The organism is Pseudolabrys sp. FHR47, from assembly GCF_005153485.1.
Classification (GTDB): Bacteria; Pseudomonadota; Alphaproteobacteria; order Rhizobiales; family Xanthobacteraceae; genus Pseudolabrys.
The window spans coordinates 2,061,438-2,170,537 of sequence record NZ_CP039740.1 but is presented as its reverse complement, the minus strand read 5'-3'; the positions used below and the strand labels follow the sequence as shown (position 1 = coordinate 2,170,537).

Below are 109,100 nucleotides of genomic sequence, written 5' to 3'. Positions count from 1 at the left end.
CGCACCATCGTGCTCGGCGCGATCAGTCACGACCTGCGCACCTACGTGACGCGGCTGCGGCTGCGCCTCGAACTGCTTCCGGACAGCGAGCAGCGCCGCAAGGCCGAGACCGATCTCGATGACATGCAGGCACTGATGGACGATGCCCTTGCTTTTGCGCGCGCGTCCTTCGCCGGCGCCCCGCCCGAGCCGGTCGACCTTGCCGCCATTGTCCGGCGCGAATGCGACACGCTGCGCGCGCAAGGACGGCCCGTGAGCCTTAGCGATGACACCGGACCAATCCAGGTGCGCGGCAGCGCCGCCGGATTGGCCCGCGTCGTCGCCAATCTGGTCAACAATGCCGTGGCCTATGGCGGCGGCGCCGAGGTGTCGTTAGAGGCAGGGCCGCAGGACGTCGCTTTGTGGGTCGAGGATCGCGGTCCGGGCATTCCCGCGGCGGAACGCGAGCGCGTGTTCGAGCCGTTCTACCGGCTGGAAGCCTCGCGCAACCGCGACAAGGGCGGTGCGGGCCTTGGCCTCACCATCGTCAAGCAGATCGTGGAAAGCCTTGGCGGCACTGCCGCGATCGAGGATCGTCCCGGCGGCGGCACCCGTGTCACCGTCACCCTGCCGCGCGTCGACAAGTGAACGTGCGGTGACGGATAGCGTTTGATTGCAAACGAATTTGTCCGGCGTCGCAACGGCTGACGTTTTGTGCAAAGGTCCGCCGCCTCGTAACCGACAGCCACTCTCACGCGTGAAATCTTGATGACAATCACTTCGCTTCCGACACAAGCGGTCAGCGCCCTGACCACCGACCTTTACGAACTCAATATGGTCCAGGCCTACCTGGACAAAAGCGAGACCGGCGAAGCCGTGTTCGAGTTCTTCGTGCGGCGGCTGCCGGCGCGGCGCGGCTTTCTGCTCGCGGCCGGGCTTGAGGACGCGCTCGACTACATCGAAACTTTGCGTTTCACGCCGCAGGACATCGACTGGCTCAAGGGCACCGGACGTTTCCGCGACAACTTCCTCGATTATCTGAAGGTCTTCCGCTTCACCGGCGACGTCCATGCCATCCCGGAAGGATCGGTGTGTTTCCCGAATGAGCCGCTAATCCGCATCACCGCGCCGCTGCCGCAGGCGCAGATCGTGGAATCGCGGCTCATCAACATCCTGCATTTCCAGACTTTGATCGCCTCCAAGGCGGCGCGCATGGTGCTGGCCGCACCGGGCAAGATGCTGTCCGACTTCGGCCTGCGCACCGCGCATGGCGCCGAGGCGGGCCTGTATTCGGCACGCGCCAGTTATATCGCCGGCTTTGCCGGCGCCGCCAACGTGGTGGCGGGTCAGCGCTACGGCCTCCCGGTGATGGGCACCATGGCGCATTCCTATATCCAGGTGCATGACGACGAACTGTCGGCGTTCGAGACCTTCGCACGGGCGCGGCCGAACGACGTCATCTTCCTCATCGACACCTACGACACCGAGGCCGGCGCGCGTAAAGTCGTCGAACTGGCGCCACGGCTCAAGGCCGATGGCACTGTCATTCGGGGCGTGCGTATCGATTCCGGCGATCTCATCGCCTCGGCGCGCAAGGTGCGCGGCATTCTCGATGAAGGCGGGTTGAAGGATGTCATCATCTTGGTCAGCGGCGGCATCAATGAGGATGTTCTGCAGGGCATGATGAAGGAGCGCGCGCCGATCGACGGCTTCGGCATTGGCGTCAATCTCGATGCCTCGATCGACGCGCCGTCGCTCGACTGCGCCTACAAGCTGCAGGAATATAAGGGCACGCCGAAGCGCAAATTGTCCGAAGGCAAGCAGACTTGGCCCGGCCGCAAGCAGGTGTGGCGCTCTTACGGCGCCGACGGCCGCATGAACGGCGACGTGCTGTCGGTCGAGACCGATACGCAAGCAGGCGAGCCGCTGATCGAACAGGTCATGCGCGGCGGCAAACGTCTTGGGTCCGCCCCGACGCTGGCGCAAATCCGCGAGCGCGCCGCGCGCGATCTTGCCCGCCTGCCCGAACCGCTGCGGCAATTGCAGCCGGGTGCGGATTATCCCGTGAAGGTATCGGACAGACTCGTCGCGCTGGCGAAGGAAGCGGATGAGAGGACGAAGAGCTCGTCATAAACTCCGTTCGCTCCCGCGCAAGCGGGAGCCCAGTTCATGCCTGAAGATGGGTCCCCGCCTTCGCGGGGACGAACGGTTTGGCGAGGTTGTCGCTAAGCCGCCGCCCTGCCCCACAATTCCTGCGTTGCCAGCCTTGCACCCACCACCAGCGCTTCGAGCTTTGCCCACATCACGCTCGGGTGGACGCGGCGGTAGAACGGGCCCTGGGCGAAGCCGCAATCGGTGCCGCCGATGACATTCTCCCGCCCGACGAGATGCGCCAGCCGCACGATGCGCTCGGCCACCAGTTCGGGATGCTCGACCACATTGGTGGCGTGGCTGATGACGCCGGGAATGAGCACGCGGCCGTCGAGCTTGGCGTTCTTCCAGACCTTCCATTCGTGCTCGTGGCGCGGGTTGGCGCCCTCGATGACAAAGGCACCGACCTTGGCCTTGAGGATGATGTCGACGATGTCCTTCAGCGGCACGTCCGACACATGCGGGCCCGGCCACGAGCCCCAGCAGACGTGATAGCGGATCTGCTCCTGCGGCAGGCCCTTGACCGCCTCATTCATGATCTCGATCTGCTTTTCCAGCCAGCGCTTGTAATCGTCGAAAGTGCCAGGGGGCACCATGCGATCATAGGTAACGGCGGAGCGCGCATCGTCGAGCTGGACGACGAGGCCGGCGTCGATGATCGCCTTGTATTCGGTGCGCATGGCAGCGGCGATCGCGGCCTGCAATTCCTCGTCGGTCTTGTAGAACTCGTTCTTGCGATCCGGGATGACGCTGGCCGGCGCAGCGACCGGCAGAAAGCCTTCCGCGACGTTCACCTTGCCAAGCGCAGCCTTGAAGTTGGCAATGTCGCGCTGCAGCTCGCCAAGGCCGCTATAGGAGATCGGGCCGGTGCAGATGGCCTCGGTCGTCGTCGACACCGCCTCCTTGGCGTCGAGCTCGGCGTAGAACTCGGCGAAGCGCGTGCGGTCGGCGCCGCGCTTGAACGGATTGGCCTTGTCTTCCTTGATCGGACGCCGCTCGAAGCCCGACAGGCGAGTCAGCGCGTATTGCGCCCAGGAGATCGACTTGCCGAATTCGCCGTCGCTCGGCACGTCGATGCCGGTGTCGGCCTGCTGCTTCACGACCGCGGCGACGCTGTCGGTGAGGCACTTTTGGTAAGCCGTCTCGTCATAGGACTTGCCGCCCTGCACCGCGCGCAGGAACTCCTGCAGATCGGGCGGCCTGATCAGACTGCCGACATGGGTGGTGAGAATGCGGTCGGTGCTGCGCTTCATGGAACGTTGCCTGCCCTTATGACTCATCATTGAGGACAAGGCTATGCGGCGTCGCGCGACGAATTGCAACGGTGGGCAGAGGCGTCTGCCCATCGATCGCGCGCAATGCCGCTATGAACGTGGCGCCTAGGCGGCGCTGGCCTGAATCTGATCCGGCCCGGCCAGCGGCCCCATGGCGTCGTCGTTGCGCTTGAGCATCATTTCGAGCGAAGCGACTTCGACGCGGTTGCGGCCATTCTCCTTGGCGAAATACAGCGCGTGATCGGCTTGCGACAACAGCTCGGCAATATCCAACACGTCGCCATCGCAGTGCACAACGCCAATGCTCACGGTGGCGTTGACCGGCCGGCCGTCCACCGACTGCGCGACATGGGCGAAGGTTTCGCGCATGCGCTCAGCGACCGCCACCGCCTCGACGGACTTGATGTCGTACAGCACCGCGGCGAATTCCTCGCCGCCGATACGGCCGATCAGGTCGCTCGGACGAATGGTTTTCGTAGCCGTGGCGGTGAACACCTCCAGGACGCGGTCGCCAATGGCGTGGCCAAAACGATCGTTGATCGTTTTGAAGTGGTCGAGATCGACGAGCATGACCGCCGCGGGACGAGGATTGGCGATATGACGCTTGGCCATCTCGGCGGCGTCGTGCAGGAAGGCGCGGCGGTTGGCGATGCCGGTCAGTGGATCGACCATCGCCGCGGTACGGTGGCGCAGTTCGGTGCGCTCTTTGGCCATCGCCAGCAGGATGAAGGCGATGGAGATTGTGAACAGTAACGCCTCGAAACTCAAAACGGTCAACCAGACGCTGCCGAACATCTTGTCGGCGGTCATGGAGAACGGCAGCATCGCCACCATCGGCGTGCGCAACAGGAATAGCGCACCATGCGCGAACAGCATGAAAATAGCGGGCCAACGCGAAACCAGTTGCTCCTTGCGGCCGCGCCAGAACTCCCATGCCGTCAACCACGTGTATGTCGTGATGATGCCGGATGCGATCAGAGAGCGCGCCTCGATGGCATCGGTGAGCGCCGGCAGGCGGCTGACGAGCAGCCACAGCACCGCGCCGGTGACGAGATACACCGGTTCGACCGGCCGGCCATCGAATACCCGTGCGCCGGTCCAGGTGATGGCGAATGCAGTGAACAGAAGCGAGTTGGCCAGATCGATGGTGATGAAGTCCGGGGCCGATCCGTACATGCCGAACAGGACGATGGAGGCCGCGCGGATCAGATGGGCGAAGCCCCACCAGGCGACAGCGCGGATCGCCATGTTCTGGGCCCACGCGAACAGCAGCAGCAATCCGAGGATTGCTTCCACATAGATCGTGACCAGAAACAGCGTATTGACGTCGAGGTTCATCGGTGGTGGCGCCCCGTACTCAGGCGGGACCGTCAGCTCTGTTCAGGCCCCCTCCCACAAGTACCGCTTTGCCAGGAAAAAACTGGTGAACGCCGGTTGAAATGTGTGGCGAAGCGCAAACATGGTTTCGAACCCCTTGCCAGGAAGTTTCGATTTTTCGCCTCAACATGGCACCGCAGGCAATTCACACCAAAAGACCTCGCGAAATGGCAAAAATCCCCTCCCGGTACCGCCCAACTTGCCGCTCCGGGAGGCCTCCACTAGGCTCACCGCCGCTCCGCCAACCCTTGGAATGAGAATGCAAATTCGCAACGGCATCATCGACGCCATCGGCCATACCCCCCTGATCCGTCTCCGGCGCGCTTCTGAGGCCACCGGCTGTGAAATCCTTGGTAAAGCCGAGTTCATGAATCCGGGGGGCTCGGTGAAGGATCGCGCCGGCCGGCAGATGATCCTGGAGGCGGAAAAGCGCGGCGATCTGCGCCCCGGCGGCCTGGTGGTTGAATCGACTGCCGGCAACACCGGCATTGGCCTCGCCGTGGTCGCCGCTGCGCTCGGCTACCGAACTCTCATTGTCATCCCCGAGACGCAGAGCCAGGAAAAGAAAGACATGCTGCGGCTCGCCGGCGCCGAGCTCATCGAAGTGCCAGCCCTGCCCTTTGCCAATCCCAACAACTATCAGCATGTTGGCCGGCGCCTCGCCGAGGAATTGAGGAAGACGGAGAAGAACGGCGTCATCTTCGCCGACCAGTGGAACAACCTTGACAACAGCAAGGCGCATTACGTCTCGACCGGCCCGGAAATCTGGGAGGATACGGCCGGCAAGGTCGATGGTTTTATCTGCTCGGTCGGCTCGGGCGGCACGCTTGCCGGCGTGTCGATGTATCTGAAAGAGAAGAAGCCGGGCGTGACCATCGGCGTCGCCGATCCGCGCGGCGCCGCGATGTATCACTATTTCAAGGACGGCAAGCCGACCGTGACCGAAGGCGGCTCGATCACCGAAGGCATCGGGCTGGCGCGCGTCACCGCCATCGTCGAGCAGATGAAAGTAGATAAGGCCTATCTCATTCCCGATGACGAAGCGATCCCGGCCGTGTTCGACCTGCTCGAGCACGAAGGCCTGTGCGTCGGCGGCTCGACCGGCGTGAACATCGCCGGCGCCATCAGGCTGGCGAAGGATATGGGGCCCGGACACACCATCGTCACCGTATTGTGCGACGGCGGCGGGCGCTATCAGTCCAAGCTGTTCAATCCGGATTTCCTGCGCGCCAAAAACCTGCCGGTGCCGGAATGGCTGACGCGCAAGACCGACATCAAGCCGCCTTTTGTTTGAGAATTTGCGTTTGAGAATTTGCGTGTGAGGGCGCGATGCCGACGGACTGCCTGTTTCGTGAAGACTCCTACCTGAAGGATTGCGAGGCAACCGTCATCGCAATCACCGAACAAGGCGGCATCGTGCTGGACCGCACCGTCTTCTACGCCACTTCGGGCGGCCAGCCCGGCGACACCGGCACGCTGATTTTGGGTGACGGCACGCGGCTGCCGATCAGCACAGCCGTCTATATCGACGCGCAGAAGACCGAGATCGCACATGTCCCGGCGGACAGCGCGGCCTTGCCCATCCGCATCGGCGACGCCTTGCGTGCCGAAGTCGACTGGGAGCCGCGCTACGGCCGCATGAAAATTCATACGGCCCTTCATCTACTGTCAGTGGTACTGCCTTATCCGATCACCGGCGCGTCGGTCGGCAATACCGACGGCAGAGCGGACTTCAACATCCCCGACGCCGGCCACGACAAGGAAGCCATCGCCGCGAAGATTGCCGAGATGATCGCCACAGATGCCGCGGTCTCCAGCCGCTGGATCAGCGATGCCGAACTCGAAGCCAATCCGGGTCTCGTCAAATCGATGTCAGTCCGGCCGCCGATGGGCACCGGGCGGGTACGGTTGATCGAGATCGAGGGCCTCGACCTGCAGCCATGCGGCGGCACGCATGTGCGGCGCGTCGGCGAGATCGGCACGGTTGCCGTTACCGGTATCGAGAAAAAGGGCAAGCAGAACCGCCGCGTGCGTATTGCGTTAGTCTGATTCAGGAACGAACTGCGCATAACGCGCATTGACGACGATACTGAGGAAACGAACATGGCCGGAACACCCAGCAGCAAATGGCTCAAATCAACCGAATGGCTCGCGGGTGAATTGGGCAAGCCGAATGTCGCGATCGTGGACGGCTCCTATTTCCTCACGACCATGAAGCGCGACGGCAAGGCCGAGTATCTGCAGGGCCACATTCCCGGCGCGGTGTTCTTCGACATCAATGAAATCGCCGACGATTCAACCGATCTGCCGCATATGCTGGCCGGACCTGCGCGGTTCGCCGAGACTGTCGGCAAGCTCGGCATCTCCGAGACCGATACTATCGTCGTCTACGACGGTGTCGGCCTGTTCTCGGCGCCTCGCGTGTGGTGGAACTTCCGCATCATGGGCGCAAAGAACGTCTTCATCCTCGACGGCGGATTGCCGGCGTGGAAGACCGAGAACCGGCCGCTCGAAAGCGGCGAAGCCAAGCCCTCACCCAAGTCCTTCAAGGCCGACATGGCAACGGGCGCCGTCGCCATGACCGACGATGTGTCGATGGCGCTGAACGGCAAGGACATCCAGGTGGTCGACGCCCGGCCGGCCGGACGCTTCGCCGGGCGCGATCCGGAGCCGCGGCCCGGCCTGCGCCCCGGTCACATGCCGGGCGCGTTCAATGTGCCGTCGAGCGAGTTGATCGATAACGGCCGCCTCGCCACGCCGGACAAGATCAAGGCGGCGTTCGACAAGGCCGGCGTCGATACCGACAAGCCGATCATCACCACCTGCGGCTCCGGCGTCTCCGCGGTCATCCTGGCGCTGGGCTTAGAGGCCATCGGCAAGAAGCTGCCGCCGGTCTATGACGGCTCGTGGTCGGAATGGGGCGGCCGGCCGGATCTGCCGGTGGCGAAGGACTGACTCTTCGGACCGTAGCCCGGATGAGCGCAGCGAAATCCGGGACACCTTCCCCGCATTGCGCTTCGCTTCATGCGGGCTACGACCCCGATGCCGTCACTTCAGTGCAAAATCTGGCTGAGGAACAGCTTGGTGCGTTCGTGCTGCGGGTTCGAGAAGAACTCGTTCGGCGTGTTCATCTCCACGATCTGCCCGGCATCCATAAAGATCACGCGGTCGGCGACCTGACGGGCAAAGCCCATTTCGTGGGTCACGCACAGCATGGTCATGCCTTCCTCGGCCAGCGTCACCATGGTGTCGAGCACTTCCTTGACCATTTCCGGGTCGAGCGCCGACGTCGGCTCGTCGAACAGCATGATCTTCGGATTCATGCAGAGCGCGCGAGCGATGGCGACGCGCTGCTGCTGACCGCCGGACAACTGGCCCGGATACTTAAGAGCCTGTTCGGGGATCTTCACGCGCTTGAGATAGTGCATGGCGATCTCCTCGGCCTCACGCTTGGGCATTTTGCGCACCCAGATCGGCGCCAGCGTGCAGTTCTCGAGAATGGTCAGATGCGGGAACAGATTGAAGTGCTGGAACACCATGCCGACTTCGCGTCGCACCTCGTCGATCTTCTTGAGATCCTGAGTGAGTTCGACGCCGTCGACGATGATCTGTCCCTTCTGGTGTTCTTCCAGGTGATTGATGCAGCGGATCATGGTTGACTTACCCGAGCCGGACGGCCCGCAGATCACTATGCGCTCGCCGCCTTTGACCCGCAGGTTGATATCGCGCAGCACATGAAAATCGCCATACCACTTGTTCATGCCGATGATCTCGACCGCAATCGGATTGGACAATTGCGTCGGCTTGATCTTGAGCGTGGTCTCCGCCATCACGGCACCTCTTTGACAGTACAGTTCGTCGTTTCCGCTTCGCCGCGAAGGCTCAAGACCCTCGCGCCGTCAGTTCGTCAGCGCCGGTCCGCTTTTCGCAACCGCTTTTCGGTCGCCTGCGCATAGCGCGACATGCCGTAGCAGCAGATCAGATAGAAGATCGCCGCCACCACGTAGCCGGTCGGCGACGTGGACGGCGCCGCCCATTTGGGGTCGATGCGCGACACCTCGATGGTGCGCAACAGATCGAAGATGCCGACGATGAACACCAGGGTCGTATCCTTGAACAGACCGATATAGGTGTTCACGATATTCGGGATGGTGATCTTGAGCGCCTGCGGCAGCACGATCAGCCGCATCATCTGCCAATAGCCGAGGCCGACGGCCTGCGCCCCCTCGTACTGGCCTTTCGGGATCGCGGCGAGACCCGCGCGCACCACCTCGGCCATGTAGGCGGAGGCGAACATGGCGATACCGATCAGCGCGCGCAGCAGTTTGTCCGGCGAGATGTTCTCCGGCACGAACAGCGGCAACATCACGCTCGCCATGAACAGCACGGTGACGAGCGGCACGCCGCGCACGAACTCGATGAACATCACCGAGAACAGCTTGATAGCGGGCATTTTCGACTGGCGGCCAAGCGCAAGCAGGATGCCGATCGGCAGGGAGAACACGATGCCGACGGCGGACACAACGATCGTGACCAGAACGCCACCCCACAACACGGTGTCGATCTTGGGCAGCCCGATCAGCGGCCAGCCGCTCAGCAGGATGTAGGAGGCAATCGGTGTGACGATGAAGGAATAGACGACGCCCAGATCGCGGCGCGGCGCGTTGAGCCACAGCAGCCAGACGATCGCCACCGCCAGGATCACGAAGAAGACATCGACGCGCCAGCGCTCGGATATCGGATAGGAGCCGTAGATGAAATACGGCAGGCGCTCGAAGGCGAAGGGCCAGCAGGCACCCACGACCGGGCGCTGGGCCGTGATCAGACAGGCTTCGCGGTCGACGCCCGACCAGACGGCGTCGAACACCAGGAACCGCAGCATGTCGGGGATGATCCACGCCAGGAACAGTGCGATGAGAATCGTCAGCGCGATGTTGAACGGCGTCGAGAACAGGTTCTCGCGCAGCCATCCCACCGCACCCGTCATCGACGCCGGCGGCGGCTGCGGCTCGAGCGTGGTTTTTCGTACGAAATTGATCTGGGCAACGGCGAGATCGCCTTCGGACATCGTCATGACGCGGCCCTCACCGTTCCACCAGCTTCATGCGGCTGTTGTAGATGTTCATCAGGAACGACGTCGTGAGACTGATGGTGAGGTAGACCGCCATGGTGATGGCAACCACTTCCACCGCCTGCCCGGTCTGATTGAGCACGGTCCCGGTGAACACCTGCACCAGGTCGGGATAGCCGATCGCCACGGCCAGCGAGGAGTTCTTGGTCAGGTTGAGATACTGGCTGGTCAGCGGCGGAATGATCACGCGCATCGCCTGCGGTACGACGATGAGACGCAAAGTCGGCCCCGGCTTCATTCCCAGCGAATAGGCCGCCTCGGTCTGGCCGTGCGACACCGCGAGGATGCCGGCGCGCACCACCTCGGCGATGAAGGCCGCGGTGTAGATCGACAGGCCGAACAGCAAAGCGGCGAACTCGGGCACCACTTCGAGGCCGCCGGCGATGTTGAAACGTCCGGCCTGCGGAAAGTTGAATGACAGCGGCATGCCGGCGATCAAGTACACGATCAGCGGCAAGCCGATGATGAGGCCGAGCGAGGTGAGAAACACCGGCGCCTGCTGGCCGGTCTTCTCCTGACGCTTGCGGGCCCAGATGTGAAAGACGATCGAGCCGACGATACCGAGGAAGAAGACGATTTCGACGAAGCCGAATCCGGCCTGCGTCACCGGCGCCGGCAGGAACAGGCCGCGGTTGTTGAGGAAGATGCCGCCGGGAATTTTCACGCTCTCGCGCAGGTCCGGCAGTGCCTTGAGCACGGCGTTGTACCAGAACAGCAATTGCAGCAGCAGCGGCAGGTTGCGGATGATCTCGACATAGGCGGTGGCCGCCTTGTTGACGAGCCAGTTCTTCGACAACCGCGCAATGCCGACGATGAAGCCGAGGATGGTCGCGAAAATAATGCCGAGGCCGGCGACCAGCAGCGTATTGAGCAGGCCGACCCAGAAGGCACGGCCATAGGTCGACGTGTTGGAATAGGAGATCAGCGTTTGGCTGATATCGAAGCCGGCGATGTTGTCCCAGAAGCCGAAGCCGGACGCGATGCGGGCGCGCTGCAGATTCTCGACCGCATTCGAGGCGGCGCCGTAAACAAGCCCGGCGACAATCAGGCACAGAGCAACCTGATAGACAATGCTCCGTACCTTCGGGTCGTTGTAAAAAGGCACGCTTGCGGGGGGTGACCCCGCTTTCAACTCAATCGACATCTACCCCTCATCCGGGCTTTTCACGCAGCCCGTTTATTCGCCCGTGTCCTCGGCTCCTTTCGCAACGGTCTTCCCTCAAAGACTGCCGCGACCGAAACACTGGCTCACTCTGTCTGAGCCGCCGCGGAGACCCGGTCCGCGGCGGTTCAGTATCAGGCCCCTCTCGCGTCTTGCACGATCGGGTTAGCGGACCGGCGGCGCGTACTGCAGGCCGCCCTTGGTCCACAGCTTGTTGAGGCCGCGATCGATCTTGAGCGGCGAGCCGGCGCCGACGTTACGGTCGAACACCTCGCCGTAATTGCCGACCAGCTTGACGATCTTGTAGGCCCAGTCCTTCGACAGGCCGAGCTGTTCGCCGAAATTGCCTTCGGCGCCGAGCAGACGCTTGATGTCGGGGCTGTTCGACTTCAGCATTTCGTCGACGTTCTTCGAGGTGATGCCGAGTTCTTCGGCGTTCAGCATCGCGAAGTAGGTCCACTTGACGACGTCGAACCACTGGTCGTCGCCGTGACGCACGGCCGGGCCGAGCGGCTCCTTGGAGATGATTTCCGGCAGAACGATGTGGTCGGCCGAGTTGGCCAGACGCAGACGCTCGGCGTAGAGGCCCGAGGCATCGGTCGTGAAGGCATCGCAACGGCCGGAATCATAGGCCTTGATGGCCTCGTCCGACGACGCGAAGGTCACCGTCTTGAGCTTCATGTTGTTGGCGCGGAAGTAGTCGGCCAGGTTGAGTTCGGTGGTCGTGCCCTGCTGGACGCAGACCGACGCTTCGTTGAGCTCGAGCGCCGAATTCACCTTGAGCGCCTTGCGGACCATAAAGCCCTGGCCGTCGTAATAATTGACGCCGGCGAAGTTCAGGCCGAGCTGGGTGTCGCGCGACGAGGTCCAGGTCGTATTGCGGGCGAGCATGTCGACTTCGCCGGACTGCAGAGCCGTGAAGCGGTCCTTCGCCGACAGCGGAACGAACTTGACCTTGCTGGCGTCGCCGAGCACGGCAGCGGCAACGGCACGGCAGGTGTCGACGTCGAGGCCGGTCCATTTACCCTGCGCATCCGGCAGGCCGAAACCGGCGAGACCCGTGTTCGAACCGCAGTTGAGAATGCCGCGGTCCTTGACCTGCTTCAGCGTCTGAGCCGAAGCGCTCTGAACGGCGAATACAGCGGCCGTCAGGGCAACAATACTGAGAACTCGTTTCATCGTGCAGCCTCACTCATGCGTGTTGAATCGTTTTGAATCGATGGGATACATCGAGGGCTGGCTCGCATTTCCCCTCATCAAGTCGTCAAGGACACCGTGGCGCGCAATTAGCCATGGCTGTCCCGAAGCCATCCCCCCAAGCTGTGCTCCTGGCGGCATCACAGAACGATTGCGGCGCAAGGTCAAGGGTTTAAACACATTCGCGCTGCACAAAGCGGACCCGGCCTGCCTGTTAATGAGCAGGGAGTTGCATCATTTTTTCTCAAACCCGCGCGTGCAGAAGCAACCGACTGCGACAAATTCGCTATCCGGGGAATGCCATTATTCTTTCGTCGGAAGGCCGTGCGGCACGCCTCTCAGGCCGCCGCACCCTCGCCGCGGCCGCGCATGACGAATTGCAGGTTGCGAATATAGACAAAGACGCCGAAGGCCTGGCCAATGATGAAGACTGGATCTTTTCGATACAGCGCATAACCGAGCAGCATCAGACCGCCGCCGATCGAGAATACCCAGAACGCGGTCGGCACCACGCTCCTGCCGGCGCGCTCGGAGGCAATCCATTGCACGACGAAGCGCATGGCGAACAGAATCTGCGCGACATAGCCGATGATGACACCCCAGTCGGCGTTGCCGACGAAAACGTCATGCAGATAGCCGCCGACGGCGCTCGCGATATCGATCAACATGGATTGCTTCCCTCTTTCACAGGGCCGAATGCGAAGTCGTCATGACAACTTCGCGACACCCGCATCAGTCTTCGATGATGTCCGGAATTTTCTTACGGCGACGGATCAGCCACCAGACGCCGGCGAGATCGAGAATGCCAACCCACAGCCGGTCCCACATTCCGTAATTCGACACACCCGCGCCGCGCGGCCGGTCGATCACATCGACATAACCGATGCTCAACCCTTCGCGTTTGATGAGCGCGGGCATGAAGCGATGCAGGGCATCGAAATACGGCAGACGCAGATAGACGTCGCGGCGAAATGCCTTGAGGCCGCATCCGGTGTCGCGCGTGCCATCGCGCAGCACGGCGCCGCGTACCGCATTGGCGATACGCGATTGAAAGCGCTTGAAGCCGCCCTTGCGGCTCAGCCTTTGGCCGGCGACCAAACCAATGGTCGGCGCGCCATCGCGCAGCACCTTGAGCAGCGCCGGGATGAAGGCCGGATCGTTCTGCCCGTCGCCGTCGATGGTGACCACGACCGGCGCCCGCGCGGCGAAAACACCGCTGCGCACCGCGGCCGACTGGCCGCAGGACTGGCGGTGATGAACGCGGCGGAGGAATGGATGAAGCGCCATCAGGCGCTGGAGTTCGGCATCGGTACCGTCGGTCGAGCCGTCATTGACATAGACGATCTCGAACGGCTCCTTGCCGTCCAGCGCGGCGGCAATCTCGGCGACCAGCGGCGCGATATTGCCAGCCTCATTGCGGACCGGGACCACGACGGTAACGGCCGGCTCACTGCTGTTCATCTCTGCCGCTCACAACGCATTGATTTATCTGTCTATTTTTGAGAGCTCCGGTCCGCCCCGGCGTCAAACCCGCCTGCTGACCGAAGCCCGGCGCTGCTCTTTATTAAGCCAGCAGGTCGCGGGCAACTGCTTTGATCCGGCGCACCGACGGGCCGGGATACTGGACGATGTGCCCGTCCGGACCGATGGAGAAGCCTAGATGCAACGCCGCGAACCAGCGACGAACCAGTATCACCCCGACAATGCCGAAGGCAGCCCCGGCCATGACGTCGCTGACATAGTGGGCCCGGATGGCAACGCGGCTCATGGCGATGATGATGCCATAGACGAGCAAAGCGGTCCGAGCGCGGGGAAACAGCGTGCCGAACGCCGCCAGCGCGGCAAACGCCGTCGTTCCATGCCCTGACGGCAGGCTCGCGAAGGCCGGCGCCCAATGGAACGGATCGAAGAGAAATGGATTGATGGAGCCGCCCACGCCGGGCCGAGCCCGCCCGATCATGTTCTTGATCAGGCTCGCGACCAGCCCCGGCAATCCGATCGCCGCGAACAGGAATCCGGCGCGCACCATCACCGCGGCGAGAACAGCTTGTGACATCCGCGTCGTCGGGCGCGGCAGCACGGCGAGCGCCAGATAGAACAGCCCCAGCGGCCACAGCACCCAGGCACCCTTGCCGAAGTCGGTGACGAAATTGAACAGGTCGAGCAGCCAGACCGGTAGACGCTGTGCCACGCGGGCGGCGCCGGCGTCGATCAGGCCCATCACCGCAAGTGCGACCGCGAGCGCGACAGCGGCGCCGATCAGAACAGGCTTCGGCTCCTCGATCCACGGAAATGCCTTACGCCAGTCGATAGGCCGCGCGAGGCGACGGAAGGACGCGACAATATTGGTCGCAACACGCTGCACTACCTGCAAGGTGGTGCCTGTGGCAGTCATCGACGCACTCATGGCGCCGCCGAGTAAAAGACGGCCATCGAGAAACGTTTGCCGTTGCTGATGTTGAAGCCGTCGATCCGGTTACCGAGCGTGAAGCTCACATTAAGCGCATTGGCGCGCTGCACGAAGGCGCGTTCGCTGCGTGAGTCGATCAGCGCAAAGCGGCACGGTCCCTGATGAAGGAACTCGGCCGCCCCCGGACCGTCGGTGAATTTGGTTTCGGTACCGAGCAGGAAGACCAGGCTGGGCTCCTGGTAATTATAGGTCGAGGCCAGTTGCGGATGGACGCAGCCTTTGGCGCGTACCTCGCGCGCCACTAATTGGCTCGGGAACAGTGATGGCAGCATCGGGAACGTCACGGCGAAAACCGTAATCGCGATGAAAATCGACGACACCATGCCGCGCAGCAAGGCGCGCTCGGGGCCATCGACGGCGAACAGCCACCACGCGAATAGGCCGAAGATCGCCGCAGCAGCGGCAAACGGCCAGGCAATCAAGCCGAGGTCCTTGCTCATCATGACGAAGACGATCGGCACCGCGATTGCGATCGCGCTCGGCAAAAGGAACCAGCCGATGGTACCGTGCTCGATCCATTTGTTGCGCCATAGCACGTTCTTCTCGACGATCCCAGCGATCAAGATGGCGATGGCCGGATAAAGCGGCAGCACATAGTGCGGCAGCTTTGTCATCACCACCTCGAACACGATCCAAGACGGGATCACCCAGGCGAGCAGGAAACGCGCGCCTGGCTCGGCCCGCGCCTTCCAGATGGTCGGCGCCGCAAGACCGGCAAGTACTGATCCCGGCCAGAAGGTGATCCAGAACAGCAGGAAGTAGTAGCCGGGCGGCGCACCGTGCGCCTCCTGCCCGCTGGTCACCTTGGAGAGCATGTCGTCGCCGACCGACTTCATGAAGAAGTCGTCGCCTGATCTCATGACGATGGCGATGAACCATGGCGCCACCAGCAGCAGCATCCATAGGAAGCCGGTAAGCGGTCGCACCTCGCGCATCCAGCGCACCGAGCGATCCGCGATACCGAGCGCCAGCATCGTCAGCACGACGAACATCAGAACCAGCGGCCCCTTGATCAGGACACCGCCCGCGATCGCGGTCCACAGCAGCGCCGGCATTCGCCACGTGATCCTGTAGGACGCGTTTCGCCGCGTCGTGAGATAGATACGGGCGAGCGCGCCCATCGCCGCGACGCTCATGAAGAGCAGCATGGCGTCGGTCTTGGCGAGCCGCGCCTCGACACCCAGCAGGATCGACGTCGCCATCATCAGCGCCGCGAGCAGCGCGGTGCGCCGCGCGACGAAGGCTAGCGCGGCCCAGTAAGTCACGAGCACGGCGCCGATGGCGCCGAGCAATGAGGGAATCCGATACAGCCAGATGGTGGTCTGCGCGTCGCGAACGCCGAGCGCCTCGCCGGCCTTCACCGACGCGACCTGCAGCCAGTAGATGCCGACGGGCTTCTTGTAGCGGACCTCGTCCTGGAAGCGGATATCGACATACTCGCCGCGTTCGAGCATCTGCTTGGAGGCCTGCGCGAAGCGCGCCTCGTCGCGGTCAACCGGCGGAATCTGAAAAAATCCCGGAAGAAAGGCGAGCAACGACACCACCAGCAGCAGCGCAATCGCGCGCGCATGCGTCGCCGTCGCGGCATCGAGCACCGCGGACAGGCCGCGCGCCGGCGCGGGCGATGACGGCGCGTCGTCGGTGGTCGTACTCATGGGCCTTGATGCGGGACCGGGTTTTCGAGCGTGGACAATTCCACACTTGCGCCGCACCATAATGGGCGGAAAGCGCGCTGTCATGGCACGGAACGGCGCGATTGGTCGCGCGATTACCGGTTTCTGCGCACTATTGCAATCGGACCACAACGCTGTCGGCCGCACCGCGGGCGTCCATGACGGTCAGGCGGACGAATCCGGGGCCGTCAGGCCTCACGAAAAGGGTGCGGCGGTGCCCTGGGGCGCCGACCGGGACGCCATTGACCATGACCGTGAGCGGACCCGCCCCGCCGGCGATCTTCAGTGCCAGCGGATCGGGTTCGCCGCCGGAAGCCAGTTCGAGGCGGGCTCCGTGCGGCGGGAACATGATCCGCGGTGGCTCCGCTGCGGCGCCGTAAACCGAGCCGCTGAAACGCTGCAACGGGGGCGGCAACTTGGCGGAAGCGGCGAAAACCGCGCCCTTGGGCGCAGCCGCCAGTGGCACCGGCGTGGCACCGGAACGGGCAAAAGCATCGAACAGGATAGGCGCCGCGGCCGAGCGCCCGACCAGCCCCGGCACGGGCGCGCCATCCGGCCGCCCAACCCACACACCCATGGTCATCTGGCCGTCGAAACCGACCGCCCAGGCGTCGCGATAGCCGTAAGAGGTGCCGGTCTTGAAGGCGAGCCGGTTATGCGGCGCATTTTCCGGCGGCGGCGCGCCGACGAGGACATTGCCGACATACCAGGCCGCGACCGGATCCAGCAGCCGCCGCGCACTGCCGCCCGCCTGCCCGGCGCGCTCGATCAAAGGCGCGGCTTCGCCGCCGCGCGCCAGCCCGGCATAGAGCATGGTCAGATCGTTCAGCGTCACGCCGACACCGCCGAGCCCCATGGCGAGGCCCGGCGCTTCGCCCGACGGCAGCACCAGCGCCGCGCCGGCCTGCGTCAGGCGCGCGCTCAGCCGGTTGACGCCGACCTTGTCGAGCACGGCAATGGCCGGCACGTTGAGCGACAATTGCAGCGCGCGGCGCACGGTGACCGTGCCCTGGAACGTCAAATCGAAATTCTCCGGCGTGTAACCGCCATAACGTTGCGGCCGGTCATCGATCAACGTCTCGGGATGAATGAGGCCGTCCTCGAAGCCGAGGCCGTAGATGAACGGCTTGAGCGTCGAGCCCGGCGAGCGCAGCGCCGCCGTCATATCAACCTGGCCGGCGCGGCGCGCATCGAAGTAATCGGATGAGGCGACACGCGCTCTCACCTCGCCGGTTTGGTTATCGACGGCGAGGATAGCGACCGAGATGTCCGGCCCCAGCGCTTCGGCGCGTTCCTTCGCCAGGATTTGCAGCTTGGCCTGCAGCGGCTGGTCGATGGTCAGCCTGTGGATGCGTTGATCTGGTTCCGAGATAACGATGCGGTCGGCGGAATGCGGCGCGAACACCGGCATCGGCCGGCGTACCTGCGGCACCGCTTCAACCTTGGCGCGGGCGATCTCGTCGCGCGGCACTGCGCTGGCGGAAGCGACGCGGTCGAGCACACGGTCGCGCGCGGCCTGCGCGCGGTCGGCATGGCGGTCGGGCCGCCGCGACTCCGGTGACTGCGGTAGCGCCACCAGCAGCGCCGCTTCACCCAAAGTCAGCCGTTTCGGCTCCTTGCCGAAATAAGCGAGCGAAGCAGCGCGGATGCCTTCGAGGTTGCCGCCATAGGGCGCCAGCGTGAGATACAGCGACAGTATTTCCGGCTTGGACAGCGCATAGTCGAGTTGCAGCGCGCGCGTCACCTGCCGCAGCTTGGCGGTGAAGGTGCGGTGCTCGCGCGGCTCAAGCAGGCGCGCGACCTGCATGGTGAGGGTCGAGCCGCCCGACACGATCTGTCCGGTAGAGCCGAGCTGCCAGGCCGCGCGCAGCATGGCCAGCGGATCGACGCCGTGATGGTTGAGGAAGCGCTTGTCCTCGTAGGCGTAAAGCAATTTGAGAAAGCGCGGATCGACATCCTCGACGCTCGCCGGCAGCCGCCAGCGGCCTTCCTTGGTCGCGTAAGCGCGCAGCAGGCGGCCGTCGCGATCGAGCACGACATGGGAGAGTTCGATGTCCTTGCCGAGCGGCGCCGGACCGAGCGCGTAAACCCATACAGCGCATGCGATAGCGGCCAGCGCAACCGCGCTGGCGAACGCTGCAACGATGAGTTTGACGCGTTTCATCGCGCCGCCGTGACCTCCACGGTGCCGGTCGCGGTGCGGCCGAAGCGATCCGGCCGATACATGTCCTCGACCTTGGCCTGCGGCAGCACATAGCGGCCGGGCGACACCGCGCGCACCACATAGGCCGCGGTGAACACCGGCTTGTCGTTATCCGGCCGCCGCTCATAGGCCGCGGTAAAGCGGTCGTCGCGGAATTCCGTGCTCGCCGCCGCTGCACCGTCGGCGATCCAGCCGAGCGAGCCGGTATCGCCCGAGGACACCAGCTTCGGATTGTCGATCTCGAAGCCGGCCGGCAGATAATCGGCCACCATGATGCGGCCGAACTGCACTTGCGGCTCGGTCACCTTGAGCACGACGACGAAGCGGTCGTTCTGCTTCGCCTTGGACGGGTCGGCCGGCTCGCCGGCGAGCGTGTAGAAATTACGCTCGAGCTTGAAGCCGGATTCGGCCGCAGGCTCCGGCGTCAAAGGCGCGCCCGACACCGAGACCACGACCTGCACTGCGCCGTCGCCGCTGTTGGTGACGCGGAACGGCGCTGAGAGCTGGTCCGGGTTGAAGCGGCGATAATAAGCGCCCTTCTGCGCCGTGCCGTTCACATTGAGCGCGATGGCATTGAGCTCGCCCGCAAGCGCCTTCGCCGCCATCACCAGCCAGGCATCTTCCTGCGTCGAGGTCTGCTTGATGGCGGCGCGCGCACTGTCGATGCGCGCCACCGCCTGCGTGATCGTCGCCGCCGGCGCGTGACCTTCGGAGGCGAGGGTCACCAGGGCCGCGGCATCACGCAAGGCCGAGCCGAAGTCCTCGCGGCTGCTCTCCAGCGCCGGCTTGACCGGGATGGCGTCGAGCGCGGCGCGATAGACGCGGTCGGCGCGCGCCTTGTCACCCAGCATGGCGAGCGCGGCGGCTACTTGCGCCTTGGCGATCGGCGTCGCCAGTGCGCCGAGCTTGACGTCGGCAATGTAGCGCAGATCGCCGACCGGCGCCGCGCCGTTGCGCGCCAGCACATAGAACGCATAGGCCAGTTCACGGCCGCCGTTCTTGTCCGGCTCCGGCGCGGTGGCGACGTAATTGCGCAGCCGGTCGATGGCGAGCGTCATCGCAGTTTGCGGCACCTCGAACTTCTTCTCTCGCGCGCGGGTGAGGAAGTCGGTGATGTAGGCGTCCAGCCACGGATCGCCGCCGCCGACCGACCACAGCCCGAACGAACCGCTCGAACTCTGCCGCGCGGTCAGCCGCGCGATGGCGTCCCTGATGCGGGCATCGACGTCACCGTCGGGCGCGAGTCGCGCCTGCGCGGCGAGATCGTTGATATACAGCATCGCCACGGCGCGGCTGGCGATCTGCTCGGAGCAGCCGAACGGATAGCGGTCGAGCTGATTGAGCAAGGTCGCCGCATCGAGCGAGGTCGAGATCGCGACCGACAGGCCGGCGCGGCCGGTGCCCGGCACGAAATCGGCGAACACGTCGTTCGACAGAGTGAGCGTCTCGCCCTTGGCGAGCGAACGCACGGTGCGGCGCGTCAATATCTGCGTCGCCGGCCGCACATCGAGATTGTAGCTGCGCGCCAGTTTGAAGCCGTTCGGGCCCTCGACATTGACCACGACCGTGCTGGCGCCGGACCCCGAGGCCGAAACCGGTACCGACAGACGGCCCCTCGCCTTGGCGGCCAACGTCAGCGCCGGCGGCATGTCGCCTTCGCGCTTGACCGAGCCGGCGGTATCGACAGCCACTTTGTAGTCGCCGGCCGCGCCTTCGACATTGTCGAGCTCGACCTGCACGGTGCCGCGATCGCCCGTGCGCAGGAAGCGCGGCAAAGTCGCCGTCAGCACCACCGGGTCGCGCACCACGACATCGCCGGAAGCCTTGCCGATTTTGTCGTTGCTCCAGGCTACCGCCATGACGCGGACTGTGCCGGCGAAGGCCGGGATGTCGAACGAGACATTGGCGGTGCCGTCGGCGCCAACCGTGACGATGCCCGAATAGAGCGAGAGCGGCGCCTGCGCCGGCGGCGAGCCGGACAATTCGGCGCCACCCATGTCGCCGCCGGAGCGGATCTGGCCGCGCGCACCCTGCATACCGTCGATGAGCTGGCCGTAAAGATCGCGCACTTCGGCCGTCAGCCGGCGCTGACCGAGATAGTAATCGTCCGGCGCCGGCGGCTTGTAATTGGTGAGGTTGAGAATGCCGACGTCAACGGCGGCGACAACAATACGCGCCTGTTCGCCGGCGGCCAGGCCGCCAATCTTGATCGGGATGTTGAGCGCGCCCTCAGGTCGCATCATGCCGGGCAAGGTCATCGCAACATTGAGCGTGCGCTGAGCGCGGTCGATATTGAACCACTGCACGCCGATGGCCCGGCCGGGCATACGCTGCGCCGGCGCATCGAGCGGGCGGCGCAAGGTGGCAACGAGATAAGCGCCCGTGCCCCAGTCCTTGCCGACCGGCATCGCGACTTTCACGGTTCCGGCCGCAGTCACATCCTGCGACTGGCTCATGACCAGTTTGTCGGTGAACACATTGAGCGTCAGGCGGCCGGCGCTGCGCGCCGTCACCGCGACATTCATGATGTCGCCCGAGGCATAGCCGGGCTTGTCGAGCGCGACCTCGAGCAGATCTGGCGTGTCGGCGCTCGATTCCGCATAGAAGCCGGCATCGAACGACAGCGAGGTGATCATGCCGTTCGGGCTGCCGTCGGTCACTTCGAGGCGATAGCGGCCCCAATTGACCGGTAGCGACAGCTTGCCCGGCTGGGCGGCTGAAACGTCCACGGTGCCATTGGCGATGCGCTGCGTGCGCTTGACCGGCTCGTAGTTCCACTGGCCGTTCTGGCGATACCATTGATAGGTGGTCTCGACGCGCAGCAATTCGTATTTCAGGCCTTTGCGCTCGAGCCGCGCGCCGTCGGGCGCCGCGACGATGACGTCGAAGTCGGCGTTGGCGCCGTCCGCCAATGACAGTCCATTGAAGTTGGGCTTCACGCCGATCATGTCGCCGTCCGGTGCCACCGGCAGTGTCAGCTTGCGCTCGACGCCGCGCCCGCCCGACTCCAGCATGTCGATGGCAATCAGCGCCTCGAGCGGACGCGTCGTGTCCGGCAGATTGGCAAGTTCGACTGGCACGGTCGCCCTGCCCTTGTCGTCGGTCTGCGGCAGGTCGGTGAGTTCCTGCCGGTCCGGCGTCGCCGGCTCGTCATAAAGACCGAAGCGATAGCCGGGAAAGCCGGCACGCTCGGCCGCCGCCTGAATCGTCACCGCGCCGCTGAGGTCGAGGTTCGACGCCGCGGCGCCGTACAAGAAATGGCCGTCGACCGTGAGATCGATCGAGCCCTTGCGCGGGATCGCCTTGGCCTGGGTGGTCAGGTCGAACTCGATGCGGTCGGGCACATAGTCCTCGACCATGAAGGTGGTCTCGCCGACCGCCGGGCGCTTCGGATCGGTATAGGCGCGCACGCGCCAGGTGCCGGTCGAAGCGGTCGAGACGATCGGCACTTCGAGGCTGCGTCCTCCCAACCCTTGATCCGGCACCACAACCCGCTTGTAATCGACGCCGTCGGGCCGTTCGACCACGAGCGTCAGCGGCACAGTCGGAGCTGCCACACCGCGCGCATCGCGCAGCAGCGCTGTGACCGCCACGGTCTCGCCGCTGCGATAGACGCCGCGCTCTGTGTAGACGAAAGCATCGAGCCCGGCTGGCGTCGCGCGGCCGGCGACGCCGCGATCGGACAGATCGAAGGCGTTCGATTTGAGGCTCAGGAATGCATAGTCGTTCTTGCCGGATACCACGACAGCCGCCGGCGATTGCCCGCCCTCGCCGCGCGCAAGGCCGGCTTCGAAATGAACGCGGCCGTTGAAGTCCGTCGTCTTGGTCGCCAGCGTCTCGTTGTTGCGCGCCATCAGCCGAACTTCGACGCCATTCAGCGGCTGGGCGCTGGCCAGCGAATGCACGAAGACGTCGATGCCGTCTTGCCCCGAATAGGCGGTCAGGCCGAAGTCGGAGACGATGAACCACTGCGTCGGGGCCTGCTCGTAGTCGTTGGCGGCGATCGCATCCTTCGGCGTCGCCGTCATGGCATAGACGCCGGGCTTGAGGTCGGGCAGCGCTTCGTCGACAGGAAAGGCCGTGACGACTTCGGTGTTGAGCTTTTGCTCGACGGCGAGTTCGCCACTCCACACCTTGGTGCCGCGTTCGGAGCCGAGTTGCTCGCCCTCATAGGGGCTCAAATTACGCTGGAAGTCATAGCCCAGCACGGTGTCGATCAGATTGCGGTCGCCGATGCGATAGACCGTGAGCTTGACCGCCGAGGTGTTGACGCTGAGCACCGGAATGCCGCGCTGGCCGGTCTTGGGCAGCACGTAAGCCTTGCCGGAGAAACGCGCGAGCGGCTTGCGGTCGCGCACGAAGACCGTGAACTCGGCGGTGCGCGTCAGCGTCTCGTGCACGGTCGACGGCAGGCCGGCGCGGAGCGTAATCGCGTAGCGCTCGCCATGCTTGAGACCGTCGACGCAGAGCTGCTTGTCGGAAACCGAAATCGCCGGTCTGTCCTGCCCGGCGACGGCGACGAAGGGTGAGAAGTCGGTGCGCTTTTCCGGCAGCACCTCGGAGAACTGGAAGCAGGCGCGCGGCGACACCGCGTCGGAATCGACGCTGTAATCGAGCATGCGGAAACCATGCTCGACGCGCAGCCGCTCATACTGGCCGCGCAGCTCGGCGGTTTCGCGCAATTGCAACGCCAGCCGCATCGTATCGAGCGCCGGACGCCACTCCTTGCGGGCAGCGTAGGCCTGGCCGAGCACGGCAAGGCCGTCGGCCTCGGCCGCCGGCTGCGTCGCCCGCGTATAGGCGACATAGGCGGCCGTGGTGGCGCGTTCGTAAAGCGTTGCCTGCTCGTTCGGGTCGCGCGCGCGAATCTGCAAAACGGCGCGGGCGAGCCGCAGCCAGGCATCGGCGTCGTTCGGCGCGGCGGTGACCAACTGACCGAGCAGCAACATGCCGTTGCGCGCATCCTTTTTCGCAAAGGCAGCGTCGGCCTCGCGGCGCAGCACCTGCGGCGTCTTGGTGACGTTGCCGGCGTCCTGCTTGATCTGCTCTTCGAGCGTGATCGCAGCCTGGTCGAGATCGGGATTGGTGTAGGCCTTGTCGGCGGCGGTCGCGCCCAGAGCTGAAAGAACCAGGAACGCAGCGGTCAGTGCACCGGCAAAACCAGCGCGCAGCGGCCGTGACATGATGAAAGCCTCCCAAGGGGAATCCGGGCAAAGGGATTCGAACCCACTATCATTGCAGCGCCGGATGGTGTCGAGGACATGGCGGACGGCGCAGGGGCGCGGAAATTACGCTAGGCCGGCGCCTTTCCCACTGCTGTGCCGGCCATCACAGGCATGGGCCGCCAATGTCTGTCTCAAGTGATGGGTGAACACGATAAAACCAACCTAACAAATTGGAATATCGATGTTTTTTACCGCAAAAATTCCGGCGAGATCAGGCCCGGCAGCAGCAGCGATACCTTCGGCCAGACAATCACCAGCCCGAGCACCACGAGCATCGGTATCAGCATGATGGCGGTGTCCTTGATCGCATCGCGGATACGGATGCCGGCAATCGAACAGGCGATCATCAGGCACAGGCCGTAAGGCGGCGTAACCAGCCCAAAGGCCAGGGACACGATGCCGATCATGGCAAAGTGCACCGGGTCCATATGCACGCCCTTGGCCAGCGGCTCGAGGATCGGCGCGCAAATGATGATCGCGGGGATGGCGTCAAGGAAGCAGCCGACCACCAGGAACACGAGCGAGATGAAGAAGCCGGTAGCTATGAAGCCCATGCCCCAAGTGCTGACGCCGGCCAGGATCGCCTCCGGGATTTTGTAATAGGCCAGCAGCCAGCCGAACATGCTGGCGGTACCGACACAGAACAGCGCGATGCCGGCAAGCTTGCCGGTGTCGAGCAGCGCGCCGTAAAGCCCCTTCAGGTCCATCTCGCGATAGACCATGAGCGACAGTACGCCGGCATACAGCACGGCGATGCAGGCCGACTCGGTCGCGGTGAACCAGCCGAAGATCTTGCCGCCGATAATGATGGCCGGCGTCATCAGCGCCGGAATGGCGATCCAGGTTGCGCACAGGAGCTGCCGCCAGGTCTCGCGCGGATAGGTCGGATAGCCGCGCGCCTTGGCGTAAGCATGCACCGTCGCCATCTGCGCCAGGCCGATCAGCAGACCCGGCAGAATACCGGCCAGGAACAGCGCGCCGATCGACACAGTCAGAATGCCGCCCCACACGATCATCAGAATCGACGGCGGTACGATCACGGCCAGCACGGCGGAGACGGCGGTGATCGCGACCGAGAAGGACAGGTCGTAGCCCTCCTTCGTCTGGGCATCGATAAAGATCTTCGACTGACTGGCGGCGTCCGCCGTCGACGATCCGGAAATGCCGGCAAAGAACATCGACAGCACGACGTTGATCTGCGCGAGGCCCCCGGGGAAATGCCCGACCATGGCCCGCGACAATTTAAGCAGCCGGTCGGTGGTGCCGCCGACATTCATCAGATTGGCGGTAAGCAGGAAGAACGGCACCGCCAGCAGTATGAAGGAGTTGTAGGCATTGAAGGTCTCCTGCATCAGATTCATGGTGTCGAGCCGCGGCTCGATCGCCAGGATCGGCAGGCAGGCCAGTGCCAGCGCGAAGGCGACCGGCACCCGCAGGAACATGAACAGAAAGAAGCAGCCAAAGAGGATCAGCGCCGCCATTCCCGGCGACAGGACGGAACCGGTCACACGCTTCTCCCGAATGCTGTCTTGAAATCGCCGAGCATCTGCTCGCCGAGAAATACGAGCCAGGTCACGCCGGTCACGGGCCAGGCGACGTGGATATACCAGAGCGGCAGATCGGCCAGTTCCGACGTGCGGCGCCAGGCAAAACGCGTGAACTCGATCCCTGCATGGACGAACACGAGCGCGGCGACCAGAACGCCGAGCCGGCCCACAAGTCGAGCGAACGCCTCGCCGCGCGGCCGCAGTTGCGGCATGAGGTCAACCTCGAAATGCGTCGACTCCCGCACACCGATCATGGCGCCGATCATGATGGTCCAGATGAACATGAACCGTGCCATTTCCTCGGTCCAGATGTAGGCCGGGATCAGCTCGGTATAGCGCGAGAATATCTGCAGGCTGACGGGGATGATCAGCAGCCCGACCGTGATCGCGAGAAGCCACGACAACAGGGTCGCATAGGCGGCCGTGAAGCGGCGCCACGGACCGGGCGGCGCGTCCGCCTGAAACTCGCTCATGCTTCCCCCATTCCCACCAAAGTGCGCGGCCGGAGAGTGTCCCCGGCCGCGAACTCAGCATTCAGGTTCGATTATTTGACGTTGTTGATCGCCGAGAAAATCTTGTCGGCGCCGATTTCCTTGGCATAGGCCTCCATCACCGGGTCGACGAGCTTCTTCATGGCTTCGCGATCCTTGAAGGGGACGCGCTTGAGCTTGCCCGCCTTTTCCAGCGCCTCAAGCTTCTGGCCGTCTTCAGAGGATTCGATCTGGCGGCCATAGGCACCCGCTTCCTTGCCGGCCTTGATGATCGCGTCCTGCAGGTCCTTCGGCAGGCTCTTGAACGTCTTGGCCGAGAAGCAGATCGGGCGGATCGTGATGGCGTGTTCGGTCATCGCCAGGTTGGGGGCGACTTCGTAGAATTTCATCGCCTCGACGCCCGCCGCTTCGTTTTCGCCGGCCGAGATCACGTTGTTCTGGATCGCGTTGTAGACTTCGTTATAGGCAATGACCGTCGGCGACATGCCAACCGCCGCGAAAGTCTTGCTCCAGATCGGCGCGCCCTGCACGCGCACCTTGAGCCCCTTGATCTCGGCGAGACTTCCCATCGGCTTATTGATGAAGATGTTGCGCACGCCGCCGCCGGCATAGCCGATCAGCATGACCTCGGCCTTTTCGTTGATCTCATCGGCCACGGGCTTGAGCAGGTCGGCGTCGAGCACCTTGTTCCAGTGCGCGAGGTCGCGGAACAGGAACGGCGCATCGATGAAGGGCGCGGCCTTGGAGAAGGTCGACATATGCGCCGGCGACACGATGGCGTAGTCGACCGCCTTGCCCTGCGCCATGTACTCGAAATACTGCTTCTCGAGGCCGAGCGACGAATTCTTGTGCAGCACGAAGTTGATCGGCTTGCCGTAGTATTTCTTCACCAGTTCCTCGAACTTCACCAGCGCCTTGGTGAAAGCGTGGTCGTCGTTGAACTGGACGGCGCCGTTGAGGGTGATGACTTGCTGAGCCTGGACGGGCTGGGCGGCGCTGACGGCCAGTGACACGCAGAGTGCGGCAATGCCTGCGAAGAATCGCATGGTTTTCCTCCCCGTTGAGGGCGGTCAGTTGTGCCTGCCGCCGTTGTTATGCGCAGTCATGGTACCGGAATTTAATGTTGTTACAAGTTGTCCAGAACCAATCTCGGGGCGGTGCGCAACGGCATGTTTCGTCAAGACCTTTTGGATATCATCAGCTTAGCGGATGTTGCTCGTGTTGCGCCGCATTAGCGCCCAACGACCAAGCTTCCAAAAGTAACGTCGGACGGTTACACGTCGACACACGGCCCCGTAGCTCAGTTGGATAGAGCATCAGCCTTCTAAGCTGAGGGTCGCTGGTTCGAATCCAGCCGGGGTCGCCATATTCGCACCGTCGCGCAGCTTCATTTTACCGCGCCTCCGGGGAAATGTGGGGCACGCGCTTTTGCGCACGCCCTACAATAGCGATCCATTTTTACAACCTAAATTTAACCCGTCTGGTTCACTGATACCTTCTACTCCTGCTTCCGTTGTGCGCTGCATTTCCATTTTCACGCGAGCCGTCGATGCCCAAGACGCCCGCCAGCACCCGTGGTGACACGCCATTGGCCTCGCCGCCTCTGGCGCCGTGCGGCGCGCCCTGTTGCTTTGTCGTCGACGAAGAACCGAGCATCCGCCACTTCCTGTCGCTGGTTCTGCATGGCGCCGGCGTCGACACGATGGATTTCGCGGACGGCACCTTGATGCGGCAGGCGCTGGCGCAACGCATTCCCGATCTCATCTTTCTCAACATCGCGCTGGATTCTCGCGACGCCATCGAAACCGTGGTCACACTCGGCTGCCATTCATACGCCGGCGCGGTTCAGCTCATGAGCGCGCGCGGCGGTGCCGTCCTTGAGCACGTGCGCAAGATCGGGGTCGAGCAGAACCTCAATATGCTGCCGGTGCTGAAGAAGCCGTTCGAGACGGACCTCGTCGTGCGGACTCTGGATGCGCTCAGGCTCGGCACCATCAAAGTGTCGGCGTCGCAGATCGACCTTAGCGAGGCGATCGATTCAGGCTGGGTCGAATTCTGGTTTCAGCCGAAGATCGACCTGCGCAAAAGGCAATTGGCGGGTGCCGAAACCTATGCACGCGCTCGCCATCCAACGACCGGCGTCGCCCTGCCCGGCTCCTTCATGCCGAACGCTGACCTGGCCAGTGTCATCCGATTGTCCGAGATGGCACTGCTGAGCGCGCTCAGGACGGCGCAAAGTTTCGCCCGGCTCGGTCTCAATCTGCCGGTGACCGTCAACATCCCGGTGGCAGCGCTGGAGAAGCTCGCCGTTGAAGACATTGTCCGCGCAAACCGGCCGAGAATCCCGAAATGGGCGGGTCTCATCATCGACGTCCCGGAGGAGCAGATCATCGCAGATCTGTCGCTGGCCGGATTACTGGCGGAGCGCCTGCAACGATGCAGCGCTCGCCTGGCGATCGACGACTTCGGCCGCGGCATGTCCTCGCTGGCCAAGCTCGGCAAGATGCCATTCGCCGAACTCAAGCTCGACCGCTCGTTCGTGAGCGATTGCGGCACCGACAAGTTCAATGCGCCGCTATGCAAGACGGTGATCGACCTCGCCCACAACTACGGTCAGGTCGCGGTCGCCATCGGCATCGAGAAGGCGGCCGACATGACGGCGCTCACCAGTATGGGGTGCGATTACGGCCAGGGATTTCTGCTCGGCCAGCCAATGCCGGAAGACCGCTTCATCTCGCTGCTACGCCAGCGAACCGCGAGCCGCAAACAGGGCGCATCGGCCGTTTGAACGCGCGCGGCGCGCCCGGAGTGACTAAGCTCAGTGCGTCCAGGCGTCGCGGCGCTTGAAGGCGAAATTGTCCGAATAGGAAATCGTCCGCCGCGGCGACGGTTTGGCCTCGAACACCTGGTAAGGGATGCCGTTGCGCTCGCAATAGGCAACTGCCTCCGCTTCCGTATCGAAACGCAGCTTAAGCTGCTGGCGCGTGTCGCCCGAGGAGGTCCAGCCCATCAGCGGCTCCACGGTACGCGGCTCAGCGAGATCGTACTCCACAACCCACTTCCGGGTGTTGGCGACGCCGGACTGCATGGCGGTTTTGGACGGACGGTAAATGCGCGCGGTCATGGGTTTCGCACCTGTCTGGCGAACGGCTGGGTCGCGATTCCGTATAAGGCGCCGCCGCGAGACTGGCAACGCACCCCTGCAACAGGCTCCCAAACCGTGACGGTTTCGGATCAGGCGCGGTACCCGGCAGGCGAAACCTGGGCGCGCACCGTCCGTGGCCGGCCGCGCGGCCGCCGGGCAGGAACCGGCTCTTCAAGCGTCGTCGAACGGACGACCACTCGGAAACCGCCATCGGCCAGATCCTCAAACTCGATGCCCTGCTCGCGCCACAGCATCGCGAGCGCCGCAACCGTGGCGCGGCGCGGCTCGGTGCCGCCCTGCTCGAGTTTGTGTATGGAACGCTGTGTCATGCCGATGCGTGCTGCCAGTTCGCTCTGGCTCAAGCCGGTCACCGCGCGCGCCATGCGCACCTTTGCGGCAAAGGCCAGCCGCTCCATCCGCATCAGATGGGCGATATCGAAAGGACGATCAGGCGCGTGACGAGCCGGCATGGGCTTTCTCGATACGCACGCGACCCACGAGGGGGCCGAACTCGTTAGCAAAAAGCCCCCGGCGATTTCTCGCCGGGGGCCTTTAGTCACACTATCCGATCAGGGATAGAAGTTGCGCTGGGCGCGGAACATGCCCGACCACCAGCTGTTGTCGCCGATCGTCGCGCCGGTGAACGCGGTGTTCTGCACCTGGTACATAACTTCGACGCTCAGGTCGAGGTTGGTGACCGGGGTCCAGACGGTGCGCGAACCGACCTGCCAGTACGACCAGTTGGCCGACGAGCCAACGGTGGTGCCGGCCGCAGCGAGCTGCAGCGAAGTGCTGGCGGCAGTCGAGTACTCGAGCTTGCCGTAAGCGCCGTACAGCGAGGTCTTCCAGCCGGGGACCCAGTTGTGCTCCAGGCCGCCGGTGATCGACCAGCCGGTCGTCAGGTCAGCCGTGGTGCCGGTGCCGGTGAGCACCGAATCCCAAGCCGGGCCGTACGAGATCGTGCCGCCGCGCTGGGTGGTCTGCGCCTGAGCGAGGCCCGAACCGACATAGTCGATCGCGCCGACGCCGTAGGTGAACTGACCGATGATGTAGTCGCCCTTGCCGAGCATCGGCAGGTTGACCTTCAGACCGGCGCCGAACGCCCAGCCGGCTTCATCGCTCGGGTTACCGACAACACCGTAGTTGACCTGGTGGTAGGCACCCATGATCTGGGCCGAACCCCAAGCCTGGTCGATGCGCAGGTTACCGACGATGTCGGGCATCGACTGACCGGCCGCGGTGTTCGAAGCACCCGCGATGGTCGCAACGCCGACGCGACGGCCGTTGTTGTTTTCAGCCGCGATCGAGGCCGACAGACCGTTACCGAGCTGAGCGGTGTAGGCCCAGACTTCGATACCGTTGCCGCCCTGCGCCGAACCCCAGACGTTCGACTGGTTCGAATAGCCCATGCCATCGAAGTCGAAGAACGAACCGGTACGGCCCATGGTGAAGCCAGCGAACTGGATGAACGCCGCCGGCGAGTACAGACGGTCATACGCGGTCGCGCCGGTGCCGTTGGTGACGGCGCCCTGACCGATCGAGTTGTCCGACGTGGCGGCGAGGTAGGCATAGCCACGCAGGGTGCCGTAGGCGGTCTGCGAACGGGCATCGGCCGTGATGCCGGCGCGGGTACGCCAGGCCTGGGTGTTGGTCGAACGAGCATCCCAGTTGATGAACGACGGAGCGAACGAGCCGCCGGCGCCGAAGTTCACTTCGGCGCGCGCGAAGCCGCCGACCTTGATGCAGGTATCCGTGCCCGGCATGTAGTAGAAGCCAGCTCCGTAGAGCGAGCAAATCTTCACGTACTGGACCGGTTTGGCCTTGACGGGAAGATCGGCCGCCTGCGCGCCGGCAGTAGCGACGAGACCCGCCGCGGTGCCGAGCAGAAGGCTTTTCACCATCTTCATATTGAACCTCCAAAAGACTGTTTATCGTGAGAGGGTTCGGTATCCAGTCCAGTGCGACAGCACGTGATGGAACTTCCCCTTTTGCTCCCCGCAACCCGGTAAACTTCTCGGTCCAGCCAATCAGCCCGCTACAAGTTATCAGTGGGCCGTTCTTCTGAAGCGATCCGTCGACCCGGAAAGCACGACATGGGGATGCCCCCCTCCGTCGCAGTTCGAACATATCCGAAGCCCCCCTCCACGCAATGAAGAAGCGCCTCGCACACAGCCTCTGGCGGTGCTTTTCAAAGGAGGTGTTGCGCAAAAAACACGCACTTTGAAACCGGCCCAAACAACTGTCGGCCCACCACCGGATATTTATAAAATACTAACGAAAACAATACGTTAAAAATGGCAGCGTTCGAGCTGCCAGCGCCCCCCTTGCAGCCTGAAATTGTTCGCCGGCCATCATGGCAACCGCCGTCCTCCGTTCTGGGAAACGCCGTCGTGGCCGGCTTCACCGTCCGAATTGACGGCCAACCGAGCCGGCGATTCGTAAGGAACTGACCGGATTTGACACAATGTCTGCACGCATGCGGCGGCCCCGAATCCACAGGAAACCGCAGTTCCGGACGAAGCGTTTCGATGAGACGGGGGCCGACTGCCGTGCGGCCGCGGGCAAGGCTGGCGGAGCCGGAGGGATTCGAACCCATAGGCCCGGCTACGCCGGGCCGTTTCCCAGCGCGAGGCGCCGCGCCAAAGCGCGTCGCCGCGCGCGTAAAATCGAGGGTTCGAATTGCTGGTCGTTGAAAAGCTGGCGGAGCCGGAGGGATTCGAACCCTCGATACGCCTTTACAAGCGTATAACGGTTTAGCAAACCGCCGCCTTCAGCCACTCGGCCACAGCTCCGACGGGCACTGGCGTACAGAACCGGGCCTGACCCGTCAATTCGCGTATGTCGTCCGACGCCGGATATCGGCGGTGGCGAGAATATTGATACAAGCCACATATCCATCCGGACGTCCGGCGCGTTATGTCCGCAGCCTGGGCGCCACGCGCCGCCGCCGCACAAGGAGTACAGTTCGATGCGACAGAAAACGCCCCGTCTCGCTTTGTCGCTGCCGCCGGCGGCCATCGCCGTGACGCTGGTCCTTGGTTTCACCTTTAACCCGCAGGCAATCGGCGCGGCCCAGGCCGGTATCGAATATCCATGGTGCGCCGTGTACAGCGAGTCCACCGTCGGGGCGACGAATTGCGGCTTCTCCACCCTCGCCCAATGCCGCGCCACGATCAGCGGCGTCGGCGGCGCCTGCATGCCCAATCCCGCTTATGTCGGCCCCGCTCCACGGCCTCAGCCGAAACGCCACAGCCAGCCCCGCTAAGCGCACCCCGACATCGGATTGACAAAGCCGCCTGCTTCCGCGATCCCCGGCCCATCCGGCGTTCGCTTTGAGCGCCATGGCCAAGCCTGACGAGCGTGTGTTGCGACCATCCGGTTTCGATCTAGGGCAAACGCTTCAGGAAGCCCTTCGCCTGCACGGCGCCGGCCGCCTGCGCGAGGCGGAAAAGCTCTATACACGGGCACTCAAGGCGGCCCCCGATAATTTCGACGCACTGAACCTGCTCGGCGCACTCAAGGCCCAGTCGGGTCAGATGGGCGAAGCGCTGCGGCTCCTCACCAGCGCCGTGAAAATCAATCCGCGCGTTCCCGACGCCCTGTTCAATCTCGCCAACGTCCTGCATGCGCTCAAGCGCGATGCCGAGGCGCTCGATTGTCTCGACAAGGCGCTGGCGCTCAACCCGGCCGATCCGCAAACGCTGCTCAACCGTGCCTCGGCGCTGCTGAGTATGAAGCGGCCGCAGGAGGCGCTCGCCAATCTCGACGCCGTGCTCGCCAGCCAGCCGCGCAATGCCGCGGCGCTGCTCAGTCGCGGCGTCGCCAGAGCCGGGCTTGGCCGCCATACCGAGGCGCTCGACGATTTCAACGCCGTCATCGCCTCCGCTCCCGGGAATCCAAGCGCGCTCTACAATCGCGGCAACACGCTGCTGCAGCTCGGCAAGCCGGCGGAAGCGCTGACCGACTTCGACCGCGCCCTTGCTGCGTTACCGGAGCATCGCCTCGCCTGGAACAACCGCGGCCGTGCGCTCGAAATGCTCAACCGGCACGACGACGCGGCCGCCAGCTTCGGCAAGGCTATCGCGCTGGACAAGGATTACGCCGACGCGCACTTCAATCTGGCGCTGACGCTATTAGCGCTCGGAAAACTGGACCAAGGATTTGCCGAATACGAATGGCGCTGGAAGCGCACCGGCGTGACCGACCGGCGCCGCGATTATCGGCGTCCGCTCTGGCTCGGCGACTTTCCGCTCGGCCGCAAGACTATCCTGCTTTACGCCGAACAGGGCCTCGGCGACTCCATCCAGTTCGCGCGCTACGCCCCGATGCTGGCGAATGCAGGTGCGCGCGTCGTTCTCGAAGTACAGCCCGAGCTGAAAGCACTGCTCGGCGGCCTTCCCGGCATTGCATCCTGCCATGCGCGCGGCGAAGCCCTCCCCGCTTACGATTTTCAATGCCCGCTCGGCAGTTTGCCGCTCGCCCTGAAGGCGACGTCTGGCAATGTTCCGGCCCCGATCCCTTATGTCACGGCGGATGCCGCGCGCATCGACAAGTGGCGTCCGGTGATCGAGGCATTGCCGGGCAAGCGTGTGGCGCTGGCCTGGGCCGGCCACGTCCATCATATCAATGATGCCAATCGCTCGATCGCGCTCGCAGCGCTCGAGCCGCTATTGGCGCAGGATGGCGTGTCGTTCGTCAGCATTCAGCACGAACTGCGCGCAAACGATGCGGAGATGCTGGCGCGCCACGGCAATGTGACGCATCTGGGCGGGCAGTTCGCCGACATGGCGGACACCGCCGCGATGATGCCGCTCGTGGATCTGGTGATCGCGGTCGACACCTCGGTCGCGCATCTAGCCGCCGCGATGGGCCGGCCGACCTGGGTGCTATTGCCGTTCACGCCGGACTGGCGCTGGACGCTCACCGGCGAGCGCAGCCCGTGGTACCCGCAGGCGCGCCTGTTCCGTCAGCCCGCGATCGGCGACTGGGCCAGCGTCGTCGCGAACCTGCGCGACGCCCTCGCCGCCGACATCAAACTTTAGGCAGCGATACGAACCGGCTCGGCCGGCGCGGGCTGATTGCGCTTGAGCCAATCGCGCGCGGCGCGCTGGGCGCGGCCGATGTCGCTGTCGCTCATCTGCTCGGCGATCTCACGGCGCACCTGCGCGGCCTCACAATGCCCGCGCATCGCCGCGATGTTGAACCACTTGTGCGCCTCAATCAGGTCGACCGGCACGCCGGCACCCGACGAATACGCCATGCCGAGTTCGAAACAGGCCTCCGCATCGGAAGGCTCCCGGCACTCGGCGACCACCGCAAGATTGATCATCTTCTGCTCCCGTTACGCTGGCGGCCCCGGTATTCCGGGTGCCGCGTTTGACGTCCCTGTGTTGAGGCGATCTTCGGGAGAAAATTTGAATGGCACTTTAAGCAATTGGCTGAATCAATCGTGAAATTTTCATGGCCGATTTTAGCCGGGGCGCTGAAAAAGCCCTTGTTTTAAAGGCGTTACGGAGCGGCCGGTGCGTCCTGTTACAGACTGCTAACTGAGTTGATTGGGATGCAGGTAACCAATTTCCAATGTAACGGTTATATGACAAACGGGCTGGCGCCGGGCTTTGAAGGTCCCGCCACCCGACGACGAGACGCAAATTCGAAGGTTCTCAATGCAGTTTTCAAACGTGAAAACGGCCGCGATGGCGGCGGCCGTGCTCCTAACCTCTTCGCTCATCGCAGGCGCCCAGGCGGCAACGCCGGCGGCCGGCACCTGGCTCTCGGCCGACGGCGGTACCAAGGTCCGCGTGTCGGAATGCGGCGACAACAAACTGTGCGGCAAGGTCGTCTGGCTCAATGAGCCGGTCGATCCCGAGACCGGCAAGCCGAAGACCGACAAGCGCAATGCCGATCCGGCCAAGCGTTCGCGGCCGCTGATCGGCGTGCCGGTGGTCAACGGCATGGCGCCGACCGGCGACAACAAATGGTCCGGCAAGATCTACAACGCCGACGACGGCAAGACCTACGACGCGCATGTCACGCTGGTGAGCGAGAATGCCATGCAGGTGCAGGGCTGCGTGCTCGGCATCTTGTGCAAGAGCCAGACCTGGAAGCGCGCCGACTGACCGATCGAGTCCGGAAGTGGATGAGAAAGCCGGCTGCGATGCGGCCGGCTTTTTTCGTTTGCAAAGATGGTAACGAGCCCTGCCTTCAGCGCGCGCGCTGACCGAACAGCACGGCCTGAACTTTCGGGTCCTTCATGTCGACGCCCTGCCGCCACGACTGGCCCAGCGCCAGAGCGCGTTTGACCGCCGGGCGTGTCTTCATTCGCGCCAGCCAGCGCTTGAGGTGCGGAAACTGCTCGATGTCCTGGCCCTGCCTCTGCCAGCCATTGACCCAGCCGACCAGCGCCATGTCGGCGATCGAATAGCGGCCAGCAATGAAGTCGCGGCCGACAAGCCGCTTGTTCATCACGCCGTAGAGCCGGTTCAGCTCATCGACAAAACGCGCGATCGCATACGGAATGTGCTCGCGGGCATAGCTTTTGAAGTGATGCACCTGCCCCGCCATCGGACCGACGCCGCCGACCTGCCAGAACAGCCATTGATCAACCTCGACGCGGCCGCGTTCGTCCTTGGGATAGAACTTGCCGGTCTTGCGCGCGAGATATTGAAGGATGGCACCAGACTCGAAGATCGAAATCGGCCGCTTGCCGGGCCCGTTCGGATCGACCAGCGCCGGGATGCGATTGTTCGGCGAAATCTTCAGAAAGGCGGGATCGAACTGCTCGCCCTTGGCGATGTTCACCGGCTTGACGGTGTAGGGCAACCGGCACTCCTCGAGCATGATGACGATCTTCTGGCCGTTCGGCGTCGGCCAGTAATAAAGCTCGATTGGCTTGGGACCATTGGGCCCCTTCGCACCCTTGACCGCTGCCGATGACCTTGCCGCGGCGAAACGTGCCGAGGTCGATTTGGGCGGGGCCGCCTTGGCATTGCTTCCGCGCTTCAACGTGCGATGCGCCATACGAACGGTCCCCCCGAAATCAAGTCTGCCTCATCCACTCTCAGACCGCGGGCCGAGGACCGCAACAGTCAGACACATATCTCCCCTGCCACAGCCGCAAGCGAACGCTGCGACTATGGACGGACACAACTTTTGTTGGATAGAATACCTCCGCAGGTTGAAACTTGGCGCATCGACAAGCGGCCGTACCGGGCGCTTATGCGACCGAGCCTGGCCAAGGCGGGGGGATCGATGTTCAACGCAAAACGAATGACTGCCACGAGGACACCCATCGCGACACCGGTCTTGCGGGTCGCTTTCGCTACGCTGCTCGCCGGGATGATCGCGGCGCCGTGGCCGGCGTTCGCGCAATCGTCGACGCCGGCGCCGGGCTCGAGCACAGCCGCGACACCGAAACCCAAGCGCACGCCGACGCCCGGCCAGATCGCCGCGCGCGAACGGCAGAAGAAGTGTGCCGCCGAGTGGAAGGTGGCGAAGGACGCCGGCAAGATCGAAAAGGGAATGAAGTGGCCGCAGTTCTGGAGCGCGTGCAACAAGCGGCTGAAGGGCGCATCGGCCTGATCGGAAAAGCCCGCGCGATAACTCAGGCCGAAAGCTGAAACCGGAAACGGTCTCCACAAACTCGGAGGGCGTCGGTGAGACTTTTAGTCTCCCCGACGCCCTCTGATGTCATCGGAACCGGGTGCATGAGACAAACGACTGCTTGCGTATCGTACCTGATGCACACCGGCCCCCTATGACGCGGTCCGCGGCGCGTGCGCCGAGGACCGAGAAGAGGCGCTAGACCTAGAGCTTCTTCTTCTTCTTCTTGGCCTTCTTCGCCGTCTTCACTGCTTTCTTCTTACGTTTAGCCATTTGCTGCCCTCCTAGCCATTTAGAATGGCGGGTGTCGCATAAGTGCGGTCGGGGATCGACCTGCACCACAATTGGTTTACACCAGCGCAAGAAAAAAAACAGTGACTCGTTGCTTTCATGTGCGTAAGCGGCGCGACGACGTTGCCTTCTAGCGTAATCGCACAGCAAAGACGCAACGCAACGCAGCCGACATCGCTTGCCTTGCTTTTCATTGCCAGCATCAACGAGAGAATTCAAAAAAGCGCGGTGACATAAGCATTTTTTGCATGCCGCCAATGCGCTGCGAATCTGATCAACGCACGTATTCCCCGGCCTTTCCCACCGTCTGCAGCGCACGTCTTCGGCTGTTCGGAAGGCATCGGCACACTGTGAAAAAAATTTACGCGGAAATCGTCGCGCAATGGTGTCGACAAGCCGAAATCGATCAAAAACGAGCGAATCGGGGGCGAGTGATTCGCCGGCGATGCGCGTCATCAGTCAGCTCGTCGCGAGACGATGACACCTTCGGACATGGTTCGAGACCTTCGAGCGGCGCGTTGATGCACCGCATCACCGGCGCGGCGACGCGTCGAACGTAAACCGCGCGTTACGTCGCGCGCCTTACAAACCGAGCTTCGATTTTAGGAGGTCGTTAACCGCCTGAGGGCTCGCCTTGCCCCCGGACGCCTTCATCACCTGGCCGACGAACCACATCATCGCCTTCGGATTGGCTTTGGCCTGCTCCACCTTGTCCGGATTCTTGGCAATGAGGTCGTCGACAATACCGCCGATGGCGCCAAGGTCGGTGACTTGCGCCATGCCGCGCGACTTCACCAGTTCGCGCGGGTCGCCGCCTTCGGTCCAGAGTATCTCGAACAGGTCCTTGGCGATCTTGCCGGAGATGGTCTTGTCGCCGATCAGGTCGATGACGCCGCCGAGTTGCGCCGCCGAAACCGGCGACGAAGCGATGGCGAGGCCCTCCTTGTTCAGCCGCCCGGATAGTTCGTTGATCACCCAGTTGGCTGCCAGCTTGGCATCGCGCCCCTTTGCAACGGTCTCGAAATAGTCGGCGATTTCACGCTCGGCGACGAGATGGCTCGCGTCATAGCCCGACAGGCCAAGGTCCCGGATGAAGCGCGCCTTTTTCTCGTCCGGCAATTCGGGCAGCGCCACCTTCAACCCGTCGACCATCTCGGCGCTGAGTTCGAGCGGCAGCAGGTCCGGGTCCGGGAAGTAGCGGTAGTCGTGGGCCTCTTCCTTCGACCGCATCGAGCGCGTTTCGCCCTTCCCCGGGTCGAACAGCCGCGTCTCCTGGTCGATGGTGCCGCCGTCCTCGATGATCTCGATCTGCCGACGCGCCTCGTGCTCGATCGCCTGGCCGATGAAGCGGATCGAGTTCATGTTCTTGATCTCGCAGCGCGTGCCGAACTCGTCGCCGGGACGCCGAACCGAGACGTTAACGTCGGCGCGCAGGCTCCCCTTCTCCATGTCGCCGTCGCAGGTACCGAGATAGCGCAGGATGGAGCGCAGCTTGGTGAGGAAGGCCATGGCCTCATCGGACGAGCGCAGGTCGGGTTTCGACACGATCTCCATCAGCGCGACGCCGGAGCGGTTGAGATCGACGGCCGACATCGACGGATGCCGGTCGTGGACACTCTTGCCGGCGTCCTGTTCCAGATGCAGACGTTCAATGCCGACGGATACGGCCTCGCCGTTGTCGAGATCGACCACGACCTCGCCTTCGCCGACCACCGGCTGCTTGTACTGGCTGATCTGGTAGCCCTGCGGCAGGTCCGGGTAGAAATAGTTCTTGCGGTCGAATACCGAGCGCAGATTGATCTTCGCCTTGAGGCCGAGGCCGGTGCGCACCGCCTGGCGGACGCACTCCTCATTGATCACCGGCAGCATCCCGGGCATGGCGGCGTCGACCAGCGACACATGGCTGTTCGGCGCGCCGCCGAATTCGGTCGAGGCGCCGGAGAACAGCTTGGACTTGGAGGTCACCTGGGCATGGACTTCCATGCCGATGACCACTTCCCAGTCGCCGGTTGCGCCTTTGATGAGCTTGGAGGGCTTGTGCTGCACGTTCATGGCCCTACCCGTACCCCCCGCGCGCGGACGGGGCAAGATGGCGCCTGCGACGGGCCTAAAAGTCGAGTTCGCGGCCGAGAACCTGCTCGACCGTATCGAGGCTGTCGGTGAACCCCCGATACACCACGACCTTGCCGTTCCGGAAGCGATAGAAGTTGCCGGTCCGGATGTGAATGGTGCGACCGGTTGTCCGTTGCAACAACTGCCCGGAGCCGAGGGTCGAAGCCCAGTCGCCGTCGGCGATCAGCGTTTCGTTCTGATATTCCATCAAGCGATAGTTTTCAAAAAGCACGTCGAAGCCCTTGGCGACCTCGGCCCGGCCGCGGCGGAAACCGGCGAACGGAAATACCGTCGCGGGAGCGAGGAACAGCCAGTCAACGTCCTGGTCATAGCAGGCGATGAGGCGGTCGCGGTCACCACTGACAAAGGCGGCCAGAAGATCGGCCAGGGCTTCCCGAGTTTGTTCCGTCTTCTGCAGCGTCACTTCCGAATGCTGGAGCGGCATTGCAATTGGCCCTTCTTCCAGTTCATTCATAGCTTACAGCGCCGTCGAATGGCCGCCACACCGTTTTACACTCGTTTTACGTGTAATAAGCTCCTGCTTCGCGCCGCGTTCGTGACCGCCCGTCAAAGGTCGAATCGGGATTCTCCGGACTACGGATCGATCTCGCGTCCGAGCACCTGCTCCGCCCAGTCGAAACTGTCGGTGAAGCCGCGATATCCCACGAGTCTGCCGTCGCGAAAACGAAAGAAGCTGGCCAGCTTCGCCGTGATGACCCGTCCCGTCGACCGCTGAATGAGGCGGATATCGGTGATCGATGCCGCCCGATGGCCATCGACCACCGTCAGCGACACATCGTGACCTGCAATGCTGTAGGACTGGTAGAGCAGCAACAGGCCCGTGAGCACCGCGCTCTTGCCCTGCTTCAGGCCCGCGAACGGAAAGATCGACGTCGGCGCGTAGAGCAGCCATTGGATGTCGTCATCGTAGCGCGCCGCCAGACGCTCATGGTCGCCGCACTGGAATGCATCGATCATGTCTTCGAGCGCAGCGCGCGTCATCTCGGTCGGCATCACATCGTCCCGCCGCAGGTTCCCTCGGGTATCGGCGGCATACCGTCTCGAGCCCATGACTGGAAGTCGGCGGGAACCGATGGCGCCGCCCAATTGCTGCCGAGGTTAATGATGGCAGCCGCGCGAGCGCAGCGACGAGACGAAGTAACCACGTTTGTTTGGAGCAACGGCGTCGGGATGGAGCGCGTCGAAGGCCGCCAGAGCATGATACCGAAAAGTGGAAACCGGTTTTCGGAAAAGATCATGCTCAAACAAAAAGCTAGACCATGATCGGATTTGATCCAGATGGATCATGGTCTAGGGCGTTATGACACGACCGAATACCTGCTCCGCTGCATCGAAGCTATCGATGAAGCCGCGGTAGGCCACCACCTTGCCGTCGCGCACCTGGTTGAAGCTGGCCGCGCGGCATCGAATGGTCCGGCCCGTCATGCGTTGCGTAATGGTCACGTCGGCGACAGCCGCCGCCCAGTCGCCTTCGGCAATGACATCGTCGAGTTCGTAGTGATCGAACCGGTACTGCAAACTGATGTTCAGCAGCATCCGGAACACCGCGCCTTTGCCGCGCCGGTGTCCGCCGACCGGAAAGATCGTCGGCGACGCGTGCATCAACCACTCGACGTCGCGGTCGTAAAGCGTTGCCATGCGGAAATAGTCGGACCGCCGGAACGCGTCATGGATTTCCATGACGATCGGGTAGGCCGGACCGCGACCGGACACGAGGCGTCACCACCACGGCTGCGCGACGAAGCGGCCTGCCGCCTGCTCGATCACCTCGCCGAGCGAGAACAGGGTCTCTTCATCGAACGGCCGGCCGATGAGTTGCAGGCCGAGCGGCAGCCCCTGCGCGTCGTTGCCGGCCGGAACAGCGATGCCCGGCAGGCCCGCCATGTTCACCGTCACCGTGAAGATGTCGTTGAGATACATCTCGACCGGATCGGCGCCACCTTTCTCGCCGACGCCGAACGATGCTGACGGCGTCGCCGGCGTCAGCATCGCATGGATGCCCTGATCGAAGCATTGCTCGAAGTCGCGCTTGATCAGCGTGCGCACTTTCTGCGCCCGCAGGTAATAGGCGTCGTAATATCCGGCCGACAGCACGTAGGTGCCGATCATGACGCGGCGGCGCACCTCGTCGCCGAAGCCTTCGGCGCGGGTCTGCTCGTACATATCGATGATGTCGCGACCCGGCACGCGCAGGCCGTAGCGCACGCCGTCGTAGCGCGCGAGGTTCGACGAGGCTTCCGCGGGAGCGACGATGTAATAGGCCGGCAGCGCGTATTTGGTATGCGGCAGCGACACGTCGACCAGTTCGGCGCCGGCGGCTTTCAGCCATTCGCAGCCCTGTTGCCAGATCTTCTCGATCTCGGCCGGCATGCCGTCGAGGCGATACTCTTTCGGAATGCCGATCTTGAGCCCCTTCACCGACCGGCCGACCGCGGCCTCGTAATCCGGCACCGGAATATCGGCGCAGGTCGTGTCCTTCGGATCGGGGCCGGCCATCGAGCGCAGCATGATCGCCGCATCGCGCACGGTCTTCGCCATCGGGCCCGCCTGATCGAGCGACGAGGCGAAGGCGACGATGCCCCAGCGCGAGCAGCGGCCATAGGTCGGCTTGATGCCCACGGTGCCGGTGAAGGCTGCGGGCTGGCGGATCGAGCCGCCGGTGTCGGTCGCGGTGGCGCCCAGACAAAGCTGCGCGGCGACGGCCGAGGCCGAACCGCCCGACGAGCCGCCCGGCACCAAAGGCGTATTCGAGCCTTTCCGCCGCCACGGCGATTGCACCGGGCCGAAATACGACGTCTCGTTCGACGAGCCCATGGCGAACTCGTCATTGTTGGTCTTGCCGAGCATCACCGCGCCGTCACGCCAGAGCTGCGACGTCACCGTGGACTCATAGGTCGGCACAAAGTTGTCGAGGATGTGCGAGCACGCCGTGGTGCGAACGCCCTTGGTGCAGAACAGGTCCTTGATGGCGAGCGGAATGCCCTCGAGCGGACCGGCCTCACCCTTCGCGATACGCGCATCGGACGCCTTCGCCATCTGCGTGGCGATCTCCGGCGTCTCCAGCACGAAGGCGTTGAGCGAACGCGCCTTCTCGATGGCGGTCAAATGCGCGGCGGTCAGCTCAGCGGAGCTTAAGTCTTTCTTGCGCAGCCGATCGCGCGCTTCGGTCAGCGTCAGTGTGGTGAGTTCGGTCATTGCGGGCTGTCGCACTCGAAATTCTTAAGTTTCAACGCCGCGATCTCGGCGGGCGAACGCTGGCGGATGATGTAGCTGCCGTCGGGCTGCGGATCGCGATAGAGTTCGCCAGGCAGCGGCAGGCCCATGGCGCGCAGGTCGTCAGCCGTATGGCCGTCGGGCAGCTTGCCGGCCGAGATGACATTGATCATCTCCCAGCGCGCCTCAAGTTCACCCTGCTCGCAGGCCAGGCACATTTACTCGATCACTTTCGGAACCATGTAGAAATTGTCTTCGCTCTTCGGCGCGTTCGACAGCACGGCATCGGGATCGTTGCCGTCCGTGACTTTGTCTTTGCGTTGGCGCATCACCATCGGCGTGACCGATGTCATCGGCTCGACGCCCTCGACATCGACCTCGCCGAGTTGCTCGACGAAAGCCAGGATGGCGTTGAGTTCACCTTGCAGATGCTCCACCTCGTCGTCCTTGACCGCAATGCGGGCGAGACGGGCGATGCGGCGGACGGTGTCGGCGTCGACGGACATTGAAATCTCAGCGGTTTTCAGGCTTCGGGACGGTCCGAAGCAGCCCCGCGCGTATAGCAGACGGCCGGAATTGGCGGCAACCGGCCCGGCAGGAGTCGCCAGCGCGACGCTGCCGGATTAATGGGTTCTAGCGCCTTGTTTCGCAAGGAAAAAGGCTGCTCGTGCGGATGGAACGAACCGCCTTTTCTTGCTATATGTCTCTTATGAAACGCGCCGACGCAATCGCTAGGCTGAAAGCAACCGAGCCTGCCCTGCGGGCCGTCGGCGTTGCCGGACTTTATCTGTTCGGCTCGCACGCCCGCGATGAGGCTGACGCCGGGTCCGATGTGGATGTGTTCGTTGATCCGGCTGCCGACCGGGAGTTCGGCTTCCTGAATTTTATGGACGCTTACGAAACTCTGCAAAAGGCCATCGGCGAAAATATCGATTACGGCACGCGGAGCGGGCTGCATCCTCTGCTCCGGCCGGATATCGAACGTGATGCCATCAAGATATTCTGATGGCCGAGCGGTCCTTTCTGGTTCGGCTCAGCGATATACGCGGTGAAATCGCCGGCATCCGCGACCTCGTCAAGAACGCGACGCCGGAAAAGTTCGCCGCAAGCTGGGCAATGATGCGGGCCACTCAGCATGCCCTTCTGATCATCGCCGAAGCCGCAAAGCACATTCCGGCTGAGCACAAGGCCGCGTATCCCAAGGTACCGTGGCAGAAGATCCACGGATTGGGAAACCTGCTGCGTCATGAGTACCGCAGGATCGATCCGGCCATTCTTTGGTCGATTGTCCAGGATCATCTCGCCGACCTGGACGAAGCGGCAGAAAAGATACTGGCATCGGCCGGCGAGCGCTAAACCGTCAGCCGCGCTGGTTCTCGACCACGGTCCAGCCCAGCGCCTTGAGTTGCTTCTTGGCCAGCGGCGTCGCCGTCCCGGTGATGCGGATTTCGCCCTGCGACTTCGCGACCAACTCGTTGCGCGCCTTGGTGAAAGCCTCGAGGCGCGCCGCCGTGTCCGGCGTCCACGACAGCGCATCGAGCGGCGCCACTGTAACGAAGCGGCCATCCTTCGCCACCAGGAACGGCAGGCCGCCGAGCGTGATGACGTGCCGGTAGCCGGGATGACGCTTGTATTCGGCGGCCAGCAATTCGGCCTGGCGGCGCATGAAATAGGCATTGGCGCGCTCGTCGGCGGCGGCCGCCGCGTCGAAGAACACCGCCCGCCCCTGCACCGTCTTCATGGCGTCGATGGCCGCGACCATCGCTGCCATATCGATCGGCGTGTAGTTGCGGTTGGCGAGCAGGCTTTCGGTGATCTCCTTCGAGACATCCATCTCGAGCAGTTTCTTGCGATTGAGGTCGAGGATCTGCGCCGCGGTGTATTCGCGCGCCAGATCCTGGATGGAGATGTCGTTCAGCTTGTTCGCCGTCGACAGGTTGGACACGACGATGCCGGCAGCGCCCGGCACCGCCAGCAGCGCGCCGCGCACGGCGAGGCCGCCCAGCGCCGCCGCTTCTGCCAATTGCTTGAGCTTGGCGTCCAGTGGCGGATAGTCCGTATAGGGGTCGACACCGTAGGTCGCGGCGAGCGCACGGCGTTCCTCGGTCACGCCGAGCAAGCTCGCCAGCGCATTGTCCTGCGTCTTGCCGGCATTGCTGATACCCGAGCCGATGCGGTTGAACATACCGCCAATGCCCGACAGCGTGCTCTGGATGGTGCCGACGGGATTGGTGATCAGGCGCCCGGTATATTTGAGCGGACTCAAACCGGCATTGGCGAGCGAGGTCGCAAAGGTGTTCGAACTGGACACCTGCTCGAGAAGCGCCAGCGCGCGCAGTTCGTTGATGCGCATCTGCGCCATCTGGTCGCCGGGCGCGACCGTTTCGCCATAGGGCGTGTCGAGATTGTAGACGCGCAACAAGCCGTCGCTGCGTACCGGCGAGCGCACGGTGTAGTTATCGCCAGTCGGGACGATGCCTTTGATCTGCGCCGCATTGAAAGACGGCGGCGCCTCATAGGTCTGGGCGACGGCGGCGGAGGGCAGCGCCAGCACGAGCGGCAAGGCCAGACGGCAAAGCCGTCGCGCGACAATCATCTCTTTCCTCCCCATGGTACCCGAATCCGAGTTTCGCATTATCGGCCGCCGGGACCAAGCACGGGATACCATCGTGCATCGTGCGCAGCCAGTACGCCCGTGCTAGGTGATGCGGCCAATGTCCGGTCAAACCGCCCTCATTCTGCCCCTGGTCGACGCGGCGCCGCATTTCGGCGCGCGAGGCGCGCTGCTCGGACTCGATCTCGGCACCAAGACCATCGGCGTCGCCGTCAGCGATCCCGACCGCAGGCTTGCCACCGGCGTCGAGACCATCGCGCGCAAGCAGTTCACCGCCGACGCGCAGCGCCTGCTGGCGCTCGCCGCCGAGCGCAACGTCACCGGCCTCGTGCTCGGCCTGCCGATCAATATGGATGGCTCGGAAGGTCCGCGGGCGCAGTCGACGCGCGCCTTCGCGCGCAATCTGGCGAAGCTCACCCCCTTGCCGATCGCCTTATGGGACGAGCGGTTATCGACCGCCGCGGTCGAGCGCGGCCTGATCGAGGCCGATATGCGGCGAGACCGCCGCGCCGAAGTCATCGATCAGCACGCCGCCATGTTCATCCTGCAGGGTGCATTGGATCGTCTCGCCGTGCTGGCGCGCTCGTGAAACGAAAAAGGGCGGACCGCTGGGTCCGCCCTTTCGATGCCAAAAGTTGTTGGCTTACTGGTTACCGCACGGACGGTAGTTCGTCGAGCCCGGAGAACCGCCGCACTGGCTGCCGCCCCCGCCACGGTAGTACCGCGGCGCGACGCGGTAGACCGGTGCCGGCTCGTAAGCGTAATAATCCGAATCATAGGTATAGGCCGGCTCATAGGCATAACCCGGCTGATAGGCATAGCCCTGCTCGTAATAGCCTGGGCCGCCGTAATAAGGGCCTCTGTTGGCTGACGAGGCGACCGCCGCGCCCACGAGCGCGCCGGCGCCAAAACCGATTGCCGCCGCGGTATTGCGGCCGTCACGCGCTTCGCCGGGCGTCGCCGCCGCCAGCGCCACAGCGCCGGTCAGCGCGGCTGCCAGCGCAAATTTCGAAAATATTTTCATGGATGCCTCCTTTGCCCGCCATCGGGCAATCGCAAAGACAATTCGGGAACCCTTCGCTTTGTTCCGGAACGGAGGGTTAATGACGCCGTGAGGTGGCCTGTGGATCGGCCGGAACCGGCCTTGCCGGAGCGGAAAAGCGCGCCTATAGAACTGGCTTTAATGACCAATACGCCGAAATCATCATTCGTCCTCAGCCACCGTCATTTGCTGGGGATCGAAGGCCTTTCGGCCGCCGACATCACCGGTCTCCTCGACCTCGGCGAGGAATTCGTCGCGCTTAACCGCCAGATCGAGAAGAAGCAGGCCTCGCTGCGCGGCCGCACGCAGGTCAACATGTTCTTCGAGGTGTCGACGCGCACGCAGGCCTCGTTCGAACTCGCCGGCAAGCGCTTAGGGGCCGACGTCATGAACATGTCGGCCTCCTCGTCGTCGATGCGCAAGGGCGAGACCCTGATCGACACGGCGATGACGCTCAATGCCATGCATCCCGATATCCTCGTGGTGCGCCATCACGCTTCCGGCGCGGTCGCGCTGCTTGCCTCCAAGCTCGACTGTTCCGTCATCAATGCCGGCGACGGCGCGCATGAGCACCCGACACAGGCGCTGCTCGACGCGCTGACCATCCGCCGCAACAAGGGCCGCATCGAGGGCCTGCTGGTCGTCATCTGCGGCGACATCCTGCATTCGCGCGTCGCCCGCTCCAACATCATCCTACTCAACACCATGGGTGCGCGGGTGCGCGTTGTCGGGCCGTCGACCTTGATGCCACCCGGCATCGAGCGCATGGGCGTCGAAGTCGCGCATGACATGCGCGAGGGCCTCGCCGACGCCGACATCGTGATGATGCTGCGCCTGCAGCGAGAGCGCATGAACGGCTCCTTCGTGCCCTCCGTCTCCGAATATTTCCACTATTGGGGCCTCGACGAGAAGAAGCTCGCCTACGCCAAGAAGGATGCGTTAGTGATGCATCCAGGGCCGATGAACCGCGGCGTCGAGATCGATTCCATCGTGGCCGATGGCGCACAGTCGCTGATCCGCGAACAGGTCGAAATGGGCGTCGCCATCCGCATGGCGGTTTTGGAAGCGCTGTCGAGGAACCTGCCCAATGCGTAGCCGGGAGGTCCTCGTCAACGCCCGCCACGCGGCGATGCGCAAGGCGCGCTTCGGCATGATCGCCGTCGTCGCGGCGGGCGTCGCCGTTTCGTTCTGGATCCGCTTCTTCCGCGGCCTGAGCCGGTCCGGGGAGCAGCGCTCATGATGCCGCAAAACCATGCTGAATGAACGCAGACCCGTCCTGCTCGCCAACGCGCGGATCATCGATCCCTCGCGCGATCTCGACATTGTCGGTGATCTGCTGATCGCCGACGGCGTGATCCGCGAAGCCCGCAAAGGCATCGGCGCGGCCGGCGTGCCCGAAGGCACCGAGGTGATCGACTGTCGCGGCAAGGTCGTCGCACCCGGCCTCGTCGATATGCGCGCCTTCATCGGCGAGCCCGGCGCCGGCTATCGCGAAACCTTTGCCTCGGCGAGCCAGGCTGCCGCCGCCGGCGGCGTCACCACCATCGTCTGCCAGCCCGACACCTCGCCGGTGATCGACGATCCGGCCACTGTCGATTTCGTTCTGCGCCGCGCGCGCGACACCGCCATCGTCCATGTCGCGCCGATGGCGGCGCTGACCAAGGGGCTGGAAGGCCAGGAGATGACCGAGATCGGCCTCCTCAAGGCCGCCGGCGCTGTTGCCTTCACCGATGGCGCGAAGAGCGTGACCAATGCTCAGGTGATGCGCCGCGCCCTCACTTACGCCCGCGATTTCGGCGCGCTGATCGTGCACCACACCGAAGACCCGGATCTCGTTTCCGACGGCGTCATGAACGAAGGCGAATTCGCCGCCCGCCTCGGCCTGCTCGGCATTCCGGCTGCGGCGGAAGCGATCATGCTCGAACGCGACATACGGCTCGTCGCCTTGACCAAAGGCCGTTACCACGCCGCCTCCGTCACCTGCCCGTCCTCGCTCGCCGTGCTCGCCGATGCCAAGGAAGAAGGCCTCGCCGTTTCCGCCGCCGCCTCGATCAATCACCTGACGCTCAACGAGAACGACATCGGGCCCTACCGCACCTTCCTGAAGATGTCGCCACCCTTGCGCGCCGAGGACGACCGCAAAGCGCTGGTCAAGGCGATCAATGACGGTCTCATCGACGTCATCATGTCGGATCACAATCCGCAGGACGTCGAAACCAAGCGCCTGCCGTTCGCCGAAGCGGCCGCCGGCGCCATCGGGCTGGAGACCATGTTGTCGGCGGGCCTGCGCCTCGTTCATTCCGGCGACGTGACGCTGCCGATCTTGCTGCGCGCGATGTCGACGCGTCCGGCCGAACTGCTCGGTCTGCCCGGCGGCACATTGCGCAGCGGCGCGCCGGCCGACGTCATCGTCATCGACACCGACGTGCCCTGGGTGGTCAACCCGGACGAACTCAAGTCGAAGTGCAAGAACACACCGTTCGACGAAGCGCGCATGACCGGCCGCGTCGTGCGCACCATCGTCAACGGCCGCACCGTGTATGAATCGCTATGAGCGGCCTTGGCGCATTCTGGCGGCGCGGCGCACGCTCTTCACCTCTCCCGTGGGGAGAGGTCGGCACGCGGCACGCGTGCCGGGTGAGGGGTTACGGACTATCGGGCTCACTTTCCCCCTCACCCCAACCCTCTCCCCAACGGGGAGAGGGAGCGCGCCGCATCAGTTGCGATGCTCTACTGCAACTCGCTGCAGGAGCCTGATATGAGCTGGCAGCTCGCCTTCCTCGTCGCCTTCTTGTTCGGCTATCTGCTTGGCTCGATCCCGTTCGGCCTGGTGCTGACGCGCGCGGCCGGCGGCCCCGATGTCCGCACCATCGGCTCCGGCAATATCGGCGCGACGAATGTGCTGCGCACCGGCAACAAGGGCCTTGCCGCCGCAACATTGCTCGGCGATGCGCTCAAGGGCACCGCCGCCGTGCTCGTGGTCTGGCACTTCATCGGCTATGAAGCCGCACTGGTTGCCGGTCTCGGCGCGTTCCTCGGCCATCTCTTTCCGGTGTGGCTCAAGTTCAAGGGCGGCAAGGGCGTCGCAACTTACATCGGCCTGCTGATCGGGATCGCTTGGCCCGGCGCGCTGATCTTCATCGGCCTGTGGCTCGTCACCGCCTGGTTCACGCGCTACTCGTCGCTGTCGGCGCTCGTTGCCTCGGCGCTGACACCGATCGCTCTCATGGGCCTCGGCCGCCCCGAAGCCGCCTCGCTGTTCTTCCTGCTCGGCATTCTCTTATGGGTGATGCACCGGACCAACATTCAGCGGCTGCTGAATGGCACCGAAGGCAAGATCGGGAAGAAGGGGTGAACCGGAGGCCCAAGACGCCCTTCAACTGATCGGACGTTGGCTCGATTGGCTCCGAATGCCCGGCAGCAACCATTTCGCGCAACGAAGCCTTACGCGCAAATACCACAAGCGCCGAATGAATATCTTACGCCCCAAGTTTCGTTCCAATTGTCAATAATCCGCCTCATACCCCAGAGGATGCGGCCCCAAAACGTAGACACCGGAATGCCCCGTTACTTGATGGTCACTAATCAAATGAAATTTGAAAAAGTGCTCTCTTTTGAAAACGTCTTTGTAGGTCACCGCGCCCCAAAGATAAACGCGCTTTGTGCGCAACTTAATAGCTTCGGCGTCTTCGGCAGAAATATTTCTGCTCGCATTGATGTGCATTCCCGCGTCTCGGAAGGCGATGGCCTTACCGGATCTTTGAACAGGCGACGGCACATCCGTTTCAAACGGACTTGCGGCGGCGGGAGCCAACACGGTATTTGCTCGAACATCAATATCATATGCAGGAGTCTGCCCGAAGTTTCGCAGCTCAGCGTGAGCGATATATGCAAATCCGCCGCCTTCAAATGGACAAACGGTCACTTCCATCGCAAATATGCCGATATAAGCTCGGAGCTGTCGCTCGGCAGTTTTGTCAGCACCTCTAACCAATTGCCAAGTGGCGAACCACAGCCCTAAAGTCGCAAGAAACAAAAGCCATTCGCCGCGTTTCACTCCAAAAACTTCTGTATTTTCAACGTAAATTCGAGTACCGCCACTTTGCGGATCGCGGGGAGGTTGGTGATCAGATGCGGCTTGATGATTGGCTCGCGTGTCGTCACGTACGCGCTGATATTCGGTATCGACTCTTGGAATCGGCCTTTGCGCCTCCCTTATGGAAAACCATTCTCCCGCTCCAGCAATGGTTATGAGGCCAAGGAGCGCCAAAGCTGGCCCAAGCTCAAATCGTCTCACTTATTCTCTCCGACGCTAGATTTCATCTAAGACTACTCCACCAAGATTCAGCGCAGCAAGAAAGGCCAAATGCCAAGCAGAGGAAACGCGCGCTCCTTTCAACTTGTTTGCAATCGACGCCTCTATTTGCGATTCAGACTCGTTTTTGGAGCCACCCTGCTCGCTCCGATTAAATCACCACAGAAAGTCCTATAGCTTACGTTTCGCAAACCAAAACTTTAATGATGCCCCATAATTAGCGACCGCAGCGACCTTGCGCATTTGTCGTTGCCGCACCCTACGCGGATGCGCGACACTCCCCCCGGGGACCTCGGGGGCGCGTTTGCCAAAATCCAAACTCACCTCTGAGCAGCGGCTCGACTGGCTGCGGCTGATCCGCAGCGACAATGTCGGGCCGCGCACCTTTCGCGAACTGATCAACACTTATGGCGGGGCGAAGGGCGCGCTGGCGGCGCTCCCTGCTCTCGCCCGCCGCAGCGGCGCATCGCGCATCACCATTTTCCCCGTTGAAGATGCCGAAGCCGAACTCAAGGCCTGCCACGCGCGGGGCATCGAACTCATCGCCCTTGGCGAGCCGGATTATCCACCGCGCCTGCAGACCATCGACGATGCGCCGCCACTTCTCGCCGTTCGCGGCGACATCGCGTCGCTGGCGCGGCCACTCATCGCCATTGTCGGCTCGCGCAATGCCTCCGCCGTCGGCCTGAAATTCGCGGCGGCGTTGGCGCGCGATCTGGGCGAGGCCGGCTACGGCATCGTCTCGGGTCTGGCGCGCGGCATCGACGCCGCCGCGCATCGCGCCACGAAGAACACCGGCACCGTCGCGGTGTTGGCCGGCGGTCACGCCCGCATCTATCCGGCCGAGCACGAGACGCTGGTCGAAGAGTTGCTCGCGCATGGCGCGGCGGTGTCGGAAATGCCGCTGACGCATGAGCCGCGCGCGCATGATTTTCCGCGCCGCAATCGCCTGATCTCCGGTCTGTCGGTCGGCGTCGTCATCGTCGAAGCCGCCAAGCGCTCCGGCTCGCTGATCACCGCACGCATGGCCGGCGAACAGGGTCGCGAGGTCTTCGCCGTGCCGGGCTCGCCGCTCGATCCGCGCGCCGAAGGCACCAACGGCCTGCTCAAGCAGGGCGCGACGCTCGTCACCGAAGCCGCCGACGTCATCAATGCCATCGAGCCGATCCTCGGCCGCGGCCTGCCGCCAATGGAGGAGCCGGAAATGGACGATCTGTTCGCACCGGATCACGAGCCCGGCGATGACGAGCGCAGCCGTGTCGTTTCCCTGCTCGGCCCCTCGCCGATCTCGATCGACGATCTGGTGCGGCTGTCAGATACCACCCCGGCCATCGTCCGCGTCGTATTGCTGGAGCTTGAACTCGCCGGACGGCTGGAGCGTCACGGCGGCGGGCTCGTCTCGCTCGTGTAAACTCATCGCCAATCGAATCGAACCACGGGCCCGCGACGATGTTTCACCGCGCCATTCTCATCGCGCTCTTCGTCATGCTGGCCGTGCCATTCGCGCCAACAAGCGCGCAGGCGCAAGGCCGGGCCGAAAGCTTCACCGCCTTCGTCGACGCGCTGTGGCCGGACGCGCGGGCCAAGGGCATCACCCGCGCCACTTTCGACAATGCCATGCGCGGGCTCACGCCGGACCAGCGCGTCATCAACGCCACCCGGCGTCAGCCGGAATACGGCAAGCCGGTTGGCGATTACATCAATGCGCTGGTCGCGCCGCGCCGCGTCCAGACCGGGCTGGCCAAGGCGAAGGAATGGTCGCGCGCGCTCGAAGGCGTCGAGAAGAAATACGGTGTCGAACGCTGGATCCTCATGGCGCTGTGGGGCATGGAGACCGACTACGGCGCCGCCAAGGATAAATGGGATGTGTTTCGCTCGCTGGCGACGCTCGCTTACGTGAAGTACCGCCATCCCTATTTCCGCAACGAGCTCATCGTCGCGATGGGCATCATGCAGAACAACGACTATCCGCGCGAGCAGATGGTGTCGTCATGGGCCGGTGCCATGGGCCAGAGCCAGTTCATGCCGTCGAGCATGGTCGGCTACGCCGTCTCCTATTCCGGCCAGGGCCGCCCGGATTTGTGGAACAACGTCCCGGACGTGCTCGCCTCCACCGCCAATTATCTCAACAAGGCGGGATGGCGCACCGGCCTGCCCTGGGGCTTCGAGGTGGTGGTGCCCAAGGGCTTCGACACCATGAAAAGCCGCGCCACCTTCTCCGAATGGACGAAGCTCGGCGTGCGCCGCGCCGACGGCAAGCCGTACCCGCGCGATGATCAGGCGGCGACGCCCGCCATCCTGTTCTTCCCCAGCGGCATCAAGGGCCCGGCCTTCATCGCCACCGAGAACTTCCTGGTGCTCAAGCACTATAACAACTCGGATGCCTACGCGATCGCGGTCGGTCATCTCGCCGACCGGCTGCATGGCGGCATTCCGTTCCACGCCGCCTGGCCCAAGGACGACCGGCCGCTGTCGCGCGATCTGCGCATCGCCTTGCAGAAGAAGCTCGCCGCGCTCGGCTACCAGGTCGCCGATTTCGAGGGGCGCATCGACTTCGACATTCGCGACTACATCCGCGCCGAGCAGAAGAAACACGGCATGGTGCCGGACGGGAATCCGACCATCGCGCTGCTGGAGAAATTGGGAGTGCCAGTGCGGTGACGCGTCGGCGCCCTACCCCCGCCGTCCGTTGCCATTGCCGTTCGGCCGGGCCAGGTTTTCGGCCTCAAGCCGGACCATTTCCAGGAGGTAGCCGAGAGTATCGAGACCACTGCGGCGAGACAGTTGCGCCAGATCGTGCGACAGCGTCGCGACATAGCCGGCCACCGCGTTCTGGCTGACGTTTTCTCCGCTTGGCTGGGGCATATATGGGTCCGGCTGGGTCAATACGCGTCGTTGCACGTTGAAATTACATTATCGGACCAAAACCGTAATATTAATAATAGTATAATACAAAAATACATCCTTTGGTTGTATCGCCGCGCAGAGAACCGGTTGCCCGCTTTGTGGCTGATTTGGCTGGCTTTTCGCGATCTGCGGCTTGCGGCCGCCCCACCCTGATTTGACAGGGAGGGTCTCCTTCCCCATGTTCCGGCCGACGCTAACGGACGATTCAAGCCCAGTCCGCGTTGGTCCGGGCGTTTAACCCTTTGGATTTTCGATGAAAGTTGTCGTTGTCGAGTCGCCTTCCAAGGCGAAGACGATCAACAAGTATCTTGGCGCCGGCTACGAGGTGCTCGCCTCGTTCGGCCATATCCGCGACCTGCCGGCCAAGGATGGCTCGGTCGATCCGGACCATGACTTCAAGATGCTTTGGGAGATCGACCCGCAGTCGCAGAAGCGGGTCAACGATATCGCGCGCGCTGTCAAAGGCGCCGACACTCTTATTCTCGCGACCGACCCTGACCGCGAGGGCGAAGCCATTTCCTGGCACGTCCTGGAAGCGCTGAACGAGAAGAAGGCGCTCAAGGGCCAGGCCATCCAGCGCGTCGTCTTCAACGCCATCACCAAGCAGTCGGTGACCGAGGCGATGAAGAAGCCGCGCGAGATCGACACCGCGCTGGTCGACGCCTATCTCGCCCGCCGCGCGCTGGACTACCTCGTCGGCTTCACTCTTTCTCCGGTGCTGTGGCGCAAGCTGCCGGGCGCCCGCTCGGCCGGCCGCGTCCAGTCGGTGGCGCTGCGCCTCGTCTGCGACCGCGAACTGGAAATTGAGAAGTTCGTCGCCCGGGAATACTGGTCGATCCTCGCCAAACTGAAGACGCCGCGCGGCGACGAGTTCGATGCCCGCCTCGTCGGCGCCGACGGCCAGAAGCTGCAGCGCCTCGATATCGGCACCAGCGTCCAGGCGACCGACCTCAAGACTATGCTCGAGGGCGCCAGCTTCACCGTCACCTCGGTCGAAGCCAAGCCCGCGCGGCGCAATCCGCCGCCGCCCTTCACAACCTCGACCATGCAGCAGGAAGCCTCGCGCAAGCTCGGTTTCGCTCCCGCCATCACCATGCGCCTCGCCCAGCGTCTCTACGAGGGCACCGACATCGGCGGCGAGACCGTCGGTCTCATTACTTATATGCGTACCGACGGCATCGACATGGCGCCGGAAGCGATCACCGACATCCGCTCGATGATCGGCAAGAACTACGGCAAGGAGTATGTGCCCGGTTCGCCCCGCACCTATCAGAACAAGTCGAAGAACGCCCAGGAAGCGCACGAAGCCGTGCGCCCGACTTCCGCGTCGCGCACGCCGCAGGAAGTCGCCCGCTATGTCGACAAGGATCAGGCCCGTCTCTACGAACTGATCTGGAATCGCGCCGTCGCCTCGCAGATGGAATCCGCCGAGCTGGAGCGCACCACGGTCGATATCGTGGCGAAGAACGGGTCGCGCGTGGCCGAACTGCGCGCCTCCGGCCAGGTGGTGAAGTTCGACGGCTTCCTCACGCTCTATCAGGAAGGTCAGGACGACGCGTCGGATGATGACGAGTCGAAGCGCCTGCCCGCGATGAGCGAGAAGGAAGCGCTGGCGAAGCAGTCGATCGAGGCCGATCAGCATTTCACCGAACCGCCGCCGCGCTTCTCCGAAGCCGCGCTGGTCAAGCGCATGGAAGAACTCGGCATCGGCCGGCCCTCGACCTACGCCTCGATCCTGCAGGTGCTGCAGGATCGAGGTTATGTGCGCATCGACAAGAAGCGCCTGATCCCGGAGGACAAGGGCCGCGTCGTCGTCGGCTTCCTCGAAAGCTTCTTCCAGAAATATGTCGAGTACGACTTCACCGCCTCGCTCGAAGAGCAACTCGACAAGATCTCGAACAACGAGATCGCGTGGAAGAAGGTGCTGGAGGATTTCTGGGTCGACTTCATCGGTGCCGTCAACGACATCAAGGAAATCCGCATCACGCAGGTGCTGGACGCGCTCAACGATCTCCTTGAGCCGCACATCTTCCCGGCCCGCGCCGACGGCGCGCCAGTGCGCCAGTGCCCGCAATGCGGCAACGGTCAGCTCTCGCTGAAGGTCGGCCGTTTCGGCGCCTTCATCGGCTGCTCGAACTATCCCGAGTGCAACTACACAAGGCAGATGACGCCGGGCGCGGCGAGCGCGCAGGCAACGCGCGTGCTCGGCCAGGATCCGGAAACCGGTCTCGACGTGACCATCCGCGGCGGCCGCTTCGGCACCTATCTGCAGCTCGGCGAAGAGATCAAGGCGCCGAAGCGCAAGAAGGGTGAGAAGAAGGACCCGGACGCGCCGGAGCCGGTCAAGCCCAAACGCGCCTCGCTGCCGAAAGGTATCTCGGCCGACGACGTCACACTCGAACAGGCGCTCGCCGTATTGTCGCTGCCGCGTGAAGTCGGCATCTCGCCGGAAGACGGCCAGCCGATCATCGCCGGCGTCGGCCGCTTTGGGCCTTACGTCAAGCACGACAAGACCTATGCCTCGCTCGAGGAAGGCGACGACGTTCTGACCATCGGGCTTAACCGCGCGATGCATCTGATCGCCGAGAAGATCGCAAACCCGAAGAAGGGCCGCCGCTTCGGTCCCGCGCCGGGCAAGACGCTTGGCGATCATCCCGACAAGGGCGGTCCGGTCGTGGTCAAGAGCGGCCGCTTCGGTCCTTACGTGTCGAACAACGGCGTCAACGCCACACTCCCCGCAGACAAGACGCCGGACACCATCACGCTCGACGAGGCCGTGGTGCTGCTCGATGCGCGCGCCGCCGCGCTCGGCAACTCGCCGCGCGCTGCCAAGAAACCCAAGGCGGAAAAAGCGCCGAAAGCTGCCAAGGCGTCGAAGCCGAAAGCGGAGGCGAAACCGGAAGCGGCTGTGGCCACCGCACGCCGTCCGGTCGGTCGCAAAGCGGCGGCGGCCGGTGCCGCCGCGCCGAAAAAGGCCACCACCAAAAAGGTGACCGCGAAGAAGGCCGCGGACTGAACGTCACCTGCCCCGGCCCGACCGATCAGTTGGCGCCAAGGCCGAACAACCGCAGCGCCGAGTCGATACGGGCGGCCATGCGCTCGCGATCGAACGGCTCGGTCTGGCCGAGCAACGCACTAATATGTAGCTCGGCGAGCACCGCGCCTATCAGCATGTCGGTCGCGGCCTCCACGTCTTCCGGGCCGGCCCACTGTCCGTCCTGTCTCGCTCTTTCGAGAGCAGCACCGACATAGCGCCTGCTCTTTGTCATGACCTGCTTGTGGAACTGATCGGCAAGCTCCGGGGCCCGTTCGGCTTGGGAGATCACCAGACGTGTCAGGCGCAACTGTCGCGACGACAGGATAAACGCGGCAATGGAGAGTAAGCGGCGGCGCAGCTCATCCAAGGGATCCGCCAACGGCGCCTCGTCATGCTCCCAGGGAAAGTCGCGGGCCGCGGTGACGACCGCCACCAGCAGGCTGAGCTTGTTGCTATAGAGGGAATAGACCGTCTTCTTTGACATGCCCGCCGCCTGCGCGATTTCTTCCATCGTGGCGGCGCCGTAACCGGTGGTCGCGAAAACCTCCTCCGCCGCCTCCCGGATACGCGTCGCGCGCTCGGCCTCGGAACAGACCAGCGGACGGCCGGGACGGCCTTTGATGGCAGTGCGGTCCGCAGGAGTAAAATCAGGCCTTGACATTTGGAAACGGTTCCGTTTCTTATCTGTAATTAGAAAACGATACCGTTTCCGAATGAGTGATGCAAGCCCTCCGGGGCCCTATGAGATCGACCAAAAAGGCCTAACTAAAATGCAACCCAATACCTCCCGTCTGATTGCCCCCATCCTCGGCAGCCTGGGCGCGCTCGCTCCGTTGTCCATCGACATGTATCTGCCCGGCATGCCGCAGATCGCCGCCGATTTGCGTGCCGACGAAGGCGCCGTGCAGTTCAGCCTCATGACTTTTTTCGCCGGGCTGATGCTCGGTCAGCTGTTCTACGGCCCGTTGTCCGACCGCACCGGCCGCAAGCCGATCATCTATGTCGGCCTCGCCCTGTTCGTCGTCGCCTCGCTCGGCTGCGCCACCGCCGCGACAGCGGGGCAACTCGCCGCCTGGCGCTTCGCGCAAGGGCTCGGTGGCTCGATCGGCATGGTCATCGGCCTGGCCGTGGTGCGCGACCTTTACACCGGGCAGACCGCCGCGCGGCTCGTGGCCATGATGATGATCGTATTCAGCGTCGCCCCCATTCTCGCGCCGCTGCTCGGGACCTTCATCATGTCGTTCCTGCCGTGGCCGGCTTTGTTCGTTGTGCTCGCGGCCTTCGGTGCGCTCTGCATGCTGTTGGTGGCGTTCGCCCTGCCGGAAACACGGATGCAGGAACTGCGCGCCACAAGCCGTCCTACCGATGCGTTCAAGAACTACGCGCATCTCATCGTCAGCCGTCGCTACATTCCCTATGTCGCGACAATGGTGCTCGCGCAGGCCGGATTCTTCGCTTACCTCAGCGGCTCGGCTTTCGCCTTCATCTCGGTCCATCACCTGAGCCCCACCGCCTACAGCCTGCTGTTCGCGGTCAATGCCATCGGCCTGACCGCCGGTGCGCAGATCGCACCGCGCCTGATGGGCCGCTTCAGCCCCCAGGCGATCGTGCGCACCGCGCTGTCGGTCTACGCGATTGCCGCAGTCGTGCTGGTCGCGATCGAAGGACTGGGCGGCGGCAGCGCGATCACGCTGGCGGTCCTGCTGTTCGTCGTCATCGCGGCGATGGCTTTCGTGCTGCCGCTCAACAGCGTGCTGGCGATGGAGGCCTATGGCGCGATCTCCGGCACGGCGGCGGCTCTGATGGGTGCGCTGCAGTTCGGCGCCGGTACCGTGGCATCGCTCGCCGTCGGCCTCGCGGCCAATGGCACGGCGCAGCCGATGGCCGTCATTATCGCGATCAGCGGTCTTGCCGGCTGTCTTCTGGCCTTCGTGGCTTTCCCGAAGGCGCAGCCGGCGGCGGCCCAGTCCTGACAACCATGAGCCTGCGGCGCTGGCGCCGCAGGCTCGCGGCCATTACATTGTGTCCGTTGCGCCGCATCGGCGCCGGAACCCGCTTTGAAGAAAACACCCAAACACAATCCGAACGCCCTGCCGTCGAAGGACGACATCCTCGCCTTCATCGCCGCCAATCCCGGCAAGGCCAGCACTCGCGAAATCGCGCGCGCCTTCAATCTGAAGAACGACCTGCGCGCCGACTTGAAGCGCCTGCTCCGCGAACTCGCCGATGACGGCGCCGTCGCCCGCCGCGGCCACAAGGGCAAGAAGCTGCACCACCCCGGCGCCCTGCCCTCGACCGTGCTGGCCGACATCGTCGCACGCGACCGCGATGGCGACTTCATCGCCGTGCCCGACGAATGGGACGAGGAGGAACACGGCCCGGCGCCACGCATCCGCATTCTCACCGCGCGCCGCCCGCGCCCCGGCGAAGCCGCCGGCCTCGGCGACAAGGTGCTGCTGCACACCGACGAGATCGAGCCCGAGGATGGCATCCGTCATCGCGGGCGTATCATTAAAATTGTCGAGCGGCCCAGGCATCGTGTTCTCGGCATCTTCCGCGCCGATGGCAAAGGCGGCGGCCGGCTGGAGCCGGTGGACAAGAAGATGCTCGGCCGCGACATGCAAATCGCGCAAGGCGCCACCGGCGATGCGCAGGACGGCGATCTCGTCGCCGTCGAGGCGCAGCGTGTCTCGCGCTTCGGCCCGCCGAACGGCCGCGTCGTCGAACGCCTCGGCTCGCTGAAGAGCGAAAAGGCCGTCAGCCTCATCGCCATTCATTCGCATTCGATCCCGGACGTCTTCCGCCGCGAGACCATCAACGAGGCCGAGGCCGCGACGCCCGCGACTCTGTCAGGCGGCCGTGAGGACTGGCGCAAGCTGCCGCTGATCACCATCGATCCGGCCGACGCCAAGGATCACGACGACGCCGTCCATGCCGAGGACGACGCCGATCCGTTCAATCCCGGCGGCTTCATCGTCACCGTCGCCATCGCCGATGTCGCGCATTACGTCACGCCCGGCTCGGCGCTCGACCGCGAAGCCCTGGTGCGCGGCAACTCGGTGTACTTCCCCGACCGCGTCGTGCCGATGCTGCCCGAGCGCATCTCCAACGACCTGTGCTCGCTCAAGCCGAACGAGGATCGCGCCGCGCTCGCGGTGCAGATGGTCATCGGCGCCGACGGCCGCAAACGCGAGCACAAATTTCACCGCATCATGATGCGCTCGGCCGCCAAGCTTGCCTATGAGCAGGCGCAGGCCGCGATCGACGGCCGCCCCGACGACGTCACCGGACCGCTGGTCGAGCCGATCCTCAAGCCGCTCTATGCCGCCTATGAGGCGCTCAAGCGCGCCCGCGCGGAGCGCGGCCCGCTCGATCTCGATTTGCCCGAGCGCAAGATCCTCCTGAAGAAAGACGGCATGGTCGATCGCGTCACCGTGCCGGAACGGCTCGACGCGCACCGGCTGATCGAGGAGATGATGATCCTCGCCAATGTCGCCGCCGCCGAGACCTTGGAGAAGGCGCGCACGCCGCTGATCTACCGCGTCCATGACGAGCCGAGTCTGGAGAAGATCAACGCGCTGCGCGAATTCCTCGCCAGCCTCGACATCAACATCGCCAAGGGCGGCACGCTGCGCGCCTCGAACTTCAATTTCATCCTCGAGCGCGTGAAGGACACCGAGCGCGAAACGCTCGTCAACGAAGTGGTGCTGCGCTCGCAGGCGCAGGCCGAATATTCGGCCGAAAACTACGGCCATTTCGGCCTCAACCTGCGCCGCTACGCGCACTTCACCTCGCCGATCCGCCGCTATGCCGATCTCATCGTGCATCGCGCGCTGATCCGCGCGCTGCATCTGGGTCACGACGGCCTGCCCGGCAATTTCGGCATTCCCGAGCTGGCAGAAATCTCCGCCGAAATTTCCGCCACCGAGCGCCGCGCCATGCTGGCCGAGCGCGAGACCAAGGACCGGCTGATCGCGCATTTCCTCGCCGACCGTGTCGGCGCCACCTTCGAGGGGAAAGTGGGAGGCGTGCATCGCGCCGGCCTGTTCGTGAAGCTCAACGAAACCGGCGCCGACGGCTTCGTCCCGGCGCGCACCATCGGCGATGAGTTCTTCGCCTATGACGAGGCCGGCCATGCTCTGGTCGGCAGCCGCACCGGCGAGACCTACCGGCTGGGTGACAACATCACCGTGAAGCTGGTAGAGGCAGCCCCGGTGGCCGGCGCACTGCGTTTCGAGATTCTGTCGCATGGCAGCCAGGGCACGCCCGTTCGCCGGTTCGGACGCGGCATGGAGCGGCGCGATAAAGGAGCGAAGTTCAAGGGCGCGAAATTCAAGACCGACACCGCCAAGGGCCATGAAGAGAAGAAGCGCAGCGAGGAACGGCGCCGCAAGCACGGCAAGAAAAACACCCGCCACAAGGTTCGCAAGAACAAGGGCAAAAGAAAGTAAGAGCGGAAGTAAGGGGAAGCGAAACGACCATGAGCAGCAATGACGGCGACCGGCTCCTGAGGCGCATGAGCGACATGGAGCGCGACCAGTCGTTCCCCGATTCCGAACCGCGCGATGCCGCGACCATCATGCTGATCGACCGCGCGGGCCCGCAAGCCAAGGTGTTGCTCGGCCGCCGCCATCACGGCCACAAATTCATGCCAGGCAAGTTCGTATTTCCCGGCGGCCGCATCGAGGCGCATGACCGCGCCATGACGGCCGTGAGCGAACTGCATCCCGACACCCAGGCCAAGCTGCTCGAGAAAGTCGGCAATCCCGCCGCCGATCTGGCGCGCGGGCTGGCGCTCGCCGCCGTGCGCGAGATGGCGGAGGAAACCGGCATCCTGCTCGGCGTCAAAGGTGACGAGCCGCCGCAGACGCCCGGCGAAATCTGGACCGAATTTTCCAAAGCGAGCATTCATCCCGACCTCGGCCAGCTTCATTTCATCGCCCGCGCCATCACGCCGCCAAGGCGGCCGAAACGCTTCGACACCCGCTTCTTCACGGCGGATGCCACCACCATCGCCCACCGCATCGAGGGCGTGGTCGGGCCGGACTCGGAACTGGTGGAGCTGGTCTGGGCGCCGATTGAGGAAGCTGCCCGCTTCGACATGCCGACCATCACCTCGGTGGTGCTGGAGGAACTGGCGGCAAGGGTCGCCGCCGGCATGGCGCACGACCTGCCGGTGCCGTTCTACTTCATGGAAAACCAGAAGTTTCACCGCGAATTGCTGTAACCAGGCGCCTGAATTCGCTTAACTTTTCGGGATTCCTTGACATTTGGCCGAGTCTGGCTAGTTTCCGCGCCACGCAGCCGCCTTGATGCTTCTGCGGCTCACGAAATCCCGAGATTCAAGGACTTTAATCATGGCCAAGGCCGTCAGCCTCAAGATCAAGCTCGTGTCGAGCGCCGACACCGGTCACTTCTACGTCACCAAGAAGAACTCGCGCACCCAGACCGACAAGCTGGTGAAGAAGAAGTACGACCCGATCGCGAAGAAGCACGTCGAATATCGCGAAGGCAAAATCAAGTAATTGCGTCCGCCTGACGCGGATTATTCGAATGCCCGGCCCTCGCGCCGGGCATTTGCTTTTCCGCCCCGCCGCGGTGGTTCCATGCCACGCCGCGCGCGATTTTTGGAACGGGGCTGATATCCCGGCTCGCGGCGCGATTTGCTAGAGTGAGCCCTTCAGCCGGAGACTCCCATGCCGATCCTTCGCCGCGTCTTCATTGTCGCCCTGCTCGCTTTGCCGCTCGCGGCGCCAACAGCCCAAGCCGGCGACAAGCCGCACCGCCTCGCGCTGCAGATCAGCGACGGCGACGAGACCAAGATGAATGCCGTGCTCAACGTCGCGGCCAATGTCTCGCGCTACTACTCGGACAAAGGCGAAGAGATCGAGATCCGCATCGTCGCCTTCAATGCCGGGCTCAATATGCTGCTCGCCGACCGGACGCCGGTCGCCACAAGGCTCAAGTCTTTCAAGCAGGGCATGCCGAACGTGGCGTTCGAAGCTTGTGAAAACACGCTCGACACCTTGACCAAAAAGGAAGGCAAGGAACCACCTTTGGTCGAGAATGCCAGCCGCGTGAAGGCCGGCGTCGTCAGCCTGATCGAACTGTCCGAACAGGGCTGGACCATCGTCCGGCCGTAAGCAGGCTGCCGCGTCATGGCGAAACACGACGTTATCGTGGTGGGGCTCGGCGCCGTTGGCGCCGCGGCAACCTATCATCTCGCCAAGTCCGGCGCCCGCGTGCTCGGCATCGACCGCTTCTCACCGCCGCACAAACATGGCTCGTCGCATGGCGACACCCGCATCACCCGTGCCGCCATCGGCGAAGGCGTCGAGTATTCGACGCTGGCGCTACGCTCGCATGCGCTGTGGCGCGAAATGGAGGCGCTCACTGGCCAGCCCCTGTTCGTGCGTAATGGCTGCCTGACCATTTCCGGCGCCGACGCCGTGGTAATGCACGACGTCGACGATTTCTTCGCCAATGTCGAAACGGCCGCAAGGCGCTTCGCTATTCCGACCCGCACCTTCGATGACGCTGCTGCAATCCGCGCGCGCTATCCGCAATTCGCGGTTCAGAGTGGCGACAAGGCGATCCTCGATGAGGAAGCCGGCTATCTCTATGTCGAGCGCTGCGTCGACACGACGCTGTCGCTGGCGGCGCAGGCCGGCGCTCAGCTCCTGCGCGATACGCAGGTGATGGCGATCGAACCTTCGGCCACCGGCGTCGAGGTCGCGACCGGCGACAACCAGCGCTTCACCGCCGACCGCGTGCTGATCGCCGCCGGCGCCTGGCTGCCCGGCTTCGTTGCCGGAGAGATTGCGCGACACTTCACCGTGACTCGCCAGGTGCTGCACTGGTTCGAGATCAGAAGTAACCCCGAACGCTTCCGCCCGAATAACTGCCCGGTGTTCATCTGGCAATTGCCACGCAGCGGTGGCGTGACAAGCAGCATTTACGGCTTCCCGCTCGAGGGCGATGCGGGCAACGGCCTCAAGGTGACGCATGAGGAAAGCGGCCCCGCTACCGATCCCGACAACGTTGATCGCAACGTCGATCCGGTGAACGAGACCGAACGTACCTTCAAAACCTATATTGAGCCGTTCTTCCCGGATTTGGGCCCGCGCTGTGTGCGCACCGCGACCTGCCTCTATACCCGCGTGCCTCGCTCACGCTTTGTCATCGACAAGGACCCGCGCAGCGACCGCATCACCTTCGCCTCGGCCTGCTCCGGCCACGGCTTCAAGCACTCGGCGGCGCTCGGCGAAGCACTGGCGGATGAACTGACAACCGGCGAAGCCCGGCATGTCGACCTGTCGCCGTTCCGGCTGGCAAGGCTGGGGGATTATTTAAGGGCGTAACGGCCCGGCGCCCCGAAACCGTCGTCCCCGCGAACGCGGGGACCCATACGCCCTGTGCTCTCGATAGCACGGTGGCTATGGGTCCCGGGTCTCGCTGGCGCTCGCCCGGGACGACACTTCAGCATTCCGATGCAAAAACATTCCTAGGACTATTGACTTCACCTCGATCCTAGCCCTATATTCCCATCCATCCCGCCCCATCTAGCGAGGGGTGTCTGTACAGCATCTTCAGATGCTGGGGCGGGGAGCGGTGGCCGGGTTTGGGGCGTCGGAGATGCGGCGCGGTTTTCCCTCCCGGCGGTCCAAGCCGCATCGGTCCTGGCGCGCTAAACCGCGCGCAACGGGGAGTGTAACTGGGCGTGGGGTGACGGGAGGTTGCCTTACGTCCTGAAGAAATCCCACAGCGGTGGATAGGCTGCCCCGACGTAAGAAGGGCCCGCCTGAAAGGTCGTGAGTCCACCGGGGGCCATGCGGAGCAAACCTAAGAAACACCGCGCGCGGAACGCCGGAGGTCCGGCAATTCCGTGGTGACGACGTCTGTGCACTTTCTACAAACACCGTGCACAGAGCTGCGGGGTCGTTCGGGCCCCGGCGTTCCGCGCGCCCTCGTTTTATCGGAGGGCGATGGAATTAAGGTTCGGGACTGCGGCCTGCCCGGGGCCGACCAAACAATGCGGGTGATGAATCACGTCCGTCATTCCGGGGCGCGGGCAAAGCGAGCGAACCCGGAATCCATAAGCCGCAGTACTGGGGATATGGATTCCGGGCTCGCGGCCTTAAGAGGCCGCGCCCCGGAATGACGACGAAAAGGTGGCTGCTTAAAAAGCGAAACGGCCTACGCCGCTTCCTCGACTACCCGGTTACGCCCGTCGCGCTTGGCACGGTACAGCGCCTGGTCGGCGCGCTTGAGCATCGCGGCGGCGGTGTCGCCATTGGCGCCCAGTGCCGCAATGCCGATCGACAGCGTCACGTCGAGGCTCTTGGCCCCCTGCTCGATCGAGAACGCCTCGCCGGCGATGCGGCGGCGAATGCGCTCGGCCACCATGCCGGCAACCGCCAGATCCGTCTCCGGCATGACGATGACGAATTCCTCGCCGCCATAGCGGCAGGCCAGATCAATGTTGCGGATCGCCTTGCGGATGCGCACCGCGAATTCGCGCAGCACATCGTCGCCGGCGTCGTGGCCATGATTGTCGTTGATCGACTTGAAGAAGTCGATGTCGAGGATCAGCACCGACAGCGGCTTGCCGCGCTGCGCCGCCTGCTCGGTCAGCGCGCCCAGATGCGTTTCCATGTAGCGCCGGTTATGCAGGCCGGTCAGCGCATCGGTGATCGCCATCTCGATCGAGGCGGCGAAATTGTCGCGCAGGCGATCGGTGTAGCGCTTGCGCTTCACCTGGGTGCGCACGCGCGCCAGCATCTCGTTCTTGTCGATCGGCCGGATCAGGTAATCGTTGATGCCGATCTCAAGCCCGCGCACCAGCCGCGCATTGTTGTCGGGTTCGGCAATGGCGAGGATCGGCAGGCCGCGGGTGCGCTCCAGCGAGCGCACCTGGCTGCACAGCCGCAGGCCGTCGAAATCGGTCAGGCCGAGCGACACGATCATCAGTTCGTAATCGCCCTCGGCGGCGCGGAACAAGGCTTCCTTAGGATCGGTCTGCACGTCGACCGTATGCTCGGTGGCAAGCGTCTGCGCGATACGCTCGTAGGACGACGGCCGGTCGTCGACGATGAGCACCTTGCCGCCGCGGCCGGTATCGGCGACCGCTTCACGCTCGGCGCTCTGGATGCCGATCTCCTTCGAGGTCAGCGCACGCATGCGCAATTCGTCGGTCACCATCTTCAGCCGTGCCAGCGAGCGCACGCGCGAGATCAGCGCCACGTCGCCGACCGGTTTGGTGAGGAAATCGTCGGCGCCGGCTTCAAGGCCCTTGATGCGGTCGGAAGGCTGATCGAGCGCGGTCACCATCACGACGGGAATGTGATGCGTCACCGGATTGGACTTGAGCCGGCGGCAGACCTCGAAACCGTCCATGTCCGGCATCATGACGTCGAGCAGCACGATGTCGCATTCGGCCTTCTCACACAAAGCCAGCGCCTCGGCGCCCGAATAGGCGGTCGCGACATCGAAATATTCGGCGGACAGCCGCGCCTCCAGCAGCTTCACATTGGCTGGAATGTCATCGACGACGAGTACGCGGGCGGTCATTACAAAATTCCCTTCCAGGCAAAGCCAAAATCAGGCCGGCCCCAGAAACTGACGAACGGTCTCGATGAACTTGCCGACCGAGATCGGCTTGGAGAGATAGGCTTCACACCCACCTTCGCGGATGCGCTCCTCGTCGCCCTTCATGGCGAAAGCGGTGACGGCGACGACCGGGATGGCCTTGAGCTCGGCATCGTCCTTGAGCCACTTGGTGACCTCGAGGCCCGATACCTCCGGCAACTGGATATCCATCAGGATCAGATCCGGCCGGTGCTTGCGGGCGAGATCCAGCGCGTCGATACCGCTGCGGGTGCCGACGACCTCATAGCCATGCGCTTCCAGGAGGTCGTGGAAGAGCTTCATATTGAGTTCGTTGTCCTCGACGATCAGGACGGTCTTCGCCATGCTCCGCCCCGTTGTCCCCAGGTCCTTCGAAAAGGCAGCGTCTCCCCGGCGCGGCGGCGTCTGGTGCGCGCCGGCATGGGGTATGATCCCAATTCGACGTTAGTCGCGATTTCTTACGGAAAGGCAAATTCGATCTGTGAAAGCCGCCCGCACCATGTCCGCCGAGGCCGCCGAAGCGCTTGCGATTCAAGCACTTGGGTTCCTCGCCGAGGATTCGGAAAGGTTAACCCGCTTCTTCGGTGTCACCGGCCTCGATCCCTCGGGGATTCGCGACCAGGTCGGCGAGCCCGGGTTCCTCGCCGGCGTGCTCGCTTACCTCGCCTCGGACGACGAGACCGCCCGCGACTTCGTTGCCCAGGCCGGCTGCGCGCCGGACGACATTTTCCGCGCGCATATCGCGCTGGGAGGCCAGCCCTGGGAGCGCGAAATCCCGTGACCGCCTTCTGCCGCGATTGCCTGAAGGACGCGGCCGATACCGCAAAGCGTTGCGCGGCTTGCGGCTCGCCGCGGCTCGCGCGCCATGCCGACCTTGCGACCCTGACCATCGCCCATATCGACTGCGATGCCTTCTACGCCACGATCGAGAAGCGTGACGATCCTTCGCTGGCCGACAAGCCGCTGATCGTCGGCGGCGGCAAGCGCGGCGTGGTCTCGACCTGCTGCTACCTCGCCCGCACCTACGGCGTGCGCTCGGCCATGCCGATGTTCAAGGCGCTGGAGCTTTGCCCCAAGGCGACCGTGGTCAAGCCGAACATGCGCAAATATGTCGAGGTCGGCCGGCAGGTGCGCACGGCCATGCTGGCGCTGACGCCGCAGGTCGAGCCGCTGTCGATCGACGAGGCCTTCCTCGATCTCACCGGCACTGAGCGGCTGCATGGCATGACCGCCGCCAAGGTGCTGGCCAAATTCGCCAAGGACGTCGAGCGCGACATCGGCATCACGGTCTCGATCGGCCTGTCGGCCAACAAGTTCCTCGCCAAGATCGCATCCGATCTCGACAAGCCGCGCGGCTTTGCCGTGATCGGTCCCTCCGAGGCTCCGGAGTTCCTCGCCCCTCGCCCGGTCGGCTTCATCTACGGCGTCGGCGCCGTGAGCGCCGCCAAGCTCGCCCATGACGGCTTCCGCCTGATCGGCGACCTGCAGCGTGCCGATGAGCACGACCTGATGCGCCGCTATGGCGAGGAAGGCCAAAGGCTGTGGCGGCTGGCGCGCGGCATCGACACGCGCAAGGTCGATCCGGAGCGCGACACCAAGAGCGTCTCGTCGGAGACCACGTTCAACACCGACATCAGCGATTTCCGCCCGCTCGAGCAGACCTTGTGGGAACTGACCGAGAAGGTCTCGGCCCGGCTCAAGGCGGCGCAGCTCGCCGGCTCGACGGTGACGCTCAAGCTCAAAAGCGCGGACTTCAAGACTCGCACCCGGGCCCGCTCCCTCGCCGTGCCGACGCAACTTGCCAGCCGCATCTTCGCCGAGGGTCGTGATATGCTGAAAAACGAAGTCGGTGCGACGCGCTTCCGTCTCATCGGCATTGGCGTCAGCCACCTCGTCGAGTCCGACGGCGAAGATCTGTCGGACCTACTCGACCGGCGCGGCGCGCTGGCCGAACATGCGGTCGATAAACTGCGCGAGAAGTTCGGCAAGGCCGCGGTGGTGAAGGGGCTGGCGATCGAGGAGGAGTGAGATGAGACGCGGCATCACCTGGACCCTCGTCGCGCTCCTGCTCGCCGCCGGCATGGCGGTTGCCAGCGATACCGGCGAACCGTTCGGACGGGCGACCGTCGAAGCCGCGCCGGGCACGTTGCATGCCGCGTGGCGGCAAATCACGGAGAAGCTCCGATCGGAAAAGAAAGTTGTTAGCCGGTGCCGGGCCGCACCGTCCTCATGCCCCTCGCCCGCCGCCGCGCAATTCAATGCCATCGTCCGCGAAGGCAATGGCGGTGACGAACTCGCCCGTCTCGGACGCATCAACCGCGCCGTCAATCTCGCCATCAAGCGGGCGCGTGCCGGTGCCGCTCCGACCGAATGGACGTCGCCTCTGGAAACGCTGACAGCCGGAACCGGCGACTGCAAGCAGTATGCCGCCGTGAAATATGCCGCCTTGCTGGAAGCCGGGTTTACAGCGGATCGCGTGAGGCTGGTTATCGTCCGGATCAAACCATCGACGCCGCCGACGACACGACCGGCCGACCACGCCGTCATCGCGGTTCACGTCCAGTCGCGCTGGCTGGTTCTCGACAATCGATCTTTGACCGTGTCGGAAAGCACCGGTCTCCTGAACGATATGGAGCCGCTCTTCACACTCGACAATCGCGGCGTTCGGCAATTCGTATCGCCCGGCGTCGTGCCGGAACCGCCCTCACCTTGCGGCGATCAACAGTCTTGAACCTAGTTACAAACCTTCGCCTTTTTCATCTCCAGCGAACTCAGCTCGCCCTTGATGGTGAAGTCGTTGTAGTCAAGCGTCAGCGCCCGCGAGATGCCGTTCTCGTAAAGCTCGAAGGCAATCGCATAGACCGGCGTCTGCTCGCCGGTGCGCTCGGCGTCTTCGCTCTTCTTGTCGAAATAGCTCACCGTCACTGGCCAGCGCAGCATGCCGGCCATGGACGGCTCCTTGGCCGTGGCATCATCGGCCGGCTTCTTCGCCGGATCGATAGCGGCGCCTATCACGGTCAGCGTGTGATAGAGCTTCTCGCCGCCATCAGAGCCGTCGTAGACGGGAAACTCGAGGATGGTTTTGCCGGCGCGCGCGGCCTCGATAATGCGGCGCATGTGCTCGGTCGGAAACACGACGTTGGCCGGAACGGTGAAGTTCGTGCTCGTCGGTTTCTTGAGTTCGACCTTGACTGCCGAAGCGCCGCGCTCGGCACTGCCATCGACCGTATCGGTGACCTTGTCGTTGAGCAGGTTCTCCGAGTCGAAGCGGAATTTGGTGGCGTCCGCGTTCTCCCAGGTGCTCGAGCGCAGATCGCTGAGGATGGTCTTGCCCTCGCCCGAGTCGAGTTCGGAGACCTGGCGGAAATGCAATTGATAGCCCTCGCAGGTGCTGCCGGCGAAGTCGTACAGGATGCGGCCGCGCACGGCCTGGATGCCGCGGCTGCCGCTCGATTTGGCGAGCTTGAGATCGTAGACCGCGCGGTGCGGCGCCAGCACCACCGGTCTGGCTGCGTCCGCCGCCGGCGCCGCGATCGGCGCGGCGCGGACCGGGCCGTCGGCCAACCCCAGCGGCAATGCCGTCCCCAGAGCGGCGAGGACCGGCAGCGCGAGGCGGAACGTGATCGGTGTCATGAGCAACCCTGTAAAGAATCCGGCATATCTGACGCAATGATAGGGGCAATAACGAGGCGTGTCTTCCGCCCCTGCCTTGCGCTGAAAGCCTCAATCGGCCAAGACGTTGGCCGAACCTATTAGACGATTGACAGACGGAGACGATCCATGAGCGGCGCCATCGACAAGAAGCTGAGCGACCTTGGAATAACCCTGCCGACGCCGGCGGCCCCAGTGGCCAACTATGTTGCTTTCGTGCGCAGCGGAAATCTCCTGACCGTATCGGGTCAGCTTTGCTTCGGGCCCGATGGAAAACTCACGGCGACCGGCCAGCTCGGCGGGTCTGTCTCCATGGAAGACGGCCAGAAAGCCGCCCGCGCCTGCGCCATCAACCTGATCGCCCAGGTCAAGGCGGCCGTCGGCGACCTCGACAAGGTGGTGCGCGTGGTGCGGCTCGGCGGCTTTATCAATTCGGCCGCCGGCTACACCGACGGGCCGAAGGTCATGAACGGCGCTTCCGATCTTATGGTCGAAGTGTTCGGCGACAAGGGCCGTCACGCCCGCTCCACCGTCGGCGTCTCCGCGCTGCCGGCCAATGCCGCGGTCGAGGTCGAAGGCACGTTCGAGGTCTCGTAGTCCGCGCATGACCCCGAAAAGCGGGGACCGGTTTTCGGATAAAGGTCATGCGCAACATAGAATGGCTCACCGCGCGACCGATTGCCCACCGTGGCCTGCACGACGCCCCGCGCGGCGTCATCGAGAACACGCGCTCGGCGTTTGAAGCGGCCATCGCCGGCAATTACGGCATCGAATGCGACGTGCAGGTCAGCGCCGATGGCGAGGCGATGGTCCATCACGACGATGCGCTCGGCCGCCTCACTGAGGGCAATGCGCCGCTGGCCGGCCTCGATGCGGCGGCGCTGAAGCAGGTCACGTTCAAGGCGACTTCCGACCGCATGCTGACGCTGGCCGAACTGTGCGACCAGGTCGGCGGCCGCGTGCCGCTCGTCATCGAGATCAAGAGCCGCTTCGATGGCGATCTGAGACTGACGCGCCGCGTCTCCGAAGTGCTCGGCGCCTACCGCGGTCCCGCTGCCGCAATGTCATTCGACCCCGCGCCTGTGGCAGCGCTACGCGAAATGGTCCCGACGCTGACGCGCGGCATCGTCGCCGAACGTCATTACGATCACCCCGAATGGAGTGCCCTGCCTGCCGGGGCCAAGCGCAATCTCGCCTTCCTGCTGCATGCACCACGGACACGCCCGCATTTCATAGCGTGGTCCGTCAACGATCTGCCGGCAGTCGCACCGCTGGTTGCGCGCCATATATTCGGCTTGCCGCTTCTGACCTGGACCGTACGCAGCGCCGAAGACCGCGCAACGGCCGCGCGCTATGCTGATCAGATAATCTTCGAAGGGTTCCGCGCATCTTGAATTAAGGCGCGCCGGAACCATTTGGACATTGGAACGGTTCTGGTCTCATGCGCATCGCTCGCACCATCACCGCCGCTTTGGCTCTGGCCTTCGCCGCGACAGTCATCGCGCCCGCCGCCCCGGCGGCCGCGCAATCGTCGCAGCAGGTGACGAAGCCGAAGAAAAAGATCGTGAAGCGTCCGGTACGCTCCTCGCCGCGCCAAATCGCTTGCACGGAATTCGGCTGCCATCCGATCCCGCCCAATTGCCGACCGCAGACCGGCTACAGGTGGGACGGCATGCCGAGCGGCTTCGACGTTGTGGTGTGCCGCTAGAGCCTTTCCGGCTTTGATGGAATCAAAGCCGAGGCTCTGGATTTTCGTTTTGACGCGTTTTCTTCACGCGAACCGGTTTCCACTTCGCTCGAAAACGCTCTGAAGGTGTGCCGCTAAATTTGCGGAACTGCTCATCGAAAAACGCCGTAGCCGGCCCCAAGGTCGCCACCTAAATGCCCTGCCAAGGGCAAGAACGCATCGCGCCTTATGACGCGCTGCGGCGTATCAATCCAAATCCAAGAGAACCGAAAATGCCGAGTCTGTTCAATGGCGCCTTCCGCGCCAACGTTATCGCTTTGTCTGCCCTGACCCTGTCCGCGACGTTTGCTCTGCCTGCGCAGTCCGCTTTCGCCGCATCGACGAAGAAAACGACCTACCAGAGCGAGGCGCTGCGAGCGCGCGCTCTGGCGCCGGAGACGGTTGCTTGCACCAAGCACGGCTGCGAAACCGTGCCGCTCGGCTGCCGGGCTGTGCCCCAGCCCGGCTTGGAGCCGGGCTACCAGATGATCACCTGCAACTAACCCGAACCACCTCGTAACTCCGCAGCGCGTCCGGCTCCCCGGGCGCGCTGCGTTGCGTCCAAGGGCCGTTAACGATGGTCATGACGCAGACACCCCGTGCCTGTCGTCAACGCGGCACCGGCGTGCGACAGTAGGGCCGTGTCGGACGGCGAAGCAGCTTGTCCACAATGCCCGCTCCCGTCTTCTACAGGCGCTGTTCACACTGCAAATCCTGTCCCCATGAGCGACGACGAAATTCGCATCCGAATGGCGCAGAGCCTGACCGGGATTCCCGCTGCCGAATGGGATGCTTGCGCCGGCCAGCATGGCGCCGCGCCGCCACGGTTATCCCCAGCCGGGATAACGACGTCACAGGCGCAACGGCCTGTTGAAAACCTGGCTGAGGATAAAGCCCCCAGGCGCCCCGGGGGACGCTCTCAGGGCCACCCTGATGAGGCCTGTGAGGTCGAGTTATCCACTGAATTATCAACAAGAGGACAATTCAATAACCCATTTATTTCTCACAGCTTTCTGTCCTCACTTGAACAGGCTTCTTGCGTTGGCGGGCAGACCGGTTGGCTGCCGCGTTACCTGCTCGCCGAGCGCGAGAACGGAACCTTGCTCGGCGCGGCTCCTTGCTACGTGAAGACCCATTCGCGGGGCGAATACGTCTTCGACCATGGCTGGGCGGATGCCTTCGAGCGCGCCGGCGGCGCCTATTACCCCAAGCTTCAGGTGTCGGTGCCGTTTACGCCGGTCACCGGCCCTCGCCTGCTCGCGCGGCCTGGCCCCGGGGCCGCTGGCATTCGCGACGTGCTCGCCGAGGCTTTGGCCAAGCTGACGGACGCTAACGACCTGTCGTCGGCGCATGTCACCTTCTGCACTGAACCCGAATGGCGGCTTCTTGGCGAGCGCGGCTATCTGCAGCGCACCGATCAGCAGTTTCATTTCGAGAACCCCGGCTATGGCAGCTTCGAGAATTTCCTCGGCGCCCTGTCCTCGCGCAAACGCAAGACCATCCGCCGCGAGCGCAAGGAGGCACTCTCGCCCGGCATCGATATTGTCTGGCTCACCGGCACCGACCTGACCGAGGACGCGTGGGACGCCTTCTTCGCCTTCTACATGGATACCGGATCGCGCAAATGGGGCAGCCCATACCTGACGCGCGAATTCTTCTCCCGCATCGGCGAGACCATGGCCGACCGCATCGTGCTGATCATGGCCAAGCGCGCCGGGCGGTATATCGCCGGCGCCATCAACTTCCTGAGTGGCGACACGCTCTATGGCCGCAACTGGGGCGCCGTCGAGCATCACCCGTTCCTGCATTTCGAAGTCTGCTACTATCAGGCCATCGACTACGCCATCGCGAAGGGGCTGCGCTGGGTCGAGGCCGGCGCCCAGGGCGAACACAAGCTGGCGCGCGGCTACCTGCCGCATACCACCTATTCGGCGCACTACATCGCCAATTCCGGGCTGCGCCGTGCCATCGCCCAGTATCTCGAGCGCGAGCGCGCTTATGTCGAAGCAGCCTCGGAAGAGCTTGCCGCGGCCGCGCCGTTCCGCAAGGATTTGGACGAGCAGGAATGACTTCAACCACCGCTGGGGAAACGCCGATGCCCGCCTACGATCCCAACAACATCTTCGCCAAGATCATGCGCGGCGAATTGCCCTGTCACAAAGTCTACGAGGACGACAAGGCGCTGGCCTTCCTCGACATCATGCCGCGCGCGCCGGGCCACACTCTGGTGCTGCCCAAGGCCCCGGCCCGCAACCTCATCGACTGCCCGCCGGACGATCTCGCCCATGTCGTCAAGGTGGCGCAGAAGGTCGCGCAGGCGGCGATGAGCGCGCTCGGCGCCGACGGCGTCACGGTGCAGCAGTTCAATGAAGGCGCCGGCGGCCAGGTGGTGTTCCACCTTCACGTCCACGTCATCCCGCGCAAGACCGGCGTGCCGATGAAGCCGCCCGCCGCCGAAAAGGAAAAGCCCGAGGCGCTGGCCGAGATAGCCAAGAAGCTCAGCGCGGCGCTGGCCTGACCTCTCAGGGCGCGAAGTAATAACCGCCGATCAGCAGCGCCGCCTCGCCGGCCAGCACGCCGGCCAGCGCCGAGCGGCGCACCAGCAGGAAGGCGGAAAAGCCGATCGCCACCGCGATCATGCGCACGCCGAGCGGGATATTGGCGAGTGCTCCGCTTGAGAACACGATCAGCTTGGCGACAACGCCGGCCAGGATCGCCGTCGCCACCGCGCGCGACCACAACACGATCTGCGATTCCTCATTCAGGCCCCGCGCCAGCACCAGACCGAGGACGCGCCACACCTCGTTCGGCAGAAAGCCGATGACGACGAGCACGAAATAGGGCCACAGTTCCGCGGTCATGGGTCCGCCTTGTCGCCGGCTCTGGCGCGTGACTTCCATATGCGATTGACGAGATAGGCCAAAGTGCCGCCGCCGACGCCGGACCACATCAGGTCGAACTCGACATGCAGCGCGGCAAGTGCGGTTCCGAGAACAATGCCGAGCGCCAGCGCCACGCGGTCGAGCATGGTCACGGCGCTGCGTGCCGTGGAGATGAGAAACGAGATCGGCGTGATGAACAGCAGCGCCGCCGCGTACAAAGGTGGCAGGCCGGCGGCAAGAAAGAACCCGACTAGACCGAATGTCGCCGCGGTGCCCATGAAAGCGACCGACAGTCCGTTGCAATAGGCGACGCGGTGCTCGGAAGCGAGCTTCGGCAGGATATGCAGCGACTCGATCCACATGCTGACCGACGTGAAATGCGCCGGCAGCACCAGTTCGCGCGTGCGCGTCGTGCGCGTGCGCAGCAGCGGCAACAGCGCCACCACCATCGGGAACAAACGGATGGCGCTGAGCGTCACGGCCAGCGCGACCTCGATCATCGCCGCACCGGTGCCGATGCCGGAAATCAGGATCACCTGCGCCGGCGCCGCCCAGACGAAGATCGTCGATAGCGTCAGCCACCAGGCCGACAGGCCGAAGTCATGCGCCAGCGCGCCGAGGCCGATATAGGTGCCGGCCATCACCGGAAAAAACACCGACGTGAGCGCGTGCTTGACGCCGCCCAAAAAGGCGGCGGCTGATGAATCGAAGGAACGGGAATCCGGCATGGACGTTCCCGTTTCTCATACGGCTCCTATCACCGCAACTGGCTTTGCGCCGCCAGACCCCTCACCGGGCGCATAAGCCCCGTGCGATTTGCCGATAGCGTATGAAAAAGGCCGGGCGCAAAGCCCGGCCTTTTGTTTATTCCCGTCGTCATGGTCCGCGAAAGCGGACCATCCAGCACCAATAAGCTCGCAACAGCGCTGGAACGTCCGCCTGCGCGGACGATGACACCGAGGCGGCAGCGTTAGGCCTTCAGCAGCGGCACCTTCGGCACCGAGCCCTTCTTGCCGCCGCCATCGCCGCCGTCGCCTTTCGGCTTGTGCGAGCGCGGCTTTGGTGCGGCGCGACGCTTCGCCTTTGGCTTGACCGCCGGAAGCTTCTCCGGCTTCGGCGTAACGGGGCCGTCGACGAACTGGAAGCCGAGCTTATCGCGGCCGTTCTCGTCCTTGTCGACGATGACTCGGACATGGCCGCCGTTCTTGAGATGGCCGAACAGCACCTCGTCGGCTAGCGGCTTCTTGATGTGCTCCTGGATAACGCGGGCCATTGGCCGCGCGCCCATGAGTTCGTCGTAGCCATTGGCGATGAGCCAGCGCGAGGCTTCGTCCGACAGCTCGATGGTGACGTTGCGGTCCCCGAGCTGAGCCTCGAGCTGGAGCACGAACTTCTCGACTACCTGCGCGATGACCTCCTGCGGCAGATGGCCGAAGGTGATCGTGGCGTCGAGGCGGTTGCGGAATTCCGGCGTGAACAGCCGGTTGATTGCGTCCTGGTCCTCGCCTTCCCGCTTGGTGCGGGTGAAGCCGTAGGCGGCTTTGGCCATGTCGGACGCGCCCGCATTGGTCGTCATGATCAGGATCACGTTGCGGAAGTCGACCTGCTTGCCGTTATGGTCGGTCAGCTTGCCGTGATCCATGACCTGCAAGAGCACATTGAACAGGTCCGGATGCGCCTTCTCGATTTCGTCGAGCAGCAGCACGCAATGCGGATGCTGGTCGACGCCATCGGTGAGCAGGCCGCCCTGGTCGAAACCGACATAGCCCGGAGGCGCACCGATCAGGCGCGAGATCGTGTGCCGCTCCATGTATTCCGACATGTCGAAGCGGATTAATTCGACGCCGAGCGACAGTGACAACTGCTTGGCGACCTCGGTCTTGCCGACGCCGGTAGGCCCTGAGAACAGGTAACAGCCGATCGGCTTCTCCGGTTCGCGCAAGCCGGCGCGGGCGAGCTTGATCGATGCGGCCAGAGCCTCGATCGCCCTGTCCTGGCCATAGACCGTCGTCTTGAGCGTCTGCTCGAGATGCTTGAGCACCTCGGCGTCGTCCTTCGACACGGTCTTGGGCGGAATGCGGGCCATGGTCGAGATTGTGGTCTCGATTTCCTTGACGCCGATGGTCTTCTTGCGACGGTTTTCGGGCAGCAGCATCTGCGCCGCGCCGGATTCATCGATCACGTCGATCGCCTTGTCCGGCAATTTACGGTCGTGGATGTAGCGCGACGACAGCTCCACCGCCGCCTTGATGGCGTCATTGGTGTACTTGAGCTTGTGGTATTCCTCGAAATACGGTTTGAGACCCTTGAGGATTTCGATGGCGTCCGGCACCGACGGCTCGTTGACGTCGATCTTCTGGAAACGCCGCACCAGCGCCCGGTCCTTCTCGAAGTACTGCCGGTACTCCTTATAGGTCGTCGAACCGATGCAGCGGATCGTGCCCGACGACAGCGCCGGTTTGAGCAGGTTCGAAGCATCCATCGCGCCGCCGGAGGTGGCGCCGGCGCCGATCACGGTGTGGATCTCGTCGATGAACATGATCGCGCCCGGATAGGCCTCGATCTCCTTGATCACCTGCTTGAGACGCTCTTCGAAATCGCCGCGATAGCGCGTGCCGGCGAGCAGCGTGCCCATGTCGAGCGCGAACACGGTCGCGCCCTTCAAGACGTCCGGCACTTCGCCGTGGATGATGCGGCGCGCCAAACCTTCGGCGATCGCAGTCTTGCCGACGCCGGCTTCGCCGACGAACAGCGGGTTGTTCTTGGAGCGGCGGCACAGCACCTGGATCGTCCTGCTGATCTCGGAGTCGCGGCCGATCAGCGGATCGATCTTGCCGTCCTTCGCCTTCTTGTTGAGGTTGACGCAGTAAGCTTCCAGCGCGTCGCCCTTCTTCTTGGGCTCGTCGCCGCCGCCACCACTCTTGGCGTCGGTTTCCTCGTCGGCACCCCGCACCGGGCGCGGCTCGGTGAGGCCCGGGCGCTTGGCGATGCCGTGGCTGATGTAGTTGACGGCGTCGTAGCGCGTCATGTCCTGCTCTTGCAGGAAATAGGCGGCATGGCTCTCGCGCTCGGCGAAGATCGCGACCAGCACATTGGCGCCGGTCACTTCCTCGCGGCCCGACGATTGCACATGGATGACCGCGCGCTGGATGACGCGCTGAAACCCGGCGGTGGGCTTTGAATCTTCGCTGCCGTCGGTGATGAGATTCTCGAGTTCGGACTCGAGGTAGGACACGAGGCTGCGGCGCAGTTTCTCAAGATCGACATTGCAGGCCCGCATCACCGCGGAGGCGTCCTGATCGTCGATCATGGCCAGGAGCAGATGCTCCAGCGTGGCGTATTCGTGATGCCGCTCATTCGCGAGCGCAAGCGCCCGATGAAGCGATTGTTCCAGGCTGCGGGAGAATGTCGGCATTCAGTGTTCCAGTCCCGTTATGTCGAAACGTTTTGCGAGCGTCTCTGTCGAAGCGTCCCCCACCCCGAATCCTACTTTTTTTCCATCACGCATTGCAAAGGATGCTGATGTTTTCGCGCGAAGTCCATCACCTGCGTCACTTTGGTCTCGGCGACTTCATAGGTATAGACGCCGCACTCGCCCATGCCGTGGTGATGCACATGCAGCATGATGCGGGTCGCGGCTTCGTGATCCTTGCCGAAGAAACGCTCGATCACATGCACGACGAACTCCATCGGCGTGTAATCGTCGTTCAATATCAACACGCGATACAGATTTGGCCGCTTGGTCTGCGGTTTGGTCTTGGTGATGACGGCGACGTTCGGTTCGCCGCCAGTCGGCGACCTGCCCTTGCGGTCATCGTCCGCCATCCAGGCGGCCATGCGCGGCTGCATGCCTGCGCTGCACTCCGGCGCGGCCGCCGGCCGGCGAGAGGAAGGGTCGAGCGTCACGGTCCTGGTCATGGTCGTTCAGAATTCAAGTCCAAGCAAAGCCGATTCAAGCAAAGCCGATTTCAGCGCCGGCGAGGAGTGGGACACCGAGACAACGCCTCGATCAGCGTCGCATTGGCGCGGCCCCGTCGTCACCCCCCGCAACCGCCCTTATTCACCATCATAAGGACGTCGGCGCCGTCATTCCAAGCCGCGAAATTGCCTTCGGCGCGGTCGCTGCCAGGGCTTCCGCAACGAAATTTCCGCCTTTAGACGTCAGATAGCCACTGAAAGGCCCTTGGCAACCCGCCAGAGGCCCCGAATCGGCACATTGCTCCCGGATTTCGGCGAAATCCGCGCCGCCAGATCGGTCATACTTCGAACCGTTCAAGGGACAATCGATGCTCGCCGGGGCTCGCGGTGAGCGGTATTCCGACAACCGGGCATTAAGGACGTCGTCTAAGAACTAGTCGGCATTCGCACGGTTGCGGGCAAGGCTCGTTAACCACCGAACCCCTTGCGGCGCCTAGGCTTGTGTCGCGTAGCCTGCGTCGAGGCTTAGGGGCCGCCCCCTTTTTTCGATCGCGGCGTATACGTGTAGTTTAACAGCACCGTTTATGACGGCAGGCGAACGTAGAGCGCCTGGTGAACCGTCATGAAAACGATGTGGAACCGCCTGACCGACCGTCTGTCGACCCGCCTCGCCGCCTTTCGCCGCGATCGTCGCGGCAATGTCGCCATCACCTTCGCGATCGCCACGCTGCCGATGGTGGGCGCCGTCGGCTATGCGGTGGACTACAGCCACGCCAACAACGTCAAAGCCGCGCTGCAGGCCGCGCTCGATTCCACCGCGTTGATGCTTGCGCGCGAAGCAACCAGTCTGAGCAGTGACCAGTTGAGCCCGAAAGCGCTGACCTACTTCACTGCGCTGTTCAACCGGCCAGAGGCCAAGAACATTTCCATCAAGGCCACTTATACCACGGACGGCGGCTCGAAGATCGTCGTCGACGGCTCGGCAACGGTTCCGACCACCTTCCTCGGCGTGATCGGCTACAACGACCTGACCGTCGGCGGCTCGTCCACGACCGCGTGGGGTTCGACGCGCCTACGCGTCGCGCTTGCGCTCGATAACACCGGTTCGATGGCGTCCGACGGCAAAATGACAGCGCTGAAATCGGCGACCAAGGATCTTCTGACCCAACTCAAAAACGCCGCGTCGCAAAACGGCGACGTCTACGTGTCGATCATTCCGTTCGCCAAGGACGTCAATGTCGGCTCCATCAATTATAACGCAAACTGGATCGACTGGACGGATTGGGACAGCGACAACCAGACCTGTTCCGGTTGGGGCTGGAGTTACACCTGCACGACCAAAAATCACAACACCTGGAACGGATGTATCACCGACCGCGGCCCTTCCAACGCGCCCGGCAATTCGACCTGGGACCAGGTCGCAACCCTGCCGGACAATACGACCATTTCGAAATGGCCGGCGGAGCAATACAGTTCATGTCCGGTCGCGATGAAGGGTCTGACCTATGACTGGACCGCGCTCAACAATCTTGTCGACACGATGCAGCCTAAAGGCGCGACCAACCAGCCGATCGGTCTGGTCTGGGCCTGGCAATCGCTGGTCGGCGGTGGCCCGCTGACGGCACCCGCCAAGGATTCGAACTATGAGTATTCGGACATCATCATTCTGATGTCGGACGGTCTCAATACGCAGGACCGCTGGTACGGCAACGGCTCGAACACCAGCACACCGGTCGACAATCGCATGTACCAGACCGGCAACGGCTCAGGCACTTGCGCCAATATCAAACAGGCCGGAATCACCATCTACACCATCCACGTCAACACCGATGGTGACCCGACCTCGACCCTGCTGCAGAACTGCGCCGGCTCGAAAGACAAGATGTACGACATCTCGAAGTTCTTCACGGTAACGAGCGCCAGCGGCATCGCCAAGGTGTTCAACGAGATCGGTACGAGCCTGACGCAGCTCCGCGTCGCCAAGTAACACGTCGCAGTAACCGCGCGACCAAGTAAACGGCTTCGCCTCAAGGCCGACAAAAAAATAGCCCGGCGCAACTGCCGGGCTTTTAAATTCAGATTGTCTTTTCCGCTTCGTCCTTGAAATGCGACGCTGCGGTACGCTTGACGCTACCCTTACTAAAGGCAGGTGCTGCTGTTTGGCGCCTTACTTGGCCTTCGCCATCAGCGATTCGAACGGCTTGTAGGTTTCCTTGGCCAGCGCCGAATACATTTCGCCGAGCTTGGTGGTTTCGGCGACGAAACCTTCGTAAGCGGCCTTGGCGTATTCGCTCTGCACTTCGATCGCCTTCTCCAGCGACTTCACGCCGAACAGCTTCTCGATCATGGCGGTGCTGTCCTCGAACGACTTCTTCGAGTAGTCGGCGAGCTCGACGGCGATCGCCTGGGCGCTCTTGGAAACGTTGCCCATCGACTTCACGGCGAGGTCGATGTTCTCTTTGCTGGCTTGCTGAAGTTCTTCGAAATTCTTGACCATGGTAATTCCCTTTCCCGGCCGCTCCGGCGGCGCTCCCGATGAATGAAATAGGCCCGGTCGACCCCGGACTTGAAAATCATTTATAGTGCGCTGCACAATAAAGTCAAGCAATCTCTGTTGCAACGCAAAATTTACTATAAAATCAGCGGCATAGATTAGGATTTTGGTAACGACGTTTGCCTAGCCTCCGCCGTTCCGGCGTCAAAGATGCGCTATAAATTTGTCGACAAGTCGAAGTACGGCGGGACGTGATCCGAAGGGCATGGGAGGTTTCATGACGCGGCGAGACAGTGATCGCCAACGCATGGTGCGTTGGGGCTCCGTCGGCCTTGCCGTGTTGGTGGCGGTGGCGTCGATGACCGTCAGCGCCGAGGCCCGTTCGCGCAAGGCGCGCAAGCCCGCACAGGCCGCGAGCAGCTACAATCCTCCGACCGCCTCGATTGTCATCGACGGCAATTCCGGCGCCGTGCTGCACGCCAGCAATGCCGACGCCATCCGGCACCCGGCTTCGCTCACCAAGATGATGACGCTCTATCTGCTGTTCGAGCGCCTGGACTCCGGCAAAGTGAAGCTCAATACCGAGATGCCCGCCTCGGCCCATGCCGCGGCACAGGCTCCATCCAAAATGGGCCTCAAGGCCGGCGAGACCATCAAGGTCGAAACCGCCATCAAGGCGCTGGTCGTGAAGTCGGCCAACGACGTCGCCACCGTCATCGCCGAATATCTCGGTGGAGATGAGCCTACATTCGCCCGGATGATGACCGCCAAGGCCCGGGCTCTCGGCATGGCGCACACGACCTACCGCAACGCCAACGGTCTGCCGGACGACGAACAAGTCACTACGGCGCGCGACCAGGCCCTGCTCGGCCGGGCGCTGCAGGACCGGTTCCCCAACTACTTCCGCTATTTCAATACGCGTTCTTTCGTCTATGAAGGCCGGACCATCCGCGGCCATAACCGCCTGCTCGGCAGTGTCGATGGTGTCGACGGCATCAAGACCGGCTATATCCGCGCCTCCGGCTTCAACATCGTCACCTCGGTCAATCGCAACAATCGCCATCTCGTCGCCGCAGTGTTCGGCGGCCGCTCGGCGGGCGCTCGCGACGCTCTCGTGCGGAGCCTGATCGACACCACCTACAAAGTCGCAGCAGCCAAGCGCACCGCGCCGCCAGTCGCCGAAGGCACCGCCGTCGCCGAGATCAAGATGCCAGCGAAACCACCGACGCCGGTCACCGATCCGCGCGTGGAGGAAGTAGCCTCGATCGACAGCCCGGAAGTCGGCTCATCCGCGCCGATCAAGCCGAGTGCGGTGAAGACCGTCCTGGTGCGTCCCGGCAAGACGCAGATGGCCGCGCTGTCCGAACTGCCGCCGGCCGGTCGAAACTTGATGCCGCCACGCCCCAATCCGGCGACCGTCATGACCATCGCCACCGTGAAGAGCGACCTGCCGCCGCCTTCCGTCGATACTGAACCCGGTATTCTCGGCACGCTCCCGGCCAAGGCCGCAGCGCCGCGCCAGCAGGTCGCCTCGGTCGGCGCCGCCGTTCCGGTGCCCGCGCCGGTTCAGGACACGTTGGGATCGGCCAAGACGCGCAGCGGCTGGATGATCCAGGTCGGTGCTTTCCCGGAAGAACAGGCCGCCAAGGAGCGCCTCGAAGCCGCTCAGAGCAAAGCCAAAGCCCAGCTCGGCCATGCCGAGCCTTTCACAGAGAAGGTCGCCAAGGGAGATCGCTCGCTGTTCCGCGCCCGTTTCGCCGGCCTGGAAAAGACCCAGGCGGAAGCGGCCTGCAAGAACCTTAAGCGCAGTGAAATACCTTGCCTGCTAATGAAGAATTAGGGCGCCCGCATTAGACGGACGCCAATAACAACGTCGCGGGGGCTGGCGCCGATCGCGACGGGAAAGACAGGAAGCATCGAACGACAGGAGCCGCTGGTGATGTTGCGTGTGGAGAGCATCAGCGATGTCGGCGAAGCAGCGTTTCCTTGGCCTCGTTAATCCGGGCCGCGAGATACGTCGATCCCCCTTGGTCGGGATGAAATTTCTTCATCAGGGCGCGGTGCGCCCGGGTGATGTCGCGTTCGCGCGCACCGGGTTCCAGGCCAAGGACCTGATAGGCCTCCTCGTCCGTCATTTTGGCAGTGCCCGCCGCAGCGCGCCCCGCTGCCGCGTCACCTTGCGCGTGTTCACGCCAGGCGGGATCCCGGCGGTCAAGATACGGCATCAATAGCGCGCGGGTTTCGTCGTCCGCCTCAGCGAGCAACGACAGCAGCGCCTCAACCGTCAGATCGTCCAGTCCGCGACCGGCATAGCGACCGGCCAGCACCGTGCCACTCATGGCACCGGTGTCGTGATCCAGCGTCATCTCGACATAGGCGGTGCGCACCCGCGACACCTGCCCGCCCGACTTGCAAATGCGGTCGGTAAAGCCCGCCGGGCCGATCCAGCCGAGCAGACCGAGACCGAACATGCCGAGCGGAACGGCGATGAATAGCTGGCCGCGCAGGCCGAGATAGATGGCCATGCCGATGGACACCAAGCCGCCGGCGGCCTTGAGCACGCGGGCGGCAACCTTGGCGTCGACCCGCGACATGACGCCCAGCACCCACAGGGCGCCGACCAGGATCAGAATGCCGAAAATGAGCGTGGGCATGTCAGCCGCGCAATTGCGCGAGCAGAAGCTGCGCGCTGCCTGCCTGGCGGTTGGACAAGGCCGTGAGCGCCTTCATGCCACCGGCGGCGTAGGCGGCGACCGCACGCAGCAATTCGGCGAGCTGATGCGCGGCGCCCGGATCGAAGCGGCAATAAGCACCGCGTGACAGCCGAGCGATTTCGCGGAAGGCATTTTCGGCCACCGGATCGCGGCCCTCCTGGAACATGAAAACCGGCACGCCGAGCAGACCGAGTTCGCCGGCCGCAGCGGCGAGATCGTCGACCGCCTCCTCCATGGCATCGCCGACATAGACCAGCGCCTGCACGGCTTGCGCCTTGTGCTCCTTGCGCGTGTGGCTGAGAACCTTGGCGATCTGGGTGTGGCCGCCGCGGCAATCGATGCGCGACATCAGTTCGGCGAGCCGATCGGCATTGGCGACGAAAGCGGACGACCGGCATTCGCCCATGCCACGGAAATAGACGAGCTGGATATCGAGCCCACCGATTTGCGCCGCCTCGCGGAACATGTCGGCCTGCAGCTTCTGCGCCGTGTCCCAGGTCGGCTGCCGGCTCATGGTGGCGTCGAGCGCGAAGACCAGCCGGCCGCGCTTGCCGGCGGTCACGGCCGGGCCGAGCGACTTCACCTTGTCGAGGAAGGCGTCGATATCGGCGCGCGAGGAGGTCGCGGGCGCTTGATCGGTGCCTTTGCGGGTCGGGGTGGTCATGGCCTTGAGCTTACACCGGATTGAGCGCGATTCAGGCAACAGCTAATCACGCGCAGCGGCCCGCGAAAGCGGGCGGGCGGTAAAGTGCGACAAAATGGAAGGATTCGTCAGGCCAGCAGGTCGTGGACCTGCAGCGGCTGGTCCATGACCGAATACCACTCGGCCCGGGCGGCGGCGCGGCGGCGGCCGTTTTCCGACATCGGCAGGCGCAGCGCGTTGAGGAGGCCGATGACCTCCTCGCGGGCGGTCAGATGCGACATGTTCGGCCGCATGCCCAGCGTCTGCTCGTCGAGATCGTCGAAAGCGGTCAGGCCGCGCGGGAAGAACTCGCGGTAGACGACCCGCTCGGCGAAGCCATCGACGTAACGGAAGCCCATGCGCTTGGCGAGTTCCTGGATGCCCTCGCCGACCAGCTTCTTGTTGCGCGAGCCGAGCGCCGAGAGGCGGTTGCGCACCACGATCCAGTCGGTGAGCTTGCCGTCGACCAGGCGACGCTGGCGGCGCGCCTCGCGCACCATTTCCGCATAGTGGCTTTCGCCTTTGACGGTGAAATTGGTCTGGTCGATCTTCGCCAGCACGTCGAAATCGACGAAGGAGTCGTTGAGCGGCGTCACCAGGGTATCGGCCAGCGAATGGGCGAGCCGCATCATGTAGGTGTCGTTGCCGGGCGTGTCGATGATGACGACGTCGTGACTGTGCTCGATGGCGGCAATGGCACGCGAGAACGACGCGAACTCGGCGGCCTCATTGGCCTCGACCGAATTGCCGTCGGCACGCGGCACGCAGTAATGCGTCGGCAGTTCGAGCTTGATCTTGGCTCGCTCGGCCCAGTCGCGGCGGTTCTGAATGTAGTGGGTGAAGCTCTGCTGGCGGGAGTCGAGGTCGATGGTCGCGACCTTCTGGCCGGCCTTCATCAGCGCGACGGCAATATGCAGCGCCGTCGTGGATTTGCCGGAGCCGCCCTTCTCGTTGCCGAGCACGACGACATGCGCTGATTGCGGCTTCGGATTGATCGGCTGGACCAACATACAGGCGTCCCTTACTGGGGCAATACTCGATGACCGGTAGGGCTTTCGTCAAGTTTGCGGCGGTTTAATCATTAACCCGAGCGGTCTTATTTACCATGGCCCGCCGTTTTAACCGTGATTGACGACAATCCGCCGACAGGGCGATAACGCCTGCCGCCACCGGGACCCTTAAAGACATGGCCGACCGACCGAAGATCCTCCGCACCGTCTCCTCGTTGCGCCGGGCGCTGGAGCCCTACCGCCGCGCGCGCCAGGCCATCGCCTTGATCCCCACCATGGGCGCCTTGCACGAAGGCCACCTCAAACTGGTGCGCGAAGCGCGTAAACGCGCCCGGCGCGTCGTGGTGTCGATCTTCGTCAACCCGACCCAGTTTGCCCCTCACGAGGATTTCGGCAGCTATCCCCGGACCTTCGAGGCTGACATCAAGGAACTGACGGCCCTGAAAGTCGACGCCGTCTGGGCCCCAACACCGGCGGCGATGTATCCGGAGGGCTTTGCCACCCGCATCGCGCCCGAAGGTGCCGCTCTGGCCGGGCTCGAGGACAAATTCCGCCCGCACTTCTTCGGCGGCGTCGCCACTGTCGTGACCAAGCTGTTCACGCAGGTGCGGCCCGATTTCGCGATGTTCGGCCAGAAGGACTACCAGCAGCTTCGCGTCGTCACGCAGATGGCGAGCGACCTCGACCTCGGCGTCAAGGTGATCGGTGTCCCGACCGTGCGCGAGAAGGACGGCCTCGCTTTGTCGTCGCGCAATGTCTATCTCTCGGAGGCCGAGCGCGCGGTCGCGCCGACCTTGTCCCGCGTGCTCAAGGCGAGCGCGGCACGCATCAAGCGCGGCGAGCCGATCGAGATGGTGATGGAGGAAGGCGCCAGCGAAATTGCCCATGCCGGCTTCAAGCTCGATTATCTCGAGGCGCGCCACGCGCTGACCCTCAAGCCGATTGCTTCGATCAAAGACGGCCCGATCCGGCTTTTGGTCGCGGCCAAGATCGGCAAGACACGGCTGATCGATAATCTGGGAGTCTGAGCACAAACTCCGCTCATGCCCGCGGATGCGGGCATCCAGTCTGGACCCCCGCCTTCGCGGGGGTGAGCGGGATTTCAATTGCATCCCGACTTCATCTTCAATTTTCAAACAGCCTTTAGCCAACGCTCCGCGGGCCCTGTTCTTTACGGCGCGGGTCACGCCGGTTTCCCCTTCCTACCCTCAGCGCACGCCGAGGGGATGGAGCGCCGCGAGGCGCCCTTTGATGTTCGCACCTTTGGGGTGCGAGGCATCCCTTGCGAAGGGACGCCTGCGCCCCGCGGCGCTCCATCGCGGTGTCGTTACGATGACGGGCCGCGCTTCTGGCGGCTGATCCGCTTTCGCGGGTAGCGCTCACCATCAGCAAGCTCCTTGCAGGAGGTCCTAGTGCCTCCGGGCGGAGCCCCGTCGCCGCCCGAGCGCCCGGGATGCGTAATCCCCAAGCCCGCGGGCACCGCGCCCTGCTCCCACTGAAACGACGCCTCATGACAGCGCCCCCGGCTGGAACAGGACGGAGGAAGCCTATAATGTCCTAGGAATAAGAGTCAAGGACTATTTTCTGAGCGACTGTGGCCTAGCTGGTAAATCACCGTCGTCCTCCGCGAAAGCGGAGGACCCAGCGCTTTCTAATTCGCCAAAAACGCTGGATCGCCCGCCTTCGCGGGCGATGACGCCGAGAGATACCGTCCCGGATCTCGCGTAGCCTGTCACCGGGCGCGCTTCGCGCCGGCCCGCTGGCTCCATCCGGGCTACGGCTCAGAGAAGCCCCAACTGCATCAGTTCCCGCCGCATCTCCTCGGGCATGGCGAGCGCGCCTTTGCTGATCTTGCCGAGATCGCGCGGCGCTTCCTTGTCCTCGAGATAGCGCCAGCCCTGGAACGCCGCGCGCGGCCGCGGCTCGACGGGAATGCATTTGGGATCGAGCACCAGCTTGCAGCGGTGGATGCCGTCCTTGTCGGTGAAGGGCCGCACATCGAGGATCGTCTCGCGGCACATGATCTGGCCCTTGATGACCCAGTAGATCGAGCCGCCATCCTTCAGCTCATCGGCACGCTTGGGCACCATGCGCGTGGTATGAATGCGCTCCGGCTTCTTCACGCCGCGCTTCTTCTGCGCCTTGATCTTGTCATCGATCCAGCCTTGCAGATCGGCAATGGAGTCGGTCCCGACAGAGAGCTTGATGAGATGAAGGGGCATTACTGACTCTAAGCCAATCAACTTCTGCTAAGCGCCGTCCGCCGGCGCGATCATCATCACTTTGGCGCCTTCGGCGATCTGCGCGCCGACGGACGCCGCGATCTCGGCCACCGTGCCGTCGACCGACGCCGTCAGCGTATGCTCCATTTTCATCGCCTCGATGATGGCGAGGCGCTGGCCGCGCGCGACGGTGGCGCCCTGCTCCACCAGCACGGCGAGCACCTTGCCGTGCATCGGCGCCCGCACAAGACCGCCGCCGCCTTCGTTGGCGTCCTCGCCGAGCGAAAGATCGCGTAGCGCCAGTTTGGTCTGACGGCCTCTCTGCAACACGTAGACCGCGTCGTCGGCGATGATCGCCATGGCGTCGGCGGCGGGCGAAGCACCATTGACGGTGACTTTGGCCGCGCCGCCTTCGTAGGTCACTTCGGCGTTGACCTTTTGGCCTTCGACAATCAGTGGCACGATGAGACGCCGTGTGCCGGACAACTGGAAACCGTCATCGGCATCCCAAGGAGAATCGATGCTCTCGCGCCGCTCGGCAACGCGGTCATGCTCGGACGCCATCAAGGCCTCGGCGCCGAACGCCACGGCTTCGTGATCGAGACCGTGCGCGCCGACAAGTTCGCTCAGATGCGTGTCGATGAATCCGGTGTCGAAGGCGCCGCCGCGGAAATCGGGAGAGCGCGCGAGCGCGGCGAGAAAGCCGGCATTGCTGCGCGGGCCGATGACGACGGTGGCATCGAGCGCATTGGCAAGAATGTCCAGCGCGGCCTCGCGCGTCTCGCCTTTGGCGATGAGCTTGGCGATCATCGGGTCGTAGAATGGCGTCACCTCGTCGCCGCTCTCGACGCCCGTATCAACGCGCAGCCCGTCCGCCTTCGGGAAATCGAGCGCGATCAGTCTGCCGGTCGACGGCAGAAACGACTTCTCGGGATCCTCGGCATAAAGCCGGGCCTCGACGGCATGGCCTTCGAGCGGCACCTGATCCTGTTTCAGCGGCAGCTTTTCACCGTGGGCGACGCGGAACTGCCACTCGACCAGATCGAGGCCGGTGACGGCTTCCGTCACCGGATGCTCGACCTGCAGCCGCGTGTTCATTTCCATGAACCAGAAGCCGCCGCTTTTCAGCCCGCCCGCGCCGTCGGCGATGAATTCGATGGTGCCGGCGCCGACATAGCCGGCGGCCTTGGCGGCGGCGACCGCTGCCTGCCCCATCTCGGCGCGCAAGGCGTCGCTCATGCCCGGTGCCGGCGCTTCCTCGATCACCTTCTGATGGCGGCGCTGCAGCGAGCAATCACGCTCGTTGAGATGGATGGCGTTGCCGTGGCTGTCGGCGAAAACCTGCATCTCGATGTGGCGCGGCGCGGTGATGTATTTCTCGATCAGCACGCGGGCGTCGCCGAAGGCGTTCTGCGCCTCGCGCATCGCGCCCTCGAGCGCATCGTCGAAATCGGCATGCTTGTCGACGCGGCGCATACCCTTGCCGCCGCCGCCGGCGACCGCCTTGATCAGCACCGGGTAGCCGATCTCGTAGGCCTTGCGCTTGAGGAACGGCGGATCCTGCTTGTCGCCGTGATAGCCCGGCACCACCGGCACACCGGCCTTCTCCATCAGCGCCTTGGCGCGATCCTTGAGACCCATCGCCTCGATCGCCGAGGGCGGCGGGCCGACAAAAACGATGCCGTTATCGGCGCAGGCCTTGGCGAAGGCGGTGTTCTCGGAGAGGAAGCCGTAGCCGGGATGGATGCATTCCGCCTTCGACGCTTTGGCCGCGGCAATGATCTTCTCGATCACCAGGTAGCTCTGCGCCGCCGGGGCCGGGCCGATCAGATGGGCCTCGTCGGCGAGCTTGACGTGCAACGCCTTGGCATCGGCCTGCGAATGAACCGCGATGGTGCGCATCCCCATACGTTTGGCCGTGCGCATGATGCGGCAGGCGATTTCGCCGCGATTGGCGATGAGAACGGATTTGAACATGCGGCGGGCCCGGCGTTGACGGCGAGACAATACTAGCGCGCCGGGGCGATGTCCGCCGGTTCGTTGGCCGCCTGTGGACGCTTCGGCGGCACCGGGGTGCGTTCGGGCTGCGGCGCCGGCGGTGCCCGGTCGCCCAAAGCCGCGCCCTGCGCTGCGGCAGCCTGCCTGGCGTCGGCGGCCTCCTTCGACAGAGGCGGCTCGGCATTCATGATGCTGACCGGCGGAATCGAAGCCGCCGAGGGGAAATCGTATTTCGACGACACCGGTCGCGGTGCGGCTGCGGCAGTGACCGGGGCAGCAGGCTGCGGCGCCACGGCCACTGGCGGCTGCGTGGAAGCCACCGGCTTGTCGGCTGCAACGGCCGCCGGTGCGTTCCAGGTCGCGGCGTGGCGGGAAACGTACTGGTCGAAAGTGCGCGCCTTCAGGTTCGAGCGCAGCATGCTGGAGTCGGTCACGAGCGCAAAGCCGGTGCATTGCGCCGCCGAGCAACCGTCGCGCTGGCTCAGGACCTGCGCGGCGATGCCGAAGCGGTCGAGTTCGACGGCGCGGCGCGCGGCTGCAAGGCGCGAAGCGAGCGCCGGCATGTCTTTGGCGTCGGCGAGCAGTGCCATACGCGCGCCGATATAAGCGACGGCGGCGGCGGTGGCCTGCGGCGAGCCGAACACGGCGGCCTCGCAGGCGGTTTCGGTGGCGTCACCCGGCGCGGCATCGAGACAGGCCAGCGCCGAACCCGGCGCCATCGCCCGCGCCGTGAGTTCGTCGTTACGCGCGATGATCGCGCGCTCATGCGCGGCGCGGCGGTCGGCGGCCATCTGATCGGCGACGGCGAAAGCGGCAAGGCCGAGCCCCAGCAGTACCGCCAGCGGGGTCGCAGTGCGGGCGAGCAGAACGGAAATGGGAACGCGGCCTGACATGAAACTCTACCGACAGGGCAATGGTGGCGGCATCAAGGTCGGCGCCAAAGTCGGCGTCTTGCGCACGGTCACAGGCCACCCGGCGCGCGGAAGCTCGGGGCGACGTCGCTCGCCGCGGCGAAGGCGCCCTTGGCCTCGATCGAGGTCATGGCCACGGTGGTCTTGAGATCGGTTACGCCGGCGCTGGCGCCGGCCGACAGCAGCGCCGCCGCCATCCGGGTATTATCGGGCGCTTCGGCGATCAGCAGGAAATCGTAGTCGCCGAAGGTGACGTAGTAACCGATCAGCTTGCCGCCGACCTTGGCGAGCAGGCGCGACACCGCCTCGGCGCGGTCCTCGGGCTTGACCAGCATGCCCTTGATGGCCTCGCGCGTGTAGCGACCCTGCGTGATGTAGATCGGCATGGAACTGGCTCTCCCCGCGACGAAACGATTCACGAGGCGCGACTATACGGCAAAGCGAACGCCGACGCGCGCGGGCGCCGACTAGATGCGCTCGAGCTGGCTTTCCTTGGCGACGCGCTCGAAGGCCTCGACCGAACTCTTGATCCGGTACTGGCGATCCTCGCCGTCGGACGGCAGCACCTTGATCACCGTATAGGTGCCGCTGGCGGCGGCGCGGCCGAAGCTCGGCGAGGTGAAATAGACCGCATCGCCGACCTGATACTTGTGCGCGGCCTTGGCGCGTGACGGTTCGGGCGCCTCGATCGGCTGTACCGGCGGCGAGAAGGTGCGGATCATGGTGAGCGCGGTCAGCGCGCTTTCCGACAGTTCCACCTTGGCGCCCGGCTTGGGCAGGCCGGCCTTGGCGCGGATGGCTTCCTTGGCGGCGGCCTTGGCGGCGATGTCGGCGGCGATCCGCGACACCTGCTTGGCGACGGTTTTGGATTCGGCTTTGGCTATAGACTTGGCCGCCGGCTTTTCGGCTGGTTTCACCGCCACGCTAGCGGACGGCTTTACCGGAGCCTTCTCGACCGGCTTGGTGACGGCCTTGATCACCGGTTTGGACACGGTTTTGACCGCGGCCTTCTCGGCCACTTTGACGACAGTCTTGGTCGCCGGTTTGGTCACAGCCTTGCTGGCGGCTTTACTGACAGCTTTGGTGACCTTGGAAGCAGCACGGGACGACCGCGCCGTGGCCCGGGCGCGCGACGATTTCGCGGTATTGCCGGACTTCCGGGTGCTCTTGGCGGTCTTCTTGTCGGTACCCCGGGAGGACTTTTGGGAGGCCCGTCCGGCGGTCTTGCTCGAGTGTGTACGCATGTTTCTAATATAGCAGGAAATTTGCCGCGCGGGGGACATTTTTTGATGTAATATTCTATGTTTTTCAATGGCTTACGAACTTGCATGGCCCGTCTGAATTGTTTTTACGCAAATGCCACGGGCCGGCCGTCGGACTCCGCTGCCCCACCCCGATTACCCCCTCGACCTCACCCAGCCGAGGGAACTTTTCCGGGCCGAAGCCGTTCGTTTCCCGGCAAGCGTGAGGGGGCGCTTTCGGGACGGGAGAACGACTCATGCGACTTCTGTTTGGCATCATTCTTGGCGCCGCGCTGACCATCGCGGGCGCCTATATCTACGACCGGAACCATGCCGGCATCGCCAGTAACGATGTCACCATCACCACCGAACGGCCGATGGTGAACTGGGACGTCGTCAGCGTGAAATGGCGCGACCTGCGCGAAGGCGCCAAGCATCAGTGGGACCGCGTCACCGCCAATCTCAACGCCGACCGCGCGACGCGCGCCAACTGACACAAACGAAGATGCGGATACGCAAAGCCCCGCCGGCCGGCAGGGCTTTGTGCGTTTGTCCGCCGGTGTCGGGGCAGGAATTCCACCGCGCCATTTCGCGCAGCGAAAATCTCAAACGAATTTCGCGCGCGAACTTATGCGGAACGCAGGAACGGCGCGGTGCTGATCGCGGCGCCGATGGCGCGGCGGTCCAGCCGGCTGCCGTCATCGCCTTCGATCGACAACGCGACCCTGCCCTGCTTGCGCAAATGGCTCGCCCACCAAAGGGCTTCATCCATCGACATGAACTCCTTGTAGAGCATGCGCTGCTTCTCGAGCGGCGACGGATCGGGTGCGCCCTGGGGGCCGCTATAGACACGATAGGTCATCGATGTTGTCCTCCTTGAACAGGCTCCGCCTTGTCTGGCGGCTTTAATGTTCCGTCTGTGAGAACGCGCGCGCGCTTGTCGCGGTTCCGCGAGGCAGGCATGCTCCAGCGCAACACGGAGGAGCGAAATGCGAGCTTGTTACTACGACGATATCGGCGCGGCGGGTGACGTTCTGCGCACCGGCGACGTGCCGACACCCGAATGCGGACCGGGCGACGTCCGCGTCAAGCTCGCGACTTCCGGCGTCAATCCGGTCGACGTGAAAGTCCGCGCCGGACGCAAGCAGCCCTGGCCGCGCATCATTCCGCACAGCGACGGCGCCGGCACCATCGACCAGGTCGGCGATGGCGTCGACAAGAAGCGCATCGGCGAGCGCGTGTGGATCTGGAACGCGCAGTGGAAGCGCCCCTTCGGCACCGCGGCGGAATATATCGTGCTGCCTTCGGCGCAGGCGGTGACATTGCCGGACAAAGTCAGCTTCGCCGAAGGCGCCTGCCTCGGCATTCCGGCGATGACGGCGTTTCATGCCGTCGAACGCGCGATGCGCTCCGGCAAGACGCTGCTGATTTCCGGCGGCGCCGGCGCGGTCGGCCATTACGCCATCCAGTTCGCCAAACTCGCCGGCGCGACCGTGATCACCACCGTTTCCTCGGCGGAGAAGGCGAAGATCGCCAGGCAAGCCGGCGCCGATCATGTCATCGACTACAAGACCGAAAATGTCGGCGAGCGCGTCATGGCGCTGACCGACAAGCGCGGCGTCGATGCCGTGGTCGAGATGAACATCACTGCCAATGCCAAGCTTCTGCCCAATGTGTTGCGGCCCAAAGGCAGCGTCGTGGTCTATGGCATCGCCGGGCCGGAGCTGACGCTGCCGGCACAGTTCTGCCTGTCGAACTCGATCGGCATCCAGTTCTTCCTGGTGTTCGATCTCGACGCCGCAGAGCGCGCCCGCGCCGTTAGCGGCATCAGCGCCGCGCTGGCGGCGGGCAAACTGATCAACCGCGTCGATCCGCGGAAATTCGGACTGGACGACACCGCCGCCGCGCATCAGGCTGTCGAACAAGGCGCCACCGCCAAGGTCGTCGTGACGATCTGACGGCCAGAGGGGCCGCGATAGGGCCACAGAAACGATCATGAGCGCGTCCGTCACCACCATCGCGCTGCGGACGCAGACGATCGCGCATCTGTTCAGTTCGCTCGACCCCTCGCCGTTCCGGCAAAAGGACCTCGACGCCGGCGTCGAGGAATTCATCACCGGCTGGGTGCGCGAGCTGCCGCCAGCCGAAGCCTTCGAGATCGTCGTCCATCTGCCGCAGAGCGAGGCGGAGAAGCCCGACGCGGCGCGCGTGCCGGAGGCGTTCGCGCACTACTTCACCGACCGCGCGATCCACGCCGAGCAGGACCTGCGCGAGCTGTTCCGCCTCGGCCGCCGCTTCCTCGGCATCGGCATTGTCGTGCTGATCGCCTGCCTCGTGGCCAGCCAGATCGCCGCCGCCGCCATTCCCAACCGCGTGGTGGCGCGTGTGCTCGAGGAAAGCCTGATCATCGTCGGCTGGGTCGCCAACTGGAAGCCGATCGAGATCTATCTCTACGACTGGGTGCCGATCCGCCGCCGCATCAATCTGTACCGGCGCATGGCCGAAGCGCCGATCCGGGTGCGCGCGGACTAGATCTCGAGCGGCGCGACCGCCGCATCGACAAAGCCGGCGGCATCGAAGGCGCGGCGCACGAGGCCGCTCGCCTTCGCTTCCTCGATCAACTGCCGCGCAAGGATGAGCGCACCTGGCCTCCCCGGCGGCACGGCAACGCCAATGCCGGTCTGCTGGAATTGCCCGGGCAAAACGCGCGCGCCGGGTATCTTCGGAAGCAGACCGATGAACGAGTCATGCGACAGCGCGAAGGCATCGGCCTCACCGCGCTGCGCCATCGCGGTCATGATGTCGACGCTTCCCACTTCCTCAACGATGGCCAGCGGCGCGGTGCGCCGGGCGGCGCGCGCTGTCGTGGTGTTGGCGATGGCGACGATACGGATGCCCTCGCGATTGACGGCCTCGATGGTGAATATTTCCGAGCCCGCCGGCACCAGATAGGTGCTGCCCATCAAATAGAACGACGGGCCGAAGGCGACGCGGGCCTCGCGCGCCGCATCGCGCGGCATGAAGCCGATATCGCAGCGGGCTTCGGCAATCGCGTCGGTGAGCTGGCCTGAATTCGAAAACTCGGTGAGCGCCAGTGGCACGTTCAGCACCGCGGCAAAGCCGTGCAGCAGATCGACCGGCACGCCCTGCACCGCGGCATCATCGGCGCGTGTCGCAAACGACATCGACTTGGCCGGCGCGACGACAACGCCGCCGCGCAAGGTGCCGGTGGGAGCGAGATCGTTGAGATGAGAGAGGTCGAGCATGAGCGCAGGTTTATCGAGCTATAGCCCCGATGAAAAGCCTGCTCTCTCCGTTCGTCCCCGCGAAAGCGGGGACCCAGATGAGGCGCTCACAAATCACAGCAAACTGGATTCCCGCTTTCGCGGGAATGAACGGAGAATGACGAAGCCGTTCCCCTAAAATTTCTCCACCCATGGCCGCAGTTCGACCTCGAAGCTCCACGCGCTACGCGGCTGCCTCAAGGTTTGCATATAGGTCTCGGCAATGGCGTCGGGATCGAGCAGCGCATCGGGCTTGGCAGGATCGGGCGGACGGCGCGCGCTGCGGATGCCGCCATCGATGACGAAGTGCGCGACGTGAATGCCTTGCGGGCCGAGTTCGCGGGCGAGGCTTTGCGCCAGGCCGCGCAAGGCGAACTTGCCCATGGCGAAGGGCGCCGACTGCGCATAGCCTTTTACGGAGGCCGACGCGCCGGTGAACAACAGGGCACCCTCGCCTTTCGGCAACATGCGTTTGACCGCCTGCTGCGCCACCAGGAAGCCGCCGAAGGCGGTGATGGCCAAGGTCTTCTCGACCTCGGCGGGATCGAGATCGATGAAGGCGCCGCGCACGCGGTAGCTCGGATTGTAGACCACGACATCGGGCGTGAGCTTGGCGGCGTCGAGATCGGCGAACAGCGCCTCGACCTCGTCGCGCCGGGCGACATCGCAATTGAACGTCCGCGCGCCGGTGGCCTCGGAAAATTCGGCGAGCTTGACCGCCGACCGCGCGGCGAGCGCGACCTGCAGGCCGTCCTTGAGCATCAGCCGCGCCAGCGAGGCCGACAGGCCGGAGCCGGCACCGACGATGAGAGCCGAGGTGTGTTTCATGGACCGGTATCTAGCGCAAATGGCGGCCGCCGAGCCACGTCATTTCTTGCAATCACCGATGCGGACGGCCTCGATCGCCTTATCGGCCGTCGTCTTTTGTCCCATCATCGTGATCTCGGACTTCATCCGCCCCGCATAGCGCGTCGGCGATTGCAGCGTGTAGGTGCCGGAGATGTTGAAGATGAACTGCTTCTCCATCGCGCATTTCAGCGTGTAGGTGACCGTGTCGCCATTCTGCTGGATATCGGCGGTCTGGCACTGCGCGCCCTGCCCGGTCATCGCCTTCTTCATTTCATTGACCAGGCCGGTGGCGTCGCGCGCCTCCTCAGCCGTCATGCATTCCTTCTCGACCGCCGGCGGCACCGGCTTGCCGTTCTCGGTGCCGGTCTCGGTCGTCTGCCATTCGCCGGGCTGGAGCTGGGTGGCGGCGAAGGCGGGATACGCCCACAAAGTAACACCTGTAACAATCGCCAAGAGTTCTTTCTTGAAATGGTCCATGATGCTCACCTTTGGCGGGAACAAAAGCTTACACTGAAAGTGTTTATTCGTCATGCCCGCGCGCGTTGCGGGACACGGCCCGTAGCCCGCATGGAGCGAAGCGCAATGCGGGGCGGTAGTCCCGGGTTTCGCTGCGCTCCATCCGGGCTACACGGCCTCAAATCACCGCATCCGATCGCACCACCGCCATGACCTCGAACTGATCCTTGTCGTCGTCGCTCTTGGCATAGGCGTTCAGCGCCTCGCGCGCCTTGGCGATCGCCTCCTCCGGCGTCCAGCAGCCTTCCACCAGCATGCTGTCATCATCGCCATCGTCGAGATAGCGGATGAAGACTTCCCAGGCATGGCCGGGCGGTTTTTTGGGGCGGGAGGGCATGGAGCAATTCGCAGTCCGTAGGGCGCGTTAGGCTTGTCCCCGCGAAAGCGGCGACGAAGGCGTAACGCGCCGTGTCGCAAAATGGAATGGCGGATAGCGCTGCGCTAACCCGCCCTACGGGCTACGCGCCTTTGCCCCCTACGCTCGTTCGCTTACCGAAGATACTCGGGGCTCAGGAACCTTCAATAACCGAGCGATCTCAATCAACCTAGTATCTACCGAGCTATCTCGCGCTTTCGCCGTTTCCTTTCGAATATCCGCCGTGACCGTTGCAGTCAGCACAATCGCGTTCTGCACATCGCCTCTATTAGGCAGACCTAGAAACGACAACGCAGCAAAATAATCGTAAAATGGAATCTGCGCGATACAGGCGAGAAGTGACGGGCCAATTAAGCCGAGATTATAATCATCGTCCTGAACTGTCTTGGCCCTATCGAGTCCTGGAATTCCATAATAAAGCAAAAGGAACGAGAGGTCGCCGCGCTCTCGGTTAAAGTTTTGTAACGGCTCGAAAAAAAACCTGAGAAGCGCTTGCGATATTACAAAGACAAGTACCGCCGATAAGACCGTCAGAAAAACCTGCATAGCCACCCACCCCCCTCACATCCTAAACACCCCGAACCTTGTCTCCGGCACCGGCGCGTTGAGCGCCGCGCTGAAAGCCAAGGCCAGCACGCGGCGGGTCTCGCTCGGCACGATGATGCCGTCGTCCCACAGCCGCGCCGTGGCGTAATAGGGATTGCCCTCTTCCTCGTATTGCTCGCGGATCGGCGTCTTGAATTCCTCTTCCTCGATCTCGCTCCATTTGCCGCCGCCGGCTTCGATATTGTCGCGCTTGACGGTAGCGAGCACGGAGGCCGCCTGCTCGCCACCCATCACCGAGATGCGCGCATTCGGCCAGGTGAACAGGAAGCGCGGCGAATAGGCGCGGCCGCACATACCGTAATTGCCGGCGCCGTAGGAGCCGCCGACGATGACGGTGATCTTCGGCACCTGCGCGCAGGCGACCGCGGTGACCAGCTTGGCGCCGTCCTTGGCGATGCCGCCGGCCTCGTAATCGCGGCCGACCATGAAGCCGACGATGTTCTGCAGGAACAGCAGCGGAATGCGGCGCTGGCAGCACAGCTCGATGAAGTGCGCACCCTTGAGCGCGCTCTCCGAAAACAGGATGCCGTTATTGCCGAGGATGCCGACCGGCATGCCGTGGATGCGCGCGAAGCCGCAGACGAGCGTCGTGCCGTAAAGTTGCTTGAACTCGTCGAACTCGGAGCCATCGACCAGCCGCGCGATGACTTCGCGAATGTCGTACTGCTTCTTGAGGTCGACCGGCACCAGGCCGTCGAGTTCGGCGGCGTCAAAGAGCGGATCGCGCGGCGTCTCGAGCGCGATGTCGGGCGACTTGCGGCTGTTGAGATTGGCGACGATGCGCCGCGCCAGCGACAGCGCATGATGATCGTCCTGCGCCAGATGATCGGCGACGCCGGACTTGCGCGCATGCAGGTCGCCGCCGCCCAAATCCTCCGCGCTCACCACCTCGCCGGTCGCCGCCTTCACCAGCGGCGGGCCGCCGAGGAAGATGGTGCCTTGATTTTTGACGATGATGGTCTCATCCGACATCGCCGGCACATAGGCGCCGCCCGCGGTGCAGGACCCCATCACGACTGCAATTTGAGGAATGCGCAACGACGAGAGCGTCGCCTGATTGTAGAAGATGCGGCCGAAATGCTCGCGATCGGGAAACACCTCGGTCTGGTGCGGCAGGTTGGCGCCGCCACTGTCGACGAGGTAGACGCAAGGCAGCCGGTTCTCGCGCGCGATTTCCTGAGCGCGCAGATGCTTCTTCACCGTCATCGGATAATAAGTGCCGCCCTTGATGGTGCTATCGTTGCACACCACCATGCATTCGCGGCCCTCGATGCGGCCGATGCCGGCGATCATGCCGGCGCCGTGGATGGCGTCGTCATACATGCCGAAGGCGGCGAGCGCGCCGATCTCCAGAAACGGCGAACCGGGGTCGATGAGGTTCATGACGCGGTCGCGGGGCAGCAATTTGCCGCGCCCGACATGGCGCGCCCGCGCCTTCTCGTTGCCGCCGAGCGCGGCCTCGGCGCGCCGGGCGCGCAGTTCCTCGATCAGCGCCCGCATGCGGCCGGAATTACCGGCAAATTCCGCTGATGCGCGATCGATCGTCGATGTCAGGACCGTCAAAGTCAGTGCCTCCCCGGCGGCGGAATCGCCGGCCGTCTTGTCTCACGGCGGCAAGGTGCCCCGGCCGGAACCGCAAGGCAATGGAGGCGGAACGGTGCGCGCGACACCGCGTTGACCGCGCTGGAATGCCTCGGGGGGTCAGCAGAGAGGAACTCGCATGACTCAAGCCCGACTTCTGACCACCGCGGCGCTGGCGCTCGTGATCGGCGCAGGTGCCACCTACGCCCAGACAAATCAGGCCTCGCCGGAACGCGCCCCCGCGGCGCAGCAGAGCGCGCCGCCCGCCAAGGTCGCGCCATCGATGAATGCCGGCGAAGGCAAGCGCGGCATGCCCGAAACCACCGGTCAAGGTTCGCCTCAGCGACTCAGCCCCGGCAGCGGCGAAAACACCAACATCAAGGACATGAAAGCCCAGCCGCCGCAGCGCAGCGGCGCGGCGCCGGAATCCGGGGTCAAGGATGACAAGGCCGGTATGAATGCCGGCAAGTCCGGTGCTGAGACCAAGTCCGGTGCGACGGCGCGCGATACGCAATCCTCGACGACCGGCCAGGGCTCGGCCGGCGCGCGCGCCAACCTGACCACCGAGCAGCGCACCAAGATCACGTCGGTGATCAAGCGGCAGAAGGTGGAACCGGTCAATCTCAACATCTCGATCAGCGTCGGCACGCGGGTGCCGGAGCATGTGCGCTATTACCCGCTGCCGGCCGAGGTGGTGACGATCTATCCGCAATGGCGCGGCTTCGACTACATCATCGTCGGCTCGACTATTGTCGTCATCGATCCGGGAACGCGCGAGATCGTTGCCGTGCTCGAAGCCTGATCTTCGGCAGTGCAAACAACAGCGGCGCGGAACCCGACATTCCGCGCCGCGACTCTTCGTCTACACGCGAAAATCGCGCGGGTTCCGGGAACATGAAACTCGCACCGCTCGTTGTCCCCGCGTGTTCGGAAGCGAACCGCAACAAATTCAAATAGCAAGGAGGATGACGATGAAGACGCTCACCACGATGACGGCTGTTGCCGCGCTGATCGCGGGCCTATCGGTTGCCGGTGCCCAGACCAACGACGGCAAGTCCACCAATCCGTCCAGCATCAACGCCGCGCCGACCCAGGAAGGCAACACCGGCAAGAGCGGCATGCAGCCGAAGGCGACCAAGGACATGCCAGGCGCGTCCGGCTCGATGAAGGGCAAGCAGGGCCAGCAGGCTGAGACGACCAATCCGGCCAATCCCAACGCCGCCCCGACCCAGGAAGGCAACGCTGGCAAGAGCGGCATGCAGCCCAAGAGCACGGCCGATATGCCGTCCGGCACGGCGCCGCGCGCCACCACGGGCACTTCGGCGGAGCAACCGGCCGTGAAGCCGTCGTCGCCGTCGGCCAAGCCGCTCGATAACGCCGGCGGCACCGGCAAGTAACCAGCCAACAGGATCGGCCACTCACCCGGCCGTGGAATGCGAGGCCCGCGATGCACCGCGTCGCGGGCCTTTGCTTGTGCGTGGTTCCCACCGCAACCTGCGACCATCAATCGGCGGAACATGGCGCCGCGCTCGCGCGTTGTCCGCACGAGATCCCCGCATACGAATTTTCACAGCAACGAAACGAGGAGCATCCATGAACAAGGATCGTATTGAAGGCTCGTTCGACCAGGCTAAGGGTAAGGTGAAGGAAGCCGCCGGCAAGGTAACCGGCGACGCCAAGCTCGAAACCGAAGGCAAGGCCGATCAGGTCAAGGGCAAGGTCCAGAATGCCGTCGGCGGCGCCAAGGACAAGATGAAGGAAGCGCTCGACAACTAAGAGCGCCGACCTTCGAACGCTAAAGCCCGGTGCGAACGCACCGGGCTTTTATTTTGCGCATCGCTCATTGCGTTCACGCGTTGGGCCGCAAATCAGCAATCACCGGCAGATGATCGGACAGCGCCCGCGCGCTGCGATCGACAAAGCTGCGAACAAGCGCGGCGCGCGGCCGGCAGTAGATGCGATCGAGCCTGAGCAACGGGCATATGGACGGGAAGGTGCGGAACCGTGTGCGGCCGGCGAGAATGCGCGACAACATTCCGCGCACCGAGTTCGGCCAGAACCAGTCGTTGAAATCGCCGATCACCACCGCAGCATTCTCCCCTGCCGCGAGTTCGATCAGCATGCTGGCCTGGCTGCGGCGCTCATTGATGCTCAGGCCGAGATGGGTCGCGACCACGGTCAGCGGCCCGAGCGGCGTCTCCACCTCGGCGCGGATGGCGCGGCGCGGCTCGCGTTCGCCAAACGAGATGTCATGGATCTCATGTCCGCGCAGCGGAAAGCGCGAGATCAGCATCTGCCCGTAATCGCCGTCGGTGCTGGTCAGCGACTTGGCGCCGATGCCATACAGCCCGACCGCGCCGGTGAGATACTCGAACGGATTGGCGGCGTCGGCAAGCGCGCGGCGGGAATCGACTTCCTGAAGCGCCACGATGTCCGGGTCCCAGCGGCGAATGAGATCGGCAACCCGTACCAGGTCGAAACGCGGATTGCGCCCCAGCGTGCCGTGAATATTCCAGGTCATCACGCGGACGGTGCTTGCCCGCTCGGCCTCACTCCTCACCGGCCGGCGCTCCAGTAGCGCGACACAGCCGCCTGTACGCCGATCGACAGCGCCACCCAGGCGCCCACTGCCACCACGAGCGCCGCGATATCGAACGGCGTCGGCGACGTCAGGATGCGGGCGAACTGGTTGCCCACCGCCGAGATCATGATCATGCCGGGCAGCATGCCGATGACGGTACCCGCCATGTAATCGAACACCGGAATGGCGCTGGCGCCGGCGGCGAGATTGACCACCGTGAAGGGCGCGACCGGAACCAGACGGATAGCCGCAATGGACACCACCCCGCGCGCGGCGATCTTCTGGCGGATGCGGTTGAGCCGCGGCCCGAGCAAATCCTGCACCGTGCGTTTGCCGATGGCTGCGCCAATGGCATAGGTCGTCAGCGCGCTCGCCAGTGCGCCGATAAAGGCATAGGTGAAGCCGGTCCACGGACCGAAAGCCGCTGCCGTCGCCGCGATCAGCACCGTCACCGGGAACATCAGCGATCCGGCAATGACGAAGCTGCCGATGACGACGAAAGGCGCCCAATGGCTGCCGGCGATGTCGCTGAACGCTTCCTTGACCGACTTGGGATCGGCGAGCGGCACGAACTGCCACGCCATGGCGAGCCCCACGATCACGAGACCCGCGGCAACCACCTTGAGCACGGTCGAATAATGGCGGGCGGGCACGTATCCTCCGAACATGTTGCTGATGAATTCCTCGGCGCCGATCGGCTTTTCCGGATCGGCCACGCCCTGGATGAGCCCGAATGCCTCCGAGACCTTGGGATCGTCGACGATCGGCTGCAGGCTATGGCCGTTGCGGGCCAGCGCCCGGCCCGTCTTGACCAGAGAGCCGCCGTTTTGCGCGATGGCGTGCGCCACCTCTTCGGCCGTGGCACCGCAGTGATCGCCGATCAGCGTATTGCGCAGGCGGGCCACGGTCTCACGCTGCCCTTCCGTCTGCGCGACGACGACAAGATCGCATTCGGTGTCGGTGCCCATCGAGCGGTTATTGAGATTGGCAGAGCCGATGCGGATGATGCGGTCATCGACCGCCATCACCTTGGAATGCACCATGATATTGGCTGCGGCGCCCTTGGTCTCGACACGGGGGTAAAGCAGCGCCACGCGTTCCTCGGGGAACTCGCTCAACACCTCGGCAAAACGGGCGCGGCCGGCGCGCATACTCTGCGCTTCGAGCCACGACACATGGGTTTGCGGCGAGACGATCAGCGCTTCGAGCTCAGGCTTCGCGCGCAAGCGGTCCGCGAGGCACTGAGCGAACGGTAAGGTCGTAAGGAACTGGTTTTCGATATAGATCGAACGCTCAGCGACATCGATCATGTCGAAGAACAGCTTCTCGACCTCGCGGGCTTCCGGCCGGCCATCGAAACGCGGCTCGGTGCGGGCAATGCCGACGTCCGTTTCGGTGAAGTCGGGCCTCACGCCGTCCGGCCACGGATCGCCGTCAACCTTGACCGCGGCGACATCCTCCAGCGCCGCGCAAGCCCAGCGGCTGCGCAGCAATTCGCTTAAGGCGCGCGCGGCATCGCCGTCGACGACCATCTGTACGTCGTGGAAAGGACCGTAGGGCTTGCCGGCTGGATCGACACGCAGGGGGTCGTCGGGTCTGTGGGCGCAGGTGTCCCAGCGGCGCACCGTGAGATCGAGGCCGCCGGAAAAAGCGACCTTGTCGTCGATGGCCACCAGTTTCTGATGCTGCGACGAGCCGATCGGCACGCAATCGTCAAGGCAAAAGCGGATATTGTGCGGCGTGTTCCATTGCAGTGTCGCGGTCGGAAACGGGTCGCGCTCGGTGGCATAGAGCACCGAGAAATCCCATAACAGCAGCCGTATCTCGAGCCGCGGCTTCTTTGCCACCAACGCTGCCAGAAACTCGGCGAAAGTCTCAGGATAGCCATCGTCGGCGCGGCCATCGGTCCCGACCAGCCGGGTCTGGCTGTGAATGTCCCAACCTGCGATCAGGATCGAGCGTTCGGCCTTGATCATGGCGCTACGCACCGCCGCGAAATAATTCGCGGCGTCGATCAGCATCGACGCGCGGCCAGCACGCGCGATGCGCCAGACGTTATAGCCAGGTTCAAGAAGCATGCGTCCAGTCCCATCGATGGAAGGAACCCGACGCGGATTCCCCTCCCCGATGGGCTTTCAACGCACAGATGGAACATTGGTTCTTTACCGAAACGGCGTCGAAACGGCCGGGTTTGCAGATTGACGGTAAACAACCTGTGGTATTACCATTGTCTGTCGGGCGACATCGGGGGGTAGAGCCATGGCAAAGAAAGCGAAGCGTAAAAGCGCGCCTAAAACGGTGGCCAAATCGAAGGCTCGCAACAAATCGAAGGCTCGCAAGAAGAGCGCCAGCAAGAAAACCAGCAAGAAAAAAGTCGGCGCCAAAAAGACAAAGGCCATCGTCCGGCGCAAACGAGGCGTCACGACGTTCGCTGCCACCGCGACGCTCGCTCTCACACTATCGGTCGATCAGAAGCTGCGGATTTGCGAGCAGACCCGCGCCTGTATTGCCAAATTGGTCAACGACCCGACCATCCTTTACAACACCAATCTTCGGACGCGCTTCAATTGGGATGACAACAACTTCATCCAGTTGGCCGACGATTTACCGCCTTGCTTCCTATCCGCAGGCATGAAAATTCCCAAAGCTCTTAGCCGCCCCGCGCTGAAGAAATGCGCCAAGGTTCAGGACGTCTGCTACGTCGTGGTCGCAGCTTACGAATAGCAATTCAAACAAGGCGATTAGGTCCGCAACGGTTGGGGGTTGTGTCATGCGTTTTTCGTGCACTGCAGTCGCGGTTCTTGTTCTTTGTCAGCCAGCGCTAGCCGTCACAGAGGCCGAAATCACACAACGCTGCAGCATCACCGACCCTGCGACAGGGAAGCAATACATACCGGAGAAGAACGAATGGGCGCTCGCCCGGCTGCTCTCGGACAGCGTTCTAGCGGAGAATACAAAGGGTTGCCGGCCGGAGATGACCGACAAAGAGCGGCTCGACTACAAAAACAAGCTTGAGTTCGAAGCGTCATTGAAGCTCAGGGACATTCAGAGGATCAAACAACAAACGAAGGGCCACACAACGACGCCCAATGTCGCGACCAACGACATCGACAGCGGCTTCGAGATCAAGACGCAAGACGGCACACCGCCGCTGATCGTGCGCGATGCCCGTTCCGTGCTATCGGTTCAACAACTACTGACAGCCAAGAAATCGGCCGATGGCGCGAGCTTCTCCTACACGCGCGATATCGAGAATGACAATCAGATAACGGCCCTCAGCGGCGCGGTCTACCTGTACAAGGACATTTTCCCCCAACCCAAGGACGCCGGCATAACCGGTCCATTCGATCGCGTGACATGGGCTCCCGGCATCGAATTCGACCAGCAGCGCAACCGCTCCAATCCAAACAAGAACGTGGACTACCTGTCGCCGCGCATGGTCGCCGAATTTGCCCTGCCCGGCGAAACAGTCCGGCAACTCTTCCGTATCGCCGGCTACTACAACACCGACTCGCGTGGCCAGACGAAAGTCTGGGGCGGTTCACTCGAATGGCAGCCGGTGTCCAACGTGCATCACATCAGCAGCGGTTTCCGCATTTCCCCGTCGCTGCCGCTCGGCTTTCGTTTCGACCCGATCGCACATTTCGAGGTCGAGAAGGTCGCGGCGGCCGGGCCCCTCACCAATATCAGCGACGGCGATCACTACTTCCGCGCAGGACCGATCCTGCAGGCGAGCTTCTGGTTCCTCGACGGACCGGAGCCGCTGCGACGCCTGACATTCGGCGGACAGTTCAGACAGCTTTGGGGCAACGCCGGCTCGGGCATGCAGAAGGACCTGCGATATTGGCAGGCCAACCTCGCCTACAATCTCGACGAGGCCGGGCACGCCGCCATCAAAGCGACCTATCGCCAGGGCGACCTGCCGGGCATCGGACAGGACGTGCGGGATTTCAAGACAGGCCTGTCGATCAAATACTGACGCGACCGCCCCGTTCGAGAACCGTCACCCGACTTTCACGCCGCGCACCAGCGGCCAATCGACTTCGTTGTTCTGCATGACCCAGGTTTCCTTCATGGCGGCGTCGTACCATTCGCGCCACGCTGTGGTCGCCATCACGGCGTCCATGTACTCTTTGGTTGCGGCAGAAACCGGCAGGCCGTAATTGTTAAAGCGTGCCACCACCGGCGCATACATCGCATCGGCATTACCGAAGCGCGCGCCGAACAGGAACGGACCGCCCTTGCCGTATTGCGCGCGGCACTCGGCCCAGACGGTCTCGATGCGCTTCATGTTCGCATAGACCTCATCCGGCATCGGCCGCGGCTTCGGCGGCAGCCAGAGATTCATCGTGCAGTGCTGGCGCAGTGCCTGGAAGCCGGAATGCATCTCGGCCGACACCGAGCGCGCCAGCGCGCGCGCCGCAGCGTCCTTCGGCCACAGTTCGGCATCCGGGAATTTTTCGTCCAGGTATTCAAGGATCGACAGCGAATCCCAAATCTTGAGATCGCCGTCATGCAAAATCGGCACCTTGCCGGCCGGCGAGTATTTCAAAATCTCCTCGGCGCTGCCCGGCACGTAAAGCGGGATGACGATTTCTTCGAAGGCGATGCCGGCCGCCTTCATCGCGATCCACGGCCGCAGCGACCAGGATGAATAGTTCTTGTTGCCGATCACCAGTTTAAGGGACATGAGGTCAGGGCTCGCTTTGTTGCGCGTTAAATGACGGCTTGTCGACGCGGTGGACCATCGGCCAATCGACTTCGTCCTCGGCAAAAAGCCAAGGCTCGGCAATGCCGGCTGCTTCCCATTCTTTCCACGCCGGCAGCGCCATCACCGCATCCATGTAAGCGCGGGTCCGCGGCGTGACATCGACCGCATAAGTGTGGAAGCGCGACACCACAGGCGCGTACATGGCGTCGGCATTGGTGTAGCGCGCGCCGAACAAAAACGGACCGCCCTGCCCGAAGCGTGCCCGGCAGTCGGCCCACAGGGCCTCAATGCGGCGGACATTGTCGACAACCGGCGGCGGTAGATCGCGCTTCATGACGCGGCGGGCGAAGTTGACCGGCAGGTGATTGCGCAATTCCTGGAAGCCGGCATGCATTTCGTTGGCGACGACACGGGCGTGGGCACGCGCCGCGGCGTCCTTCGGCCACAGCGCGAAATCGGGAAACTTCTCGGCAAGATATTCGAGGATGGCGAGCGATTCCCAGATCCGGATATCGCCATCGACCAGCACTGGCACCTTGCCCGTACCGGACACCGCTGGAACAATCGTCTTGAAGTCCTCGGTCTCGAACGGAATGAGCTCTTCATCGAAGTCAATGCCGGCCGCCTTCATGGCGATCCACGGCCGCAGCGACCAGCTCGAATAGTTCTTGTTGCCGATAATCAGCGTCAGCGCCATTTGCCCCTCGGATTCACAGTATGGTGCGGAAGCAGCGCCATCGCGGCAAATGAATTTTGGCGATGGCCGCCAGCAGCGCCGTTGATCGGTCCGCCCGCCTTTAATCCTTTGCTTCCGGCGCCTCGGTCGGGCCGCCCTGCTTCTTCCAGGCGCCGAAGCCGCCGCGGATATGGGCAACGGGTTTCAGACCCATACGGTGCGCGGTCTGCGCGGCCAGGGCCGAGCGCATGCCGCCGGCGCAGAAGAACACGAATTTCTTGTCCTGGCCGAACACCGGTTTGTAGTACGAGCCGTTGGGGTCGATCCAGAACTCGAGCATGCCGCGCGGACAGTGGAAGGCGCCTGGCATCTTGCCGTCGCGCTGCAGTTCGCGGATGTCACGGATATCGACGAAGACGACGTCGTCGCGGCCGGCAAGCTTGATCGCCTCGGCGGTGTCGAGAGTCTCGATCTCACGCTCGGCGGCCTCGCACAGCTCCTTGTAACCGATGGTGATATTCTGCGGCATCGTCCGGATTTCCCTGTTCGGCCGCTACGCCCGGCCCTTAGAATGGCGGTGTAACGGAACGGCGGCATCGCGACAAGCGTGCCGCCCGCGCCAAGGGGTCGGACCGCCATGCTGTCACTGAGCCTGCCGGATGCACTTGCGCTCGCCCTCTTCCTCGCCGCCTGGATCGGCTATTCGATCCTGATCGAGAAGACCGCGCATGGCGCGCGCAGTCTCAATTCATTGATGCATGTCTATCGCGACCAGTGGATGAAGGAATTGCTGGCGCGCGAGGTGCGCATCGTCGACTCTCAGGTCACCGCGGCGCTGCAGAACGGCACGGCGTTCTTCGCCTCCACCAGCCTGATCGCGATCGGCGGCGCGCTGACCTTGCTGCGCGCTTCCGATGAGATCGTGCATGTCATGGGCATGCTGCCCTTCGCCGTGCCGAACACGGCGGAGATGTGGCAGGCCAAGATCGTCGGACTGTCGGTGATCTTCGTCTATGCCTTCTTCAAATTCGCCTGGTCGTACCGGCTATTCAACTACCTCGCCATCATGGTCGGCGCGGCGCCGCCGCACACGCAGAAAGACAGCGAGGCGGCGCGCATCTTCGCGCATCGCGGCGCGCGGCTGTGCGAGGACGCCGGGAAGCAGTTCAACCGCGGCCAGCGCGCTTTCTTCTTCGCGCTGGGCTATCTTGGCTGGTTTCTCGGCCCGATCGAACTGGCGCTCACCACCATCGGCGTGGTGATCGTGATGTGGCGCCGGCAATTTGCCTCCATCTCGCGCCTCGCCTTCGAGGCGGACGGCGGCAAACCGGACTGATCAGCCGGTGCACCTCAGAGGGCGTGGTCGGGGCTAGGACATGCCCATCAACAGCGCAACCGCCGCGACGATGGTAATGCCCAAAGTGGCGGCCACCGCGGTGATGATCTTCTCGCCCCAATGGGCGCTCAGGCCGAGGTCGTCATAGAAATCCGCCGCGTCGCTGTCGGACGCGCGCATCGACGGTGAAAGAATGCCAGACGCTTTCTTGGCAGCCATTGCGATCCCCCTCTGTTGAAGGCATCACGCGGAAGAAACACGCGGATGGTGCTCGAGAACGCTCAACGCGCACTCGGGCGCACGAATCGCCCAGTGAAGGAAATGTTACCGGCGGGTTGCAGCGATCACAATCTTCGCGACGCGCGACGCCTGTTTCAGGGTGCCGGCAGCAAGGCCGAACTGCGGCCCGTCACCCAATAGGCGATGAGGCCGACCCATTCATTCGCCGCGCGATCGAAGCGCGCGAGATTATTGCCGACGGTGAAACCGGGCCGCAGCCGCAGATGCCGCTCGACCTGGAATGCGACCGGGTAGGCTTCGACCGGAAACCCGGCCGCACGGAAGGCGCCGACCGCGCGCGGCATATGCTGCGCCGAGGTCACCAGCAGCCAGCGCTCGCCCGGCTTTGGCTGCGCGATCTCCCTCGAGAACACGGCGTTCTCGGCGGTATTGCGCGAGCGCGTTTCCAGTTCGACGCGCGCGCGCGCCAGGCCGAAATCGTCGAGCAAGGGACCGACAAAGTCCGTCTCGGGACGCTTGTTGCCGAACAGGCTGGCATCGCCGCCGGAATAGATAATGCGTGCCTTGGGAAAGGCGCGCGCCAGATGCGCCAGCGCAATGACACGGCCGGCATCGCCATTGACGGAGACCAGGCCGGTCTGCCGCGACAGTAATGGCGAGATCACACCACCTAGGACGACGATCCCGGTCGGTGCCCCACGCGACATGCCACCGTCCTGCTCCCAGGGCGGAAAGCGGCGCTCGAGCGCATGGGTCAGGTATGGCCCCAACGGCAACAGACCGGCAATGAACAGCAGGACGACGCTGGTCACGACGAGCCGGGTACCACCGCGTCGCCAACCCATCAGCATCAGCGCCAGCCCGGCGATCCCGATCAGCAGGATCAGGTTCGACGGCTGCAGCAGAACCGTGACGGTTTTTGAAAGGATGAAGAACATGACGGCCGGCGGGTACCCTTTCCGGCCGTTACCGTATCACACCGGGCACGCGCCGCGCCTTGGTGCACATCGTCGCGTCCCGAGCGCCCTTCTTACCGGGACTTCTTCCAATCCTCGTAGCGCTTTTTGTTCTCTTCGTTCGGCGGATAGA

111 protein-coding genes and 2 tRNA genes (2 of these 113 cut by a window edge) are annotated in these 109,100 nt (G+C 63.8%); 48 read left to right on the top strand and 65 right to left on the bottom strand.

Annotated features, from left to right (window positions below; all coding sequences use genetic code 11):
- Window positions 1–627, top strand: partial view of a cell wall metabolism sensor histidine kinase WalK gene (locus tag E8Q40_RS10700; protein ID WP_137044481.1) — the 3' end only. It extends 723 nt beyond the left edge of the window; only the last 627 of its 1,350 coding nucleotides appear in the window; its start codon lies beyond the left edge, outside the window; the stop codon is at window positions 625–627.
- A 120-nt stretch (window positions 628–747) separates the two neighbouring features.
- Window positions 748–2,112, top strand: coding sequence for a nicotinate phosphoribosyltransferase (locus E8Q40_RS10695; protein ID WP_137044479.1), 1,365 nt, complete (start codon window positions 748–750; stop codon window positions 2,110–2,112).
- 92 nt (window positions 2,113–2,204) lie between these two features.
- Here the strand turns inward: E8Q40_RS10695 and E8Q40_RS10690 are convergent, their stop codons facing one another.
- Window positions 2,205–3,383, bottom strand: coding sequence for a cobalamin-independent methionine synthase II family protein (locus E8Q40_RS10690; protein WP_137044478.1), 1,179 nt, complete (start codon window positions 3,381–3,383; stop codon window positions 2,205–2,207).
- Window positions 3,384–3,509: 126 nt separating this feature from the next.
- Complete coding sequence (locus tag E8Q40_RS10685) at window positions 3,510–4,742, bottom strand: GGDEF domain-containing protein (RefSeq protein ID WP_137044476.1); 1,233 nt, start codon at window positions 4,740–4,742, stop codon at window positions 3,510–3,512.
- Window positions 4,743–5,040: 298 nt separating this feature from the next.
- Here E8Q40_RS10685 and E8Q40_RS10680 point away from each other — a divergent pair, with 298 nt between their 5' ends.
- The 3 genes from E8Q40_RS10680 to sseA are packed head-to-tail and all read left to right on the top strand — an operon-like array spanning window position 5,041 to window position 7,736.
- Window positions 5,041–6,075 (top strand): cysteine synthase A, encoded by a 1,035-nt coding sequence (locus E8Q40_RS10680; RefSeq protein WP_137044474.1) that lies wholly within the window; start codon window positions 5,041–5,043, stop codon window positions 6,073–6,075.
- Window positions 6,076–6,110: 35 nt separating this feature from the next.
- Window positions 6,111–6,830 carry an alanyl-tRNA editing protein gene (locus tag E8Q40_RS10675; RefSeq protein WP_137044472.1) on the top strand — a complete coding sequence of 240 codons (720 nt, stop codon included), beginning with the start codon at window positions 6,111–6,113 and terminating at the stop codon, window positions 6,828–6,830.
- A gap of 54 nt (window positions 6,831–6,884) precedes the next feature.
- Window positions 6,885–7,736, top strand: a complete 852-nt coding sequence (gene sseA / locus E8Q40_RS10670; protein WP_137044470.1) for a 3-mercaptopyruvate sulfurtransferase — start codon at window positions 6,885–6,887, stop codon at window positions 7,734–7,736.
- A 98-nt stretch (window positions 7,737–7,834) separates the two neighbouring features.
- Here sseA and E8Q40_RS10665 read toward each other — a convergent pair whose 3' ends face one another.
- The 13 genes from E8Q40_RS10665 to E8Q40_RS10605 all read right to left on the bottom strand — a co-directional run bounded on the left by E8Q40_RS10665 (window position 7,835) and on the right by E8Q40_RS10605 (window position 26,926).
- Window positions 7,835–8,611, bottom strand: coding sequence for an amino acid ABC transporter ATP-binding protein (locus E8Q40_RS10665; protein ID WP_137044468.1), 777 nt, complete (start codon window positions 8,609–8,611; stop codon window positions 7,835–7,837).
- A 77-nt stretch (window positions 8,612–8,688) separates the two neighbouring features.
- Window positions 8,689–9,855 carry an amino acid ABC transporter permease gene (locus E8Q40_RS10660; protein ID WP_246663069.1) on the bottom strand — a complete coding sequence of 389 codons (1,167 nt, stop codon included), beginning with the start codon at window positions 9,853–9,855 and terminating at the stop codon, window positions 8,689–8,691.
- 10 nt (window positions 9,856–9,865) lie between these two features.
- Window positions 9,866–11,056: an amino acid ABC transporter permease gene (locus E8Q40_RS10655; RefSeq protein WP_137044466.1), complete on the bottom strand. Its 1,191-nt coding sequence runs from the start codon at window positions 11,054–11,056 to the stop codon at window positions 9,866–9,868.
- Window positions 11,057–11,239: 183 nt separating this feature from the next.
- A complete protein-coding gene (locus E8Q40_RS10650) occupies window positions 11,240–12,253 on the bottom strand; it encodes an amino acid ABC transporter substrate-binding protein (RefSeq protein WP_137044465.1) in 1,014 nt (337 codons plus the stop codon).
- A gap of 356 nt (window positions 12,254–12,609) precedes the next feature.
- Complete coding sequence (locus E8Q40_RS10645) at window positions 12,610–12,939, bottom strand: lipid-A-disaccharide synthase N-terminal domain-containing protein (protein WP_137044463.1); 330 nt, start codon at window positions 12,937–12,939, stop codon at window positions 12,610–12,612.
- Window positions 12,940–13,003: 64 nt separating this feature from the next.
- Window positions 13,004–13,732 (bottom strand): glycosyltransferase family 2 protein, encoded by a 729-nt coding sequence (locus tag E8Q40_RS10640; RefSeq protein WP_137044462.1) that lies wholly within the window; start codon window positions 13,730–13,732, stop codon window positions 13,004–13,006.
- A 103-nt stretch (window positions 13,733–13,835) separates the two neighbouring features.
- Entirely contained in the window at window positions 13,836–14,666 is an 831-nt protein-coding gene (locus E8Q40_RS10635) for a phosphatase PAP2 family protein (RefSeq protein ID WP_168197800.1), read from the bottom strand.
- An 8-nt stretch (window positions 14,667–14,674) separates the two neighbouring features.
- A complete protein-coding gene (locus E8Q40_RS10630) occupies window positions 14,675–16,396 on the bottom strand; it encodes a glycosyltransferase family 39 protein (protein WP_137044459.1) in 1,722 nt (573 codons plus the stop codon).
- A 130-nt stretch (window positions 16,397–16,526) separates the two neighbouring features.
- A complete protein-coding gene (gene pbpC, locus E8Q40_RS10625) occupies window positions 16,527–18,578 on the bottom strand; it encodes a penicillin-binding protein 1C (RefSeq protein ID WP_137044457.1) in 2,052 nt (683 codons plus the stop codon).
- Window positions 18,575–23,800, bottom strand: a complete 5,226-nt coding sequence (locus E8Q40_RS10620; protein WP_137044455.1) for an alpha-2-macroglobulin — start codon at window positions 23,798–23,800, stop codon at window positions 18,575–18,577. Before E8Q40_RS10620 ends, pbpC begins: the two co-directional genes overlap by 4 nt.
- Window positions 23,801–24,030: 230 nt before the next feature.
- Complete coding sequence (locus E8Q40_RS10615) at window positions 24,031–25,350, bottom strand: TRAP transporter large permease (protein WP_137044453.1); 1,320 nt, start codon at window positions 25,348–25,350, stop codon at window positions 24,031–24,033.
- On the bottom strand, window positions 25,347–25,862 hold the full coding sequence (locus tag E8Q40_RS10610) for a TRAP transporter small permease (protein WP_137044452.1): 516 nt from the start codon (window positions 25,860–25,862) through the stop codon (window positions 25,347–25,349). The genes E8Q40_RS10615 and E8Q40_RS10610 overlap by 4 nt, the downstream gene beginning before the upstream one ends.
- 71 nt (window positions 25,863–25,933) lie before the next feature.
- Window positions 25,934–26,926 (bottom strand): TRAP transporter substrate-binding protein, encoded by a 993-nt coding sequence (locus E8Q40_RS10605; protein WP_137044450.1) that lies wholly within the window; start codon window positions 26,924–26,926, stop codon window positions 25,934–25,936.
- A 243-nt stretch (window positions 26,927–27,169) separates the two neighbouring features.
- Between E8Q40_RS10605 and E8Q40_RS10600 the strand changes: the two genes are divergently transcribed.
- A tRNA-Arg gene (locus E8Q40_RS10600) sits at window positions 27,170–27,246 on the top strand.
- Between the two features lie 183 nt (window positions 27,247–27,429).
- Window positions 27,430–28,668: an EAL domain-containing protein gene (locus E8Q40_RS10595; protein WP_137044448.1), complete on the top strand. Its 1,239-nt coding sequence runs from the start codon at window positions 27,430–27,432 to the stop codon at window positions 28,666–28,668.
- 30 nt (window positions 28,669–28,698) lie between these two features.
- Here the strand turns inward: E8Q40_RS10595 and E8Q40_RS10590 are convergent, their stop codons facing one another.
- From E8Q40_RS10590 to E8Q40_RS10575, 4 genes are all read right to left on the bottom strand, one after another.
- Window positions 28,699–29,004 carry an ETC complex I subunit gene (locus tag E8Q40_RS10590; protein WP_137044447.1) on the bottom strand — a complete coding sequence of 102 codons (306 nt, stop codon included), beginning with the start codon at window positions 29,002–29,004 and terminating at the stop codon, window positions 28,699–28,701.
- Between the two features lie 110 nt (window positions 29,005–29,114).
- Complete coding sequence (locus E8Q40_RS10585; RefSeq protein ID WP_137044445.1) at window positions 29,115–29,495, bottom strand: helix-turn-helix domain-containing protein; 381 nt, start codon at window positions 29,493–29,495, stop codon at window positions 29,115–29,117.
- Window positions 29,496–29,594: 99 nt separating this feature from the next.
- Window positions 29,595–30,932 carry a porin gene (locus tag E8Q40_RS10580; RefSeq protein ID WP_137044443.1) on the bottom strand — a complete coding sequence of 446 codons (1,338 nt, stop codon included), beginning with the start codon at window positions 30,930–30,932 and terminating at the stop codon, window positions 29,595–29,597.
- A gap of 791 nt (window positions 30,933–31,723) precedes the next feature.
- Window positions 31,724–31,817 (bottom strand) — tRNA-Ser (locus E8Q40_RS10575).
- 176 nt (window positions 31,818–31,993) lie between these two features.
- Between E8Q40_RS10575 and E8Q40_RS10570 the strand changes: the two genes are divergently transcribed.
- The gene (locus E8Q40_RS10570; protein ID WP_137044441.1) at window positions 31,994–32,290 is read left to right on the top strand and encodes a DUF3551 domain-containing protein; all 297 of its coding nucleotides are present in this window, start codon (window positions 31,994–31,996) and stop codon (window positions 32,288–32,290) included.
- 76 nt (window positions 32,291–32,366) lie between these two features.
- Window positions 32,367–34,067: a tetratricopeptide repeat protein gene (locus tag E8Q40_RS10565; protein WP_137044440.1), complete on the top strand. Its 1,701-nt coding sequence runs from the start codon at window positions 32,367–32,369 to the stop codon at window positions 34,065–34,067.
- Here the strand turns inward: E8Q40_RS10565 and E8Q40_RS10560 are convergent.
- Window positions 34,064–34,354 carry an SEL1-like repeat protein gene (locus E8Q40_RS10560; protein WP_137044438.1) on the bottom strand — a complete coding sequence of 97 codons (291 nt, stop codon included), beginning with the start codon at window positions 34,352–34,354 and terminating at the stop codon, window positions 34,064–34,066. The two genes, E8Q40_RS10565 and E8Q40_RS10560, sit on opposite strands and share 4 nt — an antisense overlap.
- Window positions 34,355–34,691: 337 nt before the next feature.
- On the opposite strand from E8Q40_RS10560, the gene E8Q40_RS10555 reads away from it, so the two are divergent.
- A complete protein-coding gene (locus E8Q40_RS10555) occupies window positions 34,692–35,144 on the top strand; it encodes a DUF2147 domain-containing protein (protein WP_137044436.1) in 453 nt (150 codons plus the stop codon).
- Between the two features lie 85 nt (window positions 35,145–35,229).
- Here the strand turns inward: E8Q40_RS10555 and E8Q40_RS10550 are convergent, their stop codons facing one another.
- Window positions 35,230–36,045, bottom strand: a complete 816-nt coding sequence (locus tag E8Q40_RS10550) for a glutathione S-transferase family protein (RefSeq protein WP_137044434.1) — start codon at window positions 36,043–36,045, stop codon at window positions 35,230–35,232.
- A 249-nt stretch (window positions 36,046–36,294) separates the two neighbouring features.
- On the opposite strand from E8Q40_RS10550, the gene E8Q40_RS10545 reads away from it, so the two are divergent.
- Window positions 36,295–36,606, top strand: a complete 312-nt coding sequence (locus E8Q40_RS10545) for a hypothetical protein (RefSeq protein ID WP_137044432.1) — start codon at window positions 36,295–36,297, stop codon at window positions 36,604–36,606.
- A gap of 225 nt (window positions 36,607–36,831) precedes the next feature.
- Here the strand turns inward: E8Q40_RS10545 and E8Q40_RS10540 are convergent, their stop codons facing one another.
- The 8 genes from E8Q40_RS10540 to gatC all read right to left on the bottom strand — a co-directional run bounded on the left by E8Q40_RS10540 (window position 36,832) and on the right by gatC (window position 42,770).
- Complete coding sequence (locus E8Q40_RS10540; protein ID WP_137044430.1) at window positions 36,832–37,374, bottom strand: hypothetical protein; 543 nt, start codon at window positions 37,372–37,374, stop codon at window positions 36,832–36,834.
- A 126-nt stretch (window positions 37,375–37,500) separates the two neighbouring features.
- Window positions 37,501–38,970 carry an Asp-tRNA(Asn)/Glu-tRNA(Gln) amidotransferase subunit GatB gene (gene gatB, locus E8Q40_RS10535; RefSeq protein WP_137044428.1) on the bottom strand — a complete coding sequence of 490 codons (1,470 nt, stop codon included), beginning with the start codon at window positions 38,968–38,970 and terminating at the stop codon, window positions 37,501–37,503.
- Between the two features lie 55 nt (window positions 38,971–39,025).
- Entirely contained in the window at window positions 39,026–39,505 is a 480-nt protein-coding gene (locus tag E8Q40_RS10530) for a nuclear transport factor 2 family protein (protein WP_137044427.1), read from the bottom strand.
- Window positions 39,506–39,624: 119 nt separating this feature from the next.
- Complete coding sequence (locus E8Q40_RS10525; protein WP_168197799.1) at window positions 39,625–40,044, bottom strand: nuclear transport factor 2 family protein; 420 nt, start codon at window positions 40,042–40,044, stop codon at window positions 39,625–39,627.
- Window positions 40,045–40,341: 297 nt separating this feature from the next.
- Window positions 40,342–40,731, bottom strand: a complete 390-nt coding sequence (locus E8Q40_RS10520) for a nuclear transport factor 2 family protein (protein ID WP_137044424.1) — start codon at window positions 40,729–40,731, stop codon at window positions 40,342–40,344.
- Window positions 40,732–40,770: 39 nt separating this feature from the next.
- Window positions 40,771–42,246 (bottom strand): Asp-tRNA(Asn)/Glu-tRNA(Gln) amidotransferase subunit GatA, encoded by a 1,476-nt coding sequence (gatA, locus tag E8Q40_RS10515; protein ID WP_137044422.1) that lies wholly within the window; start codon window positions 42,244–42,246, stop codon window positions 40,771–40,773.
- Window positions 42,243–42,482, bottom strand: a complete 240-nt coding sequence (locus E8Q40_RS10510) for a hypothetical protein (protein WP_137044421.1) — start codon at window positions 42,480–42,482, stop codon at window positions 42,243–42,245. The genes gatA and E8Q40_RS10510 overlap by 4 nt, the downstream gene beginning before the upstream one ends.
- The gene (gene gatC / locus E8Q40_RS10505; RefSeq protein ID WP_137044419.1) at window positions 42,483–42,770 is read right to left on the bottom strand and encodes an Asp-tRNA(Asn)/Glu-tRNA(Gln) amidotransferase subunit GatC; all 288 of its coding nucleotides are present in this window, start codon (window positions 42,768–42,770) and stop codon (window positions 42,483–42,485) included. It lies immediately after the preceding gene.
- Between the two features lie 203 nt (window positions 42,771–42,973).
- Between gatC and E8Q40_RS10500 the strand changes: the two genes are divergently transcribed.
- Window positions 42,974–43,270, top strand: coding sequence for a nucleotidyltransferase family protein (locus E8Q40_RS10500; protein ID WP_137044411.1), 297 nt, complete (start codon window positions 42,974–42,976; stop codon window positions 43,268–43,270).
- Window positions 43,270–43,620, top strand: a complete 351-nt coding sequence (locus E8Q40_RS10495; RefSeq protein ID WP_137044410.1) for a DUF86 domain-containing protein — start codon at window positions 43,270–43,272, stop codon at window positions 43,618–43,620. Before E8Q40_RS10500 ends, E8Q40_RS10495 begins: the two co-directional genes overlap by 1 nt.
- Window positions 43,621–43,624: 4 nt before the next feature.
- On the opposite strand, the gene E8Q40_RS10490 is transcribed toward E8Q40_RS10495, so the two are convergent.
- Window positions 43,625–44,860, bottom strand: coding sequence for a hypothetical protein (locus E8Q40_RS10490; protein WP_137044408.1), 1,236 nt, complete (start codon window positions 44,858–44,860; stop codon window positions 43,625–43,627).
- Between the two features lie 118 nt (window positions 44,861–44,978).
- Here E8Q40_RS10490 and ruvX point away from each other — a divergent pair, with 118 nt between their 5' ends.
- Entirely contained in the window at window positions 44,979–45,467 is a 489-nt protein-coding gene (ruvX, locus tag E8Q40_RS10485) for a Holliday junction resolvase RuvX (RefSeq protein WP_168197798.1), read from the top strand.
- A 54-nt stretch (window positions 45,468–45,521) separates the two neighbouring features.
- Here the strand turns inward: ruvX and E8Q40_RS22130 are convergent, their stop codons facing one another.
- Entirely contained in the window at window positions 45,522–45,902 is a 381-nt protein-coding gene (locus tag E8Q40_RS22130) for a hypothetical protein (RefSeq protein ID WP_205995761.1), read from the bottom strand.
- Window positions 45,903–46,061: 159 nt separating this feature from the next.
- Between E8Q40_RS22130 and E8Q40_RS10475 the strand changes: the two genes are divergently transcribed.
- The 4 genes from E8Q40_RS10475 (at window position 46,062) to plsY (ending at window position 49,275) form a co-directional block, all read left to right on the top strand.
- On the top strand, window positions 46,062–47,015 hold the full coding sequence (locus E8Q40_RS10475) for an aspartate carbamoyltransferase catalytic subunit (RefSeq protein WP_137044405.1): 954 nt from the start codon (window positions 46,062–46,064) through the stop codon (window positions 47,013–47,015).
- Window positions 47,008–47,160 (top strand): hypothetical protein, encoded by a 153-nt coding sequence (locus E8Q40_RS21960; protein ID WP_168197797.1) that lies wholly within the window; start codon window positions 47,008–47,010, stop codon window positions 47,158–47,160. Before E8Q40_RS10475 ends, E8Q40_RS21960 begins: the two co-directional genes overlap by 8 nt.
- A 12-nt stretch (window positions 47,161–47,172) precedes the next feature.
- A complete protein-coding gene (locus E8Q40_RS10470) occupies window positions 47,173–48,474 on the top strand; it encodes a dihydroorotase (RefSeq protein WP_137044403.1) in 1,302 nt (433 codons plus the stop codon).
- A 189-nt stretch (window positions 48,475–48,663) separates the two neighbouring features.
- A complete protein-coding gene (gene plsY, locus E8Q40_RS10465; protein WP_370455254.1) occupies window positions 48,664–49,275 on the top strand; it encodes a glycerol-3-phosphate 1-O-acyltransferase PlsY in 612 nt (203 codons plus the stop codon).
- A 150-nt stretch (window positions 49,276–49,425) separates the two neighbouring features.
- On the opposite strand, the gene E8Q40_RS10460 is transcribed toward plsY, so the two are convergent.
- The gene (locus E8Q40_RS10460) at window positions 49,426–50,217 is read right to left on the bottom strand and encodes a hypothetical protein (RefSeq protein ID WP_137044400.1); all 792 of its coding nucleotides are present in this window, start codon (window positions 50,215–50,217) and stop codon (window positions 49,426–49,428) included.
- 322 nt (window positions 50,218–50,539) lie between these two features.
- Between E8Q40_RS10460 and dprA the strand changes: the two genes are divergently transcribed.
- Together dprA and E8Q40_RS10450 are read left to right on the top strand one after the other, a co-directional pair.
- Window positions 50,540–51,646, top strand: coding sequence for a DNA-processing protein DprA (gene dprA / locus E8Q40_RS10455; protein ID WP_137044398.1), 1,107 nt, complete (start codon window positions 50,540–50,542; stop codon window positions 51,644–51,646).
- A 38-nt stretch (window positions 51,647–51,684) separates the two neighbouring features.
- Window positions 51,685–52,896, top strand: a complete 1,212-nt coding sequence (locus E8Q40_RS10450; protein WP_137044396.1) for a lytic murein transglycosylase — start codon at window positions 51,685–51,687, stop codon at window positions 52,894–52,896.
- Window positions 52,897–52,908: 12 nt separating this feature from the next.
- Here the strand turns inward: E8Q40_RS10450 and E8Q40_RS10445 are convergent, their stop codons facing one another.
- Window positions 52,909–53,100 (bottom strand): hypothetical protein, encoded by a 192-nt coding sequence (locus E8Q40_RS10445; protein WP_137044394.1) that lies wholly within the window; start codon window positions 53,098–53,100, stop codon window positions 52,909–52,911.
- A 295-nt stretch (window positions 53,101–53,395) separates the two neighbouring features.
- Here E8Q40_RS10445 and topA point away from each other — a divergent pair, with 295 nt between their 5' ends.
- On the top strand, window positions 53,396–56,158 hold the full coding sequence (topA, locus tag E8Q40_RS10440) for a type I DNA topoisomerase (RefSeq protein ID WP_137044392.1): 2,763 nt from the start codon (window positions 53,396–53,398) through the stop codon (window positions 56,156–56,158).
- Window positions 56,159–56,183: 25 nt separating this feature from the next.
- On the opposite strand, the gene E8Q40_RS10435 is transcribed toward topA, so the two are convergent.
- Window positions 56,184–56,840, bottom strand: coding sequence for a TetR/AcrR family transcriptional regulator (locus E8Q40_RS10435; RefSeq protein WP_137044391.1), 657 nt, complete (start codon window positions 56,838–56,840; stop codon window positions 56,184–56,186).
- 109 nt (window positions 56,841–56,949) lie between these two features.
- Between E8Q40_RS10435 and E8Q40_RS10430 the strand changes: the two genes are divergently transcribed.
- The 6 genes from E8Q40_RS10430 (at window position 56,950) to solA (ending at window position 63,540) form a co-directional block, all read left to right on the top strand.
- Window positions 56,950–58,152, top strand: coding sequence for a multidrug effflux MFS transporter (locus E8Q40_RS10430; protein ID WP_137044389.1), 1,203 nt, complete (start codon window positions 56,950–56,952; stop codon window positions 58,150–58,152).
- 84 nt (window positions 58,153–58,236) lie between these two features.
- A complete protein-coding gene (gene rnr, locus E8Q40_RS10425; protein ID WP_137044387.1) occupies window positions 58,237–60,630 on the top strand; it encodes a ribonuclease R in 2,394 nt (797 codons plus the stop codon).
- 29 nt (window positions 60,631–60,659) lie between these two features.
- Window positions 60,660–61,406, top strand: a complete 747-nt coding sequence (locus E8Q40_RS10420) for an NUDIX hydrolase (protein WP_246663068.1) — start codon at window positions 60,660–60,662, stop codon at window positions 61,404–61,406.
- A gap of 130 nt (window positions 61,407–61,536) precedes the next feature.
- Window positions 61,537–61,704: a 50S ribosomal protein L33 gene (rpmG, locus tag E8Q40_RS10415; RefSeq protein WP_137044385.1), complete on the top strand. Its 168-nt coding sequence runs from the start codon at window positions 61,537–61,539 to the stop codon at window positions 61,702–61,704.
- A gap of 177 nt (window positions 61,705–61,881) precedes the next feature.
- Complete coding sequence (locus E8Q40_RS10410) at window positions 61,882–62,322, top strand: hypothetical protein (protein WP_370455253.1); 441 nt, start codon at window positions 61,882–61,884, stop codon at window positions 62,320–62,322.
- Window positions 62,323–62,337: 15 nt separating this feature from the next.
- Window positions 62,338–63,540, top strand: coding sequence for an N-methyl-L-tryptophan oxidase (solA, locus tag E8Q40_RS10405; protein WP_137044382.1), 1,203 nt, complete (start codon window positions 62,338–62,340; stop codon window positions 63,538–63,540).
- Window positions 63,541–64,375: 835 nt separating this feature from the next.
- On the opposite strand, the gene E8Q40_RS10400 is transcribed toward solA, so the two are convergent.
- Window positions 64,376–65,749 carry a PleD family two-component system response regulator gene (locus E8Q40_RS10400; protein ID WP_137044380.1) on the bottom strand — a complete coding sequence of 458 codons (1,374 nt, stop codon included), beginning with the start codon at window positions 65,747–65,749 and terminating at the stop codon, window positions 64,376–64,378.
- Window positions 65,750–65,779: 30 nt separating this feature from the next.
- Window positions 65,780–66,151 (bottom strand): response regulator, encoded by a 372-nt coding sequence (locus tag E8Q40_RS10395; protein ID WP_137044378.1) that lies wholly within the window; start codon window positions 66,149–66,151, stop codon window positions 65,780–65,782.
- Window positions 66,152–66,305: 154 nt separating this feature from the next.
- Here E8Q40_RS10395 and E8Q40_RS10390 point away from each other — a divergent pair, with 154 nt between their 5' ends.
- From E8Q40_RS10390 to E8Q40_RS10380, 3 genes are read left to right on the top strand one after another with little or no spacing between them, the layout of a single operon-like run.
- Window positions 66,306–66,587 carry a DUF3572 domain-containing protein gene (locus tag E8Q40_RS10390; protein ID WP_137046672.1) on the top strand — a complete coding sequence of 94 codons (282 nt, stop codon included), beginning with the start codon at window positions 66,306–66,308 and terminating at the stop codon, window positions 66,585–66,587.
- A complete protein-coding gene (locus E8Q40_RS10385; protein ID WP_246663067.1) occupies window positions 66,584–67,834 on the top strand; it encodes a DNA polymerase IV in 1,251 nt (416 codons plus the stop codon). The genes E8Q40_RS10390 and E8Q40_RS10385 overlap by 4 nt, the downstream gene beginning before the upstream one ends.
- Before the next feature lies 1 nt (window position 67,835).
- The gene (locus E8Q40_RS10380; protein WP_137044377.1) at window positions 67,836–68,537 is read left to right on the top strand and encodes a transglutaminase-like cysteine peptidase; all 702 of its coding nucleotides are present in this window, start codon (window positions 67,836–67,838) and stop codon (window positions 68,535–68,537) included.
- A gap of 2 nt (window positions 68,538–68,539) precedes the next feature.
- Here E8Q40_RS10380 and E8Q40_RS10375 read toward each other — a convergent pair whose 3' ends face one another.
- On the bottom strand, window positions 68,540–69,439 hold the full coding sequence (locus E8Q40_RS10375; protein WP_137044375.1) for a cell envelope integrity EipB family protein: 900 nt from the start codon (window positions 69,437–69,439) through the stop codon (window positions 68,540–68,542).
- A gap of 147 nt (window positions 69,440–69,586) precedes the next feature.
- On the opposite strand from E8Q40_RS10375, the gene E8Q40_RS10370 reads away from it, so the two are divergent.
- The 6 genes from E8Q40_RS10370 (at window position 69,587) to E8Q40_RS10345 (ending at window position 73,701) form a co-directional block, all read left to right on the top strand.
- Complete coding sequence (locus E8Q40_RS10370; RefSeq protein ID WP_137044374.1) at window positions 69,587–70,054, top strand: RidA family protein; 468 nt, start codon at window positions 69,587–69,589, stop codon at window positions 70,052–70,054.
- A gap of 47 nt (window positions 70,055–70,101) precedes the next feature.
- A complete protein-coding gene (locus tag E8Q40_RS10365; RefSeq protein ID WP_137044372.1) occupies window positions 70,102–70,851 on the top strand; it encodes a glycerophosphodiester phosphodiesterase family protein in 750 nt (249 codons plus the stop codon).
- A gap of 47 nt (window positions 70,852–70,898) precedes the next feature.
- Entirely contained in the window at window positions 70,899–71,165 is a 267-nt protein-coding gene (locus tag E8Q40_RS10360) for a hypothetical protein (RefSeq protein WP_137044371.1), read from the top strand.
- A gap of 251 nt (window positions 71,166–71,416) precedes the next feature.
- Complete coding sequence (locus tag E8Q40_RS10355) at window positions 71,417–71,686, top strand: hypothetical protein (RefSeq protein WP_137044369.1); 270 nt, start codon at window positions 71,417–71,419, stop codon at window positions 71,684–71,686.
- 219 nt (window positions 71,687–71,905) lie between these two features.
- A complete protein-coding gene (locus E8Q40_RS10350) occupies window positions 71,906–73,252 on the top strand; it encodes a GNAT family N-acetyltransferase (protein WP_246663088.1) in 1,347 nt (448 codons plus the stop codon).
- A gap of 26 nt (window positions 73,253–73,278) precedes the next feature.
- Complete coding sequence (locus E8Q40_RS10345; protein ID WP_137044367.1) at window positions 73,279–73,701, top strand: HIT family protein; 423 nt, start codon at window positions 73,279–73,281, stop codon at window positions 73,699–73,701.
- 4 nt (window positions 73,702–73,705) lie between these two features.
- Here E8Q40_RS10345 and E8Q40_RS10340 read toward each other — a convergent pair whose 3' ends face one another.
- The 4 genes from E8Q40_RS10340 to clpS form a co-directional block, all read right to left on the bottom strand.
- The gene (locus tag E8Q40_RS10340; protein WP_137044366.1) at window positions 73,706–74,044 is read right to left on the bottom strand and encodes an AzlD domain-containing protein; all 339 of its coding nucleotides are present in this window, start codon (window positions 74,042–74,044) and stop codon (window positions 73,706–73,708) included.
- Entirely contained in the window at window positions 74,041–74,793 is a 753-nt protein-coding gene (locus E8Q40_RS10335) for an AzlC family ABC transporter permease (RefSeq protein WP_137044364.1), read from the bottom strand. Before E8Q40_RS10335 ends, E8Q40_RS10340 begins: the two co-directional genes overlap by 4 nt.
- Window positions 74,794–75,035: 242 nt before the next feature.
- Window positions 75,036–77,480, bottom strand: a complete 2,445-nt coding sequence (gene clpA / locus E8Q40_RS10330) for an ATP-dependent Clp protease ATP-binding subunit ClpA (protein WP_137044362.1) — start codon at window positions 77,478–77,480, stop codon at window positions 75,036–75,038.
- A gap of 71 nt (window positions 77,481–77,551) precedes the next feature.
- On the bottom strand, window positions 77,552–77,890 hold the full coding sequence (gene clpS / locus E8Q40_RS10325; RefSeq protein ID WP_168197951.1) for an ATP-dependent Clp protease adapter ClpS: 339 nt from the start codon (window positions 77,888–77,890) through the stop codon (window positions 77,552–77,554).
- A gap of 715 nt (window positions 77,891–78,605) precedes the next feature.
- Between clpS and E8Q40_RS10320 the strand changes: the two genes are divergently transcribed.
- On the top strand, window positions 78,606–79,970 hold the full coding sequence (locus E8Q40_RS10320; RefSeq protein WP_246663066.1) for a TadE/TadG family type IV pilus assembly protein: 1,365 nt from the start codon (window positions 78,606–78,608) through the stop codon (window positions 79,968–79,970).
- 180 nt (window positions 79,971–80,150) lie between these two features.
- Here E8Q40_RS10320 and E8Q40_RS10315 read toward each other — a convergent pair whose 3' ends face one another.
- On the bottom strand, window positions 80,151–80,480 hold the full coding sequence (locus E8Q40_RS10315; RefSeq protein ID WP_137044359.1) for a phasin family protein: 330 nt from the start codon (window positions 80,478–80,480) through the stop codon (window positions 80,151–80,153).
- 274 nt (window positions 80,481–80,754) lie between these two features.
- Between E8Q40_RS10315 and E8Q40_RS10310 the strand changes: the two genes are divergently transcribed.
- Window positions 80,755–82,317 carry a serine hydrolase gene (locus E8Q40_RS10310; RefSeq protein ID WP_137044357.1) on the top strand — a complete coding sequence of 521 codons (1,563 nt, stop codon included), beginning with the start codon at window positions 80,755–80,757 and terminating at the stop codon, window positions 82,315–82,317.
- 118 nt (window positions 82,318–82,435) lie between these two features.
- Here E8Q40_RS10310 and E8Q40_RS10305 read toward each other — a convergent pair whose 3' ends face one another.
- The 3 genes from E8Q40_RS10305 to E8Q40_RS10295 all read right to left on the bottom strand — a co-directional run bounded on the left by E8Q40_RS10305 (window position 82,436) and on the right by E8Q40_RS10295 (window position 84,883).
- Entirely contained in the window at window positions 82,436–83,131 is a 696-nt protein-coding gene (locus tag E8Q40_RS10305; protein WP_137044356.1) for a DnaJ domain-containing protein, read from the bottom strand.
- 1 nt (window position 83,132) lies between these two features.
- Window positions 83,133–83,855 (bottom strand): VWA domain-containing protein, encoded by a 723-nt coding sequence (locus E8Q40_RS10300; RefSeq protein WP_137044354.1) that lies wholly within the window; start codon window positions 83,853–83,855, stop codon window positions 83,133–83,135.
- A 107-nt stretch (window positions 83,856–83,962) separates the two neighbouring features.
- Window positions 83,963–84,883, bottom strand: a complete 921-nt coding sequence (locus E8Q40_RS10295; protein ID WP_137044352.1) for a division plane positioning ATPase MipZ — start codon at window positions 84,881–84,883, stop codon at window positions 83,963–83,965.
- A 176-nt stretch (window positions 84,884–85,059) separates the two neighbouring features.
- Between E8Q40_RS10295 and panC the strand changes: the two genes are divergently transcribed.
- On the top strand, window positions 85,060–85,911 hold the full coding sequence (gene panC / locus E8Q40_RS10290) for a pantoate--beta-alanine ligase (RefSeq protein WP_137044350.1): 852 nt from the start codon (window positions 85,060–85,062) through the stop codon (window positions 85,909–85,911).
- 753 nt (window positions 85,912–86,664) lie between these two features.
- Here panC and E8Q40_RS10285 read toward each other — a convergent pair.
- From E8Q40_RS10285 to E8Q40_RS10265, 5 genes are all read right to left on the bottom strand, one after another.
- Window positions 86,665–87,105, bottom strand: coding sequence for a DUF1489 family protein (locus tag E8Q40_RS10285; RefSeq protein WP_137044349.1), 441 nt, complete (start codon window positions 87,103–87,105; stop codon window positions 86,665–86,667).
- 27 nt (window positions 87,106–87,132) lie between these two features.
- Complete coding sequence (locus tag E8Q40_RS10280) at window positions 87,133–89,082, bottom strand: biotin carboxylase N-terminal domain-containing protein (RefSeq protein ID WP_137044347.1); 1,950 nt, start codon at window positions 89,080–89,082, stop codon at window positions 87,133–87,135.
- A gap of 32 nt (window positions 89,083–89,114) precedes the next feature.
- On the bottom strand, window positions 89,115–89,996 hold the full coding sequence (locus E8Q40_RS10275; RefSeq protein WP_137044346.1) for a hypothetical protein: 882 nt from the start codon (window positions 89,994–89,996) through the stop codon (window positions 89,115–89,117).
- A gap of 68 nt (window positions 89,997–90,064) precedes the next feature.
- Window positions 90,065–90,400: a GYD domain-containing protein gene (locus E8Q40_RS10270; RefSeq protein WP_137044344.1), complete on the bottom strand. Its 336-nt coding sequence runs from the start codon at window positions 90,398–90,400 to the stop codon at window positions 90,065–90,067.
- Between the two features lie 81 nt (window positions 90,401–90,481).
- Window positions 90,482–90,703 carry a hypothetical protein gene (locus E8Q40_RS10265; RefSeq protein WP_137046668.1) on the bottom strand — a complete coding sequence of 74 codons (222 nt, stop codon included), beginning with the start codon at window positions 90,701–90,703 and terminating at the stop codon, window positions 90,482–90,484.
- 809 nt (window positions 90,704–91,512) lie between these two features.
- On the opposite strand from E8Q40_RS10265, the gene E8Q40_RS10260 reads away from it, so the two are divergent.
- Window positions 91,513–91,749 (top strand): hypothetical protein, encoded by a 237-nt coding sequence (locus E8Q40_RS10260; protein WP_137044342.1) that lies wholly within the window; start codon window positions 91,513–91,515, stop codon window positions 91,747–91,749.
- Window positions 91,750–91,883: 134 nt separating this feature from the next.
- On the opposite strand, the gene E8Q40_RS10255 is transcribed toward E8Q40_RS10260, so the two are convergent.
- A complete protein-coding gene (locus E8Q40_RS10255; RefSeq protein WP_137044341.1) occupies window positions 91,884–92,117 on the bottom strand; it encodes a hypothetical protein in 234 nt (77 codons plus the stop codon).
- 127 nt (window positions 92,118–92,244) lie between these two features.
- On the opposite strand from E8Q40_RS10255, the gene E8Q40_RS10250 reads away from it, so the two are divergent.
- Both E8Q40_RS10250 and E8Q40_RS10245 read left to right on the top strand, forming a co-directional pair.
- Entirely contained in the window at window positions 92,245–93,213 is a 969-nt protein-coding gene (locus tag E8Q40_RS10250) for an NADPH:quinone reductase (RefSeq protein ID WP_137044339.1), read from the top strand.
- A 37-nt stretch (window positions 93,214–93,250) separates the two neighbouring features.
- Entirely contained in the window at window positions 93,251–93,787 is a 537-nt protein-coding gene (locus tag E8Q40_RS10245) for a hypothetical protein (RefSeq protein WP_137044338.1), read from the top strand.
- Here the strand turns inward: E8Q40_RS10245 and E8Q40_RS10240 are convergent.
- The 6 genes from E8Q40_RS10240 to E8Q40_RS10215 form a co-directional block, all read right to left on the bottom strand.
- Window positions 93,784–94,521, bottom strand: coding sequence for a transporter substrate-binding domain-containing protein (locus E8Q40_RS10240; RefSeq protein WP_137044336.1), 738 nt, complete (start codon window positions 94,519–94,521; stop codon window positions 93,784–93,786). The genes E8Q40_RS10245 and E8Q40_RS10240 overlap by 4 nt on opposite strands.
- Before the next feature lie 153 nt (window positions 94,522–94,674).
- Window positions 94,675–95,367: an SDR family NAD(P)-dependent oxidoreductase gene (locus E8Q40_RS10235; protein WP_137044334.1), complete on the bottom strand. Its 693-nt coding sequence runs from the start codon at window positions 95,365–95,367 to the stop codon at window positions 94,675–94,677.
- A 39-nt stretch (window positions 95,368–95,406) separates the two neighbouring features.
- Window positions 95,407–95,865 (bottom strand): DUF3617 family protein, encoded by a 459-nt coding sequence (locus tag E8Q40_RS10230; RefSeq protein ID WP_168197796.1) that lies wholly within the window; start codon window positions 95,863–95,865, stop codon window positions 95,407–95,409.
- A 157-nt stretch (window positions 95,866–96,022) separates the two neighbouring features.
- Window positions 96,023–96,241: a hypothetical protein gene (locus E8Q40_RS10225; protein WP_137044331.1), complete on the bottom strand. Its 219-nt coding sequence runs from the start codon at window positions 96,239–96,241 to the stop codon at window positions 96,023–96,025.
- A gap of 138 nt (window positions 96,242–96,379) precedes the next feature.
- Window positions 96,380–96,826 (bottom strand): hypothetical protein, encoded by a 447-nt coding sequence (locus E8Q40_RS10220; RefSeq protein ID WP_137044330.1) that lies wholly within the window; start codon window positions 96,824–96,826, stop codon window positions 96,380–96,382.
- Between the two features lie 15 nt (window positions 96,827–96,841).
- A complete protein-coding gene (locus tag E8Q40_RS10215; RefSeq protein WP_370455252.1) occupies window positions 96,842–98,386 on the bottom strand; it encodes a carboxyl transferase domain-containing protein in 1,545 nt (514 codons plus the stop codon).
- Between the two features lie 220 nt (window positions 98,387–98,606).
- Here E8Q40_RS10215 and E8Q40_RS10210 point away from each other — a divergent pair, with 220 nt between their 5' ends.
- From E8Q40_RS10210 to E8Q40_RS10200, 3 genes are all read left to right on the top strand, one after another.
- On the top strand, window positions 98,607–99,269 hold the full coding sequence (locus E8Q40_RS10210; protein WP_246663065.1) for a DUF1236 domain-containing protein: 663 nt from the start codon (window positions 98,607–98,609) through the stop codon (window positions 99,267–99,269).
- Window positions 99,270–99,438: 169 nt separating this feature from the next.
- On the top strand, window positions 99,439–99,864 hold the full coding sequence (locus E8Q40_RS10205) for a hypothetical protein (protein ID WP_137044326.1): 426 nt from the start codon (window positions 99,439–99,441) through the stop codon (window positions 99,862–99,864).
- Window positions 99,865–100,060: 196 nt separating this feature from the next.
- A complete protein-coding gene (locus E8Q40_RS10200) occupies window positions 100,061–100,243 on the top strand; it encodes a CsbD family protein (protein WP_137044324.1) in 183 nt (60 codons plus the stop codon).
- A gap of 73 nt (window positions 100,244–100,316) precedes the next feature.
- Here the strand turns inward: E8Q40_RS10200 and E8Q40_RS10195 are convergent, their stop codons facing one another.
- Together E8Q40_RS10195 and E8Q40_RS10190 are read right to left on the bottom strand one after the other, a co-directional pair.
- Window positions 100,317–100,988, bottom strand: a complete 672-nt coding sequence (locus tag E8Q40_RS10195) for an endonuclease/exonuclease/phosphatase family protein (protein WP_137044323.1) — start codon at window positions 100,986–100,988, stop codon at window positions 100,317–100,319.
- Window positions 100,989–101,023: 35 nt separating this feature from the next.
- The gene (locus tag E8Q40_RS10190; RefSeq protein ID WP_137044321.1) at window positions 101,024–103,126 is read right to left on the bottom strand and encodes a VTT domain-containing protein; all 2,103 of its coding nucleotides are present in this window, start codon (window positions 103,124–103,126) and stop codon (window positions 101,024–101,026) included.
- A 181-nt stretch (window positions 103,127–103,307) separates the two neighbouring features.
- Here E8Q40_RS10190 and E8Q40_RS10185 point away from each other — a divergent pair, with 181 nt between their 5' ends.
- On the top strand, window positions 103,308–103,772 hold the full coding sequence (locus E8Q40_RS10185; protein ID WP_137044320.1) for a hypothetical protein: 465 nt from the start codon (window positions 103,308–103,310) through the stop codon (window positions 103,770–103,772).
- A gap of 46 nt (window positions 103,773–103,818) precedes the next feature.
- On the top strand, window positions 103,819–105,027 hold the full coding sequence (locus tag E8Q40_RS10180) for a hypothetical protein (protein ID WP_137044318.1): 1,209 nt from the start codon (window positions 103,819–103,821) through the stop codon (window positions 105,025–105,027).
- 24 nt (window positions 105,028–105,051) lie between these two features.
- On the opposite strand, the gene E8Q40_RS10175 is transcribed toward E8Q40_RS10180, so the two are convergent.
- The 3 genes from E8Q40_RS10175 to E8Q40_RS10165 all read right to left on the bottom strand — a co-directional run bounded on the left by E8Q40_RS10175 (window position 105,052) and on the right by E8Q40_RS10165 (window position 106,964).
- Window positions 105,052–105,738, bottom strand: a complete 687-nt coding sequence (locus E8Q40_RS10175) for a glutathione S-transferase family protein (protein WP_137044316.1) — start codon at window positions 105,736–105,738, stop codon at window positions 105,052–105,054.
- A 4-nt stretch (window positions 105,739–105,742) separates the two neighbouring features.
- A complete protein-coding gene (locus E8Q40_RS10170) occupies window positions 105,743–106,456 on the bottom strand; it encodes a glutathione S-transferase family protein (protein WP_137044315.1) in 714 nt (237 codons plus the stop codon).
- Window positions 106,457–106,556: 100 nt separating this feature from the next.
- A complete protein-coding gene (locus tag E8Q40_RS10165; protein WP_137044313.1) occupies window positions 106,557–106,964 on the bottom strand; it encodes a rhodanese-like domain-containing protein in 408 nt (135 codons plus the stop codon).
- A gap of 108 nt (window positions 106,965–107,072) precedes the next feature.
- On the opposite strand from E8Q40_RS10165, the gene E8Q40_RS10160 reads away from it, so the two are divergent.
- Window positions 107,073–107,771 (top strand): DUF599 domain-containing protein, encoded by a 699-nt coding sequence (locus tag E8Q40_RS10160; RefSeq protein WP_137044311.1) that lies wholly within the window; start codon window positions 107,073–107,075, stop codon window positions 107,769–107,771.
- 33 nt (window positions 107,772–107,804) lie between these two features.
- Here the strand turns inward: E8Q40_RS10160 and E8Q40_RS10155 are convergent, their stop codons facing one another.
- From E8Q40_RS10155 to E8Q40_RS10145, 3 genes are all read right to left on the bottom strand, one after another.
- Window positions 107,805–107,990, bottom strand: a complete 186-nt coding sequence (locus E8Q40_RS10155; RefSeq protein ID WP_137044309.1) for a hypothetical protein — start codon at window positions 107,988–107,990, stop codon at window positions 107,805–107,807.
- A gap of 155 nt (window positions 107,991–108,145) precedes the next feature.
- Entirely contained in the window at window positions 108,146–108,949 is an 804-nt protein-coding gene (locus tag E8Q40_RS10150; RefSeq protein ID WP_137044308.1) for a YdcF family protein, read from the bottom strand.
- A gap of 92 nt (window positions 108,950–109,041) precedes the next feature.
- Window positions 109,042–109,100 carry the 3' portion of a ribonuclease activity regulator RraA gene (locus E8Q40_RS10145; RefSeq protein ID WP_137046666.1) on the bottom strand. Its footprint extends 670 nt past the window's final position, so the window shows 59 of its 729 coding nt (coding positions 671–729); its start codon lies off the right edge, out of view; the stop codon is at window positions 109,042–109,044.

Excerpts from the sequence above, each read along its gene's own strand:
- E8Q40_RS10695 (WP_137044479.1), top strand. The coding sequence starts at position 748 with ATGACAATCACTTCGCTTCCGACACAAGCGGTCAGCGCCCTGACCACC.
- E8Q40_RS10690 (WP_137044478.1), bottom strand. The coding sequence starts at position 3,383 with ATGAAGCGCAGCACCGACCGCATTCTCACCACCCATGTCGGCAGTCTG.
- E8Q40_RS10685 (WP_137044476.1), bottom strand. The coding sequence starts at position 4,742 with ATGAACCTCGACGTCAATACGCTGTTTCTGGTCACGATCTATGTGGAA.
- E8Q40_RS10680 (WP_137044474.1), top strand. The coding sequence starts at position 5,041 with ATGCAAATTCGCAACGGCATCATCGACGCCATCGGCCATACCCCCCTG.
- E8Q40_RS10675 (WP_137044472.1), top strand. The coding sequence starts at position 6,111 with ATGCCGACGGACTGCCTGTTTCGTGAAGACTCCTACCTGAAGGATTGC.
- sseA (WP_137044470.1), top strand. The coding sequence starts at position 6,885 with ATGGCCGGAACACCCAGCAGCAAATGGCTCAAATCAACCGAATGGCTC.
- E8Q40_RS10665 (WP_137044468.1), bottom strand. The coding sequence starts at position 8,611 with ATGGCGGAGACCACGCTCAAGATCAAGCCGACGCAATTGTCCAATCCG.
- E8Q40_RS10660 (WP_246663069.1), bottom strand. The coding sequence starts at position 9,855 with ATGACGATGTCCGAAGGCGATCTCGCCGTTGCCCAGATCAATTTCGTA.
- E8Q40_RS10655 (WP_137044466.1), bottom strand. The coding sequence starts at position 11,056 with ATGTCGATTGAGTTGAAAGCGGGGTCACCCCCCGCAAGCGTGCCTTTT.
- E8Q40_RS10650 (WP_137044465.1), bottom strand. The coding sequence starts at position 12,253 with ATGAAACGAGTTCTCAGTATTGTTGCCCTGACGGCCGCTGTATTCGCC.
- E8Q40_RS10645 (WP_137044463.1), bottom strand. The coding sequence starts at position 12,939 with ATGTTGATCGATATCGCGAGCGCCGTCGGCGGCTATCTGCATGACGTT.
- E8Q40_RS10640 (WP_137044462.1), bottom strand. The coding sequence starts at position 13,732 with ATGAACAGCAGTGAGCCGGCCGTTACCGTCGTGGTCCCGGTCCGCAAT.
- E8Q40_RS10635 (WP_168197800.1), bottom strand. The coding sequence starts at position 14,666 with ATGACTGCCACAGGCACCACCTTGCAGGTAGTGCAGCGTGTTGCGACC.
- E8Q40_RS10630 (WP_137044459.1), bottom strand. The coding sequence starts at position 16,396 with ATGAGTACGACCACCGACGACGCGCCGTCATCGCCCGCGCCGGCGCGC.
- pbpC (WP_137044457.1), bottom strand. The coding sequence starts at position 18,578 with ATGAAACGCGTCAAACTCATCGTTGCAGCGTTCGCCAGCGCGGTTGCG.
- E8Q40_RS10620 (WP_137044455.1), bottom strand. The coding sequence starts at position 23,800 with ATGTCACGGCCGCTGCGCGCTGGTTTTGCCGGTGCACTGACCGCTGCG.
- E8Q40_RS10610 (WP_137044452.1), bottom strand. The coding sequence starts at position 25,862 with ATGAGCGAGTTTCAGGCGGACGCGCCGCCCGGTCCGTGGCGCCGCTTC.
- E8Q40_RS10605 (WP_137044450.1), bottom strand. The coding sequence starts at position 26,926 with ATGCGATTCTTCGCAGGCATTGCCGCACTCTGCGTGTCACTGGCCGTC.
- E8Q40_RS10595 (WP_137044448.1), top strand. The coding sequence starts at position 27,430 with ATGCCCAAGACGCCCGCCAGCACCCGTGGTGACACGCCATTGGCCTCG.
- E8Q40_RS10590 (WP_137044447.1), bottom strand. The coding sequence starts at position 29,004 with ATGACCGCGCGCATTTACCGTCCGTCCAAAACCGCCATGCAGTCCGGC.
- E8Q40_RS10585 (WP_137044445.1), bottom strand. The coding sequence starts at position 29,495 with ATGCCGGCTCGTCACGCGCCTGATCGTCCTTTCGATATCGCCCATCTG.
- E8Q40_RS10580 (WP_137044443.1), bottom strand. The coding sequence starts at position 30,932 with ATGAAGATGGTGAAAAGCCTTCTGCTCGGCACCGCGGCGGGTCTCGTC.
- E8Q40_RS10570 (WP_137044441.1), top strand. The coding sequence starts at position 31,994 with ATGCGACAGAAAACGCCCCGTCTCGCTTTGTCGCTGCCGCCGGCGGCC.
- E8Q40_RS10565 (WP_137044440.1), top strand. The coding sequence starts at position 32,367 with ATGGCCAAGCCTGACGAGCGTGTGTTGCGACCATCCGGTTTCGATCTA.
- E8Q40_RS10560 (WP_137044438.1), bottom strand. The coding sequence starts at position 34,354 with ATGATCAATCTTGCGGTGGTCGCCGAGTGCCGGGAGCCTTCCGATGCG.
- E8Q40_RS10555 (WP_137044436.1), top strand. The coding sequence starts at position 34,692 with ATGCAGTTTTCAAACGTGAAAACGGCCGCGATGGCGGCGGCCGTGCTC.
- E8Q40_RS10550 (WP_137044434.1), bottom strand. The coding sequence starts at position 36,045 with ATGGCGCATCGCACGTTGAAGCGCGGAAGCAATGCCAAGGCGGCCCCG.
- E8Q40_RS10545 (WP_137044432.1), top strand. The coding sequence starts at position 36,295 with ATGACTGCCACGAGGACACCCATCGCGACACCGGTCTTGCGGGTCGCT.
- E8Q40_RS10540 (WP_137044430.1), bottom strand. The coding sequence starts at position 37,374 with ATGACGCGCATCGCCGGCGAATCACTCGCCCCCGATTCGCTCGTTTTT.
- gatB (WP_137044428.1), bottom strand. The coding sequence starts at position 38,970 with ATGAACGTGCAGCACAAGCCCTCCAAGCTCATCAAAGGCGCAACCGGC.
- E8Q40_RS10530 (WP_137044427.1), bottom strand. The coding sequence starts at position 39,505 with ATGAATGAACTGGAAGAAGGGCCAATTGCAATGCCGCTCCAGCATTCG.
- E8Q40_RS10525 (WP_168197799.1), bottom strand. The coding sequence starts at position 40,044 with ATGCCGACCGAGATGACGCGCGCTGCGCTCGAAGACATGATCGATGCA.
- E8Q40_RS10520 (WP_137044424.1), bottom strand. The coding sequence starts at position 40,731 with ATGGAAATCCATGACGCGTTCCGGCGGTCCGACTATTTCCGCATGGCA.
- gatA (WP_137044422.1), bottom strand. The coding sequence starts at position 42,246 with ATGACCGAACTCACCACACTGACGCTGACCGAAGCGCGCGATCGGCTG.
- E8Q40_RS10510 (WP_137044421.1), bottom strand. The coding sequence starts at position 42,482 with ATGTGCCTGGCCTGCGAGCAGGGTGAACTTGAGGCGCGCTGGGAGATG.
- gatC (WP_137044419.1), bottom strand. The coding sequence starts at position 42,770 with ATGTCCGTCGACGCCGACACCGTCCGCCGCATCGCCCGTCTCGCCCGC.
- E8Q40_RS10500 (WP_137044411.1), top strand. The coding sequence starts at position 42,974 with ATGAAACGCGCCGACGCAATCGCTAGGCTGAAAGCAACCGAGCCTGCC.
- E8Q40_RS10495 (WP_137044410.1), top strand. The coding sequence starts at position 43,270 with ATGGCCGAGCGGTCCTTTCTGGTTCGGCTCAGCGATATACGCGGTGAA.
- E8Q40_RS10490 (WP_137044408.1), bottom strand. The coding sequence starts at position 44,860 with ATGATTGTCGCGCGACGGCTTTGCCGTCTGGCCTTGCCGCTCGTGCTG.
- ruvX (WP_168197798.1), top strand. The coding sequence starts at position 44,979 with ATGTCCGGTCAAACCGCCCTCATTCTGCCCCTGGTCGACGCGGCGCCG.
- E8Q40_RS22130 (WP_205995761.1), bottom strand. The coding sequence starts at position 45,902 with ATGAAAATATTTTCGAAATTTGCGCTGGCAGCCGCGCTGACCGGCGCT.
- E8Q40_RS10475 (WP_137044405.1), top strand. The coding sequence starts at position 46,062 with ATGACCAATACGCCGAAATCATCATTCGTCCTCAGCCACCGTCATTTG.
- E8Q40_RS21960 (WP_168197797.1), top strand. The coding sequence starts at position 47,008 with ATGCGTAGCCGGGAGGTCCTCGTCAACGCCCGCCACGCGGCGATGCGC.
- E8Q40_RS10470 (WP_137044403.1), top strand. The coding sequence starts at position 47,173 with ATGCTGAATGAACGCAGACCCGTCCTGCTCGCCAACGCGCGGATCATC.
- E8Q40_RS10450 (WP_137044396.1), top strand. The coding sequence starts at position 51,685 with ATGTTTCACCGCGCCATTCTCATCGCGCTCTTCGTCATGCTGGCCGTG.
- E8Q40_RS10445 (WP_137044394.1), bottom strand. The coding sequence starts at position 53,100 with ATGCCCCAGCCAAGCGGAGAAAACGTCAGCCAGAACGCGGTGGCCGGC.
- topA (WP_137044392.1), top strand. The coding sequence starts at position 53,396 with ATGAAAGTTGTCGTTGTCGAGTCGCCTTCCAAGGCGAAGACGATCAAC.
- E8Q40_RS10435 (WP_137044391.1), bottom strand. The coding sequence starts at position 56,840 with ATGTCAAGGCCTGATTTTACTCCTGCGGACCGCACTGCCATCAAAGGC.
- E8Q40_RS10430 (WP_137044389.1), top strand. The coding sequence starts at position 56,950 with ATGCAACCCAATACCTCCCGTCTGATTGCCCCCATCCTCGGCAGCCTG.
- E8Q40_RS10420 (WP_246663068.1), top strand. The coding sequence starts at position 60,660 with ATGAGCAGCAATGACGGCGACCGGCTCCTGAGGCGCATGAGCGACATG.
- rpmG (WP_137044385.1), top strand. The coding sequence starts at position 61,537 with ATGGCCAAGGCCGTCAGCCTCAAGATCAAGCTCGTGTCGAGCGCCGAC.
- solA (WP_137044382.1), top strand. The coding sequence starts at position 62,338 with ATGGCGAAACACGACGTTATCGTGGTGGGGCTCGGCGCCGTTGGCGCC.
- E8Q40_RS10400 (WP_137044380.1), bottom strand. The coding sequence starts at position 65,749 with ATGACCGCCCGCGTACTCGTCGTCGATGACATTCCAGCCAATGTGAAG.
- E8Q40_RS10395 (WP_137044378.1), bottom strand. The coding sequence starts at position 66,151 with ATGGCGAAGACCGTCCTGATCGTCGAGGACAACGAACTCAATATGAAG.
- E8Q40_RS10390 (WP_137046672.1), top strand. The coding sequence starts at position 66,306 with ATGTCCGCCGAGGCCGCCGAAGCGCTTGCGATTCAAGCACTTGGGTTC.
- E8Q40_RS10380 (WP_137044377.1), top strand. The coding sequence starts at position 67,836 with ATGAGACGCGGCATCACCTGGACCCTCGTCGCGCTCCTGCTCGCCGCC.
- E8Q40_RS10375 (WP_137044375.1), bottom strand. The coding sequence starts at position 69,439 with ATGACACCGATCACGTTCCGCCTCGCGCTGCCGGTCCTCGCCGCTCTG.
- E8Q40_RS10370 (WP_137044374.1), top strand. The coding sequence starts at position 69,587 with ATGAGCGGCGCCATCGACAAGAAGCTGAGCGACCTTGGAATAACCCTG.
- E8Q40_RS10365 (WP_137044372.1), top strand. The coding sequence starts at position 70,102 with ATGCGCAACATAGAATGGCTCACCGCGCGACCGATTGCCCACCGTGGC.
- E8Q40_RS10360 (WP_137044371.1), top strand. The coding sequence starts at position 70,899 with ATGCGCATCGCTCGCACCATCACCGCCGCTTTGGCTCTGGCCTTCGCC.
- E8Q40_RS10355 (WP_137044369.1), top strand. The coding sequence starts at position 71,417 with ATGCCGAGTCTGTTCAATGGCGCCTTCCGCGCCAACGTTATCGCTTTG.
- E8Q40_RS10350 (WP_246663088.1), top strand. The coding sequence starts at position 71,906 with ATGAGCGACGACGAAATTCGCATCCGAATGGCGCAGAGCCTGACCGGG.
- E8Q40_RS10345 (WP_137044367.1), top strand. The coding sequence starts at position 73,279 with ATGCCCGCCTACGATCCCAACAACATCTTCGCCAAGATCATGCGCGGC.
- E8Q40_RS10340 (WP_137044366.1), bottom strand. The coding sequence starts at position 74,044 with ATGACCGCGGAACTGTGGCCCTATTTCGTGCTCGTCGTCATCGGCTTT.
- E8Q40_RS10335 (WP_137044364.1), bottom strand. The coding sequence starts at position 74,793 with ATGCCGGATTCCCGTTCCTTCGATTCATCAGCCGCCGCCTTTTTGGGC.
- clpA (WP_137044362.1), bottom strand. The coding sequence starts at position 77,480 with ATGCCGACATTCTCCCGCAGCCTGGAACAATCGCTTCATCGGGCGCTT.
- clpS (WP_168197951.1), bottom strand. The coding sequence starts at position 77,890 with ATGGCGGACGATGACCGCAAGGGCAGGTCGCCGACTGGCGGCGAACCG.
- E8Q40_RS10320 (WP_246663066.1), top strand. The coding sequence starts at position 78,606 with ATGAAAACGATGTGGAACCGCCTGACCGACCGTCTGTCGACCCGCCTC.
- E8Q40_RS10315 (WP_137044359.1), bottom strand. The coding sequence starts at position 80,480 with ATGGTCAAGAATTTCGAAGAACTTCAGCAAGCCAGCAAAGAGAACATC.
- E8Q40_RS10310 (WP_137044357.1), top strand. The coding sequence starts at position 80,755 with ATGACGCGGCGAGACAGTGATCGCCAACGCATGGTGCGTTGGGGCTCC.
- E8Q40_RS10305 (WP_137044356.1), bottom strand. The coding sequence starts at position 83,131 with ATGCCCACGCTCATTTTCGGCATTCTGATCCTGGTCGGCGCCCTGTGG.
- E8Q40_RS10300 (WP_137044354.1), bottom strand. The coding sequence starts at position 83,855 with ATGACCACCCCGACCCGCAAAGGCACCGATCAAGCGCCCGCGACCTCC.
- E8Q40_RS10295 (WP_137044352.1), bottom strand. The coding sequence starts at position 84,883 with ATGTTGGTCCAGCCGATCAATCCGAAGCCGCAATCAGCGCATGTCGTC.
- panC (WP_137044350.1), top strand. The coding sequence starts at position 85,060 with ATGGCCGACCGACCGAAGATCCTCCGCACCGTCTCCTCGTTGCGCCGG.
- E8Q40_RS10285 (WP_137044349.1), bottom strand. The coding sequence starts at position 87,105 with ATGCCCCTTCATCTCATCAAGCTCTCTGTCGGGACCGACTCCATTGCC.
- E8Q40_RS10280 (WP_137044347.1), bottom strand. The coding sequence starts at position 89,082 with ATGTTCAAATCCGTTCTCATCGCCAATCGCGGCGAAATCGCCTGCCGC.
- E8Q40_RS10275 (WP_137044346.1), bottom strand. The coding sequence starts at position 89,996 with ATGTCAGGCCGCGTTCCCATTTCCGTTCTGCTCGCCCGCACTGCGACC.
- E8Q40_RS10270 (WP_137044344.1), bottom strand. The coding sequence starts at position 90,400 with ATGCCGATCTACATCACGCAGGGTCGCTACACGCGCGAGGCCATCAAG.
- E8Q40_RS10260 (WP_137044342.1), top strand. The coding sequence starts at position 91,513 with ATGCGACTTCTGTTTGGCATCATTCTTGGCGCCGCGCTGACCATCGCG.
- E8Q40_RS10255 (WP_137044341.1), bottom strand. The coding sequence starts at position 92,117 with ATGACCTATCGTGTCTATAGCGGCCCCCAGGGCGCACCCGATCCGTCG.
- E8Q40_RS10250 (WP_137044339.1), top strand. The coding sequence starts at position 92,245 with ATGCGAGCTTGTTACTACGACGATATCGGCGCGGCGGGTGACGTTCTG.
- E8Q40_RS10245 (WP_137044338.1), top strand. The coding sequence starts at position 93,251 with ATGAGCGCGTCCGTCACCACCATCGCGCTGCGGACGCAGACGATCGCG.
- E8Q40_RS10240 (WP_137044336.1), bottom strand. The coding sequence starts at position 94,521 with ATGCTCGACCTCTCTCATCTCAACGATCTCGCTCCCACCGGCACCTTG.
- E8Q40_RS10235 (WP_137044334.1), bottom strand. The coding sequence starts at position 95,367 with ATGAAACACACCTCGGCTCTCATCGTCGGTGCCGGCTCCGGCCTGTCG.
- E8Q40_RS10230 (WP_168197796.1), bottom strand. The coding sequence starts at position 95,865 with ATGGACCATTTCAAGAAAGAACTCTTGGCGATTGTTACAGGTGTTACT.
- E8Q40_RS10225 (WP_137044331.1), bottom strand. The coding sequence starts at position 96,241 with ATGCCCTCCCGCCCCAAAAAACCGCCCGGCCATGCCTGGGAAGTCTTC.
- E8Q40_RS10220 (WP_137044330.1), bottom strand. The coding sequence starts at position 96,826 with ATGCAGGTTTTTCTGACGGTCTTATCGGCGGTACTTGTCTTTGTAATA.
- E8Q40_RS10215 (WP_370455252.1), bottom strand. The coding sequence starts at position 98,386 with ATGCGGGCGCTGATCGAGGAACTGCGCGCCCGGCGCGCCGAGGCCGCG.
- E8Q40_RS10210 (WP_246663065.1), top strand. The coding sequence starts at position 98,607 with ATGACTCAAGCCCGACTTCTGACCACCGCGGCGCTGGCGCTCGTGATC.
- E8Q40_RS10205 (WP_137044326.1), top strand. The coding sequence starts at position 99,439 with ATGAAGACGCTCACCACGATGACGGCTGTTGCCGCGCTGATCGCGGGC.
- E8Q40_RS10200 (WP_137044324.1), top strand. The coding sequence starts at position 100,061 with ATGAACAAGGATCGTATTGAAGGCTCGTTCGACCAGGCTAAGGGTAAG.
- E8Q40_RS10195 (WP_137044323.1), bottom strand. The coding sequence starts at position 100,988 with ATGACCTGGAATATTCACGGCACGCTGGGGCGCAATCCGCGTTTCGAC.
- E8Q40_RS10190 (WP_137044321.1), bottom strand. The coding sequence starts at position 103,126 with ATGCTTCTTGAACCTGGCTATAACGTCTGGCGCATCGCGCGTGCTGGC.
- E8Q40_RS10185 (WP_137044320.1), top strand. The coding sequence starts at position 103,308 with ATGGCAAAGAAAGCGAAGCGTAAAAGCGCGCCTAAAACGGTGGCCAAA.
- E8Q40_RS10180 (WP_137044318.1), top strand. The coding sequence starts at position 103,819 with ATGCGTTTTTCGTGCACTGCAGTCGCGGTTCTTGTTCTTTGTCAGCCA.
- E8Q40_RS10175 (WP_137044316.1), bottom strand. The coding sequence starts at position 105,738 with ATGTCCCTTAAACTGGTGATCGGCAACAAGAACTATTCATCCTGGTCG.
- E8Q40_RS10170 (WP_137044315.1), bottom strand. The coding sequence starts at position 106,456 with ATGGCGCTGACGCTGATTATCGGCAACAAGAACTATTCGAGCTGGTCG.
- E8Q40_RS10165 (WP_137044313.1), bottom strand. The coding sequence starts at position 106,964 with ATGCCGCAGAATATCACCATCGGTTACAAGGAGCTGTGCGAGGCCGCC.
- E8Q40_RS10160 (WP_137044311.1), top strand. The coding sequence starts at position 107,073 with ATGCTGTCACTGAGCCTGCCGGATGCACTTGCGCTCGCCCTCTTCCTC.
- E8Q40_RS10155 (WP_137044309.1), bottom strand. The coding sequence starts at position 107,990 with ATGGCTGCCAAGAAAGCGTCTGGCATTCTTTCACCGTCGATGCGCGCG.
- E8Q40_RS10150 (WP_137044308.1), bottom strand. The coding sequence starts at position 108,949 with ATGTTCTTCATCCTTTCAAAAACCGTCACGGTTCTGCTGCAGCCGTCG.